Genomic DNA, 115,343 nt, shown 5'->3' with positions numbered 1-115,343 from the left:
TCGAGACGCAATTTGCACCCGCGCTCGCCGGCTTCCACCCACACCCCAGCGGTCAAAGGGAAGGGAGGCTGCCCGGGAGCGAAGCTCGAGCCGAGGTTCATGACCTTTGCTGTCCCGGTGTCGAGGTGTGCCCACAGGAGGTCCCGCATCGGACCGCGACGTCGCTCGCCCGGGTGTAGTTCAATCTCCTCACCGCTCACCAACTCGGAAATCGCTTCGTTTGCCGCCGAGCGGACCATGAACACCGCCAATTGGGCAATCCAGCCAGACACAGGGACAAAGGACGCTGCACTGCGCGGTATCTCCAAAAGCGCATTCCCAGGCGGGCCGACAGCGATGATTTGCAGCCGGCTGCCCGAGGTTTCGCAGGCATTGTGCAGGTCCAGAATGCATCCGCCGTTTTCGACACGAAATAAATGCTGGCGCGTGCCCGTCGGCTGAACTGCAAATAAATCGACGTGACCGGCTGCCACTTGAAGAACGTGTTCGTGGTCGCTGAGAAGCATTGGGCGACGCGCATCGAGCGAAGTCCGGTGCGACAGACCGATCGGCGCCTCGCGTTGTTGTCCGACGAAATTCTCGCTGACAAATCGATCCGTCATTCGCGCGCCACCAGTTTGGCATAGGAAGCCTGAAGCGCAAGAAGCTCTTCATGCGTGCCGCGTTCAACGATGCGACCGCGCTCGAGCACGATGATTTCGTCGCAATCGCGTATAGTACTCAAGCGGTGGGCGATGATGATGCAGCTGCAGCCGCGGCGCCGCAGGTTGTCGTCGATGGATTTTTCTGTGATCGGATCAAGTGCAGCCGTCGCTTCATCCAAGACAAGGATCGAGGGATTGCAAACCAGGGCGCGGGCGATTTCGATGCGCTGACGCTGACCACCGCTGAAGTTCGTACCGCCCTCATTGACGTGGCAGTCATAATTGCCTGGTCTAGTCGCAAGGTCTTGATGAATGAGCGCGTCCTTGGCCGCCGTCAGGAGGTGGCGCTCATCGGTTGTTGAATCCCAGAGCGTTAAATTGTCCCGCGCCGTTCCCTCGAACAGAAAGACGTCCTGGTCGACATAGGCGACGGAGTTCGCAAAAATGTCCGCAGGGACATCCGTCAGCTTACATCCATCAAAACGAATCTCGCCGGACCAGGGTTTGTACAGTCCGCAGATCAGTTTGCCGAGGGTTGATTTTCCACTGCCCGACATGCCAACGAGTGCCACGCGCGAACCGGCAGGGATCACCAGCGAAAGATCCGCCAAAAGCGGCGGTTCGAGCACCGAATAGCCGAAGCTGATATTGTGAAGTTCGAGTCGGCCGGTAAGCTTCGGCGGCAAGGCACCCGCATGTGTCGGAGGTTGCGGCGCTAGCGGGTATCGGTAGACATCCTCGAGTCGTTCGAGCGCTCCCTTGATGGTTTGCAGGCCACCGAAATAGTTCACGAGGTTGACGAAAGGCTCGGAGAAACTCAATGCTAAGGATTGGAAGGCCACGAGGCTTCCCAGCGTCAACGAGCCCTGAATGACCCGCAAGCCTCCGACACCAAGAATCGCTGCGATCATGAGACCCGTAAGCAAGGTCGGGACCATGTCCAATATGATGGCGGAGGCGCCGATCCTCTGTTCGGCGTTGAGGTTTTTGGCTTGAAGACCGGCCCACCGGCCGAAGGCGTCGTCTTCCAATCCACTTGCTTTGATGGTTTCGATAGTCCGCACCATGCTCACGGTCGCCCCGAGTAGCCTTCCCTGATCGAGCGCCAGCCGATAGCTCAGTTCCTGGCGGCGTGAAGCGACAAGCCGCAGGAGAAGAACATTTATCAATGAGATTGTGACGCAAAGCGCGGTTAGGCTGACGTCGTAGACGGCCATGGCCGCGGCGAACAAGACCACCGACATCAGGCTGAGCGCATTGGCGGCAATGCCACTTGAAAGCAGCCGGGCGATCTGTTCGTTGGCTGCAATACGGCCCGCAATGTCGCCGGCGTGACGTTGGGTGAAAAATTCCATCGGCAGCGCCATGAGGCGCCACAGAAAACGGCTGGTCATCACGACGGCGAGCTTGGTCTGCAGCCGCAATAGCAGCGATTGGCGTATGGTGGTCAGAACGGCCCGGAGAGCCGCCGTCAGCGCCATGCCGATCAGGAGCGGCACAAGCCAGCTGCGCGTGTGCTGGATCAAAATCTCATCAACAAAGATTTTTGAAAATCCCGCGGCAACAATATTGGGCAGGACCGCGGCGATGCTGACAACAACTAGCAGGGCCACCGCCTGCTTTGAGTGGCGCAGCTCCCGTATGAGCAGGCCTATGCCCTTCGGTTTGCTGCCGACCTTCTCGAACCTTTCGCCCCGTTCGAACACCAGGACAACGCCGGTGAAGGCGTGGTCAAGCTCGACCAGATCGATCTGCCGACGCCCGCTCGCGGGGTCATTTATGTAGGCCCGCTTTCTATTAATTCCTTCCAGAACCACGAAGTGGTTGAAGTTCCAGTGAATGATGCAAGGCGTTGGAATCTCGGCAAGTGCCGGAGGCTCGACGCTGTACCCCTTCGCCGTCAGTCCGTATCGGCGCGCCGCTCTGATGATGTTGCTCGCCTTGCTGCCGTCGCGCGATACGCCGCATGCGACGCGAAGCTCCTCCAACGGAATCCACGCACCGTAATAACCGAGAATGATGCCAAGCGCTGCCGCACCGCATTCGACGGCTTCCATCTGCAGTATGATGGGTGTCCGCTGGCTGCGTCGCTGCGGCAACCAGCTCGCCATGCGGCCGACGTAGGATTTGGGCCGGCCGCGCCCGCTGGTTGGCTGGTTTGGAGAGCGCCTATCCATCAATGCCCGTGAGGTGCTTGAGCAGGGGTATCACCAGATCGAGGGGGCGCTGCCGGCGTGTTGTGATCTCGGCCCGAGCCAACGTTCCGCTCGTGAGATGAATGTTCGGCCCCTCGCCCACGGCCCATCGATATCCGGTTGGAGTGGAGGCGTCTTCATCGAGCGCAACCATCGCGGCGTAAGGTGCACCGTCGCGCGAGAAGCGTGAAACCAGGCTTTCGTTATGCAGCAGCGCGGCCATGCCTTGCGGCGTCATCGGGAAATCAGAGATGCTGATTACGTTGCCGAGCATCATGCCGAATTCCTCGCGCTTGACCGTGCTTGGCTCGAGCTGCACCTGCATGCCAGGCTTGATCTGTTTGCCCCGTTCGGCGGGAACATAGACGAGGGCTTGGAGCTTGGCGCCTTCGCTTTCGATCGCAATCACCGGTGTGCCGATGGCTAGCACCGAACCGGGCGAAATCTTCACTTCCAAAACACGCCCGTCCATCGGGCTGATCACTTGGGTGTTCTGGCTCAGCTGTTCGGCGGCGGCATTCATCTGCCGCCGGGCCTCGTTGAGGGAAAACTCGGATTGCTGAATTTCGCGACCACGCTCCGTTTCCAGATCTGTCTTCTGCGACCGCAGCTTCAAAATCTCGTTTTGGGCGTCAGTACGGCGCTGTTGCGCATCGGCCAGCTCCTGGCGTCGCTCTTCCAAATTGCGCCGCGTCGTGTATCCCTTGGCCAGCAAATCCTCGAGGTTTTTGACATCGACGGTGAGATATTCGATACGCTGGCTCGTTGCCTTGATTACCTGTTGCAGAGCCATTTCAAGTTTTGCAAAGTTCTGGCTCTTAGCGGCGAGTTCGCTTGCAGCTTTCGACACCCGATCGGCGTGCTCTCGCTGGCGTTCATGAAAGACCTCGGTGGCTGCGTTGTGCTTTTGCTGGATCTCGGTTTGAACGATCTGGGCGATGGGTTGGTCCTTGTTGACGTGCTCGCCCACCGTGACTGCGACCGACTGCAGCCGTCCGGCCGCGGCGGATACGGCCTCGACGACCTTACCGCCACTGCCGATCAGGATTCCCTCACCGGAGACGCGAGTGGGCACGCGCCCGAAAATGCTCCACAGCACGGCCGCCCCAAGCGCAATGCACAGTACAAGGGTAAGAATCCAGTCAGCAGGCTTGGTGATAACAACGAGATGATCGAGCTGCTCGGGAGACGCAGCCCGGTCAAGGGCCGCGGCGCGAAACGCCCGTTGCGGCCCACCGGTCATGCTCTTATGCTCCGGGTTTGGGAGCGGTTCAGACGCCGACATGTCTGCACTCAAAAGCAAGTGTGAACTGAAGCCGACGATCCCCGATCTTTGCACAGAAGCAACCATCTAACAATCAATAAGGGGTGGCAGGGGAAGGACCAATTGGGATGTACGGGCTGATCGGCACCACGAGATTTTCGTTCCCTGCGCGAACGCACCGAAAGATGCTGGCGGCAAGCTTGGGGCTTGGGCTTTTCCTACCGGGTATGTGCTGTGCGGGCGTCCTGTCCGAGGGCGATTTCAGGCAAGCGGAGAGCCTTAGGCCGCTTTTTGCCAACCTCATGAACGACCTTGTCGCAACCGCAAAGCGTCCCGATGTTTCGAGCGGGGACGCCGACTGTGTCAACTCGGCTATTCGGGAACTTCTTCAGATCTCCGACGAACTGGCAAGCTATGAGTATTTGATTACGATGGAGAAAGATCTGATCGATTTTGGCGACAAAAATCCAATGCGTGATATCGTCAAGTTTGCCGTCGACAAGAGCAGCGCGATCCTGATGAGCGAAAGAAAGCGGTTGGTTCAAATATCCGAGCGGTGTACCAAATATCCGTTAGGGCAAGGAAAGATTGAGCAGGCCCTAACCATCATCGACACGACGACAGGCATATTGGCTTCCATTCGAGCTCGCCTTTGACCGTGCGAAAGAAGGGCCCGCGCGGTAAGCGATCTCCACGTGCGGAGGTGACAGCCAAGGACCCCTTGCAGATCCTAATCGAGAAAAGCGCGCCCAGGTCGACCGGTGAGGAGCCGAGCACCATCGAGAACACCTTGGTGCCACTTTTTGTAAACCGGCGGCAAGCGTCCGGCGGTGTAGGCCTGACTGTCTTCGATCGGCCCCAAGTTGCTGGGCGAGGGCGGCGATCCGACAGATCTTGGCGATGCAAATCCAGGATCATGACAAGTTCCCGAAGTTTGATCACCGCGCCCTCCCTGCTGCCTGTGGCAGCAGCGTCGACGTCTCGGCGGCTTGCCACCGCTGGTCGCGGGAGTATAGTTTCTCGATGGCTGTCAGCTCGCTCGATCTGAAAGCGTTTTTGCTTGCCACACCATTCTTCGGTGGTCTCTCAGACACGAGTTGCGATCTCTTGGTCTCTATGCTGGTCGAGCGCCGCTTCGACGTCGGCGACATTGTCGTGGCGGAAGGAGAGCCGGGCCGCTCAATGTTCGTTGTTCACTCCGGCCATCTCGTGGTGAGCAAGCTCGGGGGCTCGGGGCGCATAGTTCGCATGGCGAGCCTTGGGCCTGGCGACTTTTTTGGCGAAATGACGCTTATCGAGATGCAGAACCGATCAGCGACTATCGTTGCGCAGAGCCCAACCCTGCTGTACGAGCTGGCGGCTCGACAACTCTACGCGTACTACAAGGCCGACATCTACGCGTATGTGATGGTGATGCAGAATATCAACCGCGAGCTTTGTCGGCGGCTTCGCCGTGCCGACAATCGCATTGCGGAGCTGCAGAGGCTTCATGCGAGTTAGGGACGAAGTGATGTTTATGTCCGGCGGGAGCAGTAATCAGGAGCGGCTCGTCATCATTGAGCGCCAACTATGTCGGGTCGATAAAGGCCAGCCAGGAGAGGTAGGCGCACACTAACAGGATCTTCTGAGCGTTGGTCGAGCCGTGCTCATCTTCAACCTGTCAGGCCGCGCTGGCTGAGATTGCGGCGGTATCGATGTCGCTGCGGCTTGTAGGTCAGAGAATCTGCCGTTTCCTGCTGAGACTCGCCACAGGCAAGGCGTTGTGGCGCCAAGATGAGTCCGTGTTGGCCGGCAGCGAAGGCTGTAGGCCAACGAGGAGTTTATGCTCGGTTTGGCGAGATGCGCATAAGGCTGGGATGCCGCTTTTGAAAACGCGTTGCACGATTTTGTCGAGCAGCCCAATTGAAGGCCTGTTGGATGTGAGCCGACTGCTCACTTCTGTTGATGTGTTTGGATGAACTGTGGCGCGGCGGGCTGAAGCTTCTTCCAGTTGCAGCATTTCTGATCGGCATTGCTCTCTCTTGTCGCCGCGATCCTCAAGCCGATCTGGCGTGTGCACTGAGAATCCAAAGACGCGATTTCCGCTTCCAAATCATGCCTATATGGCCCAAGAAGAGCCAAGCTGCAGTGGCTTCGTCACACCGGATTTCTCAGTCGGTCCCAATCACACGAAGGATCAGTTTAGGGCTAAATAGATAAACGGAATGAATGGCTTAAGTTGTGAATTTTCCGGGGCGCCATGATGGATCGGGCTGGCTGATCCAAGCTCGCGTTAGGCGTTGCTTGATAACGTGAGCTCGATGAACATTGAGATGGGCCGCAGATGGGCCGCGTTCTCGCGCTCGTCAGTTGCACGATCCGATGCTGAGACGTCGGAGATCTCGTTCCGACCCGACGCTACTACCGCGCAGGCCATTCAGACGGGGTCCGCTTTGTGCAGCTGTCCATGCATAGCTGCCGCAAGCCTTCACCGCCGCTTGTGACCCCAAGCGGACGTTGACCTTGGCCGAAGCTCTCTCCAGAATGTTGGGGCAGCGGAGCCTATCATTAGCAAAGGTGAACCCGTGCATCGGTTGGGTATCTTCGACGAAGTGCGAGAGCGCCTGATCCTCCGCCCGTGGTGGCGTCGCGGTGTTTGACCGTTTGAGACCGCGCCGCACGACGCACATCGGCATCGATCTGCAAAACGGCTTCATGGCCCGGGCCGGAAACTAGCCCGATGAACCCAACCAACCGTGCCGACAATACGAAGACATGCCAGAACACGTCCACCATCACGATGCGCGATCAAGATCACATCACCTCGCCAAAAACATCTATATCGCTCCCCATCAAGGCGAGGAATGGTCCTCGCCTGAAACACTTTCATAGGAGAGCGACATGACTACGATCAAAGAACTGACGACCGCAGAGTTCGATGTCGCGAGAGCACTAACGGATGACGACCTCGACATCGTCACAGGCGGAAAGGACGTCGCATACATTCAAGCGGCCCCGATAGGGAATTTTCTTGTTCACATGTCCGATAAAAGCACAACCGTCGTATACTATCCACCCGGCACATCTGGGAGACCGTAACCCGTCCCCGACGACCTCTTTCACCACGGACACCGAGCGGACACGGACACCACACCTATAGGTGTGGCCGGCCTGTCTGGGCTTCGACCGGGTACCGCTCACGGTCTGCCCCAGACCCACATGGATGGCACTGAGCGCTACACCTGTCGGGAATGCGGACTGATCAGGTTCGCTAACAGCGAGGGATGGAACCATTTCGAATGGCGGCTGGACAGTCCAAAAAGGTGAACCACTGCCCGCTACTTGCTACCGCGAAAGCAATTCTGAGCCTGATCGTGGCAAGCTGACTTCCGGTATTGGCCCGAAGCTGCCGACCCGGCATGTCAGCTGCCTGTCCGCTCACGTGGGGTGAAGCGGGCTCGATATGCTCAAAGCGAGTTCTTCGGGCTGTGACCCAGAGCGGTCATAGCCCGGCCTGAAATCTCGCACCGGGCCGTCTCCTGCCGTATCGCCGTGTGATATCCTTTCAGTCGCAAGAAGTGGAGGGACTGCACAGTGAAACGCCGCGAGTTCATTAGGTTGCTAGGCGGCGCAGCGGTGGCGCACAGCGTGGTCGGTAAGCGCTGATGGGTACAGCAAGCAAGACGGTCAACCTTGCTTTACAGGGTGGCGGTGCGCATGGCGCCTTCACCTGGGGCGTTTTGGATCGCCTGCTCGAAGATGAGCGGATGTCGTTTGAGGGGATCTGCGCTACCAGCGCTGGCGCCATGAACGGCACGGTCATGGCGTACGGCCTGACGATAGGCGGCCGCGAAGGCGCAAAACTCACTCTCGCCGAATATTGGCGCCGCATCAGCGAAGCTGCAGTCTGGGGACCGCTGCAGCCGTCCATTTTCGATCGTCTGTCGCAAAATCATTCGATCGAGAAATCGCCAGCCTTCATGTTCTTCGACATGATGACACGACTGTTGTCACCTTATCAGTTTAACCCATTGAACTATAACCCGTTGCGTGACGTGCTCGAGAAGACCATCGATTTCGACCGACTGCGCAGGGAGAGTGTCGTCAAGCTGTTCCTTTGTGCGACAAACGTCCGCACTGGAAAGGTGAAGATCTTTGAGAACCATGAGCTCACCGTTTCCGCCGTTCTCGCTTCCGGGTGCCTTCCGCAGCTCTTTCAGGCTGTTGAAATCGATGGCGAAGCCTATTGGGATGGCGGCTACATGGGCAACCCAGCAATCTTCCCGCTGATCTATGGCTGCCAATCCACCGACATCATTGTTATTCACATCAATCCAATTGTGCGTGGGGAAATTCCTCGCACGGCGAGCGATATATTAAACCGATTGAACGAAATTAGCTTCAATTCGTCGCTGATGCGCGAGATGCGAGCAATTGCCTTCGCCAACAAGCTCGTCAGCAGAGGCGCGCTGCACGACGAGATAAAGACGATGCTGATTCATGCCATAGAGGCGGAATCGTTCATGAAAGGCCTCGGCGTCGCCTCCAAGTTTAATGCAGACTGGGAGTTTCTCACCTATCTGCGCGACGTGGGCCGTACCTGCGCTGAGGAGTGGTTAGCCGCAAATTATTGCCATATCGGTGTGCGTTCGACCATCGACATTCACGGCAGATACTTGTAGCGCGTTTAAATTGGTGCAGCAATACAGCAATGCCTTAACGAGGCCAAGACGGCGACCCGAGAGGAAGATACATGTACTGCCGCGCATCGGCCACCATCAGCCCCCATTCCGATGCAGGCGGCTGCGCCGACGCCGAGGAAGCTGCGGGTTATGCACGAGATGGCGTCCGCTTGTGCCCGTCACGTCTCAAATGTTGATTTGCAGCGAATGTCGGCATTGGTGGTTGTGCCTCCCCGAACCGAACCAGTTTACCGTTTTCTCCCGCCGCTCGAGCGCGTGCGCTTATTTGACTTCCTCCGACGACGCTTCCTTACGTTAGCTCAAATTGGCCCATGATGGATTGGACCGATTCGTGAGCTCGGATAGCGTCGAGGTTTCAACGCACCGAGCCCCCGATTGATCCTTGCCGAATTTGAACAACGGGCGGGACTGCACCTTGTCTATTTGAAGCAGCCCGTTGGGTTGCTGCTCTCGGCTACCACCTCTTCCGAACCAATCCTGCAACGAGCTCTCCCGGGTAATCGCCGTGCCCACTGCGGCAAATACGGCGCTGCTGATCGCCTGCTGCTGGCTGCGCAGATGAGAAGCTTATGCCGCGTAATGTAGCCCGCGTTTACGCCGGGAATAGCATGGTTCATCAGGAGCTTGGCGTCGACCTCCGAGACACCTGCTGCTGTCGCAATCGTACGGAAGGTTTGGCGGAGGTCGTTACCCCACTTCGATAGCATTTCCCGGTCCTCCTTTGTCTCGGCCAAATGCCCCGACGCGCTATCGGCCGGAAATACCCAGTCTTGTGCCTGCACAGGATACATTTGCCTTCCGAACCGGATTGCGCGGGCGAGGCAGAGGACCATCTGACGGGACAATGGAATATCGAAAGCTTTCTTCTTGCCGCCCTTTGGTTTGGGAATGTGCAGCGTCCGCTGCCGAAAATCGATATGCTCTGGCTTAGCTTCCTGCAGCGCACTGGGCCGAGAACCGCAAAGGAGAGTAAAAAGGTGGAACTCTCTACGCACGGGGTTGTCGAGGGCGGCGAGCTCCACGAACCAGCCCTTAAGGTCGGCAGACCCCATCCCGGTGTTGCGGCGCTCCTCCTCATTCCAGTCAACCGCATCGGCTGGATTGTCTGACGGCAGCGACCTGTTCGTCTTCCGAGCATGATTGTAGATGGCCCGCAGGGTGCGCATGCTGCCATTGGCCATGTACGGCCCGTTCTCGCTTGTGACTTTATCGGGCTTCTTGGCCACGCTAGCCGGATCGGTTGCGAGCTCATAGAGGGTGGCGTCGAGCCATACCGCAAAAATTCGTTCCACGTGATCGCGGTAGCCTTCGATAGTCTTTTCGCTGCGGTTCTTCCGGACCAGATGCGCCTCGAGGTACCGCTCCCAGGCCTGCCTGAGAGTGATGCTCGCGGTTGTACCGCCACTTTCCATAGCCGGAGCCGGACTCGTCACTTCGGTTTGCTTGTTGTCCTTCGGATGCCGTCCCCGGCTAATCTGCGCCAAATACTCCTTGGCGGTTGCGCGCGCAGCTCGGGTCGACATCTCACTAGCGTCGCCAATGGAAACCCTAATGGATGAAGCCCGCTTGCCGCCCCGCCTGAGGTCACCCTGGACGGTAAAGGTCCTCCTTCGCTTTCCGATGACCACGAAAAAGCCCTTCAATTCTGTATCGCGCGCCAGGTACCAGCCTTCCTTCGGAGCGGGTAATTGAGCGATTGTCTTGTCGGTGAGAGAGATTCGAATATCGGTCATGACGAGAGTCCACGGCCGCCAAAACGGTTTTCAAACGGTGTTGGCGGATTGAGCAGTTGGAAGGCTTGAGTTCGACGGAGCGCGAAGCTATGCGAGAAACATCTATGAACAAAGGGCTTCTCGAGTACTCGTCGCAGCGCGGCGTGCATTCGGAAACTGCGGAGAAGCGATGGTGTTGAACTCTTAATCAGCGGGTCCCAGGTTCGAGCCCTGGTGCGCCCACCATCCCGAAAGCGTTGTTCTTCAATAAGTTACAGGAAGAACTGCCGAGAACGAAATGGGTCTCGTGCGACTTTTTCTTATGATCGGACGCCGCACGGGCGTTCATTACTTCTGAGCACTTCGGAACCGCCGATTTGCCACCAGTGCGCCGGCCAGTGCCGTCCATCCGGTCTGATGCGAGGCGCCAAGTCCTTCGCCGGTATCGCCGTGAAAGTATTCGTAGAAGAGCAAAGAATCGCGCCATGCCCCATCGCGCTGGAAGCGCGAATTCGATCCCAGTGCTGGTCGCCGGCCGTCTGAGTCTCGGAGGAATAATCTGAGCAATCGGCGTTCGAGTTCTTCGGCCACTTGCTCGAGACTTGCCTGCCTACGCGATCCTGTAGGCAATTCAACCGTAAAGTCTTCGCCAAGGTTGGTATGAAGATGTCGTAGCGACTCGATCGCGAGAAAATTGAGCGGAAGCCAAATCGGTCCGCGCCAGTTTGAATTGCCGCCGAACAGCCCTGTTCGAGATTCGCCAGGCTCATAGTCAAGACGGGCAACATGTCCATCCGTGTTGACGATAAGTGGATGTTCGCGGTGGTAACGCGACAAGGATCGCAGCCCGTAAGACGACAAAAATTCTGATTCGTCGAGCATACACGCGAGAATCCGCTTCATGCGCGACTTGCCCACCAGCGAGATCAGCCGAGGGCGTTCATTGGTTGCAGGCGTGTGCAGGAATTCTGCAAGGCCAGGCTTGTTCTCGATGTACCAGCGCGCGCGCTTGCGGAACATCGGCAGTCGGTCCCACAGCGCCGCATCGAGCTCTACGGCCGCAAAGATTGGCAACAGTCCCACCATAGAACGCGCGCGCACCATGAAAGTCGAGCCGTCGCGCTTGCGAAGCCGATCGTAGAAAAAGCCGTCTTGGTCGTCCCACAGCTTGTTCATAGCGGCTGCGATTAGGGCGAAATGCTCGAAGAACTTTACCGCGACGTCCTCGTAGCTAGGCTGATGGTTGGCAAGCAGGAGTGCCATCTCCAGCATGTTGAGACAGTACTTAGCCATCCAGGCGGTGCCATCCGACTGTTCCAGTACATCGCCGTCAGGGTGCATTTGCGAGCGGTCGAACGGGCCGATGTTGTCGAGCCCGAGAAAGCCGCCCTCGAACACGTTGTCGCCATACGTGTCTTCTCGATTTACCCACCAGGTGAAGTTGATCAGGAGTTTTTGAAACGCGCGAGCAAGAAAGTCGAAGTCGGTACCGCCATCGATCCGGAACACCGCAAGCGTGGCCCACGCCTGAACTGGCGGATTCACGTCTCCGAAATTCCATTCATATGCCGGCAACTGGCCGTTCGGGTGCATGTACCATTCGCGCGCCAGCAGCAGCATTTGATGCTTCGCTGCTGAGGGGTCGATGTGCGCCAGCACCACGCAATGGAAGGCGAGGTCCCAGGAGGCATACCATGGGTACTCCCATTTGTCGGGCATGGCGATGATGTCGTGGTTGTTGAGATGGCGCCAGTCAGCGTTGCGACCAGACGCGCGAGCCTCGGGCGGACGTACGGTATCGCCGTCGAGCCAGCGCGCGACGTCGTAGTGATAGAACTGCTGGCTCCACAGCATGCCGGCGAACGCCTGTCGCATCACTGCGGCCTCATCGTCGCTCGTACCGTCAGGGGTCAGCGCTGCATAGTACTCGTCTGCTTCGCGCCTACGCTCGGCATGGATTCGCTCGAAGTCTGCTCCGAGGTTCGCAGCCTGGTCGCGTCCATCACGTGCCAGGCGAAGCCTGAGCTCGACCGTTTCGCCGGCCGCGACTTTGAGGCGATACCAGCAGGCCATTTTTGTACCCCGCCTCGCAGGATTTACGGTCGCCGCACCATGAACGACATGGTCGTTGATGCCGTCCTTCGGATAGGGCGTCTGCTCGGTGGTGGCGCCATACAGGTATCGGGCATTGGTTTCGTTTTCACAGAACAGCAAGGGCGGCGGCCTTCCGGCCGGGTCCGCCCCGGCAGTGAAGCGCCAGCGGCCCAGCAGTTCTTCTTCAGCGATCGCGCCGACGTTGCCGGTCTCAGTCGTCGCCTGGATAATCGGCCGCGCGATGCCAGCCTCCCAGGACCAGCGGTTGCGGAACCACAGTGTTGGAAGCACCTGAAGCTCAGCCGCTTCGGGTCCGGCGTTTCGAACGCTGATGCGCACGCATACGTCATCGGGTGATGCTTTGGCGTAATCCGCCGTGATCTGCCAGTAACGATCCCCTTCGAAAACACCGGTATCCAGGAGTTCAAATTCGGGCTCGTCCCTGTTGCGCCTTGCGTTCTCCTGCCGAAGCAAGGCGTGGGGAAACTCCGTATGGGGGTAGTGGTAGCGCCAACGAAGCCACGAGCTGGTCGGTGTTGCGTCGATATACCACCAGTATTCCTTGGCGTCCTCGCCGTGATTTCCTTCTGGACCACCGAGACCGAAGATGCGTTCCTTCAGGAAGGGGTCACGTCCATTCCAAAAGGAGAGAGCAAAACACAGGCGCTGCGATTGATCGCAAAGCCCGGCAAGACCGTCCTCGTTCCACCGATAGGCGCGCGAGCGCGCGTGTTCGTATGGGAAGTATTGCCAGACTTTGCCATCGGCACTGTAGTCTTCGCGCACGGTGCCCCAAGCGCGCTCACTAACGTAGGGCCCGATCGCTTTCCAGTCGCCGGGAGTATCGGGCGAGGAGTCGGCAAGCCTTGCATGCTCAGCCGAACGGGGGCGACGTTGCCCGACATCGTCCATGCTATGCGGCTTTCGAGGGTTGCAACAGCGCCTTAGCCGTCGCGACGATATGATCGACGGTGAATCCGAACTCCTGCTGCAACGCCTTCAACGGAGCGGAAGCGCCAAATGTGTGCATGCCAATGATTCGGCCAGTTCTCCCCACGTACCGCTCCCAGCCGAATGTGGACGCCTGCTCGATCGCAACGCGGGCCGTGATCTCAGGTGGCAAGACGTCATCGCGGTATTCCTGGGTCTCGCGTTCGAAGACATCCCAGGACGGCATCGAGACCACGCGCGAGCGGATGCCATCCAAGCTAAGTCTCTCATGAGCGTCGGCCGCGAGACTCAACTCGCTGCCGGTGGCAATCAAGATGATGTCCGGCTTGCCCTGAGGGGGGTCGGCAAGCACGTAGGCGCCTCGCGCCACCCCGGATGCCGATGCATATTTGCTGCGATCGAGGACCGGTAACGGTTGGCGAGACAGCGCCAACAGGGCTGGCCGATGACGAAGCTGCATGACGTAGCGATAGGCCTCGACCACTTCGTTGGCATCACCCGGCCGGAACAGCGTCAGACCTGGCATTGCTCGCATTGAGGCGAGCTGCTCGATCGGCTGGTGCGTTGGGCCATCTTCGCCATCGCCCATAGCATCATGGGTAAAAACAAACACCACCGGTAATTCCATCAGCGCAGCGAGTCGCATCGCGGGCCGAGCGTAATCGCTGAAGATCAGGAATGTCGCGCCGAACGGCCGCAGTTTCGACAGTGCGAGACCGTTCAGGATTGCTGCCATCGCATGCTCGCGGATGCCGAAATGCAAATTCTTGCCACCCGGTGTGGCGGCCTGAACATCTCCTGCGCCTTCATAGGTCAAAAGCGTCTTGGTCGATGGACCCAGATCGGCCGAACCGCCGATTAACCAGGGAACGTTCTGCGCCAGAACGTTCAGGACCTTTCCCGAAGCTTCACGACCCGCGACGCCCTTCGAATCCGCTTGGAATATCGGCAGGTTGCGGTCCCAACCTTCCGGAAGTATGCGTTGTTGCATCTGGTCGATCTCGGTTGCCAGCGCCGCATACTTCGCACGGTAACCAGCGAATAGGTCCTCCCATCTACGACGAGCCTCAGCGCCTCGCACGCCAACGCCGGCGGCAAAATGTTCGCGAACGCCGTCTGGCACGAGGAAATCCGAGTTTTCCGGCCAACCGTAGGCGCGCTTGGTGAGCTCGACTTCTTCAACACCGAGCGGCTCGCCATGTGCCGCAGCAGTATCGTGGCGGTGTGGCGAGCCATATCCGATGTGACTACTGAGTATCACCAGCGTCGGTCGGCCTTTCGTATCCCGGAACGTCGTCAAGGCCCGTTCGATGCCCGCGATATCGTTGGCATCACTAACGTACAGGATGTTCCAGCCGTAGCCGGTGAAACGGACGGCTACATCTTCCGTGAAGGCTAGCCGGGTGCTGCCTTCTATCGTGATATGATTGTTGTCGTAGATCCAGCACAGGTTATCGAGGCCGAGGTGGCCGGCCAGCGATGCCGCCTCGGAGCCGATGCCTTCCATCAGGCAGCCGTCGCCGCATACGCTGTAAATGTCGTAGTCGAAGATGGCAAAGTCCGGCTTGTTGTACCGCACAGCGAGCCAGCGCTGAGCGATCGCCATACCGACGCTGGTCGCGATACCTTGTCCGAGCGGGCCGGTGGTGGTCTCGACGCCGGATACCAGATGGTATTCAGGATGTCCTGGCGCGTGACTCCCAAGCTGGCGAAAGCGGCGGATATCGTCGAGGGTAACAGCAGGCCTTCCCAACGTCTCGTACTCGGCATTCACGGCCTGCGTGCGGGTAAGGTAAAGCACGGACCACAGCAGCATCGACGCGTGGCCGTTCGACAGCACGAAGCGGTCGCGACCGGGCCAGATCGGATCTTGCGGATCGAACTGCATGACTCGATTCCAGAGCGTATAGACAAGTGGCGCAAGCGCCATCGGCGTGCCCGGATGGCCGGAGTTCGCGGCCTGAACTGCGTCAATCGACAGTGTGCGGATGGTGTTGATCGCGAGTTGGTCGAGTTCGGCGTCCGTCATGGCTGATTCCCTCCCGCGGGTGTCGAGTACATGGCCGCTCGCGCGCCAACCGGTGTGCGTGCATCGTTAGTAATAGGTTGCCGCCATCAGCCAACAGAGCCGGGATCGAGGAGCACTTCGATCTAAATTCCTCGTTCCCTGCGTTACAGGACCGTCGGGTTGTGCCAACCGCCCGGCGGCGTGACATTCTTGTCCACTTCGTGAGGCCCCCAGCTTCCGGCATGGTATTCGTAGACCGGTGTCGTCATCTTCAAGACCGGGTCGACAATCCGCCAGGCTTCTTCGACGTAGTCCTGTCGTGCAAACAGCGTCCGATCGCCGTTCATCGCGTCGCCGAGCACGCGTTCATATGCATCCATCTCCTCTGGGCCAGGGCGACGGCTGGCCAGCAATTCGACTGGATTTCCGACCTCGCGATCATCATCGTCCATCACCATCGTGCCGAGAGCAATGGCCATGTCGGGATTGACGCGGAACCGCAAATAATTGGGTATCGCGGCGCTATGCGGGAAGATCCGCGGCGCCTCACGGAGGCGCACGATCACCTCCGTGCAAGTGACGGGAAGCAATTTTCCGGCTCGGATGTAAAATGGCACTCCCTGCCAGCGCCAGGAGTCGATCTCCAGCCGGAGCGCGGCGAACGTCTCCACCTGCGACTCCGGAGCAACGCCCGGCTCCTGCCGGTAGCCGCGAAACTGTCCGCGCACCAATTCGTTTTCAGCGATCGGCGGAATCGACCTTAGAACCTTGGCTTTCTCGTCACGCAGCGATTCGCTATCCGATCGCGCCGGCGGCTCCATCGCGAGATTCGCCAACACCTGAAACAGATGATTTTGGATAACGTCGCGAATTGTGCCGGTTTGGTCATAGAAGGCGCCGCGACCCCGCACTCCGAAATTCTCCGCCATCGTGATCTGCACGCTGCTTACGAACTTGCGGTCCCAGAACGACTCCAGGAAGGCGTTTGCGAAGCGAAAGAAGACCATGTTGTGAACAGGTCGTTTTCCGAGATAGTGGTCGATGCGGAAGATGTGATCTTCGTCGAACCTGGCGAGCAGGATCCTGTTGAGATTGCGTGCGGAGGCGAGATCATGCCCGAATGGCTTCTCCACAATGACACGCGCGCCGTTTGTGCAATCGGCAGCGTCGAGATGCTCCACTACGGTTGCAAACAATGCGGGTGGGATCGCCAAATAATGTGCCGGCCGCTGCGCCGAACCGAGCTGCTTGCGAAGGGCGTCGAAGGTAGTGGGGTCCGCATAGTCGCCGTCTACGTAACGTAAAAGACCGGCTAGCTTGTCAAACGCAGCGGCATCGAGGCCGCCGTGCTTTTCGAGGCTATCTCGCACTCGAGCCTTGAGCTGATCAAGTGTCCAGCCGGCCTTTGCGACGCCGACGACGGGCACATCGAGATGGCCCCGCCTCAGCATGGCTTGCAGGGACGGAAAAATCTTCTTGTAGGCGAGATCGCCGGTTGCTCCGAAAAACACCAATGCGTCGGATTTGGGTTCGCTCAGGGCCATCTGGGTCACTCACTGGCTGGCTTTTTCCAGGTGTCCACCGAACTCGTAGCGCATCGCCGAAAGCAGCTTGTTCTGGAAATCGGCCTCGCCGCGAGAACTGAAGCGTTCATAAAGCGCCGTCGTCAGCACCGGGGCGGGCACTGCCTCGTCGATCGCTGCTGCGATGGTCCAACGTCCTTCGCCGGAGTCGGATACGCGCCCAGCGAATTTGGCAAGCGCCGAATCTTCCAGCAATGCCGTTGCTGTCAAGTCGAGAAGCCACGATGCGACCACGCTGCCGCGCCGCCACACTTCTGCGATTTCGGGCAGATTCAGGTCGTACTGGTAGTGCTCGGGAACGCGAAGCGGCGTTGTCTCGGCGTCCGCCGCGTGCGTCTGCTTGCCAATGTTCGCGGCGCGCAGGATGCCAAGTCCCTCGGCATACGCCGCCATCAGCCCGTACTCGATACCGTTATGGACCATCTTGACGAAATGACCGGCTCCGTTTTGCCCGCAGTGGAGGTAGCCATGCTCGGAGGTGCCGGCGGCGGCGTGCTCTCGTCCCGGCGTGCGCGGGATTTCGCCGACACCCGGAGCGAGGGTCTTGAAGACCGGATCCAGCCGCTGCACCGCCTCGTCAGGGCCACCGATCATCATGCAGTAGCCGCGTTCAAGACCCCACACACCGCCGCTGGTCCCGACATCGACATAATTGATGCCCTTCTGCGCCAGTTCCTTGGAACGTCTGATGTCATCGATGTAGTAGGAGTTGCCGCCATCGATCAGAGTGTCGCCGGCTTCAATCAGCGGAAGCAGATCGCGGATCGATTTATCCACGACGGCCGCAGGAACCATCAACCAGATCGCGCGCGGCTTTTCGAGCTTCTTCACGAAATCCGAGAGCGAGGAGCTTCCTGTGGCGTTGTCTTTCACCAGTTCCGCAACGGCGTTCGGCGACATGTCGAAGACGACACATTGGTGACCATGCCGGACAAGTCTTCGCACCATATTGGCGCCCATTCGGCCGAGGCCGATCATTCCGAGTTGCATGAGTGGCTCCTGTTTTTATGCTGCGGCGTTATTATCTCCCCGTGCGCTGGCAACCTGGCGTGCCGAGATCAGTGTCTAGTGCAACTTGTCCCTGAACCTGCGATGTCGGCGGATCAAGGCGTTGGTCGAGCTGTCGTGGACGAATTTGGGTTCGGCTTCGTTGATGAGTTCCGGGATGATGCGTTGCGCCAGCACCTTGCCGAGTTCGACGCCCCATTGGTCGAATGAATCGACTTGCCAGATCGCGCCCTGAGTGAAGACGTTGTGCTCGTACAGTGCGATGAGCTTGCCCAGCGCTGCGGGTGTCAGCTGTTCCATCAGTATCGTATTGGACGGTCGGTTTCCCTCGAATACGCGATGCGGAACGAGCCAATCGGCCGATCCCTCTGCGCTTACTTCGTCAGGTGTCTTGCCAAACGCTAGCGCCTCGCCCTGCGCGAAGACGTTCGCGAGCAACATGTCGTGCTGCTGTCCAAGTCGGTTGAGTGTCTTGTGAAAGGCAATGAAGTCGCAGGGAATGAGACGGGTGCCCTGGTGAATGAGTTGGTAGAACGAATGTTGACCGTTGGTCCCGGGTTCACCCCAATAGATCGGACCGGTGTCGTAGCTGAGAGGATGACCCTCGATCGTGACGTGCTTGCCGTTGCTCTCCATCGTCAACTGCTGGAGATAAGCCGGAAACCGTTTCAGGTACTGCTCGTAAGGTAGCACCGCTACGGTCTGGGCGCCGAAGAAATTATTACTCCAGATGGCAAGCAGCCCCATCAGTACTGGCAGGTTTCGCTCGAACGGCGCGGTGCGGAAATGCTCGTCAATTTCATGGAAGCCGCCGAGCATGGCGCGAAAGTTGTCGGGACCGATGGCGAGCATCGTCGAAAGTCCGATCGCCGAATCCATGGAGTATCGACCGCCAACCCAGTCCCAGAAGCCGAACATGTTGGCGGTGTCGATGCCGAACTTCGTCACTTCCTTCGCATTTGTCGACACCGCGACGAAATGCTTCGCGATCGCCTCCTCGTCGCCAGCAAGCCCCGCGAGCGACCAGCTGCGCGCGCTCCCGGCGTTGGTCATGGTCTCGAGGGTTGTGAAGGTCTTGGAAGAGATGATGAACAGCGTCTCCGCAGGATCGAGATCGCGGGTCGCTTCCACAAAATCGGTGCCGTCCACGTTGGAGACGAACCGGAACGTCATGGCGCGATCGCTGTAATGCTTGAGCGCCTCGTAGGCCATCACCGGCCCCAGATCGGAGCCGCCGATGCCGATGTTGACGATGTTGCGGATTGGCTTTCCGGTGTGGCCGCGCCACGCACCGCCGCGTACGCGATTGGAAAAATCGGCCATGCGGTCGAGCACCGAATGGACCTCGGGCACGACGTCCTCGCCATCGAGCGGGATCGATTGCCCCTTCGGCGCGCGGAGCGCGACATGCAGGACCGCCCGCTTTTCCGAAACGTTGATCTTCTCGCCTCTGAACATTGCATCGATCCGAGCGCGGAGCCCAGACTGTTCGGCCAGTTCCAATAGCAGAGCCAGCGTCTCGTCGGTAATGCGGTTCTTCGAGTAGTCGAGGTAGAGTCCGGCTGCTTCGACCGTCAGGCGCTCGCCGCGTTTGGGGTCTTGAGCAAAGAGCTCGCGCAGATGCAAGCGATCGATCGTTTGAAAATGGGCGGACAAGGCCTTCCAGGCAGGAAGCTCGGTGACCGTTTTCGTCGTAGTTGCCATTATCGCTCCTTTTGACGCGCCATGGCGGCTTGCGCAGTCTGTTTGCGCGAGCGAGTGATCTTTTCCTTCGGCGGACCTTCCCACATCCTGAAGCCGCCCTTGAACGCGTTGGCATTATCTCCAAGACGGCATAATGGTGGCAGTGTTTTCAACTTCGTCGCGTTGCCGCCGCCCAACACGACGTCCTCGGGTTGGAGAGCCGCAACCAAAGATTCAACGACATCTTCGACGTGCTTCCGCCATGCTTTCCTGCCAAATTCCTCCAGCGCGCGGGCGCCGACATAATCTTCGTAGGTCCGCTTCTTGTAGGCGAGGTGCGCTAGCTCCATCGGCTCGACGATGCCATCGACGATCATCGCCGAGCCGAGTCCCGTCCCGAGCCCGAGAAACAGCATTTTTCCGCTCCGGTAGCTGCCGAGCGCCTGCATCGCCGCATCGTTGATGACTTTCGTTGGCAGTTTGAATGCCGCAGCGAAGTTGAAGCCCATCCAGCCCTTTCCCAGATTGTGAGGTTCCGCCATAGGCCGGTCATGCACGACCGGGCCCGGATAGCCAATCGAGACGAGGTCATACTCCCAGCCATCGGCCAGCTTTTTCACGCTCGATACCATCTGCCGGGCCGTCAGGGTCGGCCCGGAGTCAATTGCTCGTTTAACTTTTTCGCCGGAGGCAAGGATCTTGACGTGGGTGCCGCCCACGTCAACGACCAGTATGTTCATGGAAGACCTTTGTCTCGATTGGAATTTAGCTTGCCTTCTTGAGCACCTCGGTCTTGGCGGAGATGACACTCATCAGCTCATTCCAGGATTTGACAAACGATTTGGCGCCCTCATCCTGCAATGTCGCTGCTAGCGCTTCGATGTCGACGCCGGCCTTCGCGAATTGCGAGAGTACCTCTTCGGAATCGCCGCCACTGGAGGGCAACATCTCTCCAATCTCGCCGTGATCGGCGAGGGCCTTAACCGTGCCTTCCGGCATGGTGTTCACCGTGAGCGGCGCGGCCAGCGCTTTGACATATAAGACGTCGGACGCTGCCGGGTCTTTGGTTCCTGTGCTCGCCCATAACAGGCGCTGTGGCCGTCCACCCTCGTTGTAGATGCGCCGCAAACGGGCTGAGGAGAGCAATTCGCACGCCGACTTGTAGGTTCGTTTCGCGACCGCGATACCGAGCTGATTGCGCAATTGCGCAGGCACCTCGTTCGCTATGGCGGCATCCCAGCGGCTGACGAAGACCGACGCGACGGATCCAACATCTGGATTCAGGCCGGCTGCGATGCGCCGCTCGATGCCGCGCAGATATGCCTCGGCGGCAGCGAGATAGTGCTCCCGGCTGAACAATAGCGTCACATTCACGGGCACGCCGGCAAAGATCGTTTCTTCGATGGCGGGCAATCCTTCTCGTGTACCGGGTATCTTGATGAAGAGGTTGAGGCGTTTCGCTTGCGCATGCAGTTCCTTGGCCGCCGCGATTGTGCTGGCCGTGTCATGCGCGAGAAGGGGCGAGACCTCGAGCGAGACCCACCCGTCTACACCATTGGTGCGTTCCCAAATCGGGCGGAACAGGTCTGCTGCCTGGACAAGATCTTCGATGGCGAGCTCGAAGAATAGCGTCTCGCCCGACTTTCCCTCGGTGAGCTTGCTGCGGATCGCTGAATCATAGTGAGAGCTGTTCTTGATCGCTTGGTCGAAGATTGTCGGGTTCGATGTGAGTCCCGTCAGCGAGAAGTCGGCGATGTAGCGCCTCAAAGTGCCGCTGGTCAGCAGCTCGCGGGTGATGTTGTCGAGCCAAACGCTCTGTCCGAGTTCGTGGAGCTTTTGCGTTGCCTTCATCTTTTCACCTTCGCAGCTTCGAACAGTGGGGCGGCCGCAAGCAGGCGACCCAGATCGTAGTCGAGTAGGTCTCCGATCCGGTCCACAGTCACGTCGGGTGTGGCGAAGGAGGCCAGGGCGTTCACGTTGTGTGCATATTGTCCTTGTCGGGGAAGGACGGTGGTGACGCGGTTGCCCCAGGCCTCCTTGACCGCGGCAAGGATACGCGGCTTGTCATCAACTAGAACGTAGTGCAGCGCCGGATAGCGGGCCTCGACATCATCGAGCGCGAGTTCCTTGTGGATGTAGATCAGCACGTGTGAGTTGACTGCCTCCGAAAGTCCCGAGCGCTCAACCTTGCGGGGTTGAAAGACGACGTCGCCATCGGTGAGAAGGACGGTTGGGCCCCACTGACGTAGTCGTTCGAGCACATCCAGGGATCCCGGATACAAACGGTTGGCGAACGGGTAATCGACCAGGAATGACGACATGGACAATAGATGCATGTCCTGCGGGTGTTCGACACGGTACCGCTGGAGTGCACCGAGATAGTCTCGATACCCCAGTTCTTGGAACAGCTCCTCCAGAATTGCCCAGTACCGATCGCGACAAGGGGCACCGTACCGGCGCTCGAGGTAGGCCTTGATGTCGGCCTGGATGCGGTCGTTATCGAGGAGCGTATTGTCGACATCGACCAGAAAGACGACCTGGTTCATCGGCCTTACCCTTACGCAACTCTCTGCGATATGCTCATCGTACGCGCGTAACACGCACGGACATTTCAAGACTATGTTACTCCGACTAGCGCTTAGTGAGCGAAGCTTCGTGCGAACCGACCTTCGACGTGCCCGGTGTCATTCCACAGCCGGATCGCTGGTTCTAACTGATCGTGTTCGTACCCGAGTATGCTCAGGCTTGCAGTGTCGAGTGTGAAGAGTCGTCCGGCCTCCGCATCGAGGCCTAACCAGCGTGCCGCCAGAACTCGGAGAAAATGTCCGCTCGAAAACAATAACACGTTACCTGGGACGTTGCGAACGCGCTCCACAATGCGATCGGCCCGGGCGCCAACTTGATTCGGTGTTTCTCCTCCTGGACAGCCGTCGCGAAACAATTGCCAGCCCGGACGCTCTTCATGGATCTCCTTTGTGCGACGCCCCTCGTATTGGCCGTAATTCCATTCCAGCAGATCGCGGTCGAGTTCCGCTTCGACGCCGAAGCCGGCCAACTCCGATGTCTGGACCGCTCGCTTCAAGGGGCTCGTGAACACTTTTGCGAAAGTGAAACCCAGCAACCGCGAGCGCAAACTTTGCGCATTGAGTTCGCCGCGCTCGGTGAGAGGCAAATCTGTGAGGCCAGTATGCTGGCCCGAGAGGCTCCACGCCGTCTCGCCATGCCTTGCAAGGCAAATGATCGGAAGGACGGCGTTCATGGTCTCGCCCCTTCAGTCGAGGCTTTCGGTGCAAAGCGTCGACGAACTCGGAACACTTCGTGTTAAGCGATATCTCTCGCGGGCCTCGCAGCACGCCGCGCTCTAGTGGGATCGAAAGCGTAGTCCGACTTCTTCAACCAAGCAACGGCAAGCACTGTAGCGGTGGGAAATTTCACGCCGACCACGTGTGCGACAGCGGTGTTGACGTGTTGCTTGGTGTAAATGACCCGGCCGCCGGCGAGATGAGCGAGGTTGCGAACCAAAAGGTTGCATTGACGATACGCCCATCTTGGGGCTCGATCAGCGCCGAGCGGAGGAGACGAGATCATGGGCTACAAGCCGATCGAATCCTACGGCGTCATCGGCGACCTGCACACCGTTGCCTTGGTTGGCATTGACGGGTCCATCGACTGGTGTTGCCTGCCGCACTTTGACTCGCCGAGCGTCTTCGCGGCAATTCTCGACGACCAGAAAGGGGGCTCATTCCGCATCGCCAGCCTCTACGAGGCGCAGTGCAAACAGATGTACATGCCTGACAGCAACGTCCTGGTGACGCGCTTTCTTAGCGACCAGGGCGTCGGTGAGGTCGTGGACTTCATGCCGATCCAAGGCGCGCGCGAGAGTAGAAAGATCCACCAGATCGTCCGGGTAGTGCGGGCGGTGCGCGGGTCGGTCCGCTTCCGCCTCGACTGCCGGCCGGCCTTCGACTTCGCCCGCCGGCCCCACCAGGTCGTCCTGGAGGGCCGGGGAGCGATCTTCGAGGCACGCGGCATGAAAGTCTCGCTCGTCAGCCGCTTCCCGCTTGGTCGGCAAGGCGACGGCGTCGCTGCCGAGTTCGTCCTCAACCCCGGCGAGACGACCACGTTCATCCTCCGCCAGGTGGAGGAGACTTGCCAAGACAGCGTTCATGATGGGGTCCTGCTTGAGGCGCGGCTGGTCGGCACGGAGGCCCTGACGCAGACCCTGGCCTTTTGGCGGCAGTGGCTGAGGAAGTGCAACTATTCAGGTCGCTGGCGCGAGATGGTCCACCGCTCGGCGCTGGTGTTGAAGCTGCTGACGTTCGCGCCGACCGGCGCGATCGTGGCGGCGCCGACCTGCGGGCTGCCGGAAGAGATCGGCGGGGTACGCAACTGGGACTATCGCTATACTTGGGTGCGCGACGCCGCTTTCACCAATTACGCCTTCCTGCGTCTGGGGCTGACGTCGGAGGCGGAGCAGTTCATGGCCTGGTTGGAGCAGCGGGCCGTCGAGGGCGCCCGGGGCGACCCGTTGCAGACTATGTATCGCATCGACGGTGGCCGCGAGCTGCCAGAGGAGGTCCTCGACCACCTCGATGGCTACCGCGGGTCGCGTCCCGTGCGAGTCGGCAACGCCGCTGCCGACCAGCTGCAGCTGGACATCTATGGCGAGCTGATGGATGCGGTCTACCTGTACGACAAGTACGGGACGCCGATCGCCTATGACTCCTGGCGTCACGTGCGCAAGATGCTGGACTGGGTGGCGAGCAACTGGGACCGAGCCGACGATGGCATCTGGGAGGTGCGCGGTGGACAACAGCAGTTCGTGTACTCCAAGGTGCAGTGCTGGGTGGCGTTGGACCGAGCGATCCGCCTTGCGCAGAAGCGGAGTCTGCCGCTGGATCGCGCCCGCCTGGCTACGGAGCGGGACCGCATCTACGAGACCATCATGACGCACGGCTGGAACACCGAGCGGCAGACGTTCGTGCAGCACTTCGCCACTGACGCGGTGGATGCGTCCAATCTGATCATGCCGCTCGTCTTCTTCCTGTCGCCGACCGACCCACGCATGCGCGGGACGCTGGATCGGATCATGGCGGAGCTGGTTTCCGACAGCTTGGTGCACCGCTACGAGATCGGCAGAGGAGCTGGCGACGGCCTGACCGGGAGCGAGGGGACGTTCAATATGTGTACGTTCTGGCTGGTGGAAGCACTGGCCCGGGCGGGCCGCGCCGAGGAGGCCCGCTTCATCTTCGAGAAGATGCTGACCTACGCCAACCACCTCGGCCTGTACGCCGAGGAGACGGGTCCGCGTGGCGAAGCGCTGGGCAACTTCCCGCAGGCATTCACTCACATCGGTTTGATAAGCGCCGCGTTCAACCTGGACCGCCGGCTAGGCGTTGGACCTTGAGTGGGGGGCGGGCCATGAGCGCGCAGATCGCTTATCTAGGGACTTCCGTTCCAGGCTGGGTGAGGGAGCTTTCGAGCAGCGATCCACTCCAGCGTCGCCTCGGTGCATATGCGCTGGGCGAGATCGGCCCGGCGGCAACCGAGGCTATGTCCGACCTCGCCGCTACCCTCCAGGACCCGGTTGCGTTCGTGCGCGTCTGGGCGGCGGCGGCCTTGGCCCGGGTGGTGCCGTCAGGTGGAGAGTCGATCACCGTCCTCGTCGCGGAGTTGGGCAACGAGCTTGCCTTCGTCCGCAGCCTGGCGGCCTGGCACCTCGGTCGCCTCGGTCCGGCCTTCCCGGGGATCGAACAAGCCCTCCGCCCCCTCCGACAGCTAGCGGGTGATGAGGATCCGAGCGTGCGAGTGGAGGCCGCGCTAGCGCTGGGGATGCTCGAGGGGAAGGGCGCCCCGCCGCCGGAGCTGAAGTCCTTGTGCACTTGAGCCTCCGGCGGCATCGCCTTGCACGGATTCGTTCGATCTCTAGCAATACGATCTCGGCGTCAGTCACCGAGCCTCTCTCCGAAGTCGAAGGCTCTCGTCGCCGATAGCGGTCGCTCATTTTGACCACCTACTCCGGGGCCATTTCTCGCCCGGCGAAGAATTTCTACCCTAAGCTACCCTGCCATCCTGTTTGCCAATTGCGAAACGCCAAGCCGCCAGGTGCTCGGCCTCGGCAAGGCCATCTGCGGATGTATTGGCTGGTTGAAGTCGTCCACAACGTTCCGGCGGACCTGCCTTCCTGGATCGAGCTGTTGAGACGTTGGAGGTCAACCAGCGTTCTTCGCCGAAACGCCGTTGCTTGTCGGCGAAGACCGTCTCGCGCCGGGGCCCGGATGAACGTGGACTGCCTTCGCCGTCAGCGGCTCACCGCATTCGGAGCAGATCATGACAGGATCAAACATCTTGTGGCAGTTCTTGTGTTCATGCAGCAGCGGTCGTCCGCGCGAGTCGACCATGTGGACGTTGCCCCAGTGCACAATCGACATGATGATCGGATAGAGATCGAGACCCTTTTGCGTCAGGATATACTCGTAGCGCTTCGGCGCTTCCTGATACGGAATCTTGCGCAGTACGCCAAAGCGGACAAATTTCTTCAGCCGATCGGCGAGCAGATGGCGGGTGATTCCGAGCGACGTCTGGAAGTCATCAAATCTGCGAATGCGCAAGAAACATTCGCGCAGGATGAGGAGGCTCCAGCGGTCACCGATCACCGCCACGGTACGGGCGAGAGAGCATGGCTCCTCCTCAAGGGTATCCCATTTCATTGTCGTCTCCAGCGAATCCGTGGCGCATCACAAATAAATTCTAAATAAGAACTAACAGGAAATCAATGGGATGCCCTTATTCGCGCATCGTTATGCGTATTGTATGATAAACATCATATTGACAGTTCTAAAATAGAACCTTATCGGTGCAGTACGATCAATCGGGTGGCGAACAACCACCGCCGTAAGGGAAGGGCGTTTCATGGCTGCTCCGCTCAAGGTCGAGTTTCATTTCGATTTCGGCAGTCCCAACGCTTACCTCGCCGAGCTCGCGCTGCCCGGCATCGAGCAGCGAACCGGCGTCAAGTTCGACTACGTGCCGGTGCTGCTCGGCGGCGTCTACAAGGCGACCGGCAACCTGTCGCCTGCCGAGTCGCTGCGCGGGATCAAGAACAAGCCGGAATACAATGCGCTCGAGACCCAACGCTTCCTGCGCCGGCACAACATCACGAAGTTCACGGTGAACCCGTTCTTCCCGGTGAACACCCTTGCGCTGATGCGCGGCGCTGTTGCCGCGGAGTTCGAGGGGGCGTTCGAGCCCTACTTCCGCGCTGCCTATCACCACATGTGGGTCGAGCCCAAGAAGATGGACGATCCGCAGGTCTTCCGCGATGCGTTTCTGTCATCAGGGCTGGACATCGATCGCATCAGCGCCCGCGCCCAGCAGGACGACGTCAAGAAGAGGTTGATCGAGAACACCAGCCGCGCCGTGGCGCGCGGCACGTTCGGCTCGCCGACGTTCTTCGTCGGTGACGAGATCTACTTCGGCAAGGACAGCCTGCGCGACGTCGAGGAAGAAATCCTGGCGCAATCGGCCGCAGCGCGGCGCAAGAGCGCCTGACCGGGCGGGGGATATCCGGAACGAGTCGAGCCCGCAAAGGGCCTTTCAACGGGAGGTGTCATTGGCGAACTGGCAGCAGGCTGCAGCGGAAATCACCGAGATGTTGCCGCAGCGCATTCATGAGGTGATGGACCCCTATGTTGCCACCACACCCGACCGGACGGCGCTCATCGAAGACAATGCCACGCTGACCTATCGCGAGCTCGACCGCGCGGTCGGCGCCACGGCGGAGGCGCTATCCACGCTCGGCATCCGCGCCGGCGATCGGATGATGATCGTGAGCGAAAACGCGATTGCGCTCGCCTGCCTCCTGTTCGCGGCCAGTCGCCTCGATGCCTGGGCGATCGTGGCCAACCCGCGGCTGTCGCCGCGTGAGCTCGATCAGATCAGAGATCACAGCGGCGCCCGTCGCATGTTCTTCACGGCGGAGGTTTCCGAAGAGGCGGCCTCGCACGCGACGCGTTACAACGCTCCGGTGCAGGATGTTGGTCCGCTCCACGGCATCGGCGTGTCTGCCCTGAACCAGAACACGCATGCCGAGCCGGTCGAGGCCGACGGCGCACGTCAGGTGGCGGTGCTCATCTATACGTCCGGTACGACCGGAACGCCGAAGGGGGTCATGCTCACGCATCGGAACCTGCTGTTTTCCGCAAGGACCACCGCGAACTTGCGGAGCATGACGGCGGAGGACGTGCAGTATTGCGTGCTGCCGATCTCGCATATCGTCGGCATCTCGCTGCTGACGATGACGCTGATGGTCGGTGGTGTGACCCGGCTGGTCACCAAATACAATCCCGCTGCGCTTGCCAAGGCGCTGGCCGAGGAAGGCATCACGCTCTTGAACGGCGTGCCCGCCACCTACCAGCGCCTGCTGGAATACAAGCAGACGGCCGGCTTGCCCAAGCTCAAGCGCGGCGCGCTGCGCCTGATGAGCGTCGCCGGCGCGCCGCTCGACCTCGAGCTCAAGGCAAGGGTCGAGAAGGAGCTCGGTCTGCCGCTCGGCAACGCCTTTGGCATCACCGAATGCTCGCCCGGAATTTCCGGCGTGCGGCCCGAGGCGCCGCGTCGCGACAATTCGGTCGGAGTGCTCGTGCCGGGTATCGAGGCCCGGATCGTTGCGCGGGACGGCGCCATCGTGACGAACGGTGACATCGGCGAATTGCATGTCCGTGGGCCGAACGTCATGCGCGGTTACTATCGCGCGCCCGACCTCACGGCGAAAGCGATCGACCCGGAAGGGTGGTTCAACACCGGCGACCTCGCGCGCTTCGAGGGCGATGCGATGTTCATCGTTGGTCGCACCAAGGAGATGATCATTCGCTCCGGCTTCAACGTCTATCCGGCCGAGATCGAGGCGGTGCTGAGCACGCATCCAGACGTGGTGCAATGCGCCGTGGTCGGACGATCGGTCCCGGGCAACGAAGAGATTGTGGCGTTCGTCCAGCTCCTCAAGGGCTCCTCGGCAACCGCGCAGGATTTGATGTCGCATGTCGCGCCGGAGCTCACGTCCTACAAGCGGCCATCCGAGATCATCCTCATGGACGCGCTGCCGGCCACGTCGACAGGCAAGCTCCTGAAACACAAGCTGGCGGAATCGCTGCGCAACTGACGCGCGCGAGATCGCTCAAAATCTCACAAGGCTGGAGAAGTCCCATGCAGAAGAGAAACAGGACGGTTGCGGTCATCGGCGCCGGTGACTTTATCGGCGGCGAGATTGCCAAGAAATTCGCCTCGGAAGGCTTCACCATCTTCGCTGGCCGCCGCAATGGCGACAAGCTCGCGCCGCTGGTCAAGGAGATCGAGGCGGTCGGCGGTGAGATCCACGCCCGCTCGCTCGACGCGCGCAAGGAGGAGGAGATCATCTCCTTCCTCAATGACGCGGACAAGCATGCGCCGCTCGAGGTCTGCATCTTCAACATCGGCGCCAATGTCAATTTCCCGATCCTGGAGACCACCGAACGGGTGTTCCGAAAGGTCTGGGAAATGGCCTGCTATTCCGGGTTCCTTGCGGGGCGCGAGGCCGCACGGCTGATGCTGCCGCGTGGCGGCGGCAACATCTTCTTTACTGGCGCGACCGCGAGCTTGCGCGGCGGTTCCGGCTATGCCGCCTTCGCCAGCGCCAAGTTCGGCCTGCGAGCCGTCGCACAGGCGATGGCGCGCGAACTCGGGCCGAAGAACATCCACGTCGCGCATCTTATCATTGACTCTGGCGTCGATACCGAATGGGTGCGCCAGCGCCGGCTCGAAGCGCTCGGCCCCAATGCGCTCGACGATCCAGACCTGCTAATGCCGCCTGCGTCGGTGGCGGCGTCCTATTGGCAGCTCTACCAACAGCCCAAGAGCGCGTGGACGTTTGAGCTCGAGATCCGTCCCTTCGGCGAGAAGTGGTAGGAGCGCGCCCCATGGAGCTCGCGCTATCCCCGGAAGATGCGGCGTTTCGCGACGAAGTGCGCGCGTTCATCAAGGACAATTATCCGACCGAGATGCGCGTTCCCAATCCGGAGACCGACCTTTCCAAGGAGCAGATGCTGCTGTGGCATCGCATCCTGCACAAGAAGGGCTGGATCGCGCCGCTCTGGCCCAAGGAATATGGCGGGCCCGGCTGGTCCATCACCCGCCGTTTCATCTTCGAGCAGGAGACCACGCGCGCGGGCACGATGCCGCCTTTGGCGTTCAGTGTCACCATGGTCGGTCCCGTCATCTATACGTTCGGCAATGAGGCGCAGAAGAAGAAGTTTCTTCCCCGCATCCTCTCGGGCGAGGATTGGTGGTGCCAGGGCTATTCCGAGCCCGGCTCGGGCTCCGACCTCGCCACCGTCCGCACCAAGGCGGTACGCGACGGCGACCACTACATCGTCAACGGCCACAAGACCTGGACCACGCTGGCGCAGCACGCCGACTGGATCTTCTGCCTGGTACGGACCGATCCGGCGGCAAAGCCGCAGTCCGGCATCTCCTTCCTGCTGATCGACATGAAGTCGCCGGGCGTCACCGTGCGTCCGATCATCACCATCGATGGCTCCCATGAGGTCAACGACGTCTTCCTCGAAAACGTCCGCGTTCCCGTCGAGAACCTGATCGGCGAAGAGAACAAGGGCTGGACCTACGCCAAATTCCTGCTCGGCAATGAACGTACCAGCATGGCCGGCATCGGCCGCTCGACGCGCTATATCGAGAAATTGAAGAGGATCGTGAAGGCGGAAATTCCGGAAGACGATCCGGCGCATCTCGAATTCATCAAAGACATCGCGCGGGTCGAGCTCGACGTGCTGGCGCTGGAGGCAACCGAGCTGCGCGTCGTCGCCCAAATGGCACGCGGCATCGATCCGGGGCCGGCGGCCTCGCTGTTCAAGATCCGTGGCACCGAGATCTTCCAGGACATCACCGAGCTGACCCATCGTGCGATCGGCAATTACGGGCTGGCCATTCGCGAACATCCGGCCAGTGCCAATCATTACATGCCGGGACCGGACTACGGCCACACCGCATCGGAGAAGTATCTCAACTCGCGCAAGCTCTCCATCTACGGCGGATCGAACGAGATCCAACGCAACATCATCGCAAAAGCGGTGCTCGGCCTCTAGCGATCGACGGACAGGGGAATCGGATGGATATCCAGTTCACGGAAGAGCAAGAGCTACTGCGATCAAGCGTTCAGCGTCTGCTGCGCGATCAGTACGATTTCGATGCGCGCCGCAGGATCCTCGCGAGCGAGGAGGGGTATAGCCGCGAGCAATGGCGTGCCTTCGCTGAGCTCGGCCTGCTGGGTGCGCCGTTCTCCGAGGAAGTTGGCGGTCTCGGGGGCGGTCCAATGTCGACGATGATCATCATGCAGGAGTTCGGCCGTCATCTCGTGGTCGAGCCCTTTGTCGAGACGGTAGTCCTCGCCGGCGGTCTGCTCGAGCGTACCGGTTCCGCCGAGCAGAAACACGGCTTCATTCCGGACATCATTGCTGGCACCACGACCTGGGCGCTCGCCTGGACCGAGAAGAACTCGCGCTTCGATCTCGCCAACGTCACAACCACTGCTCGGCGCGAGGGTAACGGCTATGTGCTGACCGGCCAAAAGACCGCGGTCGTCGCCGCGCCCTGGGCGGATTATCTGATCGTCTCGGCGCGCACGTCCGGCCAGCAGCGCGATCGCGGCGGCGTCAGCCTGTTCGTGGTCGATCGCCGCGCCGCCAACCTCACTCTGCAGAGCTTCAGGACGATCGACGGCCGACGCGCGGCCGAGATCAGCCTGCGCGGTGTTGCCGGTCAGTTGCTGGGCGAAGAGGGCGAGGGTGTGGCCGCGCTGGAGGCCTGCCGCGACCGTGCCATGGCGCGCTCTGCGCCGAGGCGGTCGGTGCGCTGGCTGAATTGAATGCCGCGACGCTGGACTATTCCAAGACCCGCAAGCAGTTCGGCACGACAATCGGCTCTTTCCAGGTGCTGCAGCATCGGATGGTCGACATGTTCATCGCGCATCAGGAAGCGCTTTCATTGATGCAGCATCTCACGCTCAGCCTTGATGCAGGCGAGGCTGGCGTGTCGCGTCTCGCGTCGGGCGCCAAGTCGAAGATTGGCTATGCCGGCAAGTTCATCGCCGACCAGGCGGTGCAACTGCATGGCGGCATGGGCATGACTGACGAATTGAACGTCGGACATTATTTCAAGCGGATTTCCTCCATCAACATCCAGTTCGGCGATCCCGCCTTTCACCTGCTGCGCTACGCGCAGCTCGATGCGGCCGCCTAGCAGAGAGGCAGACATGACGACTGAAGCAGTCATCGTTTCCACCGCGCGCACCGGCGTCGGCAAGGCCTACCGAGGCGCGCTCAACAACACCGATGGTCCGACCCTGGCAGGCCACGTGATGGCCGAGGCCGTGAAGCGTGCCGGCATAGCGCCCGGCGAGGTCGAGGACGTGGTGATGGGCTGCGCCATGCAGCAGGGCACCATGGTGATGAACGTCGCCCGCAAGGGTGCGATCCGCGCCGGCCTGCCGGTCACCGTGGCCGGCACCACGATCGACCGCCAGTGTGCCTCTGGCCTGCAGGCGATCGCAGTGGCCGCCCGTTCTGTGATGCTCGACGGTGTCGAGATCGCGATCGGCGGCGGCATCGAGTCGATCAGCCTGGTGCAGAACGACCACATGAACCGCTTCCACGCCGTCGACGACGAGCTGATGGCGATGAAGCCCGAAATGTACATGTCGATGCTGGAGACGGCCGAAGTGGTCGCCGATCGCTACAAGATCGGCCGCGATCAGCAGGACGAATATTCGCTCGAATGCCAGCGCCGTGTCGGTGCCGCGCTTCAGGGCGGCCGCTTCAACGACGAGATCGTGCCGATCACGACCAAGATGGCCGTGGTCGACAAGGACACCAAGGAAGTGACGTATCAGCAGGTGACCTTGTCAAAGGACGAGGGCCCGCGTGCGGACACGACCGCGGAAGGCCTCGCCAAGATCAAGCCGGTGTTCGAAGGCAAGACCATCAGCGCAGGCAATGCCAGCCAGCTCTCCGATGGTGCATCGGCCTGCGTGATCATGAGCGACAAGATCGCGGCGCAGAAGGGCCTGAAGCCACTCGGCATCTTCCGCGGCTTCGTCGCCGCAGGCGTCGAGCCGGATGAGATGGGCGTCGGCCCGGTTGCGGCAATCCCGAGGCTGCTCAAGCGCCACAACCTCAAGATCGATGACATCGATCTCTGGGAGCTCAACGAGGCCTATGCGGTGCAGGTGATCTACTGCCGCGACAAGCTTGGCATTGATCCGAACAAGCTCAACGTCAACGGCGGCTCGATTGCGATCGGTCATCCCTATGGCATGACGGGGTCGCGGTTGACCGGCCACCTCCTGCTCGAGGGCCGGCGGCGCAAGGCGAAATACGGCGTGGTGACCATGTGCATCGGCGGCGGCATGGGTGCGGCCGGCCTGTTCGAAATCGTCCATTGATCGGAAACGGAGTTTTCACGTGAAGACAGCAATCACCGAACTGTTCGGCATCCAGCATCCGATCATCCAGGGCGGCATGCATTATGTCGGCTTCGCCGAGATGGCCGCGGCCGTATCGAATGCCGGCGGTCTCGGCATCATCACGGGGCTGACCCAGAAAACGCCGGAGCTCCTCGCCAAGGAGATCGCGCGCTGCCGCGACATGACCGACAAGCCGTTCGGCGTGAACCTGACCTTCCTGCCGACGCTGTCGGCCCCGCCCTATCCGGAATACATCGCCGCGATCCGCGAAGGCGGCATCAAGGCGGTCGAGACCGCAGGCCGCAGCCCGGAGGCCTATATGCCCGCGCTGAAGGCGGCCGGCATCAAGGTGATCCACAAATGCACTTCGGTGCGGCATTCGCTCAAGGCCGAGAAGATCGGCTGCGACGCCGTCAGTGTCGACGGCTTCGAATGCGGCGGTCATCCCGGCGAGGATGACATCCCGAACATGATCCTGTTGCCGCGGGCTGCGGATGAGCTCAAGATCCCGTTCGTGGCTTCCGGCGGCATGGCGGACGGGCGCAGCCTAGTCGGTGCGCTCGCAATGGGCGCCTCCGGCATGAACATGGGCACGCGATTCGTCGCCACCAAGGAAGCTCCGGTCCACGACAACGTGAAGCAGGCGCTGGTCAAGGCGACCGAGCTCGACACGGTCCTCGTGATGCGCGCGCTTCGCAACACCGAGCGCGTGCTGAAGAACAAGGGCGTCAGCGAATTGCTCGAGATCGAGCGCGAGAAGGGCGCAAATCTGAAGATCGACGACATCCTCGATCAGGTGGCCGGCGTCTATCCTAGGGTGATGGTCGACGGCCAGATGGATGCCGGGGCCTGGAGCTGCGGCATGGTGGTCGGGCTGATCCACGACATCCCGACGGTCAAGGAGCTGATCGATCGCATCATGGCGGAAGCGGAAGCGATCATCCGCCAGCGGTTGACCGGCTTCCTTGACGGCGAGGTCGAGACGCAGCGAGCGCGTGCGGTCGCCTGACGTAGGCCGGGATAGCTGACGGCGTCGCGACACCGACGCCTCAGCGGTGCGGAGAAAAGAACATCAGGGAGGAAGAGCATGCCCGTCGTCGGTAGCCATCAGTACCCCACCATGGAATCCGTGATCTACGGCAAGCCCGCGGCAGAGGCACTGCGGGAGGAGGCGGAGCGGCTGGGCGCCAAGCGTGTCTATCTGATCGCGAGCCGCACGCTCAACACCACGACCGACGAAATCGAGAAGATCCGGGCGGCGCTCGGTGCGCGCCATGCCGCGACCTTTGATGGCGTGCCCCAGCACACGACCCGGGACGTGGTGACGCAGATCGCGCGGCAGGCCCGGGATGCCCAAGCCGACCTCGTCGTTGCGATCGGCGGCGGTTCGGTGGTCGATGCGGCCAAGATCGTGCTGATGTGCATGGAGCACGAAATCTTCAAACCGATGGGGCTCGATGGGTTCGAGACCACGCCGGACCGCCGCTTCGGGCCATTCCGAACCCCGAAAGTGCGCATGATCGCCATCCCGAGCACGCTCTCCGGCGGCGAATACAATTCCGGTGCGCTGGTCACAGACACCGGCCGCAAGCTGAAGCAGATTTTCAATCATCCGATGATGATGCCGCGAACCATCATCCTCGATGCAGCGATCACGAAATACACGCCCGAGAAGCTCTGGCTGGGGTCCGGCACGCGCGCGATGGACCACGGCATCGAGGCGATCTGCTCCAGCCGTCCCAATGTGCTCGTCGACGCCGTGTGCCAGCAGGGCCTGCGCTATCTGTACGACGGACTCCGGCGCACCAAGGACAATCCGAACGATGAAGCGGCGCGGCTGAACTGTCAGTTGGGGTCCTGGATGTCGGCCTTCGGGTTGCAGTCGCGCGTTCCGATGGGGGCCAGCCATGCCATCGGCCATGTCCTCGGTGGGACCTGCGATGTGCCGCATTATTTCTGCACGGCCGTGATGATGCCAAGCGTGCTCCGATACAATCGCCCCGCCACGGAAGCCGCACAGAGGTTGGTCGCAGCGGCGCTTGGCGCACCGCAACGGGATGCCGGCGACGCTTTCGCGACATTCATCGCGGAGCTCGGCTTGCCGCGGAGGCTCGCGGATGTCGGCGTTGCCGAGGACCGCTTCGAGCTGATCGGCAAGAACGCAATGCTCTCGATCTTCACGCGGGCCAATCCTCAGCCGATCCGTGAGCCCGCCGACATCGTCAAGATTCTCAAATTAGCCGCCTGAAGAAGCGCCAAGTGTCCATCACGGCCTGCCGCACGGAAGGCCGCGCGCAAAAGCAACATTGGAGAAACACGTGATGTTTAGGAGCATCCGACTGGCCTGTGCACTCTTGATTGCCGCAGCCGCACCCTGCTGGGCGGGCGATCCGGTCGGCGTCACCGCAACAAGCATCAAGATTGGCGGCATCTTTCCGCTGAGCGGGCCTGCTTCCTCGATCGGCCAGGTCGGACATGGCGTGCTGGCGTATATGCGATCGGTCAACGAGCGTGGCGGCATTAATGGACGCAAGATCGACTATCTGATGCTCGACGACGCCTACAGCCCGCCGAAGTCGGTGGAGCATGCACGAAAACTCGTCGAGGGCGACGAAGTCGCGTTCATGTTCAGCCAGCTCGGTACCGCAGGCAACACTGCGGTGGCGAAATATCTGGCTGCCAAGCGCGTGCCGACGATTGCGATCGTCACTGGCGCGAGCAAGTTCACCAGTGTCAAGGACTATCCGCTGACCACCACCGGGCTCGTCAGCTATGACACCGAAGGGAAGATCTACGCCAAATATCTGATGCGCGCGTTGCCCTCGGCGAAATACGCCATTCTCTACCAGAATGACGATCTCGGCCGCGACTACGTCAGCGCGTTCAAGGCAGTTCTCGGCGCCGATTTCGACAAGCGCGTGGTCACCGCCAGCTACGAGGTCACCGAGCCGACGATCGACTCGCAGGTCGTGGCGCTGAAGAGCTCCGGCGCACAGGCGCTGTTCATCGCGGGCACGCCCAAGTTCGCCGCACAGGCGATCCGCCGGGCGGCCGAGACGGCGTGGAAGCCGACGATCCTGATCAATTTCCCGTCGTCGTCGATTGCCGGAACGATCAAGCCGGCGGGGCTAGAGAATTCAGTGGGCGTCATCGTCGGCACCTTCAACAAGGATCCAAACGACGAGAGCTGGAAGGACGACGAGGCCATCAAGGCCTATCGCGCCTTCTTCGATCGGTATCTAGCAGGCTCCGATATCACCAATACGAGTTATCTGACCGGTTATCAGCAGGGCATGCTGCTGGAGCAGATCCTCAAGCAATGCGGCGATGACCTCTCGCGCGAGAACGTCATCAAGCAGGCGAAGTCGCTGAAGAACTTCACGTTGTCGACAGCACTGCCGGGCATCCGGATCAACACCAGCGAAACCAACAACATGGTCTGGACGCAACTGCAGCTTCAGCGCTGGACCGGGAGCCGCTGGGAACCGTTCGGCGGGATTCTTGACGCGACCTCAGAGTAACCCATCTGTCGCATGACGTTCCAGGCCTCGAGGTGCGGTCCAACGAGGGCCGGAAACGATCAGGATGAATCCACCATGGCTGACCTGCGGATATTCTCCTACTTGCCGAACCCCCGGGTCTGGAAGGCGACCATCGCAGCGCGGTTCTGCGGCGTGGAGGTCGAGGTCAGAGGAGCTTCCCCCAAGGAGCTGCGGGACTGGTTATGGGACTATGACGCCCGCCCATTGGCGGAGCATGAACGCGTCTCGCTATCTTCGCTGGCGCGAACCGGCCGGGTTGGGTTGACCGGTTCGCAACTCTTCAAGACCGATGCGTTTATGGAAGCGCAGCCGTTCGGCAATGTGCCTGCCGCTTTCGGGCGTAATGGCAAAATCGGGATCTTCGAATCGAACAGCATCATGCGGGCGGTGGCACGGCTCGGCGAGTCGAAGTCCACGCTCTACGGGCACGATGCCTATGAGGCGTCCAGGATCGACAGCTTTCTCGACGTCAGCCTGGTGTTTGCCCGGGATTCGCAGATCTATCTCCTGGCGCTGTCGGGCGGCACGGTCGATGCGGCCGTTCACGCGCGAGCAAGGGAAGCGTTTGCGATCTATGCATCGGGGATCGAGCAGGCGTTGTCCCCGCGGCGCGAGGCACTGGTGGGTACGGGATTATCGCTGGCCGATATCTGCTTTGCCGCAGAGTTTGCGCTGTTCCTGAATGAGCATGCGCGGGCCAAGCAATTGCACAAGCTCGGGCTGGACAGGATACTGCATCCGGCAGTGCAGGATGAATATCCGCGGACCTTTGCTCATTTCGCTCGTCTCGTCGAGCACGTGCATTTCCAGCCTGATCTGAAGTCATACGTCGAAAAGCTGTTGGCGAAGGCTGGCAACTGACCTGCCGGCCGAACGTGGAGGACTTATCGCATGACCGCGCCTGTCTGCCTGATATCCGGCGTCGGCCCTGGCACAGGTTCCGCTCTCGCCAGACGGTTTGCCGAGGGTGGCTATCGCCTCGCTCTGCTCGCCAGGAACGAGGAGCGTCTCGCTGCCCTTGAGAAGGAACTGCCGGGCGCGAAAGGATTCCGCTGCGATGTTTCCGATCCCGAGCAGATCGACGCGGTAGGGTCGGCCGTGGAGCGCGATCTCGGCTATCCCGCCGTGGTCATCCACAACGCCGTCGGTGGTGCGTTCGGCACATTTCGCGAGATCGATCCATCGATCCTGAATCGCAATTTCCAGGTCAATACCATGGGACTGCTGTATCTGGCGCGGCGGTTCGTCCCCGCGATGGTGACGGCCGGAAAGGGTGCGATCGTTGCCACCGGCAACACCTCGGCCCTGCGCGGCAAGGCCGGTTTCGCCGGCTTCGCGCCGACCAAGGCGGCGCAGCGAATCCTCGCCGAAGCGATGGCGCGCGATCTCGGGCCACAGGGCGTTCACGTCGCTTACGTCGTGGTCGATGCCGTGATCGACCTCGAGTGGACACGGAAACGCTGGCCAGATCGGCCAGACGATTTCTTCATCAAACCGCGCGCCATCGCGGACGAGATCTGGCACGTCGCCCACCAGGATCGAAGCGCATGGTCGTTCAATGTTGAATTGCGGCCGTTTGGAGAAAGCTGGTAGCCGGGAGGAGTCGTTGCCGATGGCATCGCGCCGACTCGAGGCACTCTTTCGTCTCGTATTCCGGCGCTATGCCGAGAGATCATGGAGGAGGGTTGCGCAAGTGATCGCCTCGGGGGCGGTTTTCCCCCCACCACCGTCGCCGGCCTCTCTTGTCCGGGTTTGCTTCCCGCTGGTTGAAGCCCGCGGAGATGCCTTGCTGAACGTTTGCCCTGTCGTGGCCGCATATCACCGCCGCAATCGTTCCGCGCCCTCCGGAACATCCGTTCGTCGCTCGTATCGGTCAGTCGTGCCCAGTGTTGGAGCTGGAGATCCTAGCACGCCATCGCCCTTCAAAAGTGTCAAAGTCCTCTTTCAGTGCCAATGCTTGGGCATCTAAGGGATTGCCGGGCTTGTCAGCAATGACAATGCCTGGAGCTTCTCCGCGAGACCCGAATTCGGGAAGCCGCTCTGTGGGCCATTCCAGCAATGCTTTCGATAGCATCGGCTTGCCTGCGTACCAGCATTTTCGTCCGTCGATGAGACGATAGGACCACCATTGCCCGTGTGGATTTGGCGGCATCGTGGCGCTGCATTGTTGCTTAGCGTGTCCACTAGTCATTTCGAGCGATGAGAGCGCGGCAATGCCAACTGTTAAAGCAAACGATCGAAGGGGTTTGCTCATGGGCCGCGCTCAACTGCCGTGTTGCTGCAATCGACTTAAAGCAACGATCAATGCAGGCCGTTCGAGAACTTCCACCAACTTTTCAAGGATACGCGCATTATCCTTGGGACAGGGCTGAAGGTATTCTTCCAGTATGAGTTGCGCGTCGTTAATCGCTTCCAAGGCTAATTGCTGATCAGTCATTGCTGCTTACTCATCAATTATTGGCGCCTAGGGTAGCAGCGAAGGAACAGATCAAGTCAGCTTTGAGGAAGATCCCCGCTCTTCTCTTCACTTTTTATTTCAAATTCTCGCCGCCTCGTCGTGCGTCGCGGTGTCGTCTCGGCCCTGCAAGATCTGCCTTCTCCATCCCCGCGCGTCGGAATTTGAAAGTTGCCGCAGTGTGAGGTGCGCGCCGAGGACGCGGGCGCCGCCAGCGGTGATCTTGAAAGGGAACTCTTCAGCGGGAAATTCGATCGAGACGTAGCCGGTGGCGATGATCGGTCAGCAGGTGTGCGCCGCCGAGGACCGCGGCCAGCGTTCCTAGCCCGGTCCCGCCGGCAATCAAGAACATGATCAGCAATTGATATTTCACCGCATCGACCGGCTCGACGCCGGCCAGTATCTGGCCAGTCATCATCCCCGGGAGGGAAACAAGGCCGATCGCCGCCATGCTGTTCATGATCGGCATGAAGCCGCTTCTCAACGCATCCCGTATGACTGGTAGCAGGGCTTGGTGTCGGGTGCCGCCGAGCGCAAGACAAGCTTCTATGGCGGCTCGTTCGCGCACCAGACTATTTGTCAGCACGTCCAGGCCCAGGCTTATGCCGGTCATGGTGTTGCCCAGGATCATGCCCAGCAAAGGCAGCGCATAGCGCGGATGATACCAGGGATCCGGGCGTAGCTCCGTCAAGAGCGCGAACATCGTGACGGTACCGGCGGCGAGCAGCGTGCAGCCGGCGCCCAAGCCGTAGCTCCAAATGCCGGGTAGGCGCCGGTTCTGCCGCGCGACGATCTCCCGCGAGGCGAAGAGAACCATGATGGAGGCGGCGAGGGCGGTCCAGAGCGGCGATACCGTGGCAAACAGGAACGTCAGCACGTATCCCACCAGGACGAGTTGAAGCACCATGCGCACGGTCGCGATGGCCAGTTGCCTCTCAAGCTTGAGGCGGAGAACAAGCGAAAGAACGCCGTCCATGACGACGAGGAGGGCGGGCAGGACTAGATCACCATACGAAAGCTGGATGTACGTCACGGCCGGTTTTCCTCGATGCCACCATCGGGGCTCATCGCAAATATCCTTGACCCGACGCGGCGGGCTTGGGCATCGTCGTGGGTACTCCAGAGGACGCTCGTTCCATCCGAGACGCGTTCGGCAATCAGCGCTTCCACGGCCGCAGCGGATGCTGGGTCGAGGGCCGAGGTTGGCTCGTCCAGCAGAAGCACCCGCGATCGCAGCATGAGCGCCCGCACGAGCCCCAATCGCTGTCTCTCGCCGGTCGAAAGTCTCTGGATCGGCCAAGGTCCGCAGTCATCTGGCAGCCCCACGCGTGTGACCAGCAGCAGGGCGTCATCCCATGCCGTGAAGTGTTCCTGCACGATGTCGGACCACCAGCCAGGCTCGGCGGCGAGATAGGTCACTTGTCTTCGCCACGCGGGGGCGGGCATCGCTTCTCTGAGCGTTCCGTCAAGCTTGACCGTTCCTTCGTTGGGATCGAGATCCGCGATGGAGCGAAGCAGCAAGGTCTTTCCGACCCCTGAAGGTCCCTGCAGGGCGACGCACTCACCGTCCTGCAGGTCGAATGATACCGAGATGTGCAGGCGCTTGAGCCCGCTGACCGTCAGCATGCGTCAAAGCTTAAGCTGCAGCCGATCGGCAACCCGCCTGGCGATCTCCGCCGGCGCCTCGCCCGGGTAGGGATGGACCGAACTGACGTTGATCTCGCCGAGCACGTAGCTGTCGCTCCCATCCGCCTGGACGGGGCCGAGCATAAAGTCGGCGTCCCAGATCGCGGGGAGGTCATCTCGCGCGATGTCCAGCAGCGAGGTTAACTGTGGCGTCCACTCGTCCTCCATCAACCGACGCAGCCGCTGGAAGCGCGGGTCTGCGTTTGACGTGTAGAGCCGCGGTCCAGCTTCGGAACGCGCGACCGGCGAGTCGACCAAGGCTTTGACTTTGTGGTGACCGAAGCCGGCGCAGCGATCGCCCGCCATGTAGCAGCGGACCACGCCCTCGCTCAGGCGAGGCTGGAACGCCTGGTCGATCACGCTGCCGTTCTCGAAATACTCCGCGCAGCGACGGACAAAATCATCCAGCGTCAGTTCCTCGGGTGCGTCCTTGGTCGCGTCCAGCACCTTTATCATGGAGGAGGTCGGCAGCTTCTCGACCTTCCAGACGCCTTGGCCGCCGTTGCCGCGGTTGCGTTTGATCACGCGCGGTCCGCTCGCGAGCCGGGTCGGCAACTCGGCGCGCATCGCCGCGGCGGTTTGATACAGCGCCGTGTCTGATCCCCAGCCCATCGAACGGGTACGATAGAGGACTTCCTTGGTACCTATCTTGAGGATGACATCGGGATGGGCGCTCACCCATGCGCCCTGCGCTGCGACGTCGCGCAGCAGGGCGTCGAGACCGGCGCGGTTTCGGCCGTCTTGAATCGGGTTGACCCAGACGAGCACGCCGTCCACTGCGAGCAGTTGTTCGCGGACCGCGTCGGCGAAGCTTTCGTCGTAGATCGCGGGGCGCCCTTCCACGCCGACGGCGGCAAGCGCCTCGAAGACGTCGACGAAGCGGCCGTTTTTCGAGGTCGCGTCTCGACGCGCGATGGCGTCTCCTCGCGAGAGGATGGCGACGGTACGTCGGGGAGAGGGTTGTCGTTCGGTATCCATGCGCAAGCTCCACGTGTTGCGTGCTGCGCAGAACTTGGACCGAAGTCTCGCCGGGAGTCTGCTTGATCCCGCCCGGGCAGTCTACGTGAGGTCGCTTGGCCCCATCAAGTGACCATTCGTCCTTCGGGATGCAAAGTCGGGTTCGCGCGCCGAGACCGACTTCTGGGCCGATCCACGGCTGGTTCAATTAGGGCTTCGACGTGCGCGACTTGAAGGAAAGCAAGACGCTGCTGGACGAACTCGGCGGGTGAATACGTGGCAATCCGCTCGATCCAGGTCTTGCCGGCGGCATTGCTTTCGCGCCGCGAAAGCCAGGCGCGTCCGGCCGGAAAGGGGGGGATTGCTCGATCGGCGGAGGGCGCGGTTTCCCCGAACAGCTCGCGGGATGAGCCTGGTTGAGGCACCCACAAAGTGCCTGCCTCGGAAGGATCGGATGAGATATCGTAGGTTTGGTCGTGTGGGGAAAGGCGGTAGCGCCCCAGTGACTCGAACCCCCGACGTTTCCGATATCGATCTGCGCTAATCCCGACGCGCTCTTGCAGTTGGATGTTTCGCTGTAAGCCATTGATCTCTAATGATCGGATTTTGGCTTAGTTGGAAAAATTCTCTCGAAAAATCAACGGCCCGTAGCATGTCTCTTAATCGGCGGGTCCCAGGTTCGAGCCCTGGTGCGCCCACCATATTAATCAAGACCTTAGCGAGAGAAACCGTTTGAGAAGGCCACCTAAAACGGTTTTTCAAACGGTGTTTTTCGTCCGTAAGGATCTCCGCAGACATTCCTCACGCCGCCAGCGTGCGATTCAAGCTCGTTCGCTTTGTGCCGTGCCTGCCGCGCTGCGTTGACGACGCTTGGTGGTACGCTCGGGAGCAGGGCTCGTGGGCGGATTGTGCGGGGCTGGCTGATACCCCAGTCGGATCGACAGCAGCTCGGCATGGGTCATCACTGCACGTGCCAGCTCGGGCACACGTTCGGGCGTGACACGTCGGCTAGGGCCGCTCGCGCTGATTGCGGCGAAGACGCGGCCGGCGCTGTTGCGGATCGGCGCGCCGACGCAGCGGAGCTCAGGCTCGTGCTCGCAATCGTCGACCGAATAGCCGCGCGCCCTGATTGCCGCGAGCTCGGCCTTCAGCCGTTTCGGCTCGACGATGGTGTTCGGCGTGAAACGGGCGAGCCCGGCGCGGATGACGCGCTCGATCACGGCTTCGCTCTGGAAGGCGAGCGCGGCCTTGCCGACGCCGGTCGAGTGGCAGGGCGAGGCCTCCATCGTGATGACGGTGTTATGGGGCCGGGCAACCTGGTTGCGGCGGCTGACGAAGACCATCTGCGCACCGTCGAAGATGCACAGATGCACGTCCTCGCCGGTGAGCTTGGCGAGCGTGTCGACGAAGGGCGGCGCCTCGCGATAGAGCGGCAGGTTCGTCAGCGCGTTGCCGCCGAGCTCGAACAGCTTCAGGCCAAGCCGGTAGCGATCCCGGCTGGCGTCCTGCTCCAGGAAGCCGACGCTGCGCAGGCTGTCGACGATACGATGCACGGTCGTACGGGGCAGGCTGGTGCGCCGCGCGATCTCGACGACGCTGAGCTCCGGGTCGCTCGAGGAGAACGCCTCGAGCACTTCCAGCATCTTGAAGAGCGACTTCACGCTTTGTCGACTGCTGTCGGCGCTCGTCATGTCGGGACCTTCCGGGCGACGTGGCCTTGCGAAGCGCAGGCCGCGATCAGGACCCCGGCTTAGACGGAATCGGGCGCGGCGGCAATGCGGCCGCGCCCGTTGTCGAATCCTCACTCGGCCGCGACCAGCCTCACGCTGCCTTCGACCTCCATCAGCGGCTTGAGCGCGGCGGCGATCGCCTCCTTCTGCCGGCTGGTCGGCGCCGGCATCGGTTGCCGCGGCAGGCCGCTCGGCGAACCCTGGAGAGTGAGGGCATGCTTCACGCAGGCCGGCAGGTTGTCGCCGACGATGGTGTTCCAGAACCGCAGCAGACGCTTGTGGATCTCGATCGCAGTGGCGTGGTCGCCGCGCTGGACAGCGTTCCACAGCGCGACGCAGGCGCCGGGCACGGCGGCCGGGTTGGCCGCGATCGTGCCGTGCGCGCCGAGCGCGAAGGACGGGTAGAGCAGCGCGTCGACCGCGGTCAGCACCACCTTGCCGGCAGGTACGTCGAGCAGCAGGTCGGCCATCAGCTTGAGGTCGCCGGCGCTCTGCTTGACGCCGATCACGCCCGGCAGCTCCTTCATGATGCGCAGGAGCAGCGCAGGGCTGAGATAGTTCCAGGGCACGACGTTGTAGATGATGACCGGCTGCTTGACCGATTCCGACAGCGTCTTGAAGTGGCCGACGGTGGCATCCTCGTCCGGCTTGAACAGATAGTGCACCGGCGTGATCTGGAGCGCGGCGACGTTGACGTGCTCCACAGCACGGGCGCGGGCGATGGCTTCGCGGGTCGAGTTCGCGATGATGCCGGCGACGAGCGGCACCTTGCCGTTCAGCTCTTCCGCGCAGGCCTCGATCAGGCGGCGGAATTCATCAGCAGTGAGCGTGTGACCCTCGCCGGTGCTACCGCCGACACAGAGGCCATGCACGCCCTTGTCGAGCAGGAACTTTACCTGGCGGCGAAACGCCTTCTCGTCGATGTCGCCGTTCTGGTCGAACGGCGTGGTGAGGGGCGGAATGATCCCGGTGATCTTCGCTGGCATTTTTTCCTCCTTTGATTGTCCGGAATGTGAACATTCGAATACGACAAATGATCGCATGGCGTCAAGCATGGTTAGTTATGCGCTGGATTTCTAGCGCTATGAATTAGAACGAATGGCAAGCCTTGTCGAAAAATCTCCTTGACATGTGGGATAAGTCGCTGCTCATGATGTCCGCAATACGGACAAAATGTCCGCGGGGCCGTGCCCTGCCGAAGTCGGGAGATGACGTCATGAGCGAGATGGTTGGATCGATCGGGGCCGGCGCTGTTGCGGATCAGTCGTCCGCTGCGATCAAGGCGCGGGAGTCGAGCGACATCCGCAAGGTTGCGGTGGCGAGCGCCATCGGCAACATGATCGAGTATTACGACTTCACACTTTACGCGACCGCGACTGCGCTCGTGTTCAACAAGATCTTCTTCCCGAGCACCGATCCGCTGGTTGGCTCGCTGCTTGCCTTCGCTACCTTCTTCGTCGGCTATTGCGCGCGTCCGCTCGGCGGCGTGCTGTTCGGCCATTTCGGCGATCGCGTGGGCCGCAAGACCGCGCTGCTCCTCACCATCCTGATCATGGGGCTCGGCACGTTCCTGATCGGACTGATGCCGACCTATGAGCAGGTCGGCGTTGCCGCGCCGATCTGCCTGATCGGCCTGCGCCTGCTGCAGGGCATCGGCATCGGCGGCGAGTATGGCGGCGGCATGGTGATGACGGTCGAGCATGCGCCGGCCGACCGGCGCGGCTTCTTCTCCTCACTCGTCCATATCGGCGTGCCCGGCGGCTTCCTGATCCCGATCGCGCTGCTCGGAATTCTCTCGACCTCGATGAGCGAGTCCGACTTCCTGGCCTGGGGCTGGCGGATTCCGTTCCTGTTCTCCATCGTCCTCGTTGGAATCGGCGTCTTCATCCGCTTCCGCATCGCCGAGACGCCGGCGTTCAAGCACGTGCTGAACGAGGAGGGGGCTGCCAGTGTGCCTGTCGTCGAGGCTGTGCGCAACCACGCCGGCAACATCCTGTTCGGCATCGGCGCGAAGATCGCCGAGAGCGGTCTGTTCAACATCTACGCGGTGTTCGCGATTACCTATTGCAAGACCAGACTGGGTCTTCCGAGCCAGACCATCCTGAACGGCGTCCTGGTCGGCTGCGCGCTGGAATGCGTGGCGCTGCCGGTGTTCGGCGCGCTGTCGGACCGGATCGGGCGCCGCACCGTCTATGTCGGCGGCATGCTGTTCCAGGTCGTGCTCGCGCTCGTGTTCTTTCAGATGCTCAACACCGGCCACACCGGCATGATCTGGCTCGCGATCGCACTCGGTCTCGCGCTTGGCCATGGCTCGGTCTACGGCGTGCAGGGCGCCTATTTCTCGGAGCTGTTCCCGGCGCGTATCCGCTACAGCGGCCTGTCGCTGGTGCAGCAGCTCGGCCCGATCCTCGGCGGCGGCCTGTCGCCGCTGGTCGCAACCGCCCTGCTGGCCGAATACGGCTCGCCCGCCTGGGTCGCCGGCTACATGGCTGCCATGGCGCTGCTCTCGGCCGCCTGCACCTTCGGCCTGCGCCCACTGCGCGCGGGCGCTTGAGGTCCGACGTCCTGCTTTTGAATCACCCGCCCGATCGAGGCGGGGCTCGTCAAAACATCGGAGGAAATTCCATGGTGTCTCCCGTGCACGTCTCTCGACGCAGTCTGATCCAGGCGCTCGCGCTTGCGCCGCTTGCCGCCCCGGCCATCATCGGCCGTGCCCATGCCGCCGATCCCATCCGCATCGGCATCTCAGGCCCGATGACCGGCCAGTTCGCCCAGAATGGCCAATGGATGAAGAATGGCGTCGCGATCGCCGTGAAGCAGGTCAACGACAAGGGCGGTATCAAGGGCCGCATGATCGACGTGCGGATCGCCGACGATCTTGGCCCGAACCCGACGGCTGCGGCCAACGCCGTCACCAAACTCGCGACGCAGGACGAGGTGGTGGCGCTGGTCGGCCCGCACTACACGCCCGGCATTCTGCCGAACGTGCCGCTGCTCGGAAAATACAAGATCCCGGCTCTGACCGGCGCGACCGGGCCGGTCGTGACCCAGCAGGGCAGCCCCTGGGTGTTTCGCGTCCGCCTCAACGACGCGATCGGCGCGGATCTGCTGGTGAAATACGTCACCGAAGATCTGCAATGGAAGAAGATCGGCCTCGGCTACGTCAACACCGCATTCGGCCAATCCGGCATCGCCGTGGTGAAGGCCTCGCTCGCCAAGCGCAATGTCGAGCCGGTGCTGGTGCAGGCCCATACCGATGCGACCAAGGACTACACCTCGCAGATCCTTGCCTTCCAGCAGGCGGGCGTCGACGGCATCATCGTCTGGACCGACGACCAGCCGGCCGGCCTCATCGCCAAGCAGAGCAAGACGCTCGGCGTGAAGTTCGGCATTGCCGGCAATACCGCGTTCTCGCAGCCGATCTTCCTCGGCCTTGCCGGCGAGGGCGCCGACGGCTGCATGGCGATCGGCGAGTTCGTCAAGGACAATCCCGATCAGCGCGTGCAGGCCTGGAAGAAGCTCTACGCCGCGGCCTATCCAGGCGATGAGCCGGAGCTCTATGCCACCGTCTATCACGACGCCGCCAGGCTGATCATCACCGCGATGGAGCGCGCCAACGCCATCTCGGGCGAGGCGATCCAGAAGGCGCTCACCGAAATCCGCGACTTCCAGGGCATCGTCACCCGCTACGGCTGGACCGACAACGGCGACATGACCCATTCCGGCATCATCACCAGGGTCGCCGGCGGCAAGCCGGAGATCGTCAAGGTCATCACGAGCTGATGCGCGTGGCCGCCGAAGATCAGGCGGCCGACGCCCGCGATGGGATCATGCGATGTTGCAGACATTCATTCAAATCGTGCTGGTGGGATTGGCGGTCGGAGCAGCCTATGCGCTGGTGGCGCTCGGCTACACGCTGATCTGGAACGCGGTCTCACTGGTCAACTTCGCGCAAGGTGACCTCGTGATGCTGGGCGCCTTCGTCTCCGTCGGCTGGCTCGCCAACCGTCTCGGCATGCCGCTGTGGCTGAACCTCGTCACCATGCTGGTGATCCTCGGCATCTTCGGCGCCGCGCTCGCCTGGGGCATCTATCATCCCTTGCGCAACGCGCCGCAATTGTCGGCCATCGTGGCAACGCTCGGCCTGTCCATGGCGCTCCAGAACATCGCCGTGATCATCTGGGGACCGCAACCGCTCAACTTTGCCGGCCCGCTCGGCACGACCTCCGTCCACCTGTTCGGCTCGACGATCTATGCGCAATATCTCGTCATCCTGGCCGCGCTCGCAGCGATGATGGCGATCCAGCACGTGCTGTTCCAGCACACCGCGCTCGGCCGCGCCATGCGCGCCACCGCGCAGGATGCCGAGGCCGCGCGCCTGATGGGTATCCCGACCGCGCGTATCATCGCCTTCATCTTCGCCTATGCCACCATGCTGGCGGCACTGGCCGGCTGGCTGATCGCGCCGCTCTCCTACGTCTCGTCCGACATGGGCGTGAACCTGTCGCTGCGCGCTTTCGCGGCGACCATTCTCGGCGGCTTCGGCTCGATTCCCGGCGCGCTCGTCGGCGGCCTCGCCTTCGGCGTGATCGAATCGGCGGGATCTTTCTACATCTCCTCCGAATATATCGACGTCATTGCGTTCGGCGTGCTGATCGCGGTGCTGATGTTCCGCCCGCAGGGCATTTTTGGCGAACTCGAACTGGAGCGTCCCTGATGTCCGCCGATGCAAACGCCTTGACGATGCGCGCGCTCGCCGTCCTGGTGATCGCGACTGCGATCCTCTGCGGCCTGCTGCTGCCCCGGTTCCTGTCGGTGTACTATCTTCAGGTCGCCGACGTGACCCTGATCAACATCCTCCTGGTGCTCGGCCTCAACTTCATCCTGGGATTCGGCGGTCAGATGTCGCTGGCGCAATGCGCCTTCTTCGGCATCGGCGCCTACACCTTCACCTTACTCCAGGCCGCGGGCATGCCGGTGCCGGTCGCCGCGGTCGGCGCGATCGCGCTCTCCGCTGCGGTCGGGATGGCGCTGGGCTGGCCGACGCTTCGTCTGAAGGGCCATTATCTCGCGCTGTGCACGCTCGCTTTCGCGCTGATCGTCGAGCGCCTGCTGGTGAACTGGGAAGGCCTCACCAATGGTGCCAACGGCATCACCGCGATCCCCGGCATCGGTCTTGCCGGCGAGAACGACAAGATGCTGTGGGTTCTGCTCGCCATCGTGGCGATCGCCTATCTACTCCAGGTTTGGATCGCGAACGGCCCGCTTGGCCTGCGCATCCGTGCGCTGCGCGACGATCCGCTCGCCGCGCAAGCCGTCGGCGTCGACATCTCGCGGCTGAAGATCATGCTGTTCGTGATCTCGGCGGCCTATGGCGGTCTCGCCGGCATCTGCTACGTGCTGCTGCGCGGCTATATCAGCCCCGACGTGTTCTCCTGGCAGTCGACCTTCTCGTACCTCGCGATGGCGGTCGTCGGCGGTCTCGGCAGCCCGCTCGGTGCGGCGCTCGGCGCGATCCTCTACACCTTCGTGCCGGAGCTGCTGCGCTTCATGCAGGAATATTACTTCGCTGTGTTCGGCGTGATGGTGATCCTCGTCATCACCTTCTTCCCCGCAGGCCTCTCCGGCATGGTCATCTCCGTGGTCCGCAGCCTGCGTCGCCGCGAGAAATCCTTTGCACGATCGGATGTGACGCATCATGAACGCGCTGCTTGAACTCACCGGCGTCACCAAGCGCTTTGGCGGCCTGACCGCGCTCGAAGGCGTCTCGCTCTCGGTCGGACAAGGTACCATCCATGCGGTGATCGGGCCCAACGGCTCCGGCAAGACCACGCTGTTCAACATCATCAGCGGCATCTACACCCCGACTGAAGGCGAGGTGCGCTTTGCCGGTGCGGCAGTGACGTCGAAACCGCTGCATCAGCTCGCCGCGATGGGGCTGGCGCGTACGTTTCAGAACACCCGCCTGTTCGCCTCGATGACCGTGCGCCAGAATGTGCTCGCGGCGCGGCACGGGCGGGCGCATCCCTGGCGGTTCGACCAGGAGAACGCGCGCCGGGTCGAGGAGATAATTCAGTTCGTCGGCCTCGCCGACGTTGCCGATTCCAGCGCGGCCTCGCTGCCACAGGGGCAGCGGCGCCTGCTCGAGATCGCCAAGGCGCTGGCGCTGGAGCCGCGCCTCGTGCTGCTCGACGAGCCGCATGGTGGTCTCAATCACGCCGAAACCGCGCGCCTGATCGAGGTGATCCGCCAGATGCATGCGCGCGGCATGACCATCCTGCTGATCGAGCACGAGATGGAGGTGGTGATGACGCTCGCCGACCGCATCACCGTGCTCAATTTCGGCAAGGTTCTGGCCGAGGGGACGCCGGCGGAGATCCAGAAGAACGACGTCGTCATCGAGGCCTATCTCGGCCGCGCCGACCGCGAAGCCGAGCTTCACGCGCAAGTCGGCCGCGCCAGTGAGGGCACCGGCGCGCCGCTGCTGGAAGTCGCCGATCTCACCGTCCGCTACGGCGACATCGAGGCGGTGCGGAAAGTCTCCCTCAATGTCGGCACCGGCGAGTTCGTGACGCTGCTCGGCAACAACGGCGCCGGAAAATCCTCGACGTTGAAGGCGATCGCGCGGCTTGCGCACGCGTCCGGCTCGGTGCGTTTCGCCGGCCACGAACTGACAAAGGAGCCGACCGAGCGGCTCGTCGGCATGGGGTTGGCGCTCGTGCCGGAACGCCGCCGCCTGTTCGGCGGCCTGACCGTGATCGAGAACCTCAAGATCGGCGCCTATGGCCGTCCACATGCCGAGCTGGCCCGGTTGATCGAGGAGATGCTGGAGCTGTTCCCCAATCTCAAGCGCCTGTCGGCCTCGCTCGCCTTCTCGCTCTCCGGCGGCGAGCAGCAAATGCTGGCGATCGCGCGCGCCTTGATGAGCCGTCCGCGCCTGCTGCTGCTCGACGAACCTTCGTTGGGGCTGGCGCCGCTGCTGGTCGAGCAGGTCTTCGGCAAACTTGTCGAGGTCAACCGGCAGGGGACCGCGATTCTGCTGGTGGAGCAGAACGCGCGCATGGCGCTGTCGGTCGCGCATCGCGGCTACGTGCTGAGTTCGGGCCGCATCGTCGCGGAGGGAAGCGCCGCCGAAGTTGCGCGCGACCCGCGCCTGATGGGCGCCTATCTCGGCCACGGCGAGGCTGCGGAATAGGCCTCGGGATCAAATCAGTGCTCACGATCGCAGGCGACGTCGCGGGCAGGCACGGCATGGCCGTGCGCATTGTGGTCGCTGGAGTTGTCCGATGAAGAAATTGATGAATTCCCCCGACGCCTTCGTCGACGAGATGCTCGCGGGCCTCGTCGCTGCCCATCCGTCGCTGGCGCAGGAGGGCCGCGTCATTCGCCGTACGGGTGGAACGAAGAAGGGCAAGGTCGGCATCGTCTCCGGCGGCGGCTCCGGTCATCTGCCGCTGTTCACCGGCTATGTCGGCGACGGCCTGCTCGATGCCTGCGCTATCGGCGACGTGTTCGCGGGTCCCTCGGTCGATTCCTGCATCCAGGCGATCCGCGCTGCCGACGGTGGCGCCGGCGTGCTGCGGCTCTACGGCAATTACGGCGGCGACCGCATGAATTTCGATCTTGCCGGCGAAATGGTCGAGATGGACGGCATCCAGACGACGACCGTGCTTGGCACCGATGACATCGCCTCGGCCGCGCCGGAGGACAGCGCCAAGCGGCGCGGTGTCGCCGGCATCATCTATGCCTACAAGATTGCGGGCGCGAAGGCCGACGCCGGCGACGGCCTCGCTGAGGTGACAGCCACGGCGCAGGCCGCCGTCAATGCCTGCCGCACCATCGGGGTTGCGCTCTCGCCCTGCCAGATCCCCGGCGCGGCGAAGCCGACGTTCGAGCTGGGGGCCGACGAAATCGAGATGGGCATGGGCATCCATGGCGAGCCCGGCATTTGGCGCGACAAGCTGCGGCCGGCGGACGAGATCGCCGACGAGATGGTGCGGCGCCTGCTGGCCGATCCCGTCGCGCACGGGTCGGACCGCGTGTCCGTGCTGGTCAACAGCCTCGGCGCGACGCCACTGGAGGAGTTGTTCATCATCTATCGCCGCGCCGCCGCGCTGCTGAAGAAGGAGGGCCTCGCCATCGTGCGCCCCTTGGTCGGACACTACGTGACCTCGATGGAGATGGCGGGATTGTCGATCAGCATCATCCACCTCGATGCTGAACGCGAAAAGCTGCTCGCTGCGCCCTGCGCCTGCCCCTTCTGGAGGGGTTGACGTGGCGATCACGGCGAACGAAGTCCGCCACGCCGCTGACCGCGCCAGGGAGGCCGCTGCGCTTGCGCAGGACGATCTCAACGCCGCCGACGGAAAGATGGGCGACGGCGACACCGGCGTGATGCTGCGCCGCCTGTTCGAGGCCATCGCCGCCGCCATCCCCGATCAGGAGACGGATATCGGCAGCGTCTTCCAGGCCTGCGCGAAAGCCTGTGCCAGCGGCACCGGGTCGAGCCTGGGAACGCTGGTCACCGTCGCGATGATGACGCTGGCCAAGGCGACGAAGGGGCGCGGTGAAGTCGGCTGGATCGAGCTCGGCCCATTGCTGGCATCGGTCCGCGATCAGATGATGGCGCGCGGCGGGGCGATGCTCGGTGACAAGACCGTTGTCGACATGGTCGATGCAGTCGCCGTGGCGCTCGTCGACGTCAGGACGCGCAAGGAGGCCGCTGAAGCCGCGCGAAAAGCCGTCCGCGAAACGCTCGATGCGTTTCGTAACCGTCCGAACCGGCTCGGCCGCGCCCGCATGTTCGGCGAGCGCACCATGGGCTCGACGATCCCGGCATGCTCGCCTTTTCGCTCCTGCTGGTCGCCGTCGCGGCTTGATACGCGAAGGGCGCTCGTGCAGATGGGGGGAGAAAAAGGAGGCCGACATGAATGCCCATGCCCTGCTGCGCCCGGCACTCGGGACAATTGCCGAGGTCAAGACAAGGCTCGCCGAGCGCTTGGGCGCGCGGGTCTCGGCCGCGCAGGCAGTGCTCGATCAGCACAGCCATGGCGAGGGCCTGCCGGCGATCGGCGTGCCCGATCTCGTGGTCTTCCCTGAGACCAATGAAGAGGTCGCCTTCATCCTCACCCTCTGCAACGAACGTCGCGTGCCGGTGACGCCGTTCGGTGCGGGGTCATCGCTCGAGGGCCAACTCGCCGCGCTCGCCGGCGGCATATCGTTGGACATGGGCCGCTTCGACAAGATCCTGGACGTCTCGCCCGACGCGCTCGACTGCCGGGTTCAGGCCGGCGTCACCCGCGAGGCCCTCAACGCGCAGGTCCGCGATACCGGGCTGCTCTTCCCGGTCGATCCCGGCGCCAACGCCTCGATCGGCGGCATGGCCTCGACCCGCGCTTCCGGCACCAATGCGGTGCGCTACGGCACCATGCGCGAGAACATTCTCGGCCTGACCGTGGTCACGCCCGACGGCCGCATCGTGCGCACCGGCAGCCGGGCGCGAAAATCCTCCGCCGGGCTCGATCTCACGCATCTCTATGTCGGCAGCGAAGGCACGCTCGGCGTCATCACGGAAATCCAGCTCAAGCTTTACGGCCTGCCGGAGACGATCGTCGCCGCGGTCTGCCAGTTCAATTCGCTGGAGGGTGCGGTCGCCGCTGTCGTCGCGGCGCTCCAGTCCAACCTGAGGATGGCGCGCATCGAGCTGCTCGACGAGGTGCAGATGCGCGCCGCGATCCGCTATTCGAAGCTCGACTATGTCGAGACGCCGACGCTGTTCCTCGAATTCCACGGCACGCCGGCTGGCGTGCAGGAGGAGGTCGAGATGATGCAGGCGATCACGGCGGATCATGGCGGCGGCGAATTCCGGTTTGCCGAGCGTCCCGAGGATCGCAACCGCCTCTGGAAGGCGCGCCACAATTCCTACCAGGCGGTGATGGCGCTGAGCCCGGGCAAGAACAATATGGGCACCGACGCCTGCGTCCCGATCTCGGCCCTGCCGGCCTGCCTCCTGGAAACCAAGGCGGATATCGTCGCCTCTGGACTGACCGCGCCGATCGTCGGCCATGTCGGTGACGGCAATTTCCATCTCGGCATCCTGTTCGATCCCAACGACGCAGATGAGACCGAGCGTGCCGAGGCGCTCGCCTTCCGCACCTCCCGGCGGGCGATCAGCATGGGCGGCACCTGCTCGGGCGAGCACGGCGTCGGGGTCCACAAGATCGTGCACATGCAGACCGAGCACGGCGAAGGCGTCGCGTTAATGAAAGCGATCAAGCGGGCGCTCGATCCGAACGGGATCATGAATCCGGGGAAGATCTACCCGTTGATCGACTGATCTTGCTGGCGAGCACGGCAGGACTCGAAGGTGCAACCCCACCGTCATGAGCGACGCGCGCAAGGTGAAAGGGGGAAATCGAGAACTTTGGTTATTCCGAATTTGGTCGAGCAGGACTCCGGCTCCGGCGAACTTGGCCAAATCCCTCCGTATAGTATAGTGTGTCAATTGCATAAGGGGCGCTGCCAAATAGCCGACTATACCGGGTCTTCTTCGGGAAAAAGCCGTGCAAAGGCAGCACAGGAGGGGTCCTGTGGAGACCATTGGCGTATGGCTCAACCGTCTCGGACTTGGGATGTACGAGACGGCGTTCGAGGCGAATAGGATCGATCTTGAAGTCGCTACTCAGCTGTCTAACGCCGATCTGAAGGATCTCGGTGTCCGCGCACTTGGCGACCGCAAGCGTCTGCTTCAGGCCATAGCGGACCTGCGGTCGAACCGCGAGCTGCTCGGCCCCAAACAATGGGAACGCCGGCAGCTTACAGTGATGTTTTGCGACCTGAAGGGGTCGACGGTTCTGGCGACGCAGCTGGATCCTGAAGATCTGGCGTCCGTGATCGGCGCGTATCAACGCTGTTGCGCGGCGGTGATCGCCCGATATGACGGATTTATCGCGCGTTATGTGGGCGACGGGATCATCGTCTACTTCGGATATCCGCAGGCTCACGAGGATGACGCCGAACGGGCGATACGCGCCGCGCTCGCGATTGTCGAGGACGTCAGCGCGCTCGAGGCGATTCCGAACCTGCGCGTCCAGGTTCGTGTCGGCATCGCGACCGGTCCGGTGATCGTGGGAGACGATAACGACGGAATGCTCATGGAGCGCCACGGGGTCGTCGGCCAAACGCCCAATCTGGCTGCACGCCTTCAGTCCATCGCAGAACCAAATGGCCTCGTGGTCGCGGACTCCACGTACAATCTCGCCGGTCACGTGTTTGAGTGTATCGAATTGGAGCCGCTGTCGCTGGCAGGTTTCGCGACACCCATCAAGGCATGGACCGTCATCCGCGAGCGACCCTTTGCCGGCCGTTTCGAGGCGCGTCGCAAGGTTGGATTGACGCCTTATGTCGGGCGCAAAACCGAGATTGCCATGCTCACGAGCCGCTGGCATTCGGCATCCGGCGGATCGGGGCAAGTGGTATTGGTTAGCGGCGAGCCCGGCATCGGCAAATCCCGTCTCGTGCAGGAGTTTGCCGATCAGATCCAGCAGTCGCATCTGCGAACTGACTATTTCGGTTCGGAGTACTTGCGGAACAGCCCGCTCAGTCCGGTCATCGCACAGATCGAGCGCGATGCCGGGATCAGTCAAGATGATCCTGCGCTGCAGCGGCGCGAGAAACTCGAGGCTTCACTCGCACCGACGCCGGAATCCCGCGACGGCAACGCGGCAGCCGTTCTTGCGTCCCTCATTTCATTGCCGCCCGCCGCTGCAGATCCTCCTGCTCATCGGGATTTGGAAGTTCGCAAGCGACGAACGTTCGAAATCATCGTCAATCTCATGGCCGAACGAGCCACGGCCGAGCCAATTCTGGTGGTGTGCGAGGAACTGCACTGGTTCGACCCGACAACGCTTGAATTACTTGGCATCCTGATCGATCGCATCAAGACGCTTCCCGTCCTGATGATTTTGACGTTCCGACCGGAGTTTGCTTCATCCTGGCAAGGCCAGCATATCATGTCGCTTCCGCTCGAGCGACTTGACCGCAATGCGGGCGTCGTCATGGTCGACAAGATCATACAAGGCAAAACCGTACCCTCGGGAGTGCTGGACCAGATTGTCGCTCGGTCGGACGGCAATCCCTTGTTCATTGAAGAGCTCACCAAGTCAGTGTTGGCTGCAAAGCTGAGTGGCGCCACCGGCGGAGCTCTGGCAGCCGAAATCCCCGAAACGCTCCAGGACTCACTGATCGCAAAACTCGACCGGCTGCAGGGGGCCAAAGACATTCTGCAAATTGGTGCCGCGATCGGACGCGAGTTCCGCGAGGATCTGATCGCAGCCGTTACGGCCATGAGCCGGGTCGATCTCCGGAGCAAACTCGACGAACTCATCAGGGGAGACTTGCTTTATCGTCAATCGCCGCGGTCCGGCACCATCTATGTCTACAAGCACGCTTTGGTGCGAGATGCGGCCTATGAGAGCATCCTCCATTCGCGTCGTCGCGACATCCACAGGCGCGTCGCGCAGACCCTGGAGGTCCATTTTCCTGCCCTCACGCAATCCCAACCGGAGTTGCTCGCCCAGCATTGGCAACGCGACAGCGACATCCGGAAATCGATTCACTATTGGGTACGCGCCGGCAAGTGGGCAGCCGAGCGTTCGGCGCCTGCCGAAGCCGACGCGCATCTCCGCCAGGCTTTGCGTCTTGTCGAGACGCTCCCCACCGGCCCGGAACGCGACGCCCTCGAGCTCGAAATTTGCGCGCGGCTCGGTGGCGTGCTGCGGGCAGTCGAGGGGCCGGCCGGGACCGAGACCGGAAAGGCGTTTCGTCGCGCAAAGGACCTCTGCTGGCAGACCGGTGACAAGACCTTGCTCGCACCTTGTCTGGCGGGTCTGTACGGATATCACCTGGTGCGGGCGGAAAATGCCGCCGCTGGCGACGCCGCGCGCGAACTGCTGGAGCTCGCGGAAACCCGCGCCGATCGGCTTTATCGAATGATTGGCCACAGGGCCGTCGGCGCAGTGTTGTTTCATAGGGGGCACTTCGCGGAGGCGCGCCAACACCTTGAACGTTCGCTTGCCTTGTATGACCCGGTCGAAGACGGGCCGCTGGCGTTTCTCTACGGCACCGACCATGGGCAAACGGCGTCGAGTTTTCTCGCGTTTGCGCTGCGGCTGATGGGTCTTCCCGACCAAGCCAATGATCGCGAGGAATGGACGCTCGCGCACGCAAAGAAGGTCGGCCACACGTACAGCCTCGTTCAGACGCATATGTTTCGTGGTGTCCTCCGGGTAGCCTTGGGGGAGTGGAAAGCGGGCGCATCGGTAGCCCGTGAAATGCTCGAGCTGACCAAAGGACACTCCTTTCGCATGGCTGTGGCTGCCAGCGCCTTTTGTGTCGCCGCTTGTCGGCCTGCGCGCGGCCGGCTTCAGCGGCGGCTCGAGGAATTGCAGGATACGGCGGCAGATTGGTGGTCGACCGGCGCATTGAATTACCGCCCCATGCATCTGGCCCTCATTGCCGACGCACATGCGGCGGCTGGTGACCCGCTGCAGGGGCTGAAGGCGCTCGAGGAGGCTCACGCGATCGTCGAGGCAACGGACGAGCGCTGGATGGAAGCCGAACTGCACCGCCTGGTCGGCGAATTGAAAACGCTGGTCGACAAACCGCGCCTCGATGAAGCCGAAAGCAGTTTCCGCAAGGCAATCGAAATCGCCGCACGACAATCCGCACGTGTGTGGGAGCTGCGGGCTGCGACCAGCCTTGCATCTCTGTTGCAGGCGATCGGCCGCGCGGTCGAAGCCAATGCAATCCTCAGGCCTGTTTACGATGGTTTTACCGAGGGCCGAGATGGCGCCGATATGAAAAAAGCGCAGAAAATCCTGCGAAGCCTGAGCTCAAGCGTTCACTAGGATCTCACGCGCAATCATCCAGTCCAACAAGGCGTGGGCCTGCGCCGGCGTCGTCTGTCCGGACCATTCGGCGAGGATCGAAGCGGCGGGCCGCTTCGATCCGATTGCGGACAGGACGGTACCAAGGGGTACACCGCCAAGCCACGCAACTGGGCGCTCCAGTCCGGGGTGCGTCAGAGCCGTGCGACGGCGGATCTCATCGCCTTCGATGACAGGCAGCGCGATCAGCCTGGCGTTCTGCGAGAGCATCAGCTCGGGATTGTCGGAAATCCTGATCGAGGCGGCAGGCTTCTTTTCGTCGAGGGATCGCGTGCTCGAACGCGATTGCCAGAATGACGACGTATACAGGGCCTGAGAGGCATAGACTTCGGACGCATGGCGATCGTGGACCTTGACCGCTCCCTGCAGCGTCGCGCGATAGAACTCCAGGGCCGCCTCCAGGTCCGCGCGGCGCAGGATTGTGTGAATGACGGCGCTCGCCTGCAGGCCGGAACGAATGGCGGCCTGAACTCCCTGAGAGGACAGCGGATCCATTGCGAATGCCCGATCCCCAACCTTGATGGAATTCGGCGTCACCGTTTCGTTGTCCACCCGAAAGGTGGCGTCGCGGATCCGGATATCGGCAAGCGACAAACCGCGCAGAAATTCTCGAGCCAGGCGCGACTGATCGAGCAGGGTGCGGTAGAGGGTAGCGCAATCCGCCGCGCCGCGGCGCGTATACGATTGCGGGTGTATGAACACCTGCGCAGTCGCGCTGTCATGTGAAAGCGGAGCTGCCCAGAACCAGGCATGCTCGCCAGCATCGATGCACATTTCCGCCGGCGATGAGGAAACCTTGCCCTGCCAGCGACCGCAGAGTGCGATGGTCGGCGCGCCGGCCGGCCGGCAGCCGCCGCGCCGTCCCATCGCATCGACAAGGAATTGAGCCTCGACGACAAGGGCCCTCGCGTCCCGCGCGTCGATCGGAATAACCCAGCGCTCGTCGACGAAAGCGGGCCGGCGCGCCCGCGCCGGACACAGGACGGTCACGCCAGCCTTTCTCGCTGCTTCGATCAGGAAGCGGTCAAAGAGCGTGCGGTCCACGATGATCGCGGCGTTATCCTGCTGCGATGCAGCCTCGTCACGCCATCTCGCGCGCATTCGATCGCAGCGCAAATAGCCAACCTGCTCGAGTCCTTCCCAGAGGTCGAGTTGCTCAAGCGGACCACGGATCGACGATGGAAGCGCCTCGGCCGCGGGTTGCCGTGACCCATCCTGACGCTCGATGAGGCAAACTCGATACCCGAGCTGGGCCAGGCGGCGCGAGACGGTCGCCCCCGCGGGCCCCCCGCCCACAACACACACGTCTTGGATCGAGCGATGCAGGCTCAGCTCCTCTCGGCGGAAAAGAAATCAGGTCGCCGCTCCATCACGTTGACATACGTGACCAGGCAATGGTGCAGCCATCCGCGGATGAAATCACATGCCGGTCGGCCGCGGTAAATGACCTCGTGGTGGCAACCACCGCCGCACAGATAGCGGGCCCAGCACTTGCTGCACGGCTCCTGGCGATGCACGTGGCGTTCTGCGAGCCAGGCGTTTCGCTTGTCGCGTTGCAGGCCGTCCTTGACGTCGCCGAGACGTCCATTCTCGTCGTCAACGAAGCGGTGACACGCAAAGAGACCGCCCTCCGCGGATACGCCAAAATACCCGGCACCGGCGCCGCAGGAATAGGGGCGGTGTATGCCGCGGTGGATCTGGCGAAGCGCCTCGGTCATGTTCGAGAACGGGTAGCGTCGACCGGCAACCGTCTCACTCTCGAATTTGCGAGCGCAGCCAATCATCTCTTCCAGCATCGTCATGAGATCTGGCTGGTTCAATTCCAATCGTCCCGTCGGCGCGCTCAGCATCGGGGAAAAGCCGACACTGTGAAAACCCGTCGCAACGAATTCATCGAGCATGTCTTGCAGCTGGATGTTGAGCGGCGTCACGGTCACACGGGCCGAAACCTGCATGCGTTGCTGTCGGTCGAGCAACGGCTTCACTCGGGCCATGATCCTGGCATAGCTGCCGTCTCCTCCCCGGAACGGCCGTAAACGGTCATGGGTGTCACCGACGCCGTCAAGGCTCACCGTTACCGCGAAGCCGTATTCCTCAAAAAAGGACGCGTCCTCCGCGCTCAGCAGCGTTCCGTTGGTGGTGATCGAGAATCCGACGCGGATATCCCTTGCCTTGGCCTGATCTGCGGCGAAGGCGGTGGCATCACGAACGAGCGCGCGGTTAACGAGCGGTTCGCCGCCGAGAAAGGCTAGATTTACGCGTTGCCCAGGTTCTGCAGCATCGATGAGTCGCTCGATGGCGGCGCGCGCGATGGGCCATGACATGTTCCTCGGGACGCCACCAAAGTCGCCGCCCTGCGCGTAGCAATAGGCGCATCCAAGATTGCACTTTTGCGCGACAGCAAGCGACAATGCGCGGATCGGCGGATCCTGCAACGGGACATCGTCGATGTAAGGGCTTGACGCGAGCCCATAGCGTTCAAGAAGGCGCGCCACCGCGTCCTCTCCCGCCGAGACGGCCGTATCGACCTCAAGCGCAAGCTCGGAGGCGAGATCGTAGATGCGTGACCCGTCGGGCACAAGAATGTGTCGCCCGCGCTGACTGTCGAAGGCGTGCACCAAGCTGGAATGCGCCGCCTCAGTCATCCCAGAACGGCACTCCAATGCCCCTCACTTCTGCAAGGTCCTCAGCCTCGTCGCGGAACATCAACATGGTTCTGCGCGCCGCGTCGATACAGGACCGCTCGAGCTTGGAGTTCCGTTCGGCCGCGTTCGCGTATGCCTTGCCGAGGTGGCCTCGTAGTTCTTCGAACAGTTCGAGCGCGCGTTCGCATTCGGTTTGGTCGCGTCGACCGCGTATCACCTTGCGCAAATAGGGGAAACTGCCGGAGCCGCCACCATAGGCCTGCAGGATTCGCTTTATGCCGAGGAAACGCTCGTAGTGATCCGTGCCCTCGCCGTCTATGCGCAGCGCCAGTTCGTAAGCTGCGACCGGGTATTTCGTGTTTCGCAGGGTGGCGACGCAGCGGCTGTAAGCCCGGGTAATCTCGCCGCTCGGTCTCTCGAGGTCGATGAAACGATCGAGCGTCTTTGGATTGAGCGGCTCCAGCCTGCGCTCGAGGCGGAGCGTTGGATAGTTCTTTGCCAGCTCGACGATGGGCGAGTAGCGCCAGCCATTTGGGCGGATGTTGGCCCGATCGAGCTCCCACAGCATCTCGTTGGCCCATCGAAGATGTGCCATCTCCCCGACTGCGACCAGCAGAATGAAATCCCGTACCACCTTGAGATCTGCTGCAAGACCCGGCCACTTGGCGTTACGGACCTCGGCCGACTTGGGATCACGCAGCGAGAGCAGGGCATAGAGGTATTCGAGCGCCAGCGTCAGCTCCATCCTCGCCAGCTCGCTCAATTCGTCGATGAGCTCTTGATCCGAGCCGTAGGGCTGGCCTGGCTCCTCCTGTCGCGGGCGATACTCCCGCCCGATCTCGCGACCTTCCAGAACGAACGGAAGCTTTTCCCATTTCTGGTTGATCTCGTAATGATCGATCTGGAACAGCCGGTTCTGGGCGATCGTCCCGGCAGCAGGAATGGTCGAGGTCCGGTCGACCACGGATAACCAGTCGACATACACCGTGGCCGCCCCGGCCTGCTCGACCGAGCCGGGAACGTCGCGGATCACCACGTCCGGGTGGTTCGATGCCCAGTAATGACAGGCACAATCGCGGAAATCATGCGACCACGGATTGCACATCGACTCCGTGAGCTCACCCGGGCGATAGGCTAGGTCGTACAGTCCGGCCGCATTGACATATCGGCGGCGCTCGCCGACCAGCTCGTAGTAGGGCTTGGGGTCCGGCGCATCCCGCCTGATGAGGCCGATGCGCAACTCCCCCTCGGGGCTGAGACCTCGAATGAACCGCCACGCGATCTCGCACGAGTAATAATTGCCCTGCGGGTCGGTCATCGATAAACGCTTGCCGTCCTGCTCGATCCAGTCGAGATACCAGCGTCCCTTCGAAACCGCCCGGGCCAGTTTGCCATTGGCATCGTAGTCGGTGAGAAGCTTCTTGACCCAAGACAACTCGCTGGTCTCGGGTAGCATCGGGTCGTTGAGGTAGTCGATGTAGAGCAGGCGCACGCCCTGTTGATTGGGGATCGTGCCCTCCTCCGGATAGAGCGGTTTCGTCACGAACCTGAACAGAAGTCCGGGAAAGAAACGGTTGTCGAGTGTTCGAACGTCAAACTCGAGGCCCGGAAAGCAATTGGCGACACCTGACTCGAGGCGGGTATTGGCGGGATTGCCAACCACTCGCTCCAGCGCACTGTTGCTCCGCGCGGTCAGATTGCGCGGAAAGATCTTGTTCCTGGCGGAGATCTCGTTGTCACTCATGAGGATTCGCTCACGTGCTTCCTGATCCGTTCGAGCCGTCATCCGGATGGGTTTGCAGATATTTGATCAAGGCGAGGAGGGTCCGATGTTGGCGATGGCTGAGCGAAAGCGGCTGCTGGGCGGCATCGCGCATATACGGAGGCATTCGCATATCGTGGAGCTGGTCGCGGAACACCCGCGGATCGCGATACTTCGCGTTGGCATTTTCCGGCGGATCCTCCGGCAATTGTGCAACCTTGCCGAAAGGCGGCCGGACAAGCTGCTCCACGAAATCGCCGCGGGTGCTCAGCAGGTCCATGAGAGCCGCGCGGTCCTGCAGCCGTGCATGGATCAACGGCAGGGCGGTCGTGTACGGAAGCGTATCGTTCGGCGACCCCTTGGTGAAATAGGAGGGGTCTTGCGGTGCGAGTGTCGGTAATTTGTCGCTATAGGGCCGGTCCTTGGCCGTCATGCTCTCCGGGCCCGCTTTCGGCTGGTCGATGCCGGGGGTGCCGGCGTGCAACGCAAAACGAATCTTGTTCTCCAGCAGCGCTCGCGCCCGCAACGCGTCGAGATTGAACAGGCTCGCCGTCTCGAACGCGCGCTGAAACAGGTCGAGCACCTCCATCTTTGTTTCTTCCATGGCGCCATCGCCGAGATCGATCGGCAGGTCGTCGCGATCGGCAATGTCGTCGGCGATGCTGAAGACCGGGCGACGATCCGGAGAAAAATCCGGTGGACTGGTGAAGACGCGTGCGGCCGCTTGGTAGCACCGGCCTCCAAAGGCCATGGTGGCCACGATGACGGAGTCGCTGATGTCGTCGACGCAGCCCCATGAGCGATGATTGCCGACGTTGGCGCCGTCGTAGCCGTCCTGAGGCTGTGGATCTTCGAATTGCCCGTTCAGCATGATGTATGCCGTCGACCAGGGCGTCTTGCTGCTCACGATTCGATGCTGCGGCGCGACGATCTCGTGGATACGGCCGTATTCGGCACTCGGCGCTTCGAACTGCCCGGGCTGAACCTGCGGAGCCGGGGCGGAGGTGGCCTCCGCGGGTCCGTAGATGATGCCTTTGGGAGGGGTGAAGCGGACGCGCAATATGCTGCGATCGACCTCCGGTTCGTCATCGCGCAAATCGACCCGTCCTTCGACCGGGCGCAGCACCTGAAAGTGGCCGATGGGAATCGGCTTGTCGGGCGAGACCAGCGGCTCCTGTCCGGAGGTGTGCGGGCTGAACGCCAGCAGCTCGCGTCGTTCGAAATCATCGCCATTCACCACTTCCCGAGCGGTGAAACCGCAGGGCGCGTAGTCGGTCCGGCGCGCGGCCTTGCGATTTGCGGCGACGATCTCATACTGAATGTCCTTGAGCGAGGCGCCGAGTTCGGCCAGCAGCGTCGGCGTCAGCGGCTGCTCAAGCGTGCTTCCGTCCTCGACGGACTGCAGCTTTGCCCAGAGCTCGAAGAAAGGCGCGACCGGCCGGATCGCGCCGTCATCGTCCTTGAAGATGATCGAACGGGGGATGTACGGCGTGACGCTGCCGTCGGCTTCAACCTTGAGCGAGACCGCCGGCTCGATGACCGTATCGGCTTGCGCATGTGGCGAGTGGCTTTCCGTCCAGCGAAAGCTGTCCAGCGGCGTCGGACTGCTGCCGAGCCGCGCGATCGCCATCGGCGGCAGAAAGAACATCTCGAGCAGCTTGTGCATTTTCCCCCCTTTGCGTCCTCCTGCTGCAGGACCCCCCGCTAGTATGGTTCGGTTTCGATGCCCTCAGGAAGTTGCGGCAGATCGTAATGCGTCTCAGGGGTCTCCCGCGAGACGCTCTGAGCATATTGGAAGAAACTGTTCTTGTCGTATTTCAGCTTCACCGCGAGCAGCCGCTCGAACGAGCTGCCCCAATAGCGCCTGCGAAAATCCTGCTGCGTACGACGCGGATAATTTTGATAAGAATGGTCGTTGAAATACGGCGCCATCATCGCCATGAATCGATCAAGGAAGGCGATCGCGTCTTTCCGCTGCTGGTCCTCCGACATCCAAAAGACATCGAGAAACAGATTCATGTCGACCTTGCGGTGAATGAATGCGTTCGAGGTTGCCGGTATCTCGTTGATGCGGCCGCCATAGGGCTCGATACAGACAAGGCTCGAACGGTTCGGGCTCGTCAGGAACACGCCGATGATGTGCGCCCAATCCTCGGCGTCCAGTTTTTTGTCGATGTAGCCGCACTGCTTTTCCTCCCGGGCGAGATCGGGGACCTGCGGCAGACCGGGCGGACTCTCGATCAACTTCAGGTCGAGGTCGGCATATCGGCCGACGCCGAAGTCCGTGTAGACAGGACCAAGACGCCGCAGCGAGTCGATCGCAAATTCGCCGTCCCGCTGCGGTCCCAGGTACATGCCGCGCATCACCACACAAGGCGTCTCGTCTTGCCAGGCCAGGAACGTCATGAATCCGAGCTCGGGAGGTGCCCCGGTCTGCATGTAATTGGCCTGCATTTCAGCGAGGGCGGCGGCGGCATTCTTGATGCCGTCCCTGCTATCGATCGACCATCGCAGCCCAAAACCCCATACGTCGCCGAGCTCATGCAGGTTATAGGTCACCTGCAGCAGAATACCGAAATTGCCGCCGGTGCCGCCACGAACCGCCCAGAACAGATCGGCATTCTTTTCGCTGTTGGCGACGACGATCGTTCTGTCGGCGAGCATCACCACGATCTCGTGCACATTGTCGCAATTCATGCCGAATTTGCGTGCGGTGAAGCCATAGCCTCCGCCCTGCATGTAGCCTGCGATGCAAACATCGCCGCAGCCGCCGCTCGGCACATGCAGGTTGTACATCTTGAGCGCGGCGTTGAGGTCGCCGATCGTGGCTCCGGCACCGACGATGCCACGCCTCTCCTTCGGGTCGACCACGACATGTTTGATCCGGCTTGTGTCGATGAGCATACCGCTGTTGACGGAAAATCCGGCCGTGCTGTGTCCTCCGGAGCGGATGGTCACCCGAAGATCGTACTTCTGCGCAAATTCGAGGCATCGTCTCGCATCTTCGAATATCTCGCAAAAGACGATCAGCTGCGGAAACTCCTGAACCGCAAGGAGCGTCATCTGGCGATCTCGGTGATAGGTCAGATCGGTCGGCAGCACGACCGTTCCGTGGATCGCCTTTTGAAGGTCCTTTACGTCATCGACGCTGAAGCGCTGATCGAGAGGAATCGGCTTCTGCGCGCGCAAGGCCCGCAGCGTGTGAGCATCCTTGTCGCTGAAGAGAAGGTCGACCGAGGGCAGCGCATCCCAGCCAGCTACCCTGAGTTCTGCATCCTTGCGCTTCTTGCTTTTCCACTTCATCCCGCCCCCTCTGCACTGCGCCAAAATGATGAGCGCGCCCTAACAGCGAAGGCGCAAGGCCATGACGGTACAGGCCGGACACACTTTATGGATTGATTTCGTAAGGCCCCGTTCGCTCATTGTGGAGCGGCCGCGGGTCCATTGCAAATTTTGATGGGCTTGTGGACTCGAACAGATCCCAACGGTCCAAATGGTCAGGTGCATTGCTCGCGGCCTCGGATCGGCGGGCATTTTTCGGCTAGAACCATATTGCACGCGGCATTCTTGAAGTTGTGAAGTACTTCACATAAAGCCTAATTAATCATCCGGTTTAGCCCTTGGTCCGCGTCGGAGGATCAACAACATGGAATGGATTTGTGTTTGGGACGGCGACGTTTGGCCGGCTAAGTCGCCGTCAACAGGCAGTCAACGACGCATTATGAGCGTGCGACGAACACCCATTTCGGCCGGAAAACTCCGGTGATGCGATCTGTAAGTCATTGATTGTCCTCAGCCCGTGGCTGACTCTCTAATCAGCGGGTCCGAGGTTCGAGCCCTGGTGCGCCCACCATTTCCTGCAAGGCTTACCGCGGTTCGTGTCAGAACGGACCGTTTGGCTGGAAGCCGCCGAGGGCATATCGGCTTCAAAATGTGCCGGGATAGGCCCCGCCGTCGATCAGAATATTCTGTCCAGTGATGTAGCTCGCCTGAGCTGAACACAGGAAGGCGCAAGTCGCCCCGAACTCGTCCGGATGGCCGAACCGCTTGCTCGGGTTGCTGGCACGGACTTCCTCGGTGACCTCTGCGACGCTCCTTGACGAGTTTCGGGCGAGTGCCGTGAGATTGGATCTCAGCCGGTCCGTGTCGAACGTCCCCGGCAACAGGTTGTTGACGGTCACGTTGTGCTCGGCGACGGACCGTGCGAGGCCTGCGATGAAGCCCGACAGTCCACTTCGCGCGCCGTTCGATAGCGCGAGCATCGCGACCGGCGCTTTGACTGCGTGCGACGTGATGTTGACGATGCGGCCGAATTTGCGCGCGACCATCCCATCGATGGTGGACTTGATCAGCGCGATGGGCGCCAGCATGTTGCCGTCAAGCGCCCTGATCCAATCGTCACGCTCGAAGCTCCTGAAATCGCCCGGCGGCGGTCCACCGGCATTGTTGATGAGAATATCGGGCCCAGGGCAGCTCGACAGGATGGCATCGCGTCCCTCGCGGCTCGTGACGTCCGCAAGGACTGTTTGAGGCCGGTTGCCGGTGGCCAGCTCGATCTCTCGCGCAGCACTGTCGAGGACCTCGCGTCGCCGGGCGACGATCACGACATCGACACCCTCGCGGGCCAGCGCCATGGCGCTGGCTTTTCCAAGGCCCTGGCTCGCCGCGCAGACGATGGCCTTGCGGCCCCGCAATCCCAGATCCATGTGTCCTCGTCGGATGTTGCTGCGACCGCAGCGTGATTTGCTACTTGTTGGGAAGTGTCATGCCGGCGGGCTTGGAGCCCCACATGCAAAAGCTCGTCGGCTCGAACCCGAACTGGCGTGGGCGGTGCGTTGCCTCATCCTCGATTTCATCGACGCCTACCGAATATTCGAAAATCATCCCGTCTGGTCCTTTGAAATAGAGGAAGCGGGCCCCCGACGTCGGATGGCGCCCCGGGCCGAACACGATCGGCACGCGCCGTTCGTTGAGGAAGTGGTAGGAGCGCAGCACGTCGTCGCTGCTCTCGACCTGGTGATTGATGTGCTGGATGCCGGCTTGCGGGGCGCGGACCAGCGCGATGGTGTGATGGATGGCGTTGACGCGCATCAGCGGGATGTCGCCGATTCGATCGCTGACGCGGGCGTTGCAGATCTGGGTCCAGAATCGCTCGTCGCGCGCCGGATCGGTCGAGTTGAGGCCGACGTGGCTGAAGCCTGTGATACCCGCGTCGCGGCTTGCGAAGTAACGACGACCGCTGCGCTCCGGCCGCACCACCAGCTCGATGTGGTTGCCGCTGGGGTCACGGAAGCCGATGAACGCTTTTACCTTGCGCCGGTCTGCCTCCTCCGCGGTTCCCGCGTGGACGCCGTGGCCGAGCGCTTCGAGCGTGGCCGCCGCGTTCTGGAGACTTGCCTCGTCATCGACCTCGAAGCCGACCGTCTGGTCCTTCGGATTGCCTTCCGAGTAACACAGCGTGTGCGAGCGGTCGTCGGATCGAAGGTAGAGATCGGCCTTGCCGCGTTCGGCGATTTGCAGGCCGAGGCAAGCGGTGGCGAATTGCTCGGCCTGCTCGAGATCCGGTGATCCCAAGCGGACATAGCTCACATCCTTCAGCTGGATCATGCCTCTCTCCTCGGTTAGCTCTGCGCGCCTAGTTCGGAAACGCCCTTGCTTTCGCTGCCCCAATTGCAGAGTGAGCTTGCTGTGGGCGGGAATTGCCGGGGAGGGCGCGGCCTGCCGCCGGCCTCGGCTGTGCCGGTGACGTAAGACAGGATCAGGCCATCGGGCCCTTCGACATGAAGGAAGATCTGTTGCGAGGCCGGCTGCCGACCGGGGCCTTGTACGATCTTCACCTGGTTTTCCTGCATGTAGTAGCTGTTCTGCATGATCTGATCGAGCGCCTCGACCTCGAAGGCGGCGTAGAGCAGCCCGGGCCGCTGCGAGGGATAGAGCGCGATGCGATGGTGAAGATGGTCGATACGCAAATAGGCGATGTCGCCGACCCAATCGGCCACCTCGGCGCCGAGCAGACGCCAGAAGGCGAGATCGCGCGCGTGGTCGATGCTGCGCAGGCCGACGCCCTGGAATTGCACGATGCCGGCATCGCGCGGCGGAAAATAGCGACGGCCGCTCCGTGTCGGGCGGGTCACAAGATCAATGCGATTTCCGGAGGCATCGTCGGCAAGCAGGGCTGATTGCACATATCGCTGCTGGCATTCGTCCGGGCTTGCCGGTCTCACGGCAAAGCCCTGTGCACGCAGCCGTTCCCCGATCTCCTGGAGCGCTGCATCGTCCCAGGCCTCGATGCCGATGCTGGCGCCATCGGCTTGATCGCGGCTGAGGCTCACGGTGCGAAACCGGTCGTCCGAGCGGAAGGCGACCTCGCCGTCCTGACTCGCGACTTGCTGCAGGCCGAAGATCTCGGAGACAAAGCGCGCGCAGGCCTGCGGCTCCTTGACCGCGTAGCGGACGTAGCAGACCGACGTGATCAATGGCTTCGTGCCGTTCAACGCGGCGATCATCGCAGCCGACCTCGCTTTTGCTCGGCTTCGATGAAGATCCTGATCATCTGGCGCCAGAGCCCGAACAGATGGTCGAACCATTTGGGATCGTTGTCCCAGAGCGTTCGCAATGCCATGCCGCGGACGACACCGAGGGTGAGTGCGACGATATCGGCCGCGACGGCTGCGGGAACACCGCCCGCCACCAGCGCCTCGGCCCAGGCCGCTTCGACCGGACGGCGCGCCTTTGCGTGAGATGTCGAGGATCTGTTTGCGGACCGCCTGGTCGGTGGAGGTTGAGAGCACGATATCGATCGCCACCATGAAGTGCTCGCTGAAGAAGAATTCCCTGGCGTCGGCGATGACGGCCTCGATCAGGTCGCGTGGCCGGTTCACCGCGGCGGCGCGGCAGCGGCTGAGGATCTGTGCTTGCTCGAACACATATTCGAGCGTTGCGACGACGAGGGAATCCTTGGTCGGGAAGTGATGGAGCTGGGCGCCACGGGAGACGCCGGCTTCGGCGGCGACCTCGGCAGTGCGAAATCGCGCATAGCCACGACGCCGGATCAGGTTGGCCGCTGCCTTCAGGATCCGCAGCCGCGTCTCAGCGGTCCGCTCGGCCTGGGTCCGGCGGCGCGGCGGCGCCAGCGATCGCCGTGCCGTCTTGAGCGGGGCAGGAGCGCGATTGGGTCGGGACGGCATGTCAAACCTCGATCTGGACTTTCCCGTCCGCGACCGTGACGGGATAGGTCTTCAAGGGAATCTCGCAGGGCATGCCGGTGGGCTCGCCCGTGGTGACGTCGAAGGTTCCGAAGTGGAAGGTGCATTCCACGATCTTGCCGTTGATGAGACCTTCCTCCGACAGCGAAGCCTCGCCATGGGTGCACATATCGGCCGTGGCGTAGATCGTGCCGGCCACGCGATACAGGGCGACGTTGGTGCCGTCGGGCAGGGGAGCCTGCTTGATTTCGCCTTCGACGACCTCGTCGGCAGCGCAGAGAATGACTGTTTCGGCCATGGCGAGAACCTAGAGCATGGTGCTGCCGCCATTGACGCTGATGACCTGGCCGGTCACGAACGACGCTTCGGCGGACGCGAGATAGGAGACCATCGAGGCGACTTCCTCCATTTCGGCTGGCCGCCCCATCGGGATGACGCTGACGAATTTGGCAGCGAGTGCCGGGTTGCTTTTGGTGATGGCGACCATCTGCGGCGTATTCACCGCGCAGGGAGCAACCGTGTTCACGGTGATGCCGTCCCGGGCGAACTCGCGCGCCATGCCGGTTGTGAGGCCGTGCACGCCGCCCTTGGCCGCGTTGTAGGCGGCATGATCCCAGAGGCCGTTGCGCACGGAATCGGCACCGAGATTGATGATGCGGCCATAGGCCTGCTTACGCATCACCGGCACCGCGTACCAGGAGCACCACAGCACGGTCCAGAGATTGCGATCGATCGTCGTTTTCAGCGTCTCCGGCGTATGTTCCGCGAACGGCTTGATGATGCCGCCGCCGGCATTGTTGACGAGGATGTCGAGGCGGCCGAAGCGTTCGCAAGCAAGCCGGATGGTCCTCTCGGCGGTGCCTTGCTCCGCGAGATCACCGGCTCCGCTCGCGACCTCCACGTCGAACTCATGGATGAGACGAGCCGACGCCTCCTTCAGCCCGGCCTCATCGAGGTCGGCGAGGATCAAGCTCGCGCCGTCCCTGGCAAGCCGCTCCGCGATCGCAAGGCCGATGCCCTTTGCGGCCCCCGTGACCACGGCAACATTGTTCTTGAGCTTCCTGTCCACGATCGAACGTCCCTAGAGGATGATGCTGACGCGCCCTTGCGTGCGCAGCCCTTCGCTGTCGAGCAGGCAGCGCTTCTCCTTGATGCGGAGGCGCCCATTGTCGGTAACCAGCCGATACCGGTTGCTGCCGAAATAGGTATCGGTGACGCCATCCTTGGTGCGATAGGTGATGAAGGCGGCGGCGACCTCCATCTCGCTGTCACCGCGGCTCCGGATCCGCACATTGCTGACCAGGTGCCGCGTCCGCGAACGGGGAAATTCGGCGTGCGCGGTACGCTTCATCAGGCGCTTGACGCGTTCGCTGAGGCGAAAGCGGTCATCGGCCACGTAAAACAGGTTCTTGTCGGGCGAGGAGTCCGCGGGAACGTCGGTGGATGGTACGTAATAGATGGCGTCGTCCGTGAACAGTTCGAGCCATTCCGGCAACCGCCATTCGTCAAGCAGTTCGGCCTCGGCGAACAGGAAATCCTCGACGTCGTCTCGGGTGATATTCTGCATGTGCCTCTCCTGACTCACGCCGATGCCGCGAAGACGTGCTTGTTCCAGTTCGACCAGAACGCGCGCATCTGCAACTCGTCGTCATAAGCGGGCGTCTCCTTGCCCATGCCTTTTGAAATGTCGTTCCACTGCGCCTCCGTGGCGTTGCGGAAGCCGCGCTGGCACTGCTCCAGCGCCTCGACGTCGTCGGGCGTCGCGAAGCCGCCGGGGCCCAGGAATTCAAGGAAATTGAACAGGCGGTACTTGCGCGCCCAGTCGGTCTCTTCCCGTGGTGCCAGCGCCCATGCGCTGACGGTCATGAAATCAGGCGCCTGCGGATAATAGGTGCGGATCGTCACGGCCATGATGTCGTTGACGACGAGGTTGGGGAACACGAACAGATTGCGATTGTAGAGCGCGATGCGCTTGGCGCGCTCCTCGCCGAAGCGGGTCACAAGTCCCTGGTAGAGCCGGTCGATCTCGCGCTTGCCATCGTCGCCCCACATCGGAACCCATTGTGCGACCGGACGTCCCCACGGCGCCTTGTACTCCAGCACTGCATGTCCATTGCCGAGATCGCGCGCGGCACCCTCCAGCGGCACCGGCACGAGGCCGCCATTGGTGGCTTTGAGGTAATCGAAATAAGTCGCGTGGGTGGTGAGTGCGTGATAGCCGTCGATCGAGTTTTCGGTGAGCAGCTTCCAGTTGGCGCGCATCGAGTATTCTTGCGTGCCGCCGACGATGGTCATGCTGGTTTCGGCCTGGTCGCCGATGATGTCGAGATATTCCTTGACCGGGCCGAGATAAGTGTCGAGCGTCTCGGCGTTCCGGTCGAAGCATACGAAACAGAAATCGCGGTAGGTTTCGAACCGCGGCACCGGCTGCATGTTGGACGTGCTGCGCTCCTTGAAATCAGGCGCATAGGAAGCCTCGCCGGGCTGACTGCGCAACGCGCCGTCGAGCCCAAAGACCCAGCCGTGATAGAAGCACTGGAAGGACTTTGCGTTGCCGTGCTTCTCGCGGCAGACCTGCGCGCCGCGATGCGGACAGGTGTTGAACATGGCGCGCAAGCCTCCCTTGGCGTCGCGCGCAAACAGAATGCTGCGCCCGCCGACCTGGCGGGTGACGAAATCGCCGGACTTGGGAAGCTCGGAGGCATGGCCGAGATAGAGCCAGCATTTGTCGAAGATGCGCGCGCGCTCGGCCTCGAGAATGTCGGGGTCGACGAAAGCCTGGCGGGAGACCTTGAAGATCTGCCTGGCCTCGTCGACCATCAGCGCCGTGTTCATTCGCTGGAACGCATTCATTGCAGTCCCTCCCTCGAATATCTCAATGTGATTTCAGCGCGGATCTGAGGTCGTAGCCCGGAGCCTCCAGATCGGCGCGCCGCGGCCTTGCGTTGGCGGCGATGACCCGCCGCAGCATCGCCATGTCCTTCGCCGCGTTCACCGAGAGCGCACCCACAAGCTCGGCGCCACGCATGGCTATGATTGAAAACCGATCGCCGTTCGGATCGCCGCGGGCGACATGCTCCGCATCGCGCATATCTCCTGTGACCTGGATGTTCTGGTCGTATTGGTCGGTCCAGAACCACGGAGGATCATTGTATTCCACGGTCTCGCCAATCATGTTGGCGGCGACCGAGATCGCCTGGTTCTGGGCGTTCGCCCAGGTCTCGACGCGGATCGCGCGGCCGTGGCATCGGCTCCATTGCAAGGCGGCATCACCCGCGCAGAAGATGTCGGGAGCAGCGGTGCGGCCGCAGGCATCGACGGCAATGCCTTCGGCCGCGGGCAGACCGAGCCGGACGGCGAGTTCGGCCGAAGGGGTGACGCCGACACCGACCAAAACCAGATCGGCGGCGATCTCCGCGCCGTTGCTCAAATCGACCGAACGTGACGTGCTTCCGGTCACCGTCGCGCCGAAGACAAACGTGACACCGTGACCGCGGTGCCTGTCGGCAACGAGGCTGCTAACCAGAGGCGGAAACGCGCGTGCGAGGAGGCGCTCCTCATTCTCGATCACGGTGACATGGCAGCCGCTCCTGGCAGCGGCGCAAGCGGCTTCGAGGCCGATGACGCCGCCTCCGACGATCGCAATGCGCGACTTTGCCTGGATATGACGACGAAATCGGAGCGCGTCCTCGACGCTGCGCAGATACTGCACCTCGATCTGCGCATCTTCCAGCGCGGAGAGCCGCCGCGGCCGCGTTCCGGTCGCAAGCAGCAGGCCGTCGAAACGGAAGTTGCGGCCGTCCGCAGTCGACACGATGCGGCGATCGGCATCGCACTCGATGGCCGCAGCGCCGGTCTCGATGCGGATATCAAGTGTCTTGGTCCAGTCTGCGGCCTGCTTGATGTAAGCGACAGGCGCATCAGAAGATTGCAGCAGGCTCTTTGAGAGCTGCGGCCGTTCGTAGGGTGGATGAGGCTCTTCGCCAATCATGGTGATCGAGCCCGTGAAGCCGCGCGCCCGCAGCGCTTCAGCTGCCCGCGCCCCGGCCTGGCCGGCTCCAGCGATCACGATGTCGTTCATCGTTCGCGCCACGCTCGCTTCGCTCCCTGATGCGATCGCCGACCGCACTGTTCGTTAGATTGTGCACTAGCATACGAATATTGGATTGGATAGATAATAAAAACAGTCCAACCTGCTTGTAAGTGGCCGGCCCTGCATGTTCCGAGCTGTCTGGTCGCGGGCGCAGCATTCAAATCTGTCGGGGAAACGTCTTGGTCGAAGCGATCGACACCCATACTCATTTCGTCCCGCGGCACATTCCGGCGGACTCCGCCCGCAATCCGCTCTGGCCCTCGGTTGAGCTGCGGGACGCATCGGCCGCCGTCATGGTCGGCGGTAAGGTGTTTCGGGTGATCGATTCCCGAAGTTGGGACGCGCGCCGCCGGCTCGACGATATGGCGATCGACGACGTCCAGATTCAGGTCCTCTCGCCCATGCCGGAATTGCTGTCACACTGGTTTCCACCTGCCGACGCGGACGCGTTGTGCCGCCATGTCAACGAGGGGATTGCCGCGCTATGCGCGGACCATCCGCGGCATTTCGTCGGCATTGGAATGGTTCCCATGCAGGATGTCGCGCTTGCCGTGCGGCACATGGACGACATCAGATTGCTTGGTCTGCGCGGCATCGAGATCGGCACGCACATCAACGGCGTGCCGCTCGGCGACGTGCGCCTCGATGACGTCTATGCCGCGGCGGAGCAGGGCGGGTTGATCGTGATGATCCATCCGCTGCATCCTCTCGGGCTTGATCGAATGGGCGGTCGCCCAGAGCTTGCGGCTGTGGCCGCATTTCCATTGGAGACGGCTTTCGCCGCCGTGTCATTGATGACCGGCGGTGTGCTCGAGCGCTTTCCCTCCTTGCGAATCCTGCTCAGCCATGGTGGCGGCGCGCTGTCCTGGCTATTGCCGAGATTGGGCCACGCTTTTGGGATGGGACCACCGCTGGAGAGCCTGTTTGCAAGGAATCCGACAGAGATCGCTCGATCCTTCTACTACGACACGATTCTCTACGACGGTGCGGCGTTGCAATACCTGGCCGACAAGGTCGGCACGAATCAGCTCGTTGTGGGATCGGATTATCCGTTCACGATCAAGCAGGACAAGCCTGCGCAATTCGCCGAACAAGTCCTGTCTGTTGCGCGTGCGGAGCTATCCGCCAATGCGAAGCGGCTGTTTGCGCTCCGGTAGGGAGGAGAGATTGGGACAGTGCTATTCCTATCGCCAATTCTGCTCGCTCGGCCCGTTGCCGCCGCGCACGCCGGCGCGGCCGGATCCGCAGGTGCCGAAGGACTACAAGCTCGGTCCGTGCGCGCACGGCAAGATCGGCGCGTTCTACTTTTACGCCGAGGGCTCGAAGGATGACCCCGCCTTCGGCTTCTGCGAGATCGAGCTGTCGGTCCAGCGCGTGGCTGAGAACAGACTGCGGCTCGAACTCTACTGCATCGCCGACGGCTATCAGAGCGCGCGCGGGGTGGGGACGAGCCATCCGCTGAAGATTGCGGTGCTCGCTGGCGAGACCGTTCTGGGGACCACGAGCTGGCACTTTCCCGACGTGATCTGCGGCCACGCGGATCCCATGCACTTTGCGGCCGATATCGGCCTCGACGACGCGCTCTTTCCGAGACTCGATCGTGTCGAACTGAGCAGGACGAGCGGCGAGTCGGCGCCGTGCAGCTAGCGAGACATGCATCGGACGCAGGCGGATGTCCGGCCGATGGACGAACGTTCCTCCAGATCGTAAAGTAGAGTACGATCAGAACAAATCGGGGACTGCGGCCACTGCTGTGCCGCAGCGTGGGAACGTCAAGCGCTTCAGGCCCAAGGAGAATCCATGCGAGTTCGGGATGCGATCGTTCTGTGCCTGATCACCGTGTCGATCGCGGCGTCCGGATGGCGGCAGGCCGCAGCGGAATCATACCCGTCGCGACGCATCAATCTCATCGTGCCGTTTCCGGCAGGCAGTGCAACCGATGCCGTGACGCGGCGTCTTGCCGAAAGCATTCGCATCGAGACCGGTGCGACCGTGCTGATCGAGAACAAGCCGGGAGCCGATGGCAATCTGGCGGCGCTTGCGGTTCTGAAGGCTGAGGCGGACGGTTACACCGTGTTCGTCACCACGAACTCGACGCAAGCGGCCAATATCAACCTGTTCAACGCGATGCCCTATGATCCCGCGGCGGACTTTGCGCCCGTGGCGGGGATCATGACCATTCCGATGATGCTGGCCGTCAAGCCGGAGTTTCCGGCACAGAGCGTCGCGGAGTTCATCGCCATGGCGAAGACGCGCGAGAAGCCACTCTCATTCGGAAGCGGCAACACGTCGAGTCGGGGTGCTGCGGAGTTGTTTCGGGCCAGGGCCGGAATCAACATGCAGCATGTTCCGTATCGCGGGATGCCACAGGCTCTGACGGATGTGCTGGCGGGCGAGATCGATTGCGTCTTCGCCGATCCGGCGAGTGCGCAGGGCTTGATCCAGGATGGTCGGTTGCGCGTCCTTGCCGTGACGAGCAGCGATCGGCTGGCGGGGATGCCCGACGTCCCAACGCTCGCGCAGGCCGGCCTATCTGGTGCCGAGCTGACCGCCTGGGTCGGCGTGTTCGTGCGGACAGGCACCGCGTCCGACATCGTGGCGAAGCTCAGTCAGGTCGTGCTGGCCTTCGTCAACAACAAGGAGACGGCGGACTATCTCGAATCCGTGGGGGCCAAACCGTTTCCGGCCGGAGCCGACCGGCTGAAAGCGTTCGAGGAAGCCGACACACGACGCTGGGCAGAGATCGTCGCGATCGCGAAGATCGAGAAGAAGTAGGTCAATCGCGGAGCACCGCCGTTCCCCGGTCGAGCACCACGACGTCGCGCTCGATGACGCGTGAGCGAAAGCGGATTTGGCCACCGACGGAGAGGAATTCCGTTCGGATAGTCTCTCCTGGAAAGACCGGACGACTGAAACGGGCCGATAGCGAGAGAAGACGTTCGGGGCGGCCATCGGCGAGGGTGGCGACGACCGCGCGCGTTGCGATTCCTAGCGTGCACAGGCCGTGGAGGATCGGGCGGTCAAAGCCGGCCCTTGCGGCGGCGTCGGGATCGGCGTGTATCGGATTGTAGTCGCCGCTCAGCCGATAGATCAGTGCACTTTGGGGCAGCGTCGCAATGTCCTGGGTCCGCGAGGGGGCCTGTTCCGGAAGGGCGGTAGGCTCGGCCGGGACATTGCCAAAGCTGCCGCAGCCACCGTCGCCGCGCAGAAACAGCACGCTGTGAACCGTCGCCAATTTCAGTCCGCTGACGGCGTCGTCGAGTGTCTTGACGAGGTGAAGGATCGCGCCTTTTCCTGCACCCTTATCCGCCACGCTGACAATCTCATAGCTGGCTCTCACCGTGCCTTCGGCCGGCATCGGAGCGTGAATTTCGAAGTGCTGCTCACCGTGCAGGAGCTTTAGCCAATCGATGCCGAGCTCGGGCCGTTTCGCCCAGAACCCGGGATGAGCGAGGACACAGCAGATCGACGGCACGGCCTTGAGATTTGCCTCATAGACGAAATCGAGCTGCGCCGGGTCGAGTGGATCGGAACCAAAGCCGAGGCCGAGCGCGTATAGCATGGTGTCGCGACGGGTATAGCTCTGCGTGACTGGCTCAAAACGGAAATTTCGTACGGCTTCGAGGTTCAAGATGTCCTCCCATGCTGGCGAGTCCCGATTCATCGGCGTGCGGTTCGAATGGCAGTTGCAATCATGCTCCATCACATAGTACACAAGCGTACTAATTCGCGAATGGCGACGCAATGGGAGCGGAAAGGGAGAGCGCCGTGAAGTGGGATGCTGGCCATTCAAGTCGGGCGGCCCGTGTCGCGAGCCTTTGCAGGCGGCTTTTTGGCGGCCCCGGAGGTCGCGACGCCGTCCGGGCCGCGGCGGTGATCCTGGTTGGTCTGCACGCAAGTCAGGCCGCGGCTGGAGAGAAGCGATATGGACCGGGTGTCACCGACACCGAGATCAAGATCGGCAACACGTCGCCCTATAGCGGCCCGGCGTCCGCCTTCAGCATGGTCGCCAAGACCGAGGAGGCCTACTTCCGCAAGGTCAACGCAGAGGGTGGCATCAACGGCCGGCGCATTGTCTTCCTGTCATACGACGACGCCTACTCGCCGCCGAAGACGGTCGAGCGGACGAGGCGGCTGGTCGAGAGCGACGAGGTTCTGCTGGTCTTCAACGCGCTCGGCACCGCGGCCAACTCGGCCGTGCAAAAATATCTGAACGTCAGGAAGGTGCCGCAATTGTTCGTGTCGAGCGGAGCGGCCAAGTGGAACGATCCTCAGAACTTCCCCTGGACGATGGGATTTACCCCAAGCTACGAGACCGAGGGCTACATCTGCGCAAGATATGTGCTGCGGGAACGGCCGACGGCGAAGATCGCGATCCTCTTTCAGAACGACGACTTCGGAAAGGACTACCTCAGGGGGATCAGGAAGGCGCTTGGCGACAAGGCCGCGTCAATGATCGTGGCGGAGGAAGCCTTCGACGTGTCGGAGCCGACGATCGATTCGCACCTCGTCAAGCTGAAGGCGACCGGCGCGGACGTGTTGTTCGATATCGCAACGCCGAAATTTGCGGCCCAGGCGATCAAGAAGGTGTCGGAACTCGGCTGGAAGCCGCTGCATCTTCTCAGCTATGTCTCGGCATCGATCGGCAGCGTGATCAAGCCAGCAGGGTTCGAGCATGCGCAAGGCCTGATCTCGGCAGCCTATTTCAAGGATCCGAACGACCCTGCTTGGGCGGACGATTCCGGCCTCAAGGAGCTCAACCGATTTCTGGACGGCTATTTTCCCGGCGCTGATCGCAGCGATACGCTGATCGTGAACGGCTACAACACGGCGCAGGCGCTCGTCCATTTGCTGAAGCAGTGTGGCGACGATCTCACGCGCGAGAACGTGATGCGGCAGGCGGCCCAGCTGAAAGAGGTCGAACTGGGCATGCTGCTTCCCGGCATCCGCTTGAATACGTCACCGGGCGATTTTGCCCCGGTGAAGCAATGGCAGTTGATGCGCTTCGATGGAGCCAACTGGCATCTGTTCGGCGACGTCATGAGCGGCGAAACGAAGAATTAGGCAGGGAGACGACAAATGGGACGACTATGTGCCGGGCGAGTTGCGATCGTGACGGGTGCCGGCCGCGGGCTCGGTCGCCAATACGCGCTGATGCTGGCGGAGCAGGGCGCCAAGGTTGTCGTCAACGATCTCGGCAGCACGGCAGCAGGTGAGGGCGCCGATCTCTCGCCCGCTCAAGAGGTTGTCGATGAGATCAGGCGCGCCGGCGGCGAAGCCATCATGAACGGCAGCGACGTCAGCAACTGGGCCGGCGCCAAGGCGCTGATCGATGCCGCCATCGACGCTTTCGGCCGGCTCGACGTTCTCATCAACAACGCGGGTATTCTGCGGGATCGCATGATGGTCAACATGACCGAGGCGGAATGGGACGCGGTGATCAAGGTGCATCTCAAAGGTACCTTCGCCCCGTCTCACCACGCCGCGCAGTACTGGCGCCAGGAAACCAAGAAGCAGGGAGCGCCGGTCAGCGCCCGCCTGATCAATACCTCGTCGGCCTCCGGATTGTTCGGCAATGTCGGCCAGAGCAACTATGGGGCTGCGAAGGCCGGTATCGCCGCCTTCACCATCATCAGCGCGATGGAGCTCCGCCAATACGGCATCACGGTGAATGCGATCGCGCCGCGCGCGCAGACCCGCATGACCGAAGGATTGCGTGAGCGCACCGAGGAGGAGATCAAGCGACGGAATCCGCGTTGGGTCGCGCCGATCGTGGTCTGGCTCGCGAGCGAAGAGTCAAAAGACGTGACTGGTCGCGTATTCGAGGCCGGCGATGGGATTCTCAAGGTCGCAGAGGGCTGGCACGCGGGCCCGGGAATTGACCCGGTCGAGGATCCCAACGAACTCGGCCCTCAGGTGGCGAAACTGATGCAGGAAGCGCGGCCCAACGCCGATATCTGGGGGCGCGACATCGTCTCATGAGCTTCCCAAGGACTCCTCCCGGAGCACCTCGGGCGGGTGGCTGGCCTCAGGCCGCCGCCCGCCGTTTTTTCCGGGTTTTGGACCGCGGCGCCTCTTCCTCCTCGTCCTCGCCGCTCTCGGTCTCCGTGCCATCCGACATGGCCAGAAGGTTGTGCTTCATCGCAAGGAGGGCCTCCGAAGCGGCTTCCAGCTGCTTGCGGTCGATGCCGTTGACGATCCTTGCATTGAACTTGTCGGTTTCCTTCCGGAGCTTTTCGAGGAACCCGCGGGCCTGCTTGGTGACATAGACGCGCTTGATCCGCCGGTCGACCGGATCGGCCTGCCGTATCACGAAGCCCGATGTCTCCAACCGGTCAATCAAGGCCCCGACGGCGACCTTGCCGACGTCGAGCTCGTTGGCGAGCTGCACCTGGGGAAGGCCGTCCTTGCGCGAAATGAACGCCAGGACCCACCATTGCGAGCGTGTGATCCCGAGCGGCGCGAGCGCGCGATCGAACATCATCCTCCTGAGCCGCGATACGTCATGGATGAGATATCCAAGCCGAAGATCCCAATCGGGCTGTTCAACCATCGATGTTTCCCTTGAGGCGAGCCGGAGGCAGAGGTTCAACTAATACCATACACCAGCGTATTTTAAAGGAAAGGTCGCTGGATCGGGCGGAAATCCCCCGATTTACTTGGCGGAGCGAGGATTTACAAAAGAAGTACGCTAGTGTATTAGTTTTTGCAGGGTGCCGGTCCTTTGGACGTAGAAGCGCCCGCCTGACGGGAAGCCGATCGCAGGAAGGAAGTGCCCATGTTCGATGCTGCTGTGCTCAAGGGAAAGCGCATCCTGGTTACGGGCGGAGGGACTGGCCTCGGCAAAGAGATGTCAGTCGGTTTCGCCGCCCACGGCGCTCACGTCTACATCTGCGGGCGGAGGAAAGAGGTTCTCGATCAGGCCGTGCGCGACATCGCCGAACGGTCAGGGGGAACGGTCTCCGCGCTGCTTGCCAACGTGCGTGATCCCGACAGCATAGAGGCTATGATGTCCAGCATCTGGGCGGAGGGGCCGCTCACCGGGCTCGTCAACAATGCCGCGGCCAACTTCCTCGCCCCCACTGAAAGCCTCTCGCCGCGCGGCTACGAGGCGGTCCGCTCCACGGTGATGGATGGCTCGTTCTATGCCTCGCTTGCCTGCGGCAAGCGGTGGATCGCCGCGGGCCTCCCAGGCAGCATCATCAGCAATCTGGTCACCTGGGTGTGGACCGGATCGGCCTATGTAGTGCCCTCGGCGATGGCGAAGGCCGCCGTGCACGCCATGACCATGTCGCTCGCGGTCGAGTGGGGACCCAAGGGGATCCGCGTCAATGCCATCGCGCCTGGCCCGTTCCCGACTGAGGGGGCGTGGGACAAGCTCAATCCGCTCGCCGAGACGGGCGTCGGCGCGACCCAGGCCGAGGAGGTGCCGCTGCGCCGTTTCGGCAAGATGGATGAGCTGCGCAATCTCCTGATCTTCCTGATGTCGGATGGCTCAAGCTACATCACGGGGGACACGATCAGCATCGATGGCGGGCATCATTTGGCCGCGCCGAGCACTTTTGCGGGGCTTTCAAAACTCTCGGCGACCGACTGGCAGCGTGCGCGCGAAGCCATTCAAGCGTCGGTCCAGAAGGAGAAACAGGCGCGCTCGATCTGAGCTTCTGGCGGGCGGGATTTGAATGCATCGAAGGGAAGAGCCGATGGGACTGGCCATATCGACCAAGAGCTTTGAATGCACCATCGACGGTGGTCTTGCCCATATCGCTCTGGATCAGCCCGCCCGTGGCAACCCGATCGATGGTGACTTCTGCCGCGAATTCGGCCTGGCGATTGCTGAGCTGAGCGAGCGTGCCGACGTGCGGGCCGTGCTGCTATCCGCCCGTGGGCGATTGTTCAGTGTGGGCGGCGACCTGATGGCGCTGGTGAAGCAGGGCGACGCGCTGCCTGCAACGATCAAGGCCTGGACCGCCGATCTTCACGTCGCGCTCGCAAGGATGGTGCGCATGCGGTCCCCCGTTGTCGCAGCAGTTCATGGCAACGTCGCGGGCGGCAGCGTATCGCTGATGGCGGCCGCGGACCTCGTGGTGATGGCGGAATCGGCGAAGATCTCGGCTGCCTTCTCCAGGATTGGCTTCAGCCCGGACAGTGGGTCGACCACGACCGTTACGCGGCGCATCGGCGTCGCGCGCGCAAGGCGGTTTTTCCTGCTCGGCGAGACGCTCGATGCTGCGACGGCGCTGTCGCTCGGATTGGTTGATTTCGTCGTTCCGGATGCTGCGGTGCGGACCGAGGCTGCGCAGCTCGCAAAGGAATTTGCGGCAGGCCCGACCGAGGCGTTTGGCGCGATCAAGCGTCTGTTTTCGCAAACGGCCGATCGGTCGTTCGAGAGCCAGCTCGAGGAGGAGGCGCAGACGCTCGCCGCGATGTCGCGAACGGCCGATGCGCAGGAAGGCGTCAGGGCCTTCGTCGAGAAGCGAAAGCCGGTGTTTTCCGGACGATGAATACCGCCGGAAGCGACAATTCGACCATTGGCACCAAATCGTACGCTACAGTAACGTATCATAACGAATGAATAGTCCGGCAATGAGCCGGAAAGGACACCAGTAGAGGGAGAAATGATCGTGGTCGCGGCCCTACGAGACACGTCTCATGCGAACTTTCGGCAAGCCGGCTACTGGCTGGACAAAACCGTCGATCAGCTTCTGACGGAAGCCGTTGCGAGAGCTCCCGACAAGGTCGCGATGGTCGCCGACCGCGCCGATCGCGACCAGGCCCCGCGCTTCACCTATAGGGAGCTGGATGATCTCGCCAATCGGGCCGCGAGTTCGCTGCTGCGGCTCGGCGTCGGGCGTGGCGATGTCGTCACCGTGCAATTGCCCAATTGGTGGGAGTTCGTCGTCACAGCGTTCGCATGCAGCAAGATCGGCGCGGTCATGAATCCGGTGATGCCGATCCTGCGCGAGCGCGAGCTGGTCTACATCCTGAACTTCTGCCAGGCGAAGGTTTTCATCGTACCGAAACGCTATCGCGGCTTCGACTACGCGGCGATGGCGCAGGGCATGCGCGCCGAGCTGCCGCATCTGAAGCACGTGATCGTTGCCGACGGCGAGGGCGAGACTGGTTTTGAGAGGATGCTGCTATCAGCCGACGCGGGCGAGCTCCCGCCCGGCTTGCGCCCGGACGACATGGCCGTGCTGATGTTCACGTCGGGCACGACCGGCGAGCCCAAGGGCGTCATGCACACGTCGAACTCACTGATTGCATGCTGCAAGGCATTGTCGGGCCGGTTCGGTCTTGATTCCAGCGACGTGCTGCTGGTGGCCTCTCCGGTCGGCCACATGACTGGCTATGCTGCGATCGTCCTGTTGTCGGTCTATCTCGGCGGCACGATGATCCTTCAGGACATCTGGGAAGCCAAGCGTGGCGTCGGCCTGATGGCTCGGGAAGGGGTCACCTATACCGCGGCGTCGACGCCGTTCCTGAGCGACATCTGCGAGGCCGTGAAAGGTGGTTCGCCGCAGCCGAAGAGCCTGCGCTCCTTCCTGTGCGGCGGGGCGCCGATTCCGTCGGCTCTGATCGAGCGTGCGGCCGGTGAACTCGGTCTCAAGGTCTGCTCGCTCTGGGGCATGACGGAAGTGTTGTCGGGGACGCTGACAGAACCGTCACGCGCGGCCGACAAGTCGGCGAGCACGGATGGCCGATCGCTGGAGGGAATGGAAGTCAGGATCGTCGACACCGAAGGCAATCCGGTGCCTGCGGGCGAGCCGGGTCGATTGCTGGTCCGAGGCGCCCAGATGTTCAAGGGCTATTACAAGCGGCCGGAACTGCCGACCTTCGACGGCGACGGCTGGTTCGATTCCGGCGACCTCGCCTATATGGACAAGGACGGATACATCCGGATCTCCGGACGCGTGAAGGACATCCTGATCCGTGGCGGCGAGAATGTGCCGGTCGTCGAGATCGAAAACCTGCTCTACAAGCATCCCGCGGTTTCCGCCGTCGCGGTCGTTGGTTTTCCGGATGCCCGGCTCGGCGAACGTGGCTGTGCATTCATCGTGCCTCGCAGCGGCAGCACGATCGACCTGACGGCGGTACAGGCCTATCTCGGCGAAGCGAGGATGGCGAAGCAATTCTGGCCGGAACGTATTGAGCTTGTGGCCGAGCTTCCGCGCACGGCCAGCGGCAAGATCCAGAAATTTAGACTGCGCGAGCTTGCAGCGGCGTTTGCCGAAGCAAAGTAGGCTATTGGTCGGAGTAGGTCGGAGTCCGTCGCTCGCGAAACGCGGCGACTGCTTCCGCATGATCATCGGTTTCGAGGAGGATGACCTGCTGCCGGTCCTCCATCATCAGCGCCGCATCGAGGCTCGGCGCGTCGATCAGCGTGTTGAGGGCCTGCTTGGTCATGCGCAGCCCCATCGGCGACACGCGCAACATATCCTCGGCGAGCGCGAGGCCCTTGGTGAGAAGATCTTCGGCAGGAACGACGTCGCTCACCAGCCCGATCGCTTTCGCCCGTTCAGCCTTGAGGAAGCGGCCAGTAAGAAGAAACTCGGAGGCCACCGACAGGCCGACCAGGCGCGGCAGCAGATAGCCCGAGCCCATGTCGCAGCCTCCGACGCCGATGCGGATATAGGCGGCGTTCATCCGCGCGTCCGGCGTCGCAAAGCGGACGTCGCAGGCGAGCACGAAGGAGAATCCGGCGCCGCATGCTGCGCCGTGGACGAGCCCGATGATCGGCTGCGGACACGACCGCATCAAGCGGATCACGCCGGAATAGTTCTGCTGCATCTTGAGCTGACGTTGAGGGCGGCCCGTGCCGGGTGCGGCAAACGCATCCGATCCGAGCTCGGCGCCGGCGGAGAATTGAGGCCCGTTGCCGCGAAATAGCACGACGCGCGTCGTCGGCCGGTCGTGCAGGCCGGAGAAATAGGCGGTCAGTTCCGCGATCATGTCGGGGGAGACGGCGTTGAGCTGGGCCGGCCGGTTCAACGTCAGGATATCGATCGCGCCGCGGCTCTCGACGGTGATGGTGCTCGGCTGCGTCATGGGCTCGCTCTCCATCGTTGATTGTCTTTGATGGCAGATAGTAATAAAGTGTACGATCATGGAGTGCAATGCCGTCCTCGCAGCGAGAACGGCCAACGATACGACCTTCAAGGGAGACAGGAGATGCCATACCAGTCCGTGTTCAGGCCGGACCTGTTCGAGGGGCAAACCATCATCGTGACCGGTGGTGGCAGCGGGATCGGGCGCTGCACCGCTCACGAGCTCGCGGCCCTTGGCGCGAACGTCGCAATTCTCGGCCGTACCATGGAAAAGTTGGTCGAGGTCCAGCGCGAGATCGAGGACGATGGCGGACAGGCGATGAGCCATGCCTGCGACATCCGCGATGAGGCCATGGTGGTTGGCGCGATCGATGCCGTGCTCGCGCGTTATGGACGTATTGATGGCCTCGTCAACAATGCCGGTGGGCAATTTCGTGCGCCTTTGAAGACGATCTCGACCAAAGGGTTCGAGGCTGTCGTGCGCAACAACCTGACCGGCGGCTTCATCTTCATGCGCGAAGTCTATAATCGCTGGATGGAGGCCAATGGCGGGTCGATTGTGAACATCATCGCCGATATCTGGCATGGCTGGCCCGAGTTCGGCCACTCCGCGGCCGCCCGCGGCGGCATGCTCACCTTGACCGAGACGGCCGCGTGCGAATGGTCATCCTCAGGCGTCCGCGTCAATGCGGTCGCCCCCGGTGGCATCGTCTCCAGCGGGTTCGATACCTACACGCCGGAGATGCAGAAGAAGCTGCATGACTTCACTGCAGGCGTGCCGCTTCAGCGCTTCGGCACGGAAGCCGAGATATCGGCCGCAATCACCTACCTGCTGTCGCCGGCGGCCGCCTATATCACCGGATCCTGCGTCCGCGTTGATGGCGGCACGCCGAATGCCCGCACGACATGGAAGCTCGAACCGCACAGCCGCAGCCTGCCGTTCGAAGGCTTCCATCGCGCGAAACTGCCCGAGGTGATGAAGCGGAAGGCCAGCGCGTAGCGGCCCGCCGCCGAAAGCGCGATGAGATTGGGGTGAATCGTCATCGCGCTTTAGGTTGTTGTTTGAGCATGATCTTTCCGGAAAACCGCTTCGCACTTTTCCGGATCATGCTTTAGTCCACCGCGATGATCAGCTTGCCCTGGTTCTCACCGCGGTAAAGCCGTGCGATCGCGCCGGGGGCGTGCTCCAGTCCCGGGAGGACCTCCTCATCGTGGACGATCTGGCCGGCAAGCGCGAGCTCGGCAAGGCGCGCCGCGGCGGCGTCGAATTCCGCGAGATGATCGAAGATGATGAAGCCTGACCAGCGCAGCCTGCGCGTGAGGATCTCACGTTCGGGGCGCGGGCCGGTCGGGACGGGAGTCCAGGACGCGTTCGCGGCCGTGCCGCACTGGATAATGCGTCCACGCAGCCGCATGGTCCGGATGGCGGCATCGGCGATTGCGCCGCCGGTGTTGTCGAAGAAGATGTCATTGCCATCAGGGCACGCCGCGCGAATGGCCGCGCCGAGGTCGCCAGCCTCGCGGTAGTTGATCATGTCCTGATAGCCGTAGCGGGCCTTGGCTTGTGCCATCTTGTCGGCGGAGCTGGTGAGCCCGACGGCGCGGCATCCGGCAATGCGTGCGAGCTGGCCGACAAAGCTTCCGACGCTGCCGGCAGCAGTCGACACCAAGACGTGCTCGCCGGGCTTGGGATCGCCGAGGCCGTGAAAGGCAAGATAGGCGGTCAGGCCGTTCATGCCGAGTACGCTGAGATTGGCGCTGAGCGGGAGGGCGGACGGAACGACGCGCCGCAGAACGGCGTCGGGTGTGGCGACGCAATAGCGCTGCCAGCCAAACCATCCATAGACGAACTCGCCTGCGCGAAGCTCCGGCACATTGCTTTCGATAATTTCCCCCACGGCCAGCGCGCGCATCGGCGTGTCGAGTGGCACGGGGGCGCTATAGTTCCCCTCATCATTGGCCCACCCGCGCTGCGCCGGATCGACCGAGAGATAGCGGTTTTCGACCAGGATCTCGCCTTTGCCGGGTCCGGCCACGGGCTCCGTCATGAGTGAAAAATGCTCGGCTTGCGGTATCCCACGTGGCCGGGCCGTCAGCCGAACCTGTCGATTTTCGCGGGCGGACATGAGCGATCCTCATAATTAGTACGCTTGTGTACGATATGAGTATACGGTAGAACTTGGTCGGGAGACAAGGACATCGCGGCGGCTGCGGGCCGCCTCACCCTCCAAATAGATGACAAGAGGCAAGCAATGGCGGGGCTCTATTTCGAGCAGTTCTCGGTCGGACAGACCTTCGTTCATGAAATCCGGCGCACCGTGACGGACATGGACAACATCCTGTTCTCGTCGCTGACCTACAATCCGGCGGCGGTCCATATCGATCACGACTACGCCAAGGGCACCGAGTTCGGGAAGCCCTTGATGAATTCGATCTTCACGCTCGGCCTGATCATCGGACTATCGGTTCAGGACACGACGCTGGGAACCACCGTCGGCAATCTCGGAATGGAGGACACCAAATTTCCGCGGCCGGTGTTCGCCGGTGACACGCTGCGAGCCGAAACCAAAGTCGTTGCCGTCAGGGAAAGCAAGTCGCGTCCGACGCAGGGCATCGTGACGTTCGAGCATCGCGGCTTCAATCAGCGCGACGAGGAAGTGGTTTACTGCCGCAGGAGCGGGTTGATGATGCGGAGGCCCGCATGAAGCTCCGCTCGCTGCTCTTTGTGCCTGCCGATAGTGAACGCAAGTTCGCCAAGGCGGACGGCATCGGCGCCGATGCGCTGATCCTCGACCTCGAGGACTCCGTGGCCCCGGGACGCAAGGCTTTTGCGCGAGGTGCCGTGAAGGATCTGTTGGGCGGCGGGCCGCGCAACTGGTCGTTCCTGGTCCGCATCAATCCGTTCGGGACGGGGCTCACGCTGGAAGACCTGGCGGCGGTGGTTCGTCCGGGTCTCGATGGTCTCCTCATCCCGAAGGTCAACGGCATCGAGGACGTCGACCTCGTCTCGCACTATGTCGATGTGCTGGAGGTCGCGACCGGTATTCCGCCGGGGCACGTCAAGCTGTTGGTTGTTGCGACCGAAACACCGGCCGCCATGATCGGGTTCAACGGCTACGCGCGCAAGAACGAGCGGCTGGTTGCCATGACCTGGGGGGCGGAAGACCTGAGCGCGGCCCTGGGCGCGCTCACGAACAAGGAGGCGGACGGCAACTGGACCTTCCCCTACCAGGTGGCGCGCGCGCAATGCCTGTTCGCCGCGGGTGCAGCCGGCGTCGCCGCGCTGGATACGCTCTATGCGGACTTCAGGGATCAGGATGGCCTCGCCGAAAGCTGCCGGCTGGCGCGCCGCGACGGTTTCGTCGGCCGCGTCGCGATCCACCCGGCTCAAGTCGCGACCATCAATACCTGTTTCACGCCCTCGGATGCCGATCTCGCGCATGCACGTCGCGTCGTCGCGGCGTTTGCCGCGGCGCCTGATGTCGGCACGGTCGGGATCGACGGGAAGATGTACGACATTCCGCATCTGGTCGCAGCGCGGCGCACCCTGGCGTCGGTCGGGGAGGGACATTCGAATGGATAGCAGGTCATTTTCCAACCAGCTCGACGTTCCGGAAGATCACGCCGCAATCCGCGAAGGCGTGCGCGCGGTCGTCACGCGGTTCGATGACGAGTACTGGCTGGCCCGCGACGACGACGGCGAGTTTCCCCGCGAGTTCCATCGCGCCATGGCGGACGCCGGCTGGCTCGGCATCACCATGCCCGAGGAGTATGGCGGTGCAGGGCTCGGCGTCACCGAGGCCGCCATCATGATGCATGAGGTCGCGAGCCATGGCGGCGGGATGACGTCGGCGTCGGCCGTGCATATCAACCTGTTCGGGCCGCATCCGATCGTGGTGAAGGGGACTGACGAGCAGAAGCGCCGCTGGGTGCCGCGCCTGGTGTCGGGCGAGGACCAATGCTGCTTCGGCTTCACCGAGCCGGATGCCGGACTGAACACTACCCGTATCAAGACCTTCGCCGAGAAGGTCCCCGGTGGTTATCGCGTGCACGGACAGAAGGTCTGGACGTCCACGGCACAGATCGCGAACAAGATCATGCTGCTGACGCGGACGACGAAGTTCGAGGACTGCCAGCGGCCGACCGATGGCATCACCATCTTCTATACCGATCTCGATCGTTCCAAGATCGAGGTGCGGCGTATTCCCAAGATGGGCCGCAGGGCCGTCGATTCCAACGCCATCTTCATCGATGGCCTCTTCATCCCCGACGCGGATCGCATTGGCGAGGAAGGCAAGGGCTTCTCCTATATCCTGCACAGTCTCAATCCCGAGCGCATCCTGATCGCGGTCGAGGCGATCGGAATCGGGCAGGATGCGCTGCGACGCGCAACTCGCTATGCCAAAGAGCGGGTCGTGTTCGACCGTCCGATCGGCCAGAACCAGGGCATCCAGCACCCGCTGGCCGAGAAATGGATGTACCTCGAGTCGGCTTGGCTGATGGCGATGCGCGCCGCCTGGCTCTACGATGCCGGAAAGCCGTGTGGCGCCGAGGCCAACAGCGCCAAATTCCTCGGTGCGCGTGCGGGGCATGATGCCGCCTGGCAGGCGATCATGACGCATGGCGGCTTCGGTTATGCCAAGGAGTATCACGTCGAGCGGCTGTTCCGCGAAGTCTCGATCACCCGCCTTGCACCGATCACCGAGCAGCTCATGCTGAGCTTCATCGCCGAAAAGGTGCTCGACCTGCCGAAGAGCTACTGAACGCGCGCATCAGAGACTGCGGGAGATCAACTCCCGCATGATCTCGGACGTGCCGCCATAGATCCGCAGCACGCGTGCGTCCGCAAACAGGCGGCAGATCTCGTATTCGCGCATGAAGCCATAGCCGCCGAAGAATTGCAGGCACTGGTCCACCAGTCGCCCGTGCATTTCGGTGACCCACAGTTTTGCGGTCGAGGCGGCGTAGGTCGTCAACTCTCCACGAACATGCTGGGCGAGGCACTGATCGACATAGGCCCAGCCGACCTGAAGGTCGGATTTGAGGTCCGCGAGCTTGAAGCGCGTGTTCTGATAGGAGCCGATCGCCTGTCCAAACGCCTTGCGCTCAAGGACGTAGGCCCTGGTGATGTCGAAAGCCTTCTGCGCTGATGCGATCGAGTGAAGGGCGATCGTCAGGCGCTCCTGCGGCAGCTCGCTCATCAGCGCAGCCATCGCGCCACCCTCCGAACCGAGCAAATTGGTTACGGGAACGCGGACCTGATCGAAGAAAAGCTCCGATGTATCGGAAGAGAGATGACCGAGCTTGTCGAGGTTGCGACCGTGGCGAAATCCGGGCCGATCGGTTTCGACGAGGATCAGGCTCATGCCGCGCGATCCGACGTCCGGATTGGTGCGCGTCACGGCGATGACGAGATCGCACATCTGGCCGTTCGAAATGAAGGTCTTCTGACCGGAGATGACATACTCATCGCCGTCGCGCACGGCACGCGTGCGAATGCCCTGGAGATCGCTGCCGGTCCCGGGCTCGGTCATGGCGATGGCGCAGACGATCTCTCCCGAGACCATGCGCGGCAGCCATTTCTTCTTCTGCTCTTCCGTGCCGTAGCTCAGGAGATACCCGCAGCAGACGTCGTTGTGGACGGAGAAGTCGGTCGCCGGACCCGCAAAGCCCGAATAGGCGAGTTCTTCGATGACAACGGCATTGTGCCGGAAATCGCCGCCGATGCCGCCGTACTGCTCGGGCACCTGGGGGCAGAGCAGGCCGGCTTGGCCTGCCGCCGGCCACAATGCGCGATCGATGATCCCGGCCTTCTCCCAATCCTGGAAGTGCGGCGCGATCTTCGCGGCGGCGAATCGCCGGACGCTTTCGCGCAGAAGGGTGTGCTCTTCGTCGAATACGGGGCGATTGGGCAGCATGTCCGTCGGCCACGATTTGAGGGTTGGAAGCGTTGAGAGTTTAGAAGGCGACCTTGTCGCCGCCCTTGAGCTGAAGGATTTCACGCGCTTCGTCGGCACTAGCGATCTCGAGCCCGAGTCCTTCGATGATCTTGCGCACCTGCGTCACCTGCGCGGCATTGGTCTCGGCGAGGCGGCCTGCGCCGAGCCATAGGCTGTCCTCGAGCCCGACGCGAACGTTGCCGCCCATCGCCGCTGCCACGGCCGCAACCGGCATCTGCGCGCGCCCGGCGCCAAGGACCGACCAGCGGTAGTTGTCGCCGAATAACCGATCCGCCGTTCGTTTCATGTGCATGACGTCGTCCGGATGCGAGCCGATGCCGCCGAGCAGTCCGAAGCACGTCTGGATGAAGAGCGGCGCCTTCACCAGCCCCTCCGTCCAGAAATAGTGCAGATTGTAGAGATGGCTCGTGTCGTAACATTCGAACTCGTAGCGCGCGCCGGAGCTGTTTAGCGTCTCCAAGGCGTAGCGGATATCCTTGAACGAGTTGCGGAAGACGAGGTCGTGAGAGCCCTCCAGCATCTGCGGCTCCCACTCATATTTGAACGACTTGTACCGCTTCAGCATCGGAAACAGGCCGAAGTTCATCGACCCCATGTTGAGGCTCGCGACCTCCGGCTTCCAGGTCGCAGCCGGACGCACACGCTCCTCGACCGTCATGTACGGCGAGCCGCCCGTCGTCAGGTTTACGACGACGTTGGAGCTCTGCTTGATCACGCGCAGGAACGGCTCGAACGCCTCCGGCGACTGATCCGGCCGTCCATCGGCCGGATTGCGCGCGTGCAGGTGCACGATCGCGGCCCCAGCCGCCGCAGCGCCGAGCGCGGCCTCGGCGATCTCAGCCGCGGTCACCGGCAGATGCGGTGACATCGTCGGCGTATGGATCGATCCCGTGACCGCGCAGGAGATGATGACCTTGTGGGGCGCCATGAGCGGCCTTTAGCGCGCAAATTTGTGGAAGTCCGGGTCGCGCTTCTCGTTGAAGGCCGCGACGCCTTCCTTCGATTCCGCCGTGTCGTAGAACAGCTTTACGGCGTGGAGCGCGAAGTTGCTGATGCCGCGGATATTGTCGGAATCTGCGTTGAAGGATCGCTTCGCCAGCGCAAGCGCGGTCGGCGAGCGCTGCGCGAGCTTGTCGGTCCAGTCCTTCACGGCGGCATCGAGCTGCGCCATGGGGACGACCTTGTTGACGAGACCCATCTCGCGCGCCTGTTCGGCGGTATAGCGCTCATTCAAGTACCAGATCTCACGCGCTTTCTTGTCGCCGACATGACGGGCGAGGAAGGCCGTTCCCCAGCCTGCATCGACTGAGCCGACCTTGGGGCCGACCTGGCCGAACTGGGCGTGCTCTGCGGCGATGGTGAGATCGCAAAGGGTTGCGAGCACGTTGCCGCCGCCGATGGCAAAGCCATTTACCCGGGCGATCACCGGTTTCGGTACGTCGCGGATCAGGCCCTGGATCTCGTCGATCGGCAGGCCGACCACGCCGCGGCCGTCGTATTGGCCTTCATGGGCCGATTGATCGCCGCCGGTGCAGAACGCCTTCTCGCCGGCGCCGGTGAGCACGATGCTGGCGACGTTGCGGTCGTTGCCGGCGAGCTGGAAAGCCTGGATGAGCTCGTCCAGCGTCCGCGCGCGGAATGCGTTGTAGACCTTCGGACGGTTGATGATGATCCACGCGGCGCGATCGCGGATTTCGTAGATGACGTCGGTGAATTCTTTGGGATCGGTCATGGGATTTCCTCGCGCAGGTTAGATCATGTTCATTCCGCCGGAGACGGAGATGGTTTGCCCGGTGATGAATTTGCCGTCATCGGAGGCAAGCATCGCGACGATTCCGCCGTAGTCCTCGGGCTCGCCCATGCGACGCAGCGGGATGCCTCTGAGCATGGCATCCTTCCATTTCACCGCGTGCTCGCCTTCGCCCAGCACCGCGGCCATCATCGGCGTGTTGGTGGGGCCGGGGCAGACGGCATTGAGCAGGACGTTCTTCCGCGCCAGCTCGCGCGCCAGCGACTTGGTAAAAGAAATGAGTCCGCCCTTGCAGGCGGAGTAGACGGCCTCATCGCTGGTACCAACGCGCGCCGCATCGGATGCGATATTGACGATCCGGCCGCCGCCGCGCTCGGCCATCAACGGTGCAATCGCCTTGTGGGTATTGAGCGGCCCATAGAGGTTGATGCGGATGATCTTGTCCCACAGCTCACGATCGGTCTTCAGGAACGGCATCGGCCGGTCCCACCCGGCATTGTTGACCAGGAGCCAGATCGGCCCGAGCTCGGCCTCGACCTTGGCGACCGCGGCGTTGACAGACTCCGCATCGCCCACATCGACGGCATAGGTCTTGATGACGGCCTGCGGTGCGAGCTTTGCGGTCTCTTCGCCGCCTTGCGGGTTGATGTCGAAGATCGCGATCTTGCAGCCCTCTTCGGCCAGCCGCAGCGTTAATCCTCGTCCGATGCCCTGTCCGCCGCCGGTCACGACGGCAACTTTTCCCGATAGGCCCTTCAACGTCGATCTCCCTTGTCGTTTGTCGTTTCTTTGGCGGCCTTCGATGGGCCGAAGGCGTCGGCCCTATGAGGCGGACCCGTTCTTCTGAATGTCGTATCCGCGCTGCGAGTACATTTGTCGCGCGATGATCGTCTTCATGATCTCGATCGAGCCGCCGGCGATCTTGACGACGCGTGCGTCGGCATAGGCCCTCGCGATCGGATACTCCCACATATAGCCCCAGCCACCGAACAGCTGCAGACACTCGTCGACCGTCTCGCAGTGCAGCTCTGACGTGAACATCTTGGCCATGGCGGCGTCGACGGGATCGAGCTTTCCTTCCATGAAAAGGGCGATGCACTTGTCGGTGAAGACGCGCGCGACGGCGGCCTTGGTCCTGAGCTCGGCCAGCTTGAATTGCGTATTCTGGAAATCGGCGAGCTTCTGCCCGAAGGCGCTTCTTTCCGAGGTGTATTGCAGCGTCCAGTCGATCACGGTCTCGGCAACGGTCGCCGACCGGATGGCTTGCGCCAGACGCTCCTGCGATAGTTTTGTCATCATCTGCGCAAAGCCCCGGCCTTCCGCGCCGAGCATGTTTGTGGCGGGAATGCGGACATTGTCGAAGAACAGCTCGGAGGTATCTTGCGCCCTCATGCCGAGCTTTTCCAGATTGCGGCCGCGCCTGAAGCCGGGCCGATTGCTTTCGACGATGAACAGGGTCACGCCCTTGGCGCCGGCCTGGCCGTCGGTCTTGGTCGCGAGCACGATGAAGTCGCACAGCTGGCCGTTTGAGATGAAGACCTTCTGGCCGTTGATGACGAACTCGTCGCCGTCGCGCGCAGCGCGGGTGCGGATCGCCTTGAGGTCGCTGCCGGCGTGAGGTTCCGTCATACCCAGAGAGCCGATGGCTTCGCCGGATACCATCTTCGGCAGCCATTTGCGCTTTTGCGCCTCGCTCCCGAAGGACAGAAGATAAGTCGCGACCAGGTCGGTGTGGATGAGAAAGCCGGGACCGCTGGCGCCGGCCCGCCATAGCTCCTCGAACACGACGACATCGAAGAGGTAGTCGAGGCCCATGCCACCATATTCCTCAGGGACAGTGCAGCAGAGCAGGCCGGCCGCGCCGGCCTTCAGCCACAAATCCCGCGGGACGATGCCGTCCTCTTCCCATTGGGCGTGAAAGGGCACGATTTCGCGCTCGACAAAGCGGCGGACCGTCTGCCGGAAAATCTCGTGTTCCTCGCGAAAGATCGTGCGTTCGATCATTGTCAAAGCGCTTCCTGTCTGATTTAGTTTGCTAGTGTACAGTATTTGATCGTGTCGTACAACTCGAAAAGACAGGCGTGCAAGTACGATCGTACACCAACGAACGGTAACGGGAAGGGAGAGGAAGCAATGACGGTCGGGCCGGAGCTGAAGCAGTTTCGCATCGAATTGTCGGACCAGCGCGTCCTGCACCTCATCTTCGACATGCCGGGACGGTCGATGAACGTGTTCTCGAATGCGGCAATCGAGGAGCTTGGCCTGTTTGCGGACTGGCTCAGGCAAAGCGATGTGGTGGGCGTCGTCATCCGTTCCGGCAAATCATCCGCCTTCTGCGCAGGCGCCGATCTGGCCGAGCTGGAAACGGCCTATGACATGATCATGGCCGCGCCAGCAGGCGAGCGCGATCGGCTTGCCTTCGATCATTTCTTCCGATTGAGCCACGGTCTGCGCAGGCTCGAGACGGCTGGGAAGCCGGTCGCGGTTGCGATCGCCGGGCTTGCCTTGGGCGGCGGCTGCGAATTTGCCCTTGCGGCGCATCACAGGGTCATCGCCGATCATCCGCAGGCGACGTTCGGCCTGCCGGAATCACTTGTCGGATTGCTGCCGGGCGGCGGTGGAACTCAGCGTTTGCCTCGCCTGATCGGGATCGAGGCGGCGCTGCCCGTGTTGCTCGATGGCGCGCGGATCGGCGGACAGGCGGCGATCGCGGCGGGACTTGCGCAGGAATTGGTAGCGCCAGGCGAAGAAGTCGCCGCGGCCGAGCGTTGGGTGCTGTCGCGACCGCAGTCCGCGCAGCCTTGGGATCGGCCGAATTGGCATGCGACGGACGCGCAGCAGGTCGGGACGACGATCGAAGCGAAACGAAGCAAGATGCTGGCCGAGACGCTCGGCCATTATCCGGCGCTTTCCGCCATTCTCGACTGCGTCGAGCAGGGGCTCCCGCAGGACTTCGATATGGCCATCCGCACTGAGATGCAGATCTTCGCAAAGCTGATCCAGCGGCGGGAGCCACGCAACATGATCAGGACATTGTTTCTCGGCCGGCTCGACTATGAACGGATGAAGAAGAAGGGCGCAAATCCCAGGATCACGGAAGCCGTGGCCGCGGTCTCGGAGGTGCTCGGCGTCCAGTCGGAGCGTGGCAAGGAGCTGGCGGAGGCGTTTGCGCGGGCAGGCTTCCGGGGCGAGCAGACGCACAAGGTCGAGTTCGATGGGGGTGTCGCGGGCGCCGTCTATTGGCATGACGATGAGCCGAGGACCTGGGGCAAGGAGCTGCTGCGCGCGCGGCTGGCGGATGCCGAGGCCGCCGCCGCAGGCTGGCGATCCCAGCTTGACGAGTCCGAGCGTCGCGCTGCGGACTATGTCCTGGTCACGCAGGCGGGCTTTCCAGCCTATCTCGGCGGCCTGTTTGCAGCCGGGCTGAGCTAGTGGGTTTTTCGAAGGAGAGACGTCGTGTCCAGACCTCTTGAAGGGATCAAGGTTCTCGATCTGTCGAAGGTGCTCGCAGGTCCGCTCTGCGCGCAATACCTTGGTGATCTCGGCGCCGAGGTGATCAAGGTCGAGGCGGTGGGGCAGGGGGATGAGACACGCGGCTGGCCGCCGTTTCCGGCGCCCGGGCTCGGCACTGTGTTTCTAAGTGCCAATCGCAACAAGCGCAGCATCGCGATCAACATGAAGTCCGACAAGGGGCGCAAGCTCGTGCACGAGCTCGCGAAGTCGGCCGACGTCGCGATCGAAAGCTTCGGCACGGGCGTCGCCGAGCGCTTGGGAATCGATGCCGCGAGCCTGTGCGCGCTGAATGACCGCCTGGTCCATTGCAGCATCTCGGGCTTCGGCCGGACGGGCCCGCTCAGGAGCTCGCCCGGCTACGATGTGATCCTGCAGGCCTTCAGCGGCATCATGTCCATGACTGGCGACGAGGGCGGCGGCTATATCCGCAGCCCGATCTCGCCGATCGATCAGATGACCGGCGTGCATGCTTTCAGCGGTATCCTTGCGAGCCTGTTTGCGCGAGAGAAGTCGGGCAGGGGAGCGGCGATCCAGGTGTCGCTGTTCGACACGGCTCTGGGGCTTCTCGGCTACAATCTCCAGACGTTCTGGGAGCGGGGAACGCAGCCGGCCAAATGTGGCTCGAGCCATGAGTCCCTATGTCCTTATCAGGCCTTCGAGGCCGCGGACGGACCGATCATGATCGGGGTGGCCAACGACAATCTCTGGCGCAAGTTCTGCGCCGTCGCGGGCTTGAACGCGATCGTGGATGACCCGAAATTCCGCACCAATGCGGATCGAGTCAAGCAGCGCAATGAAACATTGCGCCACGTCCAGGCGGTGATCTCGACCAGGACAGTCGAGCATTGGAATGCAGCGCTGAACGAGGTCGGCATTCCCTGCTCGCCGATCAATACGCTGGCGCAGCTTCTCGACCATCCGCATACAAAGGCAGACAAGCTGATCATGCAGTACGATCATCCCAACGTAGGGCGGCTGAATTGCGTCGGACATCCCGTGACGTTTGTCGGAGAAGAGCGCAACCCCGGCCTGCCGCCGCCGACCCTTGGGCAGCACACGGACGACGTGCTGAAGGACTTGGGTCTTTCCGCCGCGAGCATCGCCGAATTGCGCCGTGAGGAGATCGTCAGTTGACCGGCGCACGTGCGACTGCGTCCGAAGATAGAATGGTCCGTCGCATCTACACCGGTGTAAAGAACGGCAGTGGCGCCCCGTCGGTCGGCTTGAATACCACCTTCACCTTCTGGCCGATCCTCAGCTTCTCGAGATCGCAGTCGACGAAATTGGTCTGCACCGACGGGCCCTCCTTCAGCGTGACGTAGCCGATCGCGTAAGGACCGGTCGGCGACTTCCGCATCAGGCTGTAGGTGTAGATCGTGCCCTCGCCCGATGCCTCCTCCCACACCGTCTTGTCGGAGTAGCAGAACGGGCAGATCGAACGCGGGAAGTAATGCGCGTCGCCGCAGGCAGTACAGCGCTTGATCATGAACTTGCCCTGCTTGGCCGCATCCCAGAACGCTGCGGTCTCGGGGTTCGTCACCGGGGCCGGATACTTTTTCGCTTCGCTCATCACACGCGCTCCAGAATGGCCGTCGAGGCGGCGTGGCGACAAATGCGGCGCGCACACCGTGCCGTACATCGAAGCCAAGAACTCGTCGGCAACATTCGAGCACGAGGCGACGACCTCGAAGATCTCCGAGGACGTGCTGTTCTACTGCATCCAGCGCGGCCTTTCGCAGGAAGAAGCCGTCGGCCTCGTCGTCAACGGCTTCGTCAAGCAAGTTCTGCAAAAGCTGCCGATGGAATTTGCAGTGGAAGCGCAGAAGCTGATCTCGATCTCGCTCGACGGATCTGTCGGATAACCCAACCTCCCGCGAGCCGCCCCGAATGCGGCTCGCCAGATGACATTTCAGGGATCAGATTAGAATGGCGATACTCGAAATCCGAGATTTGCATGTTGGTGTCGAAGACCGCGAAGTTATTTGCGGCCTCGATCTTAACGTCCATGCGGGTGAGGTGCACGCGATCATGGGACCGAACGGCTCCGGCAAATCGACCCTGTCGCACGTCATTGCCGGCAAACCCGGCTACGAAGTCATCGACGGCCAGATCCTGTTCAAGGGCGAGGACCTTCTCGAGATGGACCCGGACGAACGCGCCGCCGCGGGCGTGTTCCTGGCATTCCAGTATCCGGTCGAGATCGCTGGCGTGACCACCATGAACTTCCTGCGGGCGGCACTGAACGCCCAGCGAAAGGCGCGGGACCAGCAGGAATTCTCCACCCCAGAATTTCTGAAAAGAGTCCGCAAGGTGGCCGGTTCACTCAACATTCGCCAGGACATGCTCAAGCGAGGCGTTAATGTCGGATTCTCCGGCGGCGAGAAGAAGCGCAACGAAATTTTGCAGATGGCATTGTTCGAGCCGAGTCTGTGCATCCTTGATGAGATCGATTCCGGCCTCGACATCGACGCGCTGCGTATCGTCGCCAATGGCATCAACGGCTTGCGTTCGCCCGAACGAGCCATGATCGTGATCACGCACTATCGGCGGCTTCTCGACCATGTCGTGCCGGACGTTGTGCACGTGATGTCTAAAGGGCGGATCGTGAAGAGCGGCGACAAGGAACTCGCGCTGGAGCTCGAAGCCTGTGGCTACGGCCAATTCGAAGACGCGGCCTGACGGCTCTAGGGACTCCGATGAAGCAGGTTTTGCCCAAAGCCGACCCCGAACGCACAAGTGGCAATGTTTTCGCTGCGGCGCGTGGACGGCTGCCTGGTGCAGGCTTTGTTCCTCAAATCCGGGCGAGCGCATTTGAGGTCTACGAGCGTACCGGCCTTCCGCATCGGGGCATGGAGGACTGGAAATACACCGATCTGCGCGCCCTGATCGGCGAGGTGCTGCCACTCGCTCCGCGACCGGATGCGGAGGCACTAGTGCGCGCAAAGGCGTCGGCCGAGCACGTGTCTGCCGATCAGGCGGTCAAACTGGTTTTGGTGGATGGTATATTCGTGCCGGAGCTATCCGATCTCGGCAAGCTGGAAAATGAACTTGTTGTGCGGTCGCTGCGAGAGGTCCTGGAGAATTCGGTCCCTGGCGACATGGCAGGTCTGGTGCTGTCGACGACGAGCGATTCCGTTATCTCGCTCAACGCCGCAATGGCAACAGATGGCCTGGTGATTACGATCGCCGACGGCAACGCGGTGAAGCGTCCAATTCAAATCGTTCACGTCGCAACCGGCGTGTCGGTGTCCACCTTTACACGCTCGTATCTACAGCTTGGTAAAGGCGCGCATGCGGCCATCGTGGAAAGTTTCGTCTCGGCTGAACACGCGAGCGGCTATCAAGCCAACGATGCGATAATCGCCCTAGTCGGTAACGAGGCGAGCCTTTCGTATATCCGCGTCGCAGCCGCGGCCTCTGACGCCGTGAATATCTCGTCGGCGATCATCGCAGTCGGCGCCAGGGCTAAGCTCGACCTCTTCAGCATGACCTGCAGCGGCTCTATCAGCCGCTATCAGGGATTCATCTCGCTGGCTGGCGAGGGAACCGAGGTCTCGGCGAATGGAGTTAATCTCATCAGGGCCGAGCTTCACGCCGACACAACGATGGTGGTGGACCATGCCGTGCCACATTGCACCAGTCGCGAGAAGTTCCGCGCGGTCGTCGACGATCGAGGCCGCTCGGTATTTCAGGGCCGAATTGTCGTTCGTCCTGCCGCCCGGAAGACGGACGCCACCTTGACGACGCGAGCGTTGCTCTTATCCGACGAGGCTGAGGCCGACAGTAAGCCGGAACTTGAAATCTTGGCTGACGACGTGACCTGCGGCCACGGAGCGACATCGGGTGCGCTGGACAACAGTCTCGTATTCTATCTGCGCGCTCGAGGGCTACCCGAGAAGGATGCGAAGTGGTTGCTGATTAAGGCGTTCCTTGGCGAGTCGATTGAGGAGATCACTTCCGAGAATCTGCGCGATTTTGTGACAGCTCAAGCTGAACACTGGCTGCAGGCGGGGCGATGAGCGCACATCCCGCGGTGAGCAATGGCAGTTACGACGTCAACCGTATACGTACGGACTTTCCCGCGCTCGCCATGACGGTGTACGGCAAGCCGCTTGTTTACCTCGATAACGCTGCATCCTCGCAAAAGCCAAACGCGGTGCTTGACCGTATGATGCGGGTGTACTCCAGCGAATACGCCAACGTTCATCGCGGCTTGCACTACCTCGCAAACGCGGCGACCGAGGCGTATGAAGGCGCCCGTACCAAGGTGGCGCGGTTTGTGAACGCGCGTACAAACGAAGAGATCATCTTCACTCGGAGCGCCACGGAGGCAATCAATCTGGTCGCCCAGACTTTTGGCCGTGAACGCATTAAGTCGGGTGATGAGATCGTGCTCTCCATTATGGAACACCATTCGAACATTGTGCCATGGCACCTTCTCAGGGAACGTCTCGGTGCAGTGATCAAATGGGCGCCAGTGGATGATGACGGAAACTTCTTGCTCGATGAGTTTGAGCGACTGCTGACCCCGCGCACCAAGATGGTTGCAATCACACAAATGTCGAACGTGCTCGGCACGGTATTGCCGGTGAAAGACGTGGTGAGGATCGCGCATGCTCGTGATATCCCGGTGCTGGTTGACGGCTCGCAAGCTTGCGTCCATCTGAGCGCCGACGTTTGCGACATTGATTGCGATTTCTACGTCATGACAGGCCACAAACTCTATGGTCCGACCGGGATCGGTGTTCTTTACGGCAAGTCTGAGCATCTGGCATCGATGCCGCCCTTCAACGGCGGCGGGGAGATGATCCGCGAGGTCTCGCGTTCCGGCGTCATTTATGGTGATCCGCCACACCGGTTCGAAGCAGGTACGCCGCCGATCGTCGAAGCCATCGGTTTAGGGGCAGCTATCGATTACATCAATTCAATAGGCAAGGTGCAAATCCGTAGGCACGAGAGCGTACTGCTCGCTTACGCGCAGGAGAGGCTGGCGGGGATCAATTTCATGCGCATGATCGGGACCGCGGCACACAAGGGACCGATCGTTTCCTTTGATATGAAGGGGGCGCATGCGCATGATATTGCCACCGTCATCGACCGCGCCGGTGTGGCGGTGCGGGCGGGGACCCATTGTGCGATGCCGCTGCTCAAGCGCTTCGGCGTGCTGGCAACGTGCCGCGCGTCCCTCGGACTTTACAATACACGTCAGGAGATCGATGTGCTCGTGCGTGCGCTTATCAAGGCGCGGCAGCTGTTCTCGTGATTCGGCGAGCCTGCGATCTCCAGGTGGGCAGCTCGCATTGAGGCCTGGAGGATGAGGTCATGCACCTCATGCATAACAGCAGGTAAGCACCTGTAGGTCGCAACAAGCATACATAGGATTGATGGGCCTGTGTCGGCCAGCCGCCCTTGCGGCCGGTCTTCCAGTGCGGCGCCGTCGGCGAGGTCGATCGCAGAGTACTGCGATCGCGAACACGCTCGAGAATTGGGCTGGCAATTTCACGCATAGCCAGCCCTTGTTCAATTTCGAACAGGGCCACGCCAAGAGTTCTCTTCCCCAAGCGTAATGTCGGGTTCGCAACACCAGCCACCGTAACCGCATGAGGCGCGCTAAGCGATTTTGATTGCTATGTTTTTGGTGCTTATGATGCGCTGGCATGCTGGTTGCAAAAGTCTTGCCCAAGAGGCCGCCCTCGCAACAGCTAACTTTTTGAAGGACATCAGATGAGTCTCGCCACGACCCAGAGCATCGCAGAAATCAGGGCTCGCAATAAAGAGCTGATCGAGGAGGTGCTGAAGGTCTATCCGGAGAAAACCGCGAAACGGCGTGCCAAGCACCTCAACGTTCACCAAGCCGGCAAGTCAGATTGCGGGGTGAAGTCCAACATCAAATCCATACCTGGCGTGATGACAATCAGAGGCTGCGCCTATGCAGGGTCAAAGGGAGTGGTCTGGGGACCGATCAAGGACATGGTCCATATCAGCCATGGCCCGGTAGGCTGCGGTCAATATTCGTGGGGCTCCCGACGAAATTATTACGTTGGCACGACGGGGATCGATAGCTTCGTGACCCTGCAGTTCACCTCCGACTTCCAGGAAAAGGATATCGTATTCGGTGGCGACAAAAAGCTGGTCAAAATTCTTGACGAAATCCAGGAGCTGTTTCCGCTCAACAACGGCATCACGATCCAATCGGAATGCCCGATCGGATTGATCGGTGACGACATCGAGGCCGTGTCGAGAGCAAAGTCCAAGGAATACGGCGGCAAGACCATCGTGCCGGTCCGTTGTGAGGGCTTTCGGGGTGTGTCGCAATCACTAGGCCATCACATCGCCAACGATGCGGTGCGCGATTGGATTTTCGACCAGCTCGAGTCCGATGGCAAACCAAAGTTTGAGCCGACGCCGTACGATGTTGCGATCATCGGAGACTACAATATCGGCGGGGACGCCTGGTCATCGCGAATTCTGCTAGAGGAGATGGGCCTGCGGGTGATAGCGCAGTGGTCCGGCGACGGTTCACTAGCTGAGCTCGAGGCAACGCCGAAGGCAAAGCTCAACATTCTGCATTGCTACCGTTCTATGAACTACATCTCGCGCCACATGGAAGAAAAGTTCGGTATCCCCTGGTGCGAGTACAACTTCTTCGGACCTTCAAAGATCGCAGAGTCGCTGCGCAAGATTTCTGGCTATTTCGACGACAAGATCAAGGAAGGCGCCGAGCGGGTGATTGAAAAGTACCAACCGCTGGTGAACGCTGTGATCGCAAAATATCGCCCGCGCCTGGAGAGCAAGACGGTGATGCTGTACGTCGGAGGGCTCCGTCCGCGTCATGTGATCGGCGCATACGAGGACCTCGGGATGGAAGTCATTGGTACCGGATACGAGTTCGGTCACAACGACGACTATCAGCGCACAGCTCAGCACTACGTAAAGGACAGCACGCTCATCTACGATGACGTTAATGGCTATGAGTTCGAGCGCTTCGTAGAAAAGCTCCAGCCTGACCTCGTCGGCTCGGGCATCAAGGAAAAGTACGTTTTTCAAAAGATGGGTGTGCCGTTCCGGCAGATGCACTCCTGGGACTATTCGGGCCCATATCACGGCTATGACGGCTTTGCCATCTTTGCCCGCGACATGGACATGGCCATCAACTCGCCCGTCTGGAAGAAAACGAAGGCCCCCTGGAAGGAAGCTTCGAGGGCCAAGCTCCTGGCTGCAGAATAAACCAACTCATCTCGGTCCGCGCGAAGGCCGGGGCGACACCAATCTCGATTGTGAAGGATTTCAACAATGGCGCAGAGTGCCGAACACGTGCTCGATCATCTCGAACTGTTCCGAGGTCCAGAATACCAGGAGATGCTGGCCAAGAAGAAGATATTCGAGAATCCGCGCGAGCCCGCCGAGGTCGAACGCATCAAGGAATGGACGAAGACGGCCGAGTATCGCGAAAAGAACTTTGCGCGCGAGGCGCTAGCGGTAAATCCGGCCAAGGCATGCCAGCCGCTTGGCGCCGTATTCGCCTCTGTTGGCTTTGAGGGCACGCTGCCCTTCGTCCACGGCTCGCAAGGCTGCGTTGCCTACTACCGCAGCCATCTATCGCGGCACTTTAAGGAGCCTTCTTCCTGCGTCTCCTCGTCGATGACGGAAGACGCTGCCGTATTCGGCGGTCTGAACAACATGATCGATGGGCTCGCGAACAGCTACAACATGTACAAACCCAAGATGATTGCAGTCTCGACCACCTGCATGGCCGAGGTGATCGGCGATGACCTCAATGCCTTCATCAAAACGTCGAAAGAAAAAGGCTCGGTCCCGGCGGACTTCGACGTGCCATTCGCCCATACGCCGGCGTTCGTCGGGAGCCACGTCACCGGTTATGACAATGCGCTCAAGGGCATTCTGGAGCATTTTTGGGACGGTAAGGCCGGAACAGCGCCGAAGCTGGAGCGCAAGCAGAACGGGGCGATCAACATCATTGGTGGGTTCGATGGCTATACCGTCGGGAACCTTCGCGAGATCAAGCGCATCTTGGCGTTGATGGGCATCCAGCACACGATTCTCGCTGATAATTCTGAAGTCTTCGATACTCCGACAGACGGCGAATTCCGGATGTATGACGGAGGCACGACGCTGGAAGATGCGGCCAACGCGGTTCACGCCAAGGCGACAATCTCCATGCAGCAGTGGTGCACCGAAAAAACGCTGCCATTCGTTGCTGACCATGGGCAGGACATCGTATCCTTCAACTACCCGGTGGGCTTATCCGCAACGGATGACTTTATCGTGGCGCTGTCACGCATCAGCGGCAAGGAGATTCCCGAGCAGCTCGCGCGAGAACGTGGCCGCTTGGTCGACGCCATCGCTGACTCCAGCGCGCATATCCATGGCAAGAAGTTCGCGATCTATGGCGATCCGGATCTTTGCTATGGGCTGGCTGCGTTTCTGCTCGAACTCGGCGCCGAACCGACCCATGTGCTGTCCACGAACGGCAGCAAGGCATGGCACGAAAAAATGCAGATGCTGCTTGCAAGCTCGCCATTCGGGCAGGGCTGCCAAGCCTATCCGGGCCGGGACCTCTGGCACATGCGCTCACTCCTGTTCACCGAGCCAGTCGATTTTCTGATTGGCAACACCTATGGCAAGTATCTGGAGCGCGATACTGGAACGCCGCTGATCCGCATCGGCTTTCCGGTTTTTGATCGGCATCACCATCACCGGTCCCCCCTATGGGGCTATCAGGGCGGCCTGAATGTGCTCGTGAAGATCCTGGACAAGGTCTTCGATGAGATGGACAAGAAGACGAACGTTCTTGGCAAAACTGACTACAGCTTCGACATCGTTCGTTGATGAGCGACCGTGTCGCGTGCCATCGCGATAACTGCGATGGCACAAGCACATGACCGTTGACCAAGCAATTAGTTTGCGCTGAGAGGAAAAAGGGATGAGATCACTAGCGGCCACGGTCCAGAATATTTTTGACGAGCCGGGCTGCGCCAAGAACGGCAGTAAGTCGGAGGCTGAACGCAAGAATGGCTGCACCAAGCAGCTGCAGCCGGGTAGCGCTGCGGGCGGCTGTGCTTTCGATGGCGCCAAGGTTGCGCTACAGCCGTTCACCGATGTCGCTCACTTGGTGCATGGTCCGATCGCGTGCGAAGGGAATTCCTGGGACAATCGCGGCGCGGCGTCGTCAGGCTCGAATCTGTGGCGCACCTCGTTCACAACCGATTTGAGCGAAACCGATATTGTATTCGGAGGCGAGAAGCGGCTCTGCAAAGCGATCAAGGAGATCATCGACAAGTGCGACCCGCCCGCGATCTTCGTTTATCAAACCTGCATCCCGGCGATGATTGGCGACGATATCAACGCAGTCTGTAAGGCCGCATCTCAAAGGTTCGCAAAGCCGGTGATCCCGATCAATTCCCCGGGCTTCGTCGGCTCGAAGAACCTCGGTAACAAGCTCGCCGGCGAGGCGTTGCTCGACTATGTGATCGGGACGCAAGAGCCAGACTACACCACCCCGTACGATATCAACCTGATCGGAGAATACAACCTTTCGGGAGAGCTCTGGCAAGTGAAGCCACTGCTAGACGAACTTGGAATACGGATTCTTTCCTGCATCTCCGGCGATGGCAAGTATCGCGAAGTCGCTTCAGCCCATCGCGCGCGGGCGGCGATGTTGGTGTGCTCAAAGTCCATGATCAACGTCGCACGCAAGATGGAGCAACGCTACGGGATTCCGTTCTTCGAGGGGGCGTTCTACGGTATTCAAGATTCGAGCGAATCGCTGCGTCAGCTTGCCCGCTTATTGGTTGAGCGCGGCGCGCCTGCAGATCTGCTCGGGCGCACTGAATCGGTGATCGCGCGCGAGGAAGCGTGGGCCCGGGCTGCGATCGGGCCGTACAAGCCACGATTCGAAGGCAAGAAGGCTTTATTGATTACCGGCGGCGTCAAGTCATGGTCGATCGTTGCGGCACTCCAGGAATCTGGGCTTGAGTTAGTCGGAACCAGCGTCAAAAAATCAACCAGGAAAGACAAGGAGCGCATCAAGGAGCTCATGGGGCAGGACGCCCACATGATTGAGGACATGACGCCGCGCGAGATGTTTAAGATGTTGAAGGACGCAAGAGCGGACATCATGCTATCGGGCGGCAAGTCGCAGTTCGTCGCGCTGAAAGCGGCGATGCCATGGCTCGATATCAATCAGGAGCGTTGCCACGCCTATATGGGCTATGTCGGAATGGTCAAGCTGGTGGAGGAGATCGATAAGTCACTCTCGAGTCCGATGTGGGAGCAGCTACGTCGACCGGCCCCATGGGATGTATTGGCCAAGGCGATGGAGCAGATGCAATCGCCCGTGGCCGCGATCGCCTGCGATCCGGCGCTCGCCGAAACCGCGCGCCGCGCGAGGAAGATCTGCGTGTGTAACGCGGTCGATTTGGGCACGATTGAGGATGCAATCTACGCGCACGGCCTGAGGAGCGTCGCAGCGGTGAGAGAGCATACCAATGCGGCCGGCGGCTGCTGCCAGAGACGCATCGAAGGTATCTTGGTGTCCGAGCCAACTGCCATGCGACAGGCCGCAGAATAGGGAGGCGTCATGGCCATCGTCACGGCGCCGACGAAAGCCTGCGCTGTCAACCCGCTGAAGATGAGTCAGCCGATCGGCGGCGCATTCGCCTTCATGGGGCTGCGCGGGGCGATGCCGCTTCTGCACGGCTCCCAGGGATGCACATCCTTCGGGCTCACGCTCTTCGTCCGGCATTTCAAAGAGGCAGTACCGCTGCAGACCACGGCGATGAGCGAGGTCGCGACCGTACTCGGCGGTTATGAGAATCTCGAGCAGGCGATACTGAACATCTACAACCGTACCAAGCCAAAGGTCATCGGTATCTGCTCGACCGGTGTCACCGAGACCAATGGCGACGATGTGGATGCCTACCTCAAGCTAATCCGCAACAAGCACCCGCCACTCGCAAAGTTGCCAATGGTGTATGTCTCGACGCCTGATTTCAAGGGCGCGTTCCAGGACGGGTGGGAGAAGGCTGTGGCACGCATTGTGGAGGTGCTGGTGGAAGGGCCCAGCGCCAATGGCCTGAGGGACCCATTGAAAGTGAATGTTCTGCCAGGATGTCACCTGACGCCCGGCGACATTGATGAACTCCGCGCCATAGTGGAGGATTTCGGCTTGTGCCCGTCCTTCCTCCCTGACCTGGCCGGATCGCTCGATGGGCATATCCCCGATGAGTATACGCCAACGACCATCGGCGGCATCGGCGTCGATGAAATTGCGAGCATGGGGCGCGCCGGGTGGACGATTGCGATCGGGGCGCAGATGCAGCGTGCGGCAGAGGTCATGCAGGTCAAAACCGGCGTGCCTTTTCGTGTCTTCGAGCGGCTGTGCGGTCTCTGTCCGAGCGACGAATTCATGACCTTCCTGAGCGAGATCAGCGGCCGCCCCATACCCTTGAAATATCGGCGCCAGCGCGGTCAGCTCGCCGATGCAATGCTGGACGCACATTTCCATATTGGCGGTCGCAAAGTTGCTATCGGCGCTGAGCCAGATCTTCTGTTCGATCTGTCAGGCATGCTGCACGACATGGGAGCGCAGGTGACAACGGTCGTGACGACCACTCAGTCGGAGGTGATCGAGCGGATCAAGACCAAGGAGGTACTCATTGGCGATCTCGAGGATCTGGAAGGGCTTGCCAAAACACACCATTGCGACCTCTTGATCACGCATTCGCATGGCAGGCAAGCGGCGGCTCGGCTGAAATTGCCGTTCTTTCGCACGGGTTTTCCGATGTTCGATCGACTTGGTGCGGGACACCAACTATCCGTGGGCTATCGTGGTACCCGCAATCTGATCTTTGAAATCGCCAACCTCGTGATCGCGCACCGCGAGGAAAACGATCGGCCTACGCCCGATAAGTGGCGGACTGCGTCCCGGCTGCCACTTTGCTCGGGCTATCGCAGCTCCACCGGCGCGGCTGCGGGGTCGATTGGATGAAGGTCGCGTTTGCCACTCAGGACCTGAAACGAGTCGACGCCCATTTTGGTTGGGCAAAGAATATCGCAATCTACGATGTCACGCCTGGAGGGCACGTGCTTCTCAAAGCGATCGAGTTTGAGGGCGATCTAAAGGAAGACGGCAACGACGACAAGTTGGCGCCGAAGATCGAGGCGATCAAGGATTGCGCAATCCTTTACGTCGCCGCCATTGGTGGTGCCGGGGCTGCGCGAGTGGTGGCCAACAAGATCCATCCTATCAAGGTGAACAAGCCAGAAAGCATTCTGGTGTTGCTCGAAAAACTCGAGCGCGTACTGAAGGGCACGCCACCTCCCTGGCTACGCAAGGCCATGGCAAAGGACCGAGGGCGTACGTTCGAGTTCGACGAATGAGGTGATATGACCGCAAAAATAGAGCAGCAGGGCAGCGCCGTCGACGCGCCGTTCCTCAAGGAGTTGATCAAGATTTGGCGTGCTCAGGATACCAACGGAGCCTGGGAAGCGAAGAGTGATCTTGACCTGCTCGAACCCTATATCCTGGACAAGCAGAAAAGGCGCGCATTGCCGATTATCGGTGATCCCGATTCCGATACACTGTGGCGGCTTAAGCTGTTCTTCGATGCGGTCGCGCTCTCGATCGAGAAGGAGACCGGCGGGATGATCCAGCCGATTCTGGATCTGCATCATGAAGGCTTCGGCCGCATGGTGCTCATCTCAGGCCGGCTGATCGCCGTGAACAAGCAGCTGCGCGACGTCCATCGCTTCGGATTTGATAATTTCGTAAAGCTCGCGCAGGAGGGCGACAAGTACGTCGGCGACGGAATCGACTTGATTCGGAAATTTCCGGACGTGGCGAACTATTGGGGATACTCATGAGCGATCGTGAAACACTGAAGGCCGAGCTAAGGAAAGTATCCGTCAAGGCGACGCAGGCCAAGATGGATTTGCACGACCTTTCGGAAGAATTGCCCGTCAACTGGACTTCGATCATGGTGGTGGCGCAGAAGGCGCACGACGCCTATGCCGAACTGGAGCGCAAGAGCCGTGATCTGAAGGCCATGGAAAATACCTAAAGGAGGCCCGACCCATGTCATTTGCAACGCGAGATGGGCGCGAATGGACGCCAGAATATCTGATCTCGATCAACAGCAAGAAGTGCATCGGCTGCGGCCGCTGTTTCAAGGTGTGCGGTCGAGATGTCATGACGTTGAAAGGAATCAACGAGGAAGGCGAACTTGTCGACCTCGACAATGACGAGGACGATGAGGTCGAGAAGAAGATCATGGTCCTGGACGATCAGGGTGCCTGCATCGGCTGCGGTGCGTGCGCCAGGGTTTGCCCGGCCGACTGCCAGACGCACGTTTCAGCTGCAGCCGAAGCTGCATGAGCGAAGGCAGCTCTCCGGGGCCTCTAAGAGCAGCAGGCCCGGCTCGGATTAAAGGAGAGCATTTTCAGGAACAGCTGAGCCGTAACGATATTGCGTCCGTGGTAGGTCTTCAGGTACTCATCGCGTCGAGAACGCGGGCGATATGTTCCAAGGAACATCAAATGCTAGAGGAGACGATCATCCGTTGGTCTTGTCACGCCTGCCAGGAGAGGCATGGAGCCCGTCTAGCGGAAAAGGGTGTTGTTCACGTGGGCAGCAACCACTGAGTGCTTGATCCTAACCAGCACCCCGAAATGTGGACGGAGAATGAGAACGACGAGTGGAAGCGGGTCGATAGGCCTACGAGGTAGTCGTCCGTTCTTTATCGCAGGCACGGTGTCAACCCCGATAGTAAACGTGATCCACTGCCGGGTTCATGGTTCTTTCCGCGGTAGTCTCCACAGGGAACCGCCGCATGATCGCGTTCAAGAGGTGTGCATCTCGACGTGAAGAATGCGGCGCGTAAAGCCCGCAGGCACGACTTCAAGAGGCCAACACCTTCGTACCGGCAGGAACGCTTGTTCCGCCGAAGGCGCACCTGGTGTAGTTTAAGACATGCCTCATGCGGCGCGCAAGTCTTCAGCCAGGCGCGCAAGATGCCCAACTGCCGCCGACGGCCGCCTGGGGAGCAAATAGCGGCCTTACATTCGCAGCTTGTGTGGCCCGATGCTGACCGCTCGAAACGAGCTCGTGAACCTGCGGCGCGCCGGCCGTTCTCGCTGTACAGCGGCGGATGTCGATCCAGTCCCAACCGTGCCGGCGAGCTGAACCGCGCGTGCTTCATATTGACGATCTGGTTCAGCCTGGCCAGGAACAGATTGCCCGATCCCGTCGTCCTGTGCTTCTGCGGCCGCATCCTGCGACGGAATTATGGTTGTCGATAATCCAGAAAATGAAATTCCGAGACTCCGATACCCGGTGCACCATAACCGCACATTCGCAGATCGGTCCACAACGACGAGATGCGGTTTTAGCTCATTTGCTCAGCCGTCCTTCACTGACGAGGGGTTAGCTTCCTCTCACAAGAGCCGGCGACAGATGCTCAACCTCGGCGTCAGCTCGTGGTCAGCTAGACATCTTACTATCCTCGGTAGAGCTCGAGCAATGCGAGCTCAGCACCCCAACCGTACTGACAGGAGAGCGATCCGATGTATGGCCGAATTGTTGGCTCATCTAGCCAATCCACAAGCGCTACCCAGGCTGATGAAGCAAGGCATTCAGATGACGAGGGCTTTGCTGAAAAGCTTGTAGGCATGGCGCCCGATGCTGGCCCAAGTTCGTCTCAGGCAGCGACACGGCCGTACTCCGTAATTTCCCAACCTCCGATCAAAGAGATCGACATCGATGAGTTCGGGGAAGAAGTGAAGGCCTTTTATGGCGACGACATAAAGCACATTGCCGATAATCCACTGGAGTACTCGGATTTCATATCCACAAAAGCTGAGCGCGCGGCAAACGTTGCTAGAACCCAGGGTCACACCGACGAAGATACGGACGAGGCGCGATATTACGCCTATCGCTTGGGTGACAAAACTGTTGGGCTTCTGAGGACAGAAGGTGGACTTCGGGTAGGAGGAAGGCGATTCAGCGCCCAGTTTCCCGGTCGAAACGCGGTCACATCCCAAGTAGATCTTCGGGTTACTCATCCGCTCGTCGAGAACGCTGGCGATATTCTACTTGAGCATCAGCTTCGGCAAGACGGCGAACAAGCATTGATTATGTCAAAACCTGCGCTCCCAGGCATAGAGCCCCGTCTGGCTCAGATGGGCTTTGTTCCTGTGAGTGATAAGAATCACTGGGTACTTGATCCTCACCAGCATCCCGACAAGTGGACGCATAACGCTGAAGGTAAATGGCAACGTGTAGGCAAACCCGAAGGATATCTTGCCGCCGAGAGTACTGGTGCTCAGGCAAACGTCGAGCGAGCTTCGAGTGAAGCAAGTGATGAGACAGAGTCGTCAGGCGATGACACGTCTTGGTACTTCGAGCGCCTCAATCTACGCCCGGGGTCGGCTGCCGAATAGTCGCTGTGGACGAGGTCGGGCCTGAAAGCGGTGGCTACTCGGGCTCATTGAGTATGTTGCTGCAGGAATGGCTCGCCACTTCAACACGCGCTTGCGTCAGGCGGCGGGATCGCGCCCAGAGTGCTGCACCGACCAGCGCTGGGCCGCTCGCCGCCAACGCGGCTTAGCCCTCAGCTGCCTGCGCTGGCGCTGCGCAGCCCGGTGCTCCCCCACCGCGGGTTGGCTAGGGGCCGGTCCTACCGACCAATCCTGCTTGAGTGGGGCATCTTGATACAGTCGGCGACATCGTCAATGCACCAAAGCAGAGCCCGTAAGAGCAGGGGCGGGAGCTCAAAGAGAACCATGAAGCCGATCGCAACCTGGAAATGATATGGCCTCACTACGGGACGGTCAAACTTGGCCGCGAGCCTGATCAAGGACCGCGAAACCCTGCTGGCCTTCTACGACTTCCCTGCCGAGCATTGGGTTCAACTGCGAACGACCGATGAGATAGACTAGCGATTTCTTCATGGTGAGACGACGATTGCGGCGATCATTCGACCGCCCGTCCGCATCTAGCGCCGTCGATTGCCGCTGCGGGCGGCCGTCCGGCTCGGCGCCCAACAGACCTGGCGCAAACCCCTCCTGATCGCGGCTTGCACCGAGAGCGGTACCTTGTCCAGGATATTGACAGTGTTGTGCACCTAGCATCGCTGGTGTCGGGTGCCGGGAAGCCTTCCAGGGGCCGAGCGCGCCATCGCCGACGGCGATTCCCGGGCCGATCTAGAACTGGCGCTTTGCTTGATCGATCAGGAGTTCGCGCCTGATGGAACAGTATTGGTAGTGTCAACATGGCGTATCGCTCTCCTCGAGAGGTTTTGGCAGCCTTCCACACCCGCCTCCATACGTCGCCTATCTCAGGCCGTCATCACTCACATTTCCGCAAAGTCTAGCGAAGCTCGAAGGTTCGGTCATCTCGGGCATCGGCCAATAAGCAAGCCGCCTTCTTCGATCAGGAGTCGGGAGCCAGGCTCAGCGAGGTGGTTTCTTCGCGATGGTATGAGCTGGTGCCGGCGCCTGGGTCACGTCCTCGTTCTTATATTTGGTCGTCCGTTAGGAATCCGATCTCAGCGGTGATGGTCGCTGAGGGCAACAATGAGGGTTGTGCGCCAAAGAGTACTCAGCCAGGTGAGAATGCGGCGGAAGTTGTGGCGCGACGGCGGAGAGGGTGATTGTCGGCGCCGCCGGCGCGGCCTTTGACGTAACCGCGGCCGAGGTGACCATCTGCCCCAGTTGTCCTATGCCGGGTTCGATGGCGGAGGGGCGGCGCAGCTCGCGCTTGATGATGCCGAAGACCCCGGGCTTTTGGCCGGAGATGAAGGCGCGACGCGGGTGCACCGAAATTATCAGGTGCGCTGGCGCCCCTCCATCACCGTGGTACTCCACGTCCGAGGCGTGGAAGGAATGCAGCTCCTGCCGCGCTGGCGCTGCCGCGGCGACCGAATCTGCGTGGCCCGGCCAAGCGGAAGGGTGAACGCGTTCTCGAGCGCAGGTTGACCTTCGATCTTGCGGCGGATCTCGCGGATAATCCGGCCCAGCTGCCTGCGCAGGATGCGCAACCGCCGGTGACGCCGCTTGAATTGCTTGCAAGGGCGTAGCAGGAAGCCATCACTGCCGCGGTCTTGGCAATACAAAGATAGGACTGCCGCAGCTTGACGCCCGGGCTTGCTCGCCAGGCGGCTGATCCCCTTGATCACCGCCGGGGCGGCAGCTTAGAGGCTCCGATGCCCGGTGCACTAAAAAGCAGCATTTGCAAACCAGTCCACAACGACAAAGTGCGATTCTAACTCGTTCGCTTAGCCGTTCTTCACGGGCGGCGAAGTATCTTGAAAGCTGAAGACGGTGGTATCGATACTGAGGGAGGTTCGAGTCTGATTCCTCAGGCAATGAGCCTTCACTGGAGCGCGCTCTTAGTAGGGGGCTGCTCGTGCAGTAAAGTAGCTCCAACAGCAGCTGCGGGCCAGAAATGACGGACATTTCGCCGTTCCACGCGGGCACTAGCCTAAAAGCGGGGGCACGTTCGCCGCGTGCGCCCCCTCGCGGACGGGGAGCGAGCGTTCACGTTCTGGGAAGCACTTGCGATGCCGCGATGGATACGCCATCGCAGGGCATCCGGGCCTTCCGCAGCGTGGCGATTAGCGAGCAGCAACCAGCCATCGAGTTTAGCAGTCCGGCAAATGGTCCAGAAAGTGTGGAGCGCGAAAGCTGTAGCTGCGCAGCCCGGCATGGAAAGGGCAGCAAGGCTCAATGCTCCAGCGAATTGTTCTGAATTGTGCGTCAACGCCAATGAGGTATGCTGCGACGGCGAAGCTTGCGGTTGGATTGCCGGAAACACGTTCCGACACTTGTACGGTTCTTGCAGGCTTGATTGCGCGCGACAATGAAGAACGTTTTGCAATAAACGAGCGATGAATGCAGCCAGACGCGATCTATGCGATTTGCGGCTTTAACGACATTCCGAGCCGCCAGGCCATAGGATTCCATCTTATGATCGTCGATGATGATGGCAATCACGGACCGTGGTCCATCATTGTGGTGCGCTGGGGCAAAAAGGTACTTGGCTATGTCAACAAATGCCCTCACAACAACGTCAATTTGGACTGGGAGCGGAACCAATTCCTGGACCCAGACGGTATCCGACTGATGTGCGGCAAGCACGGTTCGACCTTCGAACTCGGCACCGGCCGGTGTGTCGAAGGTCCATGTCAGGGTAGAACGCTCACACCGATCGCGTTGGCAGTTCTGGATGGTGATATCTGTGTTCTCGGTGTGCGTCTTGTCGAAGACGATGCATCGCCCAACAACTGAAGACCGCCTCAGACCGGGCGGTTCTCGTTGCGGTTTTTCACCGGCTCCATCCTCTTTAGCCCGCCGTCGTAAGAGATCTCCTCATAGAACAGATCGAGATCCTTTGCGGCATCGAGGAGGTAATCAAGCTTACCGCGCGGATCGAGTTTCTTGATGTCGTCCTTGTTCAGCCCAACCAGGTCCATCATCTCCTTCCAGACCGTGGATTCATCGCACGGTAGGACGTGAAAGCTAATATCACCGATCTTCACTCGGTACTTCGCCAGTAAATCAATGTTGTTGCAGAACATGAAGTAGCGGCCGGTTGGGCTTAAGGCGCCGTCAAGGACGGTTGCGACGTCAGCAAGATAGGCGAAGGAATGCAGGTAGCCGGCCAGCACCGGAATAGTGCGTTCGCCGTCCTGCGCGATCGTCAACACCTGCTCAATCGAATAGTCTGGCGGTCGTTTCTCGTCCGCGACCTGATTCTGGAATTGTAGTGCCACGTCGCCGCGGAAGCCGAACCGGCCCGCCTTCGTAGTCCCGCCTTTGAGTACAGCATTGAGCAGGCGGCCCTCCTTCTCAAGTCTGCCGAGTGCGGTGTTCTCGATTGCAGTCATTAAATTCTTCCTCGATCTAAACTCTTAACCGACGCCTTGGCCGGTGCAAGATGCGATGCAAATTGCTTGCCGTTCCATGCGTAGCGGCCTTCGCCGTAACTTAAAAGAAAACGCGTCAGTGCCTGCTATCGGCTCACGGAGCCTTGTCGGAAACCCGACACCGGTTTCCAACACCAACAGTCGCGATTCAAAGAAGTGAGCATCATCAAGCGTATGCGCGCTGGCACGTGACTTGCCCCTAGCAACTAGATCCAAGATGATGAGGGAAAGCCGTGATCAACCTGACGCACAGCGCAGTGAACGCAATCAAGAGCGCGATTTCATCGTCGACGCACCCGACCGGCGGTCTGCGCGTCATGATCGAACCGGGCGGCTGCAATGGATTCAAATACAAGATGGGTCTGGCCGAAGAACCGAATCCTGACGACGCCGTGATCGAATGCGATGGGCTGAAGGTGTTCGTCGATAACAAGAGCCGTGAGCATCTGATCGGGACGACCATCGATTTCGTAATGGCACTGGAGGGTTCTGGCTTTACGTTTCACAACCCGAACGCCACCGCGAACTGCTCGTGCGGAAAATCGTTTGGCTGATGAAACAGATCGTTCAGCTGATGAGGAGGACATCGAAGCATGCCGGCCGAACCGGAACAACTGAGGCAATCGTCGCCCATTGCGACAGGCCGAGAGCGCCGCATTCGCGGCGCTATCGAAGAGATCCGACCCAATCTGGGACGCGATGGTCGCGACTGTCACCTGATCGGGATCAATCGCAGTAGGGTCATGGTCAGGCTGTCCGCTGCCCGCACGTTG

Annotated in this window: 98 protein-coding genes and 6 pseudogenes (2 of these 104 running past the window's edge); 57 read left to right on the top strand and 47 right to left on the bottom strand. The window is 61.5% G+C overall.

Annotated features, from left to right (window positions below):
• The 3 genes in view from FOM02_RS36855 to FOM02_RS36845 are tightly spaced (at most 58 nt apart) and all read right to left on the bottom strand, a layout consistent with a single transcriptional unit that may run on beyond the window.
• On the bottom strand, positions 1 to 602 hold the beginning of the coding sequence (locus FOM02_RS36855) for an NHLP bacteriocin export ABC transporter permease/ATPase subunit (protein ID WP_265440864.1). Its footprint begins 2,302 nt before the window's first position; the window shows 602 of its 2,904 coding nt (coding positions 1-602); the start codon lies at positions 600 to 602; its stop codon lies beyond the left edge, outside the window.
• Complete coding sequence (locus tag FOM02_RS36850) at positions 599 to 2,755, bottom strand: NHLP family bacteriocin export ABC transporter peptidase/permease/ATPase subunit (protein ID WP_027564508.1); 2,157 nt, start codon at positions 2,753 to 2,755, stop codon at positions 599 to 601. Before FOM02_RS36850 ends, FOM02_RS36855 begins: the two co-directional genes overlap by 4 nt.
• Before the next feature lie 58 nt (positions 2,756 to 2,813).
• Entirely contained in the window at positions 2,814 to 4,082 is a 1,269-nt protein-coding gene (locus FOM02_RS36845; RefSeq protein WP_027564507.1) for an NHLP bacteriocin system secretion protein, read from the bottom strand.
• A 149-nt stretch (positions 4,083 to 4,231) separates the two neighbouring features.
• Between FOM02_RS36845 and FOM02_RS36840 the strand changes: the two genes are divergently transcribed.
• The 4 genes from FOM02_RS36840 (at position 4,232) to FOM02_RS36825 (ending at position 8,764) form a co-directional block, all read left to right on the top strand.
• Positions 4,232 to 4,759: a hypothetical protein gene (locus FOM02_RS36840; RefSeq protein WP_027564506.1), complete on the top strand. Its 528-nt coding sequence runs from the start codon at positions 4,232 to 4,234 to the stop codon at positions 4,757 to 4,759.
• A gap of 367 nt (positions 4,760 to 5,126) precedes the next feature.
• Positions 5,127 to 5,603 carry a Crp/Fnr family transcriptional regulator gene (locus FOM02_RS36835; RefSeq protein ID WP_027564505.1) on the top strand — a complete coding sequence of 159 codons (477 nt, stop codon included), beginning with the start codon at positions 5,127 to 5,129 and terminating at the stop codon, positions 5,601 to 5,603.
• Positions 5,604 to 6,983: 1,380 nt separating this feature from the next.
• Positions 6,984 to 7,181, top strand: coding sequence for a hypothetical protein (locus FOM02_RS36830; protein WP_028146192.1), 198 nt, complete (start codon positions 6,984 to 6,986; stop codon positions 7,179 to 7,181).
• 566 nt (positions 7,182 to 7,747) lie between these two features.
• Positions 7,748 to 8,764 (top strand): patatin-like phospholipase family protein, encoded by a 1,017-nt coding sequence (locus FOM02_RS36825; RefSeq protein WP_027564504.1) that lies wholly within the window; start codon positions 7,748 to 7,750, stop codon positions 8,762 to 8,764.
• 67 nt (positions 8,765 to 8,831) lie between these two features.
• Here FOM02_RS36825 and FOM02_RS36820 read toward each other — a convergent pair.
• The 11 genes and pseudogenes from FOM02_RS36820 to FOM02_RS36770 form a co-directional block, all read right to left on the bottom strand.
• Positions 8,832 to 8,913, bottom strand: a pseudogene (locus FOM02_RS36820) (ABC transporter permease); the annotation flags it as partial.
• Positions 8,914 to 9,079: 166 nt separating this feature from the next.
• A pseudogene (locus FOM02_RS36815) lies at positions 9,080 to 10,518 on the bottom strand (tyrosine-type recombinase/integrase).
• Positions 10,519 to 10,845: 327 nt separating this feature from the next.
• Positions 10,846 to 13,503 carry an MGH1-like glycoside hydrolase domain-containing protein gene (locus FOM02_RS36810; RefSeq protein ID WP_027564503.1) on the bottom strand — a complete coding sequence of 886 codons (2,658 nt, stop codon included), beginning with the start codon at positions 13,501 to 13,503 and terminating at the stop codon, positions 10,846 to 10,848.
• 1 nt (position 13,504) lies between these two features.
• The gene (gene tkt, locus FOM02_RS36805) at positions 13,505 to 15,571 is read right to left on the bottom strand and encodes a transketolase (RefSeq protein ID WP_027564502.1); all 2,067 of its coding nucleotides are present in this window, start codon (positions 15,569 to 15,571) and stop codon (positions 13,505 to 13,507) included.
• 143 nt (positions 15,572 to 15,714) lie between these two features.
• Positions 15,715 to 17,088: a glucose-6-phosphate dehydrogenase gene (gene zwf, locus FOM02_RS36800; protein WP_027564501.1), complete on the bottom strand. Its 1,374-nt coding sequence runs from the start codon at positions 17,086 to 17,088 to the stop codon at positions 15,715 to 15,717.
• A gap of 15 nt (positions 17,089 to 17,103) precedes the next feature.
• On the bottom strand, positions 17,104 to 18,123 hold the full coding sequence (gene gnd, locus FOM02_RS36795) for a phosphogluconate dehydrogenase (NAD(+)-dependent, decarboxylating) (protein ID WP_027564500.1): 1,020 nt from the start codon (positions 18,121 to 18,123) through the stop codon (positions 17,104 to 17,106).
• A 75-nt stretch (positions 18,124 to 18,198) separates the two neighbouring features.
• The gene (gene pgi / locus FOM02_RS36790) at positions 18,199 to 19,845 is read right to left on the bottom strand and encodes a glucose-6-phosphate isomerase (protein WP_027564499.1); all 1,647 of its coding nucleotides are present in this window, start codon (positions 19,843 to 19,845) and stop codon (positions 18,199 to 18,201) included.
• The gene (locus FOM02_RS36785; RefSeq protein ID WP_051377669.1) at positions 19,845 to 20,564 is read right to left on the bottom strand and encodes an ROK family protein; all 720 of its coding nucleotides are present in this window, start codon (positions 20,562 to 20,564) and stop codon (positions 19,845 to 19,847) included. Before FOM02_RS36785 ends, pgi begins: the two co-directional genes overlap by 1 nt.
• Before the next feature lie 25 nt (positions 20,565 to 20,589).
• The gene (gene tal / locus FOM02_RS36780; protein ID WP_027564498.1) at positions 20,590 to 21,675 is read right to left on the bottom strand and encodes a transaldolase; all 1,086 of its coding nucleotides are present in this window, start codon (positions 21,673 to 21,675) and stop codon (positions 20,590 to 20,592) included.
• A complete protein-coding gene (locus FOM02_RS36775) occupies positions 21,672 to 22,370 on the bottom strand; it encodes an HAD family hydrolase (RefSeq protein WP_035729342.1) in 699 nt (232 codons plus the stop codon). The genes tal and FOM02_RS36775 overlap by 4 nt, the downstream gene beginning before the upstream one ends.
• A 92-nt stretch (positions 22,371 to 22,462) precedes the next feature.
• Positions 22,463 to 23,083 carry a histidine phosphatase family protein gene (locus FOM02_RS36770; protein ID WP_027564497.1) on the bottom strand — a complete coding sequence of 207 codons (621 nt, stop codon included), beginning with the start codon at positions 23,081 to 23,083 and terminating at the stop codon, positions 22,463 to 22,465.
• Between the two features lie 327 nt (positions 23,084 to 23,410).
• Here FOM02_RS36770 and FOM02_RS36765 point away from each other — a divergent pair, with 327 nt between their 5' ends.
• Both FOM02_RS36765 and FOM02_RS36760 read left to right on the top strand, forming a co-directional pair.
• Complete coding sequence (locus FOM02_RS36765; protein WP_027564496.1) at positions 23,411 to 25,231, top strand: glycoside hydrolase family 15 protein; 1,821 nt, start codon at positions 23,411 to 23,413, stop codon at positions 25,229 to 25,231.
• A 14-nt stretch (positions 25,232 to 25,245) separates the two neighbouring features.
• Positions 25,246 to 25,710: a HEAT repeat domain-containing protein gene (locus FOM02_RS36760; protein WP_027564495.1), complete on the top strand. Its 465-nt coding sequence runs from the start codon at positions 25,246 to 25,248 to the stop codon at positions 25,708 to 25,710.
• 326 nt (positions 25,711 to 26,036) lie between these two features.
• On the opposite strand, the gene FOM02_RS36755 is transcribed toward FOM02_RS36760, so the two are convergent.
• Positions 26,037 to 26,534 (bottom strand): winged helix-turn-helix transcriptional regulator, encoded by a 498-nt coding sequence (locus FOM02_RS36755; RefSeq protein ID WP_027564494.1) that lies wholly within the window; start codon positions 26,532 to 26,534, stop codon positions 26,037 to 26,039.
• Positions 26,535 to 26,736: 202 nt separating this feature from the next.
• Here FOM02_RS36755 and FOM02_RS36750 point away from each other — a divergent pair, with 202 nt between their 5' ends.
• The 11 genes and pseudogenes from FOM02_RS36750 to FOM02_RS36700 all read left to right on the top strand — a co-directional run bounded on the left by FOM02_RS36750 (position 26,737) and on the right by FOM02_RS36700 (position 38,469).
• Positions 26,737 to 27,375 carry a 2-hydroxychromene-2-carboxylate isomerase gene (locus FOM02_RS36750; protein WP_027564493.1) on the top strand — a complete coding sequence of 213 codons (639 nt, stop codon included), beginning with the start codon at positions 26,737 to 26,739 and terminating at the stop codon, positions 27,373 to 27,375.
• 55 nt (positions 27,376 to 27,430) lie between these two features.
• Positions 27,431 to 28,984, top strand: coding sequence for an AMP-binding protein (locus FOM02_RS36745; RefSeq protein ID WP_027564492.1), 1,554 nt, complete (start codon positions 27,431 to 27,433; stop codon positions 28,982 to 28,984).
• 44 nt (positions 28,985 to 29,028) lie between these two features.
• On the top strand, positions 29,029 to 29,766 hold the full coding sequence (locus tag FOM02_RS36740; protein ID WP_092218371.1) for an SDR family oxidoreductase: 738 nt from the start codon (positions 29,029 to 29,031) through the stop codon (positions 29,764 to 29,766).
• 11 nt (positions 29,767 to 29,777) lie between these two features.
• A complete protein-coding gene (locus FOM02_RS36735; protein WP_027564490.1) occupies positions 29,778 to 30,959 on the top strand; it encodes an acyl-CoA dehydrogenase family protein in 1,182 nt (393 codons plus the stop codon).
• Between the two features lie 23 nt (positions 30,960 to 30,982).
• Positions 30,983 to 32,112: pseudogene (locus FOM02_RS36730) on the top strand (acyl-CoA dehydrogenase family protein).
• Positions 32,113 to 32,125: 13 nt separating this feature from the next.
• Positions 32,126 to 33,313, top strand: coding sequence for an acetyl-CoA C-acyltransferase (locus tag FOM02_RS36725; RefSeq protein ID WP_027564488.1), 1,188 nt, complete (start codon positions 32,126 to 32,128; stop codon positions 33,311 to 33,313).
• Between the two features lie 19 nt (positions 33,314 to 33,332).
• Positions 33,333 to 34,343, top strand: a complete 1,011-nt coding sequence (locus FOM02_RS36720; protein WP_027564487.1) for an NAD(P)H-dependent flavin oxidoreductase — start codon at positions 33,333 to 33,335, stop codon at positions 34,341 to 34,343.
• A gap of 78 nt (positions 34,344 to 34,421) precedes the next feature.
• Positions 34,422 to 35,582, top strand: coding sequence for an iron-containing alcohol dehydrogenase (locus tag FOM02_RS36715; RefSeq protein WP_027564486.1), 1,161 nt, complete (start codon positions 34,422 to 34,424; stop codon positions 35,580 to 35,582).
• Positions 35,583 to 35,655: 73 nt separating this feature from the next.
• On the top strand, positions 35,656 to 36,855 hold the full coding sequence (locus FOM02_RS36710; protein WP_027564485.1) for an ABC transporter substrate-binding protein: 1,200 nt from the start codon (positions 35,656 to 35,658) through the stop codon (positions 36,853 to 36,855).
• A gap of 75 nt (positions 36,856 to 36,930) precedes the next feature.
• Entirely contained in the window at positions 36,931 to 37,737 is an 807-nt protein-coding gene (locus FOM02_RS36705; RefSeq protein WP_027564484.1) for a glutathione S-transferase, read from the top strand.
• Positions 37,738 to 37,767: 30 nt separating this feature from the next.
• Positions 37,768 to 38,469 (top strand): SDR family NAD(P)-dependent oxidoreductase, encoded by a 702-nt coding sequence (locus FOM02_RS36700; RefSeq protein WP_027564483.1) that lies wholly within the window; start codon positions 37,768 to 37,770, stop codon positions 38,467 to 38,469.
• A 280-nt stretch (positions 38,470 to 38,749) separates the two neighbouring features.
• Here FOM02_RS36700 and FOM02_RS36695 read toward each other — a convergent pair whose 3' ends face one another.
• From FOM02_RS36695 to FOM02_RS36665, 7 genes are all read right to left on the bottom strand, one after another.
• Positions 38,750 to 39,130, bottom strand: a complete 381-nt coding sequence (locus FOM02_RS36695) for a hypothetical protein (protein WP_231164099.1) — start codon at positions 39,128 to 39,130, stop codon at positions 38,750 to 38,752.
• A 9-nt stretch (positions 39,131 to 39,139) separates the two neighbouring features.
• Complete coding sequence (locus tag FOM02_RS36690) at positions 39,140 to 39,313, bottom strand: hypothetical protein (RefSeq protein ID WP_167336480.1); 174 nt, start codon at positions 39,311 to 39,313, stop codon at positions 39,140 to 39,142.
• Between the two features lie 256 nt (positions 39,314 to 39,569).
• Complete coding sequence (locus tag FOM02_RS36685; RefSeq protein ID WP_027564482.1) at positions 39,570 to 40,364, bottom strand: ABC transporter permease; 795 nt, start codon at positions 40,362 to 40,364, stop codon at positions 39,570 to 39,572.
• Positions 40,361 to 40,957, bottom strand: a complete 597-nt coding sequence (locus FOM02_RS36680; RefSeq protein WP_027564481.1) for an ABC transporter ATP-binding protein — start codon at positions 40,955 to 40,957, stop codon at positions 40,361 to 40,363. The genes FOM02_RS36685 and FOM02_RS36680 overlap by 4 nt, the downstream gene beginning before the upstream one ends.
• Before the next feature lie 3 nt (positions 40,958 to 40,960).
• Positions 40,961 to 41,995: a Cj0069 family protein gene (locus tag FOM02_RS36675; protein WP_027564480.1), complete on the bottom strand. Its 1,035-nt coding sequence runs from the start codon at positions 41,993 to 41,995 to the stop codon at positions 40,961 to 40,963.
• An 800-nt stretch (positions 41,996 to 42,795) separates the two neighbouring features.
• Positions 42,796 to 43,665 (bottom strand): IclR family transcriptional regulator, encoded by an 870-nt coding sequence (locus FOM02_RS36670; RefSeq protein WP_028146195.1) that lies wholly within the window; start codon positions 43,663 to 43,665, stop codon positions 42,796 to 42,798.
• A 110-nt stretch (positions 43,666 to 43,775) separates the two neighbouring features.
• Entirely contained in the window at positions 43,776 to 44,690 is a 915-nt protein-coding gene (locus FOM02_RS36665) for a dihydrodipicolinate synthase family protein (RefSeq protein WP_027564479.1), read from the bottom strand.
• Between the two features lie 230 nt (positions 44,691 to 44,920).
• Between FOM02_RS36665 and FOM02_RS36660 the strand changes: the two genes are divergently transcribed.
• The 9 genes from FOM02_RS36660 (at position 44,921) to FOM02_RS36620 (ending at position 57,611) form a co-directional block, all read left to right on the top strand.
• On the top strand, positions 44,921 to 46,258 hold the full coding sequence (locus FOM02_RS36660; RefSeq protein WP_063617236.1) for an MFS transporter: 1,338 nt from the start codon (positions 44,921 to 44,923) through the stop codon (positions 46,256 to 46,258).
• Between the two features lie 71 nt (positions 46,259 to 46,329).
• Positions 46,330 to 47,487, top strand: a complete 1,158-nt coding sequence (locus FOM02_RS36655) for an ABC transporter substrate-binding protein (protein WP_027564478.1) — start codon at positions 46,330 to 46,332, stop codon at positions 47,485 to 47,487.
• Between the two features lie 52 nt (positions 47,488 to 47,539).
• Positions 47,540 to 48,421, top strand: a complete 882-nt coding sequence (locus tag FOM02_RS36650; RefSeq protein WP_027564477.1) for a branched-chain amino acid ABC transporter permease — start codon at positions 47,540 to 47,542, stop codon at positions 48,419 to 48,421.
• Positions 48,421 to 49,419, top strand: a complete 999-nt coding sequence (locus FOM02_RS36645; protein ID WP_027564476.1) for a branched-chain amino acid ABC transporter permease — start codon at positions 48,421 to 48,423, stop codon at positions 49,417 to 49,419. The genes FOM02_RS36650 and FOM02_RS36645 overlap by 1 nt, the downstream gene beginning before the upstream one ends.
• Positions 49,403 to 50,899, top strand: a complete 1,497-nt coding sequence (locus FOM02_RS36640) for an ATP-binding cassette domain-containing protein (protein WP_027564475.1) — start codon at positions 49,403 to 49,405, stop codon at positions 50,897 to 50,899. The genes FOM02_RS36645 and FOM02_RS36640 overlap by 17 nt, the downstream gene beginning before the upstream one ends.
• 91 nt (positions 50,900 to 50,990) lie before the next feature.
• Positions 50,991 to 51,977: a dihydroxyacetone kinase subunit DhaK gene (locus tag FOM02_RS36635; protein WP_027564474.1), complete on the top strand. Its 987-nt coding sequence runs from the start codon at positions 50,991 to 50,993 to the stop codon at positions 51,975 to 51,977.
• Between the two features lie 97 nt (positions 51,978 to 52,074).
• A complete protein-coding gene (locus FOM02_RS36630; protein ID WP_265440863.1) occupies positions 52,075 to 52,803 on the top strand; it encodes a DAK2 domain-containing protein in 729 nt (242 codons plus the stop codon).
• A complete protein-coding gene (locus tag FOM02_RS36625; RefSeq protein WP_265442248.1) occupies positions 52,703 to 54,040 on the top strand; it encodes an FAD-binding oxidoreductase in 1,338 nt (445 codons plus the stop codon). Before FOM02_RS36630 ends, FOM02_RS36625 begins: the two co-directional genes overlap by 101 nt.
• A gap of 253 nt (positions 54,041 to 54,293) precedes the next feature.
• Positions 54,294 to 57,611 (top strand): AAA family ATPase, encoded by a 3,318-nt coding sequence (locus FOM02_RS36620; protein WP_027564471.1) that lies wholly within the window; start codon positions 54,294 to 54,296, stop codon positions 57,609 to 57,611.
• Here the strand turns inward: FOM02_RS36620 and FOM02_RS36615 are convergent.
• The 13 genes from FOM02_RS36615 to FOM02_RS36555 form a co-directional block, all read right to left on the bottom strand.
• Positions 57,597 to 58,955, bottom strand: coding sequence for an NAD(P)/FAD-dependent oxidoreductase (locus FOM02_RS36615; RefSeq protein WP_265440862.1), 1,359 nt, complete (start codon positions 58,953 to 58,955; stop codon positions 57,597 to 57,599). The genes FOM02_RS36620 and FOM02_RS36615 overlap by 15 nt on opposite strands.
• A gap of 23 nt (positions 58,956 to 58,978) precedes the next feature.
• Positions 58,979 to 60,295, bottom strand: a complete 1,317-nt coding sequence (locus tag FOM02_RS36610) for a radical SAM/SPASM domain-containing protein (RefSeq protein ID WP_027564469.1) — start codon at positions 60,293 to 60,295, stop codon at positions 58,979 to 58,981.
• Complete coding sequence (locus FOM02_RS36605; protein ID WP_027564468.1) at positions 60,288 to 62,039, bottom strand: ferritin-like domain-containing protein; 1,752 nt, start codon at positions 62,037 to 62,039, stop codon at positions 60,288 to 60,290. Before FOM02_RS36605 ends, FOM02_RS36610 begins: the two co-directional genes overlap by 8 nt.
• Positions 62,040 to 62,049: 10 nt before the next feature.
• Positions 62,050 to 63,723, bottom strand: a complete 1,674-nt coding sequence (locus FOM02_RS36600; protein ID WP_051377672.1) for a hypothetical protein — start codon at positions 63,721 to 63,723, stop codon at positions 62,050 to 62,052.
• 38 nt (positions 63,724 to 63,761) lie between these two features.
• On the bottom strand, positions 63,762 to 65,120 hold the full coding sequence (locus FOM02_RS36595) for an FAD-dependent oxidoreductase (protein ID WP_231164411.1): 1,359 nt from the start codon (positions 65,118 to 65,120) through the stop codon (positions 63,762 to 63,764).
• 863 nt (positions 65,121 to 65,983) lie between these two features.
• The gene (locus FOM02_RS36590; RefSeq protein WP_027564467.1) at positions 65,984 to 66,763 is read right to left on the bottom strand and encodes an SDR family oxidoreductase; all 780 of its coding nucleotides are present in this window, start codon (positions 66,761 to 66,763) and stop codon (positions 65,984 to 65,986) included.
• A gap of 40 nt (positions 66,764 to 66,803) precedes the next feature.
• Positions 66,804 to 67,664 (bottom strand): VOC family protein, encoded by an 861-nt coding sequence (locus tag FOM02_RS36585; RefSeq protein ID WP_027564466.1) that lies wholly within the window; start codon positions 67,662 to 67,664, stop codon positions 66,804 to 66,806.
• A 14-nt stretch (positions 67,665 to 67,678) separates the two neighbouring features.
• Positions 67,679 to 69,244: a TetR family transcriptional regulator gene (locus tag FOM02_RS36580; RefSeq protein ID WP_265440861.1), complete on the bottom strand. Its 1,566-nt coding sequence runs from the start codon at positions 69,242 to 69,244 to the stop codon at positions 67,679 to 67,681.
• A 1-nt stretch (position 69,245) separates the two neighbouring features.
• Positions 69,246 to 69,560 (bottom strand): non-heme iron oxygenase ferredoxin subunit, encoded by a 315-nt coding sequence (locus FOM02_RS36575; protein WP_027564464.1) that lies wholly within the window; start codon positions 69,558 to 69,560, stop codon positions 69,246 to 69,248.
• A gap of 9 nt (positions 69,561 to 69,569) precedes the next feature.
• A complete protein-coding gene (locus FOM02_RS36570) occupies positions 69,570 to 70,331 on the bottom strand; it encodes an SDR family oxidoreductase (protein WP_027564463.1) in 762 nt (253 codons plus the stop codon).
• A 12-nt stretch (positions 70,332 to 70,343) separates the two neighbouring features.
• Positions 70,344 to 70,829: an aromatic-ring-hydroxylating dioxygenase subunit beta gene (locus FOM02_RS36565; protein WP_051377676.1), complete on the bottom strand. Its 486-nt coding sequence runs from the start codon at positions 70,827 to 70,829 to the stop codon at positions 70,344 to 70,346.
• A 14-nt stretch (positions 70,830 to 70,843) separates the two neighbouring features.
• Positions 70,844 to 72,115 (bottom strand): aromatic ring-hydroxylating oxygenase subunit alpha, encoded by a 1,272-nt coding sequence (locus tag FOM02_RS36560; RefSeq protein ID WP_035729352.1) that lies wholly within the window; start codon positions 72,113 to 72,115, stop codon positions 70,844 to 70,846.
• A gap of 22 nt (positions 72,116 to 72,137) precedes the next feature.
• On the bottom strand, positions 72,138 to 73,343 hold the full coding sequence (locus tag FOM02_RS36555) for an NAD(P)/FAD-dependent oxidoreductase (protein ID WP_265440860.1): 1,206 nt from the start codon (positions 73,341 to 73,343) through the stop codon (positions 72,138 to 72,140).
• A 191-nt stretch (positions 73,344 to 73,534) separates the two neighbouring features.
• On the opposite strand from FOM02_RS36555, the gene FOM02_RS36550 reads away from it, so the two are divergent.
• The 3 genes from FOM02_RS36550 to FOM02_RS36540 all read left to right on the top strand — a co-directional run bounded on the left by FOM02_RS36550 (position 73,535) and on the right by FOM02_RS36540 (position 76,130).
• Positions 73,535 to 74,512: an amidohydrolase family protein gene (locus FOM02_RS36550; RefSeq protein WP_051377677.1), complete on the top strand. Its 978-nt coding sequence runs from the start codon at positions 73,535 to 73,537 to the stop codon at positions 74,510 to 74,512.
• A gap of 10 nt (positions 74,513 to 74,522) precedes the next feature.
• Positions 74,523 to 75,002, top strand: coding sequence for a hypothetical protein (locus tag FOM02_RS36545; protein WP_027564460.1), 480 nt, complete (start codon positions 74,523 to 74,525; stop codon positions 75,000 to 75,002).
• A gap of 153 nt (positions 75,003 to 75,155) precedes the next feature.
• Complete coding sequence (locus FOM02_RS36540) at positions 75,156 to 76,130, top strand: Bug family tripartite tricarboxylate transporter substrate binding protein (protein ID WP_092218344.1); 975 nt, start codon at positions 75,156 to 75,158, stop codon at positions 76,128 to 76,130.
• Position 76,131: 1 nt separating this feature from the next.
• Here FOM02_RS36540 and FOM02_RS36535 read toward each other — a convergent pair whose 3' ends face one another.
• Positions 76,132 to 76,986 carry a MaoC/PaaZ C-terminal domain-containing protein gene (locus FOM02_RS36535; RefSeq protein ID WP_027564459.1) on the bottom strand — a complete coding sequence of 285 codons (855 nt, stop codon included), beginning with the start codon at positions 76,984 to 76,986 and terminating at the stop codon, positions 76,132 to 76,134.
• A 242-nt stretch (positions 76,987 to 77,228) separates the two neighbouring features.
• Between FOM02_RS36535 and FOM02_RS36530 the strand changes: the two genes are divergently transcribed.
• Entirely contained in the window at positions 77,229 to 78,419 is a 1,191-nt protein-coding gene (locus tag FOM02_RS36530; protein WP_027564458.1) for an ABC transporter substrate-binding protein, read from the top strand.
• A 15-nt stretch (positions 78,420 to 78,434) separates the two neighbouring features.
• The gene (locus tag FOM02_RS36525) at positions 78,435 to 79,337 is read left to right on the top strand and encodes an SDR family oxidoreductase (RefSeq protein WP_027564457.1); all 903 of its coding nucleotides are present in this window, start codon (positions 78,435 to 78,437) and stop codon (positions 79,335 to 79,337) included.
• A 46-nt stretch (positions 79,338 to 79,383) separates the two neighbouring features.
• On the opposite strand, the gene FOM02_RS36520 is transcribed toward FOM02_RS36525, so the two are convergent.
• Positions 79,384 to 79,908: a MarR family winged helix-turn-helix transcriptional regulator gene (locus FOM02_RS36520; protein ID WP_063617235.1), complete on the bottom strand. Its 525-nt coding sequence runs from the start codon at positions 79,906 to 79,908 to the stop codon at positions 79,384 to 79,386.
• Between the two features lie 225 nt (positions 79,909 to 80,133).
• On the opposite strand from FOM02_RS36520, the gene FOM02_RS36515 reads away from it, so the two are divergent.
• From FOM02_RS36515 to FOM02_RS36505, 3 genes are all read left to right on the top strand, one after another.
• Complete coding sequence (locus tag FOM02_RS36515) at positions 80,134 to 81,015, top strand: SDR family oxidoreductase (protein WP_027564456.1); 882 nt, start codon at positions 80,134 to 80,136, stop codon at positions 81,013 to 81,015.
• Between the two features lie 43 nt (positions 81,016 to 81,058).
• Positions 81,059 to 81,859, top strand: coding sequence for an enoyl-CoA hydratase/isomerase family protein (locus FOM02_RS36510; RefSeq protein ID WP_027564455.1), 801 nt, complete (start codon positions 81,059 to 81,061; stop codon positions 81,857 to 81,859).
• Between the two features lie 114 nt (positions 81,860 to 81,973).
• On the top strand, positions 81,974 to 83,599 hold the full coding sequence (locus tag FOM02_RS36505; RefSeq protein ID WP_027564454.1) for an AMP-binding protein: 1,626 nt from the start codon (positions 81,974 to 81,976) through the stop codon (positions 83,597 to 83,599).
• A gap of 1 nt (position 83,600) precedes the next feature.
• Here FOM02_RS36505 and FOM02_RS36500 read toward each other — a convergent pair whose 3' ends face one another.
• On the bottom strand, positions 83,601 to 84,404 hold the full coding sequence (locus FOM02_RS36500; RefSeq protein WP_027564453.1) for an enoyl-CoA hydratase/isomerase family protein: 804 nt from the start codon (positions 84,402 to 84,404) through the stop codon (positions 83,601 to 83,603).
• Between the two features lie 123 nt (positions 84,405 to 84,527).
• Between FOM02_RS36500 and FOM02_RS36495 the strand changes: the two genes are divergently transcribed.
• Positions 84,528 to 85,403 (top strand): SDR family oxidoreductase, encoded by an 876-nt coding sequence (locus FOM02_RS36495; RefSeq protein WP_027564452.1) that lies wholly within the window; start codon positions 84,528 to 84,530, stop codon positions 85,401 to 85,403.
• A gap of 112 nt (positions 85,404 to 85,515) precedes the next feature.
• On the opposite strand, the gene FOM02_RS36490 is transcribed toward FOM02_RS36495, so the two are convergent.
• Positions 85,516 to 86,529, bottom strand: a complete 1,014-nt coding sequence (locus FOM02_RS36490) for an NADP-dependent oxidoreductase (protein ID WP_027564451.1) — start codon at positions 86,527 to 86,529, stop codon at positions 85,516 to 85,518.
• A gap of 126 nt (positions 86,530 to 86,655) precedes the next feature.
• Between FOM02_RS36490 and FOM02_RS36485 the strand changes: the two genes are divergently transcribed.
• Genes FOM02_RS36485 through FOM02_RS36475 form a run of 3 tightly spaced genes read left to right on the top strand, consistent with a single transcriptional unit; the run spans position 86,656 to position 89,166 of the window.
• A complete protein-coding gene (locus FOM02_RS36485; RefSeq protein ID WP_027564450.1) occupies positions 86,656 to 87,108 on the top strand; it encodes a MaoC family dehydratase in 453 nt (150 codons plus the stop codon).
• Positions 87,105 to 87,986 carry an HpcH/HpaI aldolase/citrate lyase family protein gene (locus tag FOM02_RS36480; RefSeq protein ID WP_027564449.1) on the top strand — a complete coding sequence of 294 codons (882 nt, stop codon included), beginning with the start codon at positions 87,105 to 87,107 and terminating at the stop codon, positions 87,984 to 87,986. Before FOM02_RS36485 ends, FOM02_RS36480 begins: the two co-directional genes overlap by 4 nt.
• A complete protein-coding gene (locus tag FOM02_RS36475) occupies positions 87,979 to 89,166 on the top strand; it encodes an acyl-CoA dehydrogenase family protein (RefSeq protein ID WP_051377680.1) in 1,188 nt (395 codons plus the stop codon). Before FOM02_RS36480 ends, FOM02_RS36475 begins: the two co-directional genes overlap by 8 nt.
• 9 nt (positions 89,167 to 89,175) lie before the next feature.
• Here the strand turns inward: FOM02_RS36475 and FOM02_RS36470 are convergent, their stop codons facing one another.
• From FOM02_RS36470 to FOM02_RS36450, 5 genes are all read right to left on the bottom strand, one after another.
• Positions 89,176 to 90,321, bottom strand: coding sequence for an acyl-CoA dehydrogenase family protein (locus FOM02_RS36470; RefSeq protein ID WP_027564447.1), 1,146 nt, complete (start codon positions 90,319 to 90,321; stop codon positions 89,176 to 89,178).
• 40 nt (positions 90,322 to 90,361) lie between these two features.
• Positions 90,362 to 91,291 (bottom strand): 3-keto-5-aminohexanoate cleavage protein, encoded by a 930-nt coding sequence (locus FOM02_RS36465; protein WP_027564446.1) that lies wholly within the window; start codon positions 91,289 to 91,291, stop codon positions 90,362 to 90,364.
• 9 nt (positions 91,292 to 91,300) lie between these two features.
• Positions 91,301 to 92,095 (bottom strand): enoyl-CoA hydratase-related protein, encoded by a 795-nt coding sequence (locus FOM02_RS36460; RefSeq protein ID WP_027564445.1) that lies wholly within the window; start codon positions 92,093 to 92,095, stop codon positions 91,301 to 91,303.
• An 18-nt stretch (positions 92,096 to 92,113) separates the two neighbouring features.
• Entirely contained in the window at positions 92,114 to 92,872 is a 759-nt protein-coding gene (locus tag FOM02_RS36455; RefSeq protein WP_027564444.1) for an SDR family oxidoreductase, read from the bottom strand.
• 63 nt (positions 92,873 to 92,935) lie between these two features.
• Positions 92,936 to 94,117: an acyl-CoA dehydrogenase family protein gene (locus FOM02_RS36450; protein WP_028146198.1), complete on the bottom strand. Its 1,182-nt coding sequence runs from the start codon at positions 94,115 to 94,117 to the stop codon at positions 92,936 to 92,938.
• A 129-nt stretch (positions 94,118 to 94,246) separates the two neighbouring features.
• On the opposite strand from FOM02_RS36450, the gene FOM02_RS36445 reads away from it, so the two are divergent.
• Both FOM02_RS36445 and FOM02_RS36440 read left to right on the top strand, forming a co-directional pair.
• The gene (locus tag FOM02_RS36445) at positions 94,247 to 95,545 is read left to right on the top strand and encodes an enoyl-CoA hydratase-related protein (RefSeq protein ID WP_051377681.1); all 1,299 of its coding nucleotides are present in this window, start codon (positions 94,247 to 94,249) and stop codon (positions 95,543 to 95,545) included.
• 24 nt (positions 95,546 to 95,569) lie between these two features.
• Positions 95,570 to 96,760 carry a CaiB/BaiF CoA transferase family protein gene (locus FOM02_RS36440; RefSeq protein WP_027564443.1) on the top strand — a complete coding sequence of 397 codons (1,191 nt, stop codon included), beginning with the start codon at positions 95,570 to 95,572 and terminating at the stop codon, positions 96,758 to 96,760.
• Between the two features lie 46 nt (positions 96,761 to 96,806).
• Here the strand turns inward: FOM02_RS36440 and FOM02_RS36435 are convergent, their stop codons facing one another.
• Positions 96,807 to 97,196: a Zn-ribbon domain-containing OB-fold protein gene (locus FOM02_RS36435; RefSeq protein ID WP_027564442.1), complete on the bottom strand. Its 390-nt coding sequence runs from the start codon at positions 97,194 to 97,196 to the stop codon at positions 96,807 to 96,809.
• A gap of 34 nt (positions 97,197 to 97,230) precedes the next feature.
• Between FOM02_RS36435 and FOM02_RS36430 the strand changes: the two are divergent.
• The 14 genes and pseudogenes from FOM02_RS36430 to FOM02_RS47370 all read left to right on the top strand — a co-directional run.
• Positions 97,231 to 97,488, top strand: a pseudogene (locus FOM02_RS36430) (SufD family Fe-S cluster assembly protein); the annotation flags it as partial.
• Between the two features lie 64 nt (positions 97,489 to 97,552).
• Positions 97,553 to 98,305 (top strand): Fe-S cluster assembly ATPase SufC, encoded by a 753-nt coding sequence (gene sufC / locus FOM02_RS36425; RefSeq protein WP_265440859.1) that lies wholly within the window; start codon positions 97,553 to 97,555, stop codon positions 98,303 to 98,305.
• 17 nt (positions 98,306 to 98,322) lie between these two features.
• Positions 98,323 to 99,645 (top strand): Fe-S cluster assembly protein SufD, encoded by a 1,323-nt coding sequence (gene sufD, locus FOM02_RS36420; protein ID WP_265440858.1) that lies wholly within the window; start codon positions 98,323 to 98,325, stop codon positions 99,643 to 99,645.
• Positions 99,642 to 100,889 carry a cysteine desulfurase gene (locus tag FOM02_RS36415; protein WP_265440857.1) on the top strand — a complete coding sequence of 416 codons (1,248 nt, stop codon included), beginning with the start codon at positions 99,642 to 99,644 and terminating at the stop codon, positions 100,887 to 100,889. The genes sufD and FOM02_RS36415 overlap by 4 nt, the downstream gene beginning before the upstream one ends.
• Before the next feature lie 461 nt (positions 100,890 to 101,350).
• Positions 101,351 to 102,853, top strand: a complete 1,503-nt coding sequence (gene nifD / locus FOM02_RS36410) for a nitrogenase molybdenum-iron protein alpha chain (protein ID WP_265440856.1) — start codon at positions 101,351 to 101,353, stop codon at positions 102,851 to 102,853.
• A gap of 66 nt (positions 102,854 to 102,919) precedes the next feature.
• Positions 102,920 to 104,476 (top strand): nitrogenase molybdenum-iron protein subunit beta, encoded by a 1,557-nt coding sequence (nifK, locus tag FOM02_RS36405; RefSeq protein ID WP_265440855.1) that lies wholly within the window; start codon positions 102,920 to 102,922, stop codon positions 104,474 to 104,476.
• A gap of 94 nt (positions 104,477 to 104,570) precedes the next feature.
• Positions 104,571 to 106,217 (top strand): nitrogenase iron-molybdenum cofactor biosynthesis protein NifE, encoded by a 1,647-nt coding sequence (nifE, locus tag FOM02_RS36400; RefSeq protein WP_265440854.1) that lies wholly within the window; start codon positions 104,571 to 104,573, stop codon positions 106,215 to 106,217.
• Positions 106,218 to 106,226: 9 nt separating this feature from the next.
• Positions 106,227 to 107,636, top strand: a complete 1,410-nt coding sequence (gene nifN / locus FOM02_RS36395) for a nitrogenase iron-molybdenum cofactor biosynthesis protein NifN (RefSeq protein ID WP_265440853.1) — start codon at positions 106,227 to 106,229, stop codon at positions 107,634 to 107,636.
• Positions 107,633 to 108,028 (top strand): nitrogen fixation protein NifX, encoded by a 396-nt coding sequence (gene nifX, locus FOM02_RS36390; RefSeq protein ID WP_027563325.1) that lies wholly within the window; start codon positions 107,633 to 107,635, stop codon positions 108,026 to 108,028. Before nifN ends, nifX begins: the two co-directional genes overlap by 4 nt.
• 6 nt (positions 108,029 to 108,034) lie before the next feature.
• Complete coding sequence (locus tag FOM02_RS36385; protein ID WP_027563326.1) at positions 108,035 to 108,511, top strand: NifX-associated nitrogen fixation protein; 477 nt, start codon at positions 108,035 to 108,037, stop codon at positions 108,509 to 108,511.
• On the top strand, positions 108,508 to 108,708 hold the full coding sequence (locus FOM02_RS36380; RefSeq protein WP_265440852.1) for a CCE_0567 family metalloprotein: 201 nt from the start codon (positions 108,508 to 108,510) through the stop codon (positions 108,706 to 108,708). Before FOM02_RS36385 ends, FOM02_RS36380 begins: the two co-directional genes overlap by 4 nt.
• A gap of 14 nt (positions 108,709 to 108,722) precedes the next feature.
• Entirely contained in the window at positions 108,723 to 109,022 is a 300-nt protein-coding gene (gene fdxB / locus FOM02_RS36375; RefSeq protein WP_265440851.1) for a ferredoxin III, nif-specific, read from the top strand.
• Between the two features lie 1,187 nt (positions 109,023 to 110,209).
• A complete protein-coding gene (locus FOM02_RS36370) occupies positions 110,210 to 111,085 on the top strand; it encodes a host specificity protein (RefSeq protein WP_265440850.1) in 876 nt (291 codons plus the stop codon).
• Positions 111,086 to 111,487: 402 nt separating this feature from the next.
• A pseudogene (locus FOM02_RS47370) lies at positions 111,488 to 111,620 on the top strand (IS256 family transposase); the annotation flags it as partial.
• A 571-nt stretch (positions 111,621 to 112,191) separates the two neighbouring features.
• On the opposite strand, the pseudogene FOM02_RS36360 reads toward FOM02_RS47370, so the two are convergent.
• Positions 112,192 to 112,824: pseudogene (locus FOM02_RS36360) on the bottom strand (IS5/IS1182 family transposase); the annotation flags it as partial.
• Between the two features lie 712 nt (positions 112,825 to 113,536).
• Between FOM02_RS36360 and FOM02_RS36355 the strand changes: the two are divergent.
• Positions 113,537 to 113,932 (top strand): Rieske (2Fe-2S) protein, encoded by a 396-nt coding sequence (locus tag FOM02_RS36355; RefSeq protein ID WP_027563332.1) that lies wholly within the window; start codon positions 113,537 to 113,539, stop codon positions 113,930 to 113,932.
• A gap of 8 nt (positions 113,933 to 113,940) precedes the next feature.
• Here FOM02_RS36355 and FOM02_RS36350 read toward each other — a convergent pair whose 3' ends face one another.
• Positions 113,941 to 114,531, bottom strand: a complete 591-nt coding sequence (locus FOM02_RS36350) for a hypothetical protein (protein ID WP_265440849.1) — start codon at positions 114,529 to 114,531, stop codon at positions 113,941 to 113,943.
• Between the two features lie 272 nt (positions 114,532 to 114,803).
• Between FOM02_RS36350 and FOM02_RS36345 the strand changes: the two genes are divergently transcribed.
• Entirely contained in the window at positions 114,804 to 115,124 is a 321-nt protein-coding gene (locus FOM02_RS36345) for an iron-sulfur cluster assembly accessory protein (protein ID WP_265440848.1), read from the top strand.
• A gap of 39 nt (positions 115,125 to 115,163) precedes the next feature.
• Positions 115,164 to 115,343, top strand: partial view of a NifU family protein gene (locus tag FOM02_RS36340; RefSeq protein WP_265440847.1) — the 5' portion only. Its footprint extends 111 nt past the window's final position; only the first 180 of its 291 coding nucleotides appear in the window; the start codon lies at positions 115,164 to 115,166; its stop codon lies beyond the right edge, outside the window.

The organism is Bradyrhizobium sp. SEMIA (assembly GCF_014844175.1).
In the GTDB taxonomy this organism is placed as follows: domain Bacteria; phylum Pseudomonadota; class Alphaproteobacteria; order Rhizobiales; family Xanthobacteraceae; genus Bradyrhizobium; species Bradyrhizobium arachidis.
Note: the sequence above shows the minus strand (reverse complement) of the source record. Positions and strands in the feature narration are given on the sequence as shown.

Excerpts from the sequence above, each read along its gene's own strand:
- FOM02_RS36850 (WP_027564508.1), bottom strand. The coding sequence starts at position 2,755 with ATGGCGAGCTGGTTGCCGCAGCGACGCAGCCAGCGGACACCCATCATA.
- FOM02_RS36845 (WP_027564507.1), bottom strand. The coding sequence starts at position 4,082 with ATGACCGGTGGGCCGCAACGGGCGTTTCGCGCCGCGGCCCTTGACCGG.
- FOM02_RS36840 (WP_027564506.1), top strand. The coding sequence starts at position 4,232 with ATGTACGGGCTGATCGGCACCACGAGATTTTCGTTCCCTGCGCGAACG.
- FOM02_RS36835 (WP_027564505.1), top strand. The coding sequence starts at position 5,127 with ATGGCTGTCAGCTCGCTCGATCTGAAAGCGTTTTTGCTTGCCACACCA.
- FOM02_RS36830 (WP_028146192.1), top strand. The coding sequence starts at position 6,984 with ATGACTACGATCAAAGAACTGACGACCGCAGAGTTCGATGTCGCGAGA.
- FOM02_RS36825 (WP_027564504.1), top strand. The coding sequence starts at position 7,748 with ATGGGTACAGCAAGCAAGACGGTCAACCTTGCTTTACAGGGTGGCGGT.
- FOM02_RS36810 (WP_027564503.1), bottom strand. The coding sequence starts at position 13,503 with ATGGACGATGTCGGGCAACGTCGCCCCCGTTCGGCTGAGCATGCAAGG.
- tkt (WP_027564502.1), bottom strand. The coding sequence starts at position 15,571 with ATGACGGACGCCGAACTCGACCAACTCGCGATCAACACCATCCGCACA.
- gnd (WP_027564500.1), bottom strand. The coding sequence starts at position 18,123 with ATGCAACTCGGAATGATCGGCCTCGGCCGAATGGGCGCCAATATGGTG.
- pgi (WP_027564499.1), bottom strand. The coding sequence starts at position 19,845 with ATGGCAACTACGACGAAAACGGTCACCGAGCTTCCTGCCTGGAAGGCC.
- FOM02_RS36785 (WP_051377669.1), bottom strand. The coding sequence starts at position 20,564 with ATGAACATACTGGTCGTTGACGTGGGCGGCACCCACGTCAAGATCCTT.
- tal (WP_027564498.1), bottom strand. The coding sequence starts at position 21,675 with ATGAAGGCAACGCAAAAGCTCCACGAACTCGGACAGAGCGTTTGGCTC.
- FOM02_RS36775 (WP_035729342.1), bottom strand. The coding sequence starts at position 22,370 with ATGAACCAGGTCGTCTTTCTGGTCGATGTCGACAATACGCTCCTCGAT.
- FOM02_RS36770 (WP_027564497.1), bottom strand. The coding sequence starts at position 23,083 with ATGAACGCCGTCCTTCCGATCATTTGCCTTGCAAGGCATGGCGAGACG.
- FOM02_RS36765 (WP_027564496.1), top strand. The coding sequence starts at position 23,411 with ATGGGCTACAAGCCGATCGAATCCTACGGCGTCATCGGCGACCTGCAC.
- FOM02_RS36760 (WP_027564495.1), top strand. The coding sequence starts at position 25,246 with ATGAGCGCGCAGATCGCTTATCTAGGGACTTCCGTTCCAGGCTGGGTG.
- FOM02_RS36755 (WP_027564494.1), bottom strand. The coding sequence starts at position 26,534 with ATGAAATGGGATACCCTTGAGGAGGAGCCATGCTCTCTCGCCCGTACC.
- FOM02_RS36750 (WP_027564493.1), top strand. The coding sequence starts at position 26,737 with ATGGCTGCTCCGCTCAAGGTCGAGTTTCATTTCGATTTCGGCAGTCCC.
- FOM02_RS36740 (WP_092218371.1), top strand. The coding sequence starts at position 29,029 with ATGCAGAAGAGAAACAGGACGGTTGCGGTCATCGGCGCCGGTGACTTT.
- FOM02_RS36735 (WP_027564490.1), top strand. The coding sequence starts at position 29,778 with ATGGAGCTCGCGCTATCCCCGGAAGATGCGGCGTTTCGCGACGAAGTG.
- FOM02_RS36725 (WP_027564488.1), top strand. The coding sequence starts at position 32,126 with ATGACGACTGAAGCAGTCATCGTTTCCACCGCGCGCACCGGCGTCGGC.
- FOM02_RS36715 (WP_027564486.1), top strand. The coding sequence starts at position 34,422 with ATGCCCGTCGTCGGTAGCCATCAGTACCCCACCATGGAATCCGTGATC.
- FOM02_RS36710 (WP_027564485.1), top strand. The coding sequence starts at position 35,656 with ATGTTTAGGAGCATCCGACTGGCCTGTGCACTCTTGATTGCCGCAGCC.
- FOM02_RS36705 (WP_027564484.1), top strand. The coding sequence starts at position 36,931 with ATGGCTGACCTGCGGATATTCTCCTACTTGCCGAACCCCCGGGTCTGG.
- FOM02_RS36700 (WP_027564483.1), top strand. The coding sequence starts at position 37,768 with ATGACCGCGCCTGTCTGCCTGATATCCGGCGTCGGCCCTGGCACAGGT.
- FOM02_RS36695 (WP_231164099.1), bottom strand. The coding sequence starts at position 39,130 with ATGAGCAAACCCCTTCGATCGTTTGCTTTAACAGTTGGCATTGCCGCG.
- FOM02_RS36690 (WP_167336480.1), bottom strand. The coding sequence starts at position 39,313 with ATGACTGATCAGCAATTAGCCTTGGAAGCGATTAACGACGCGCAACTC.
- FOM02_RS36680 (WP_027564481.1), bottom strand. The coding sequence starts at position 40,957 with ATGCTGACGGTCAGCGGGCTCAAGCGCCTGCACATCTCGGTATCATTC.
- FOM02_RS36675 (WP_027564480.1), bottom strand. The coding sequence starts at position 41,995 with ATGGATACCGAACGACAACCCTCTCCCCGACGTACCGTCGCCATCCTC.
- FOM02_RS36670 (WP_028146195.1), bottom strand. The coding sequence starts at position 43,665 with ATGACGAGCGCCGACAGCAGTCGACAAAGCGTGAAGTCGCTCTTCAAG.
- FOM02_RS36665 (WP_027564479.1), bottom strand. The coding sequence starts at position 44,690 with ATGCCAGCGAAGATCACCGGGATCATTCCGCCCCTCACCACGCCGTTC.
- FOM02_RS36660 (WP_063617236.1), top strand. The coding sequence starts at position 44,921 with ATGAGCGAGATGGTTGGATCGATCGGGGCCGGCGCTGTTGCGGATCAG.
- FOM02_RS36655 (WP_027564478.1), top strand. The coding sequence starts at position 46,330 with ATGGTGTCTCCCGTGCACGTCTCTCGACGCAGTCTGATCCAGGCGCTC.
- FOM02_RS36650 (WP_027564477.1), top strand. The coding sequence starts at position 47,540 with ATGTTGCAGACATTCATTCAAATCGTGCTGGTGGGATTGGCGGTCGGA.
- FOM02_RS36645 (WP_027564476.1), top strand. The coding sequence starts at position 48,421 with ATGTCCGCCGATGCAAACGCCTTGACGATGCGCGCGCTCGCCGTCCTG.
- FOM02_RS36640 (WP_027564475.1), top strand. The coding sequence starts at position 49,403 with ATGAACGCGCTGCTTGAACTCACCGGCGTCACCAAGCGCTTTGGCGGC.
- FOM02_RS36635 (WP_027564474.1), top strand. The coding sequence starts at position 50,991 with ATGAAGAAATTGATGAATTCCCCCGACGCCTTCGTCGACGAGATGCTC.
- FOM02_RS36630 (WP_265440863.1), top strand. The coding sequence starts at position 52,075 with ATGGGCGACGGCGACACCGGCGTGATGCTGCGCCGCCTGTTCGAGGCC.
- FOM02_RS36610 (WP_027564469.1), bottom strand. The coding sequence starts at position 60,295 with ATGACTGAGGCGGCGCATTCCAGCTTGGTGCACGCCTTCGACAGTCAG.
- FOM02_RS36605 (WP_027564468.1), bottom strand. The coding sequence starts at position 62,039 with ATGAGTGACAACGAGATCTCCGCCAGGAACAAGATCTTTCCGCGCAAT.
- FOM02_RS36600 (WP_051377672.1), bottom strand. The coding sequence starts at position 63,723 with ATGCACAAGCTGCTCGAGATGTTCTTTCTGCCGCCGATGGCGATCGCG.
- FOM02_RS36595 (WP_231164411.1), bottom strand. The coding sequence starts at position 65,120 with ATGACGCTCCTTGCGGTTCAGGAGTTTCCGCAGCTGATCGTCTTTTGC.
- FOM02_RS36590 (WP_027564467.1), bottom strand. The coding sequence starts at position 66,763 with ATGGATCTGGGATTGCGGGGCCGCAAGGCCATCGTCTGCGCGGCGAGC.
- FOM02_RS36585 (WP_027564466.1), bottom strand. The coding sequence starts at position 67,664 with ATGATCCAGCTGAAGGATGTGAGCTATGTCCGCTTGGGATCACCGGAT.
- FOM02_RS36580 (WP_265440861.1), bottom strand. The coding sequence starts at position 69,244 with ATGCCGTCCCGACCCAATCGCGCTCCTGCCCCGCTCAAGACGGCACGG.
- FOM02_RS36575 (WP_027564464.1), bottom strand. The coding sequence starts at position 69,560 with ATGGCCGAAACAGTCATTCTCTGCGCTGCCGACGAGGTCGTCGAAGGC.
- FOM02_RS36565 (WP_051377676.1), bottom strand. The coding sequence starts at position 70,829 with ATGCAGAATATCACCCGAGACGACGTCGAGGATTTCCTGTTCGCCGAG.
- FOM02_RS36560 (WP_035729352.1), bottom strand. The coding sequence starts at position 72,115 with ATGAATGCGTTCCAGCGAATGAACACGGCGCTGATGGTCGACGAGGCC.
- FOM02_RS36555 (WP_265440860.1), bottom strand. The coding sequence starts at position 73,343 with ATGAACGACATCGTGATCGCTGGAGCCGGCCAGGCCGGGGCGCGGGCA.
- FOM02_RS36540 (WP_092218344.1), top strand. The coding sequence starts at position 75,156 with ATGCGAGTTCGGGATGCGATCGTTCTGTGCCTGATCACCGTGTCGATC.
- FOM02_RS36525 (WP_027564457.1), top strand. The coding sequence starts at position 78,435 with ATGGGACGACTATGTGCCGGGCGAGTTGCGATCGTGACGGGTGCCGGC.
- FOM02_RS36520 (WP_063617235.1), bottom strand. The coding sequence starts at position 79,908 with ATGGTTGAACAGCCCGATTGGGATCTTCGGCTTGGATATCTCATCCAT.
- FOM02_RS36515 (WP_027564456.1), top strand. The coding sequence starts at position 80,134 with ATGTTCGATGCTGCTGTGCTCAAGGGAAAGCGCATCCTGGTTACGGGC.
- FOM02_RS36510 (WP_027564455.1), top strand. The coding sequence starts at position 81,059 with ATGGGACTGGCCATATCGACCAAGAGCTTTGAATGCACCATCGACGGT.
- FOM02_RS36505 (WP_027564454.1), top strand. The coding sequence starts at position 81,974 with ATGATCGTGGTCGCGGCCCTACGAGACACGTCTCATGCGAACTTTCGG.
- FOM02_RS36500 (WP_027564453.1), bottom strand. The coding sequence starts at position 84,404 with ATGACGCAGCCGAGCACCATCACCGTCGAGAGCCGCGGCGCGATCGAT.
- FOM02_RS36495 (WP_027564452.1), top strand. The coding sequence starts at position 84,528 with ATGCCATACCAGTCCGTGTTCAGGCCGGACCTGTTCGAGGGGCAAACC.
- FOM02_RS36490 (WP_027564451.1), bottom strand. The coding sequence starts at position 86,529 with ATGTCCGCCCGCGAAAATCGACAGGTTCGGCTGACGGCCCGGCCACGT.
- FOM02_RS36485 (WP_027564450.1), top strand. The coding sequence starts at position 86,656 with ATGGCGGGGCTCTATTTCGAGCAGTTCTCGGTCGGACAGACCTTCGTT.
- FOM02_RS36480 (WP_027564449.1), top strand. The coding sequence starts at position 87,105 with ATGAAGCTCCGCTCGCTGCTCTTTGTGCCTGCCGATAGTGAACGCAAG.
- FOM02_RS36475 (WP_051377680.1), top strand. The coding sequence starts at position 87,979 with ATGGATAGCAGGTCATTTTCCAACCAGCTCGACGTTCCGGAAGATCAC.
- FOM02_RS36470 (WP_027564447.1), bottom strand. The coding sequence starts at position 90,321 with ATGCTGCCCAATCGCCCCGTATTCGACGAAGAGCACACCCTTCTGCGC.
- FOM02_RS36465 (WP_027564446.1), bottom strand. The coding sequence starts at position 91,291 with ATGGCGCCCCACAAGGTCATCATCTCCTGCGCGGTCACGGGATCGATC.
- FOM02_RS36460 (WP_027564445.1), bottom strand. The coding sequence starts at position 92,095 with ATGACCGATCCCAAAGAATTCACCGACGTCATCTACGAAATCCGCGAT.
- FOM02_RS36450 (WP_028146198.1), bottom strand. The coding sequence starts at position 94,117 with ATGATCGAACGCACGATCTTTCGCGAGGAACACGAGATTTTCCGGCAG.
- FOM02_RS36445 (WP_051377681.1), top strand. The coding sequence starts at position 94,247 with ATGACGGTCGGGCCGGAGCTGAAGCAGTTTCGCATCGAATTGTCGGAC.
- FOM02_RS36435 (WP_027564442.1), bottom strand. The coding sequence starts at position 97,196 with ATGAGCGAAGCGAAAAAGTATCCGGCCCCGGTGACGAACCCCGAGACC.
- sufC (WP_265440859.1), top strand. The coding sequence starts at position 97,553 with ATGGCGATACTCGAAATCCGAGATTTGCATGTTGGTGTCGAAGACCGC.
- sufD (WP_265440858.1), top strand. The coding sequence starts at position 98,323 with ATGAAGCAGGTTTTGCCCAAAGCCGACCCCGAACGCACAAGTGGCAAT.
- FOM02_RS36415 (WP_265440857.1), top strand. The coding sequence starts at position 99,642 with ATGAGCGCACATCCCGCGGTGAGCAATGGCAGTTACGACGTCAACCGT.
- nifD (WP_265440856.1), top strand. The coding sequence starts at position 101,351 with ATGAGTCTCGCCACGACCCAGAGCATCGCAGAAATCAGGGCTCGCAAT.
- nifK (WP_265440855.1), top strand. The coding sequence starts at position 102,920 with ATGGCGCAGAGTGCCGAACACGTGCTCGATCATCTCGAACTGTTCCGA.
- nifE (WP_265440854.1), top strand. The coding sequence starts at position 104,571 with ATGAGATCACTAGCGGCCACGGTCCAGAATATTTTTGACGAGCCGGGC.
- nifN (WP_265440853.1), top strand. The coding sequence starts at position 106,227 with ATGGCCATCGTCACGGCGCCGACGAAAGCCTGCGCTGTCAACCCGCTG.
- nifX (WP_027563325.1), top strand. The coding sequence starts at position 107,633 with ATGAAGGTCGCGTTTGCCACTCAGGACCTGAAACGAGTCGACGCCCAT.
- FOM02_RS36385 (WP_027563326.1), top strand. The coding sequence starts at position 108,035 with ATGACCGCAAAAATAGAGCAGCAGGGCAGCGCCGTCGACGCGCCGTTC.
- FOM02_RS36380 (WP_265440852.1), top strand. The coding sequence starts at position 108,508 with ATGAGCGATCGTGAAACACTGAAGGCCGAGCTAAGGAAAGTATCCGTC.
- fdxB (WP_265440851.1), top strand. The coding sequence starts at position 108,723 with ATGTCATTTGCAACGCGAGATGGGCGCGAATGGACGCCAGAATATCTG.
- FOM02_RS36370 (WP_265440850.1), top strand. The coding sequence starts at position 110,210 with ATGTATGGCCGAATTGTTGGCTCATCTAGCCAATCCACAAGCGCTACC.
- FOM02_RS36355 (WP_027563332.1), top strand. The coding sequence starts at position 113,537 with ATGCAGCCAGACGCGATCTATGCGATTTGCGGCTTTAACGACATTCCG.
- FOM02_RS36350 (WP_265440849.1), bottom strand. The coding sequence starts at position 114,531 with ATGACTGCAATCGAGAACACCGCACTCGGCAGACTTGAGAAGGAGGGC.